General features: G+C 61.4%; 102 protein-coding genes, 1 tRNA gene, 1 other RNA gene and 1 pseudogene (1 of these 105 cut by a window edge). 60 read left to right on the plus strand and 45 right to left on the minus strand.

Annotation, left to right across the window (positions count from 1 at the left end):
• The 3 genes from JIN81_RS14975 to JIN81_RS14985 all read right to left on the minus strand — a co-directional run.
• The coding region (locus tag JIN81_RS14975) for a sugar phosphate isomerase/epimerase family protein (protein WP_234044995.1) at nucleotides 1-824 on the minus strand (824 nt) is incomplete at its 3' end.
• 78 nt (nucleotides 825-902) lie between these two features.
• Nucleotides 903-2,276 (minus strand): glycoside hydrolase family 88 protein, encoded by a 1,374-nt coding sequence (locus JIN81_RS14980; RefSeq protein WP_200281572.1) that lies wholly within the window; start codon nucleotides 2,274-2,276, stop codon nucleotides 903-905.
• A 51-nt stretch (nucleotides 2,277-2,327) separates the two neighbouring features.
• Complete coding sequence (locus tag JIN81_RS14985) at nucleotides 2,328-2,876, minus strand: XRE family transcriptional regulator (protein ID WP_200281575.1); 549 nt, start codon at nucleotides 2,874-2,876, stop codon at nucleotides 2,328-2,330.
• 82 nt (nucleotides 2,877-2,958) lie between these two features.
• Between JIN81_RS14985 and JIN81_RS14990 the strand changes: the two genes are divergently transcribed.
• From JIN81_RS14990 to JIN81_RS15000, 3 genes are all read left to right on the plus strand, one after another.
• Nucleotides 2,959-3,930, plus strand: a complete 972-nt coding sequence (locus tag JIN81_RS14990; protein ID WP_200281579.1) for an NAD(P)/FAD-dependent oxidoreductase — start codon at nucleotides 2,959-2,961, stop codon at nucleotides 3,928-3,930.
• Nucleotides 3,931-4,085: 155 nt separating this feature from the next.
• A complete protein-coding gene (typA, locus tag JIN81_RS14995; RefSeq protein WP_200281582.1) occupies nucleotides 4,086-5,915 on the plus strand; it encodes a translational GTPase TypA in 1,830 nt (609 codons plus the stop codon).
• Between the two features lie 42 nt (nucleotides 5,916-5,957).
• Entirely contained in the window at nucleotides 5,958-7,145 is a 1,188-nt protein-coding gene (locus JIN81_RS15000) for a tetratricopeptide repeat protein (protein ID WP_200281585.1), read from the plus strand.
• A 36-nt stretch (nucleotides 7,146-7,181) separates the two neighbouring features.
• Here the strand turns inward: JIN81_RS15000 and JIN81_RS15005 are convergent, their stop codons facing one another.
• Complete coding sequence (locus tag JIN81_RS15005; protein WP_234044998.1) at nucleotides 7,182-7,547, minus strand: Dabb family protein; 366 nt, start codon at nucleotides 7,545-7,547, stop codon at nucleotides 7,182-7,184.
• 113 nt (nucleotides 7,548-7,660) lie between these two features.
• Between JIN81_RS15005 and JIN81_RS15010 the strand changes: the two genes are divergently transcribed.
• Nucleotides 7,661-8,059, plus strand: a complete 399-nt coding sequence (locus tag JIN81_RS15010) for an NINE protein (protein ID WP_200281588.1) — start codon at nucleotides 7,661-7,663, stop codon at nucleotides 8,057-8,059.
• Nucleotides 8,060-8,111: 52 nt separating this feature from the next.
• On the plus strand, nucleotides 8,112-9,116 hold the full coding sequence (locus JIN81_RS15015; RefSeq protein ID WP_200281591.1) for an alkaline phosphatase D family protein: 1,005 nt from the start codon (nucleotides 8,112-8,114) through the stop codon (nucleotides 9,114-9,116).
• A 98-nt stretch (nucleotides 9,117-9,214) separates the two neighbouring features.
• Here JIN81_RS15015 and JIN81_RS15020 read toward each other — a convergent pair whose 3' ends face one another.
• From JIN81_RS15020 to JIN81_RS15035, 4 genes are all read right to left on the minus strand, one after another.
• On the minus strand, nucleotides 9,215-9,868 hold the full coding sequence (locus JIN81_RS15020; protein ID WP_200281594.1) for a PEP-CTERM sorting domain-containing protein: 654 nt from the start codon (nucleotides 9,866-9,868) through the stop codon (nucleotides 9,215-9,217).
• A 222-nt stretch (nucleotides 9,869-10,090) separates the two neighbouring features.
• Complete coding sequence (ilvN, locus tag JIN81_RS15025) at nucleotides 10,091-10,627, minus strand: acetolactate synthase small subunit (RefSeq protein WP_200281603.1); 537 nt, start codon at nucleotides 10,625-10,627, stop codon at nucleotides 10,091-10,093.
• Between the two features lie 52 nt (nucleotides 10,628-10,679).
• Complete coding sequence (gene ilvB / locus JIN81_RS15030) at nucleotides 10,680-12,407, minus strand: biosynthetic-type acetolactate synthase large subunit (protein WP_200281606.1); 1,728 nt, start codon at nucleotides 12,405-12,407, stop codon at nucleotides 10,680-10,682.
• Nucleotides 12,408-12,576: 169 nt separating this feature from the next.
• Nucleotides 12,577-13,527 carry a DUF72 domain-containing protein gene (locus JIN81_RS15035; protein ID WP_200281609.1) on the minus strand — a complete coding sequence of 317 codons (951 nt, stop codon included), beginning with the start codon at nucleotides 13,525-13,527 and terminating at the stop codon, nucleotides 12,577-12,579.
• A 249-nt stretch (nucleotides 13,528-13,776) separates the two neighbouring features.
• Here JIN81_RS15035 and JIN81_RS15040 point away from each other — a divergent pair, with 249 nt between their 5' ends.
• The 4 genes from JIN81_RS15040 (at nucleotide 13,777) to JIN81_RS15055 (ending at nucleotide 24,563) form a co-directional block, all read left to right on the plus strand.
• A complete protein-coding gene (locus tag JIN81_RS15040) occupies nucleotides 13,777-20,910 on the plus strand; it encodes an SdrD B-like domain-containing protein (protein WP_200281612.1) in 7,134 nt (2,377 codons plus the stop codon).
• A gap of 92 nt (nucleotides 20,911-21,002) precedes the next feature.
• Entirely contained in the window at nucleotides 21,003-21,692 is a 690-nt protein-coding gene (locus JIN81_RS15045) for a PEP-CTERM sorting domain-containing protein (RefSeq protein ID WP_200281615.1), read from the plus strand.
• Nucleotides 21,689-22,576: a hypothetical protein gene (locus tag JIN81_RS15050; protein WP_200281618.1), complete on the plus strand. Its 888-nt coding sequence runs from the start codon at nucleotides 21,689-21,691 to the stop codon at nucleotides 22,574-22,576. Before JIN81_RS15045 ends, JIN81_RS15050 begins: the two co-directional genes overlap by 4 nt.
• 37 nt (nucleotides 22,577-22,613) lie before the next feature.
• Nucleotides 22,614-24,563, plus strand: coding sequence for a DUF455 family protein (locus tag JIN81_RS15055; protein ID WP_200281621.1), 1,950 nt, complete (start codon nucleotides 22,614-22,616; stop codon nucleotides 24,561-24,563).
• Here the strand turns inward: JIN81_RS15055 and JIN81_RS15060 are convergent.
• Genes JIN81_RS15060 through proC form a run of 5 tightly spaced genes read right to left on the minus strand, consistent with a single transcriptional unit; the run spans nucleotide 24,527 to nucleotide 28,476 of the window.
• Nucleotides 24,527-25,465: a sugar phosphate isomerase/epimerase family protein gene (locus tag JIN81_RS15060; RefSeq protein WP_200281624.1), complete on the minus strand. Its 939-nt coding sequence runs from the start codon at nucleotides 25,463-25,465 to the stop codon at nucleotides 24,527-24,529. The genes JIN81_RS15055 and JIN81_RS15060 overlap by 37 nt on opposite strands.
• A 3-nt stretch (nucleotides 25,466-25,468) precedes the next feature.
• Nucleotides 25,469-26,152, minus strand: a complete 684-nt coding sequence (gene rsmI / locus JIN81_RS15065; protein ID WP_200281627.1) for a 16S rRNA (cytidine(1402)-2'-O)-methyltransferase — start codon at nucleotides 26,150-26,152, stop codon at nucleotides 25,469-25,471.
• A gap of 32 nt (nucleotides 26,153-26,184) precedes the next feature.
• The gene (gene lptE, locus JIN81_RS15070; RefSeq protein ID WP_200281630.1) at nucleotides 26,185-26,691 is read right to left on the minus strand and encodes an LPS assembly lipoprotein LptE; all 507 of its coding nucleotides are present in this window, start codon (nucleotides 26,689-26,691) and stop codon (nucleotides 26,185-26,187) included.
• A 12-nt stretch (nucleotides 26,692-26,703) separates the two neighbouring features.
• On the minus strand, nucleotides 26,704-27,624 hold the full coding sequence (locus JIN81_RS15075) for a tetratricopeptide repeat protein (RefSeq protein WP_234045000.1): 921 nt from the start codon (nucleotides 27,622-27,624) through the stop codon (nucleotides 26,704-26,706).
• A 57-nt stretch (nucleotides 27,625-27,681) separates the two neighbouring features.
• Nucleotides 27,682-28,476, minus strand: a complete 795-nt coding sequence (proC, locus tag JIN81_RS15080) for a pyrroline-5-carboxylate reductase (RefSeq protein ID WP_200281636.1) — start codon at nucleotides 28,474-28,476, stop codon at nucleotides 27,682-27,684.
• Nucleotides 28,477-28,559: 83 nt separating this feature from the next.
• Between proC and JIN81_RS15085 the strand changes: the two genes are divergently transcribed.
• Nucleotides 28,560-30,221 (plus strand): tetratricopeptide repeat protein, encoded by a 1,662-nt coding sequence (locus JIN81_RS15085; protein WP_200281639.1) that lies wholly within the window; start codon nucleotides 28,560-28,562, stop codon nucleotides 30,219-30,221.
• Between the two features lie 203 nt (nucleotides 30,222-30,424).
• Here the strand turns inward: JIN81_RS15085 and JIN81_RS15090 are convergent, their stop codons facing one another.
• Both JIN81_RS15090 and JIN81_RS15095 read right to left on the minus strand, forming a co-directional pair.
• A complete protein-coding gene (locus tag JIN81_RS15090; RefSeq protein ID WP_200281642.1) occupies nucleotides 30,425-31,654 on the minus strand; it encodes a 4-hydroxy-3-methylbut-2-enyl diphosphate reductase in 1,230 nt (409 codons plus the stop codon).
• A 253-nt stretch (nucleotides 31,655-31,907) separates the two neighbouring features.
• Complete coding sequence (locus JIN81_RS15095; RefSeq protein WP_200281645.1) at nucleotides 31,908-32,630, minus strand: YwaF family protein; 723 nt, start codon at nucleotides 32,628-32,630, stop codon at nucleotides 31,908-31,910.
• A gap of 366 nt (nucleotides 32,631-32,996) precedes the next feature.
• Here JIN81_RS15095 and rlmB point away from each other — a divergent pair, with 366 nt between their 5' ends.
• The 4 genes from rlmB to JIN81_RS15115 all read left to right on the plus strand — a co-directional run bounded on the left by rlmB (nucleotide 32,997) and on the right by JIN81_RS15115 (nucleotide 36,902).
• The gene (rlmB, locus tag JIN81_RS15100) at nucleotides 32,997-33,602 is read left to right on the plus strand and encodes a 23S rRNA (guanosine(2251)-2'-O)-methyltransferase RlmB (RefSeq protein ID WP_325100892.1); all 606 of its coding nucleotides are present in this window, start codon (nucleotides 32,997-32,999) and stop codon (nucleotides 33,600-33,602) included.
• Nucleotides 33,599-34,426, plus strand: coding sequence for a metallophosphoesterase (locus tag JIN81_RS15105; protein ID WP_200281650.1), 828 nt, complete (start codon nucleotides 33,599-33,601; stop codon nucleotides 34,424-34,426). Before rlmB ends, JIN81_RS15105 begins: the two co-directional genes overlap by 4 nt.
• Nucleotides 34,427-34,476: 50 nt before the next feature.
• Nucleotides 34,477-35,271, plus strand: coding sequence for a GYF domain-containing protein (locus JIN81_RS15110; RefSeq protein ID WP_200281660.1), 795 nt, complete (start codon nucleotides 34,477-34,479; stop codon nucleotides 35,269-35,271).
• Nucleotides 35,272-35,339: 68 nt separating this feature from the next.
• The gene (locus tag JIN81_RS15115; protein ID WP_200281662.1) at nucleotides 35,340-36,902 is read left to right on the plus strand and encodes an NAD(P)/FAD-dependent oxidoreductase; all 1,563 of its coding nucleotides are present in this window, start codon (nucleotides 35,340-35,342) and stop codon (nucleotides 36,900-36,902) included.
• 40 nt (nucleotides 36,903-36,942) lie between these two features.
• Here JIN81_RS15115 and murI read toward each other — a convergent pair whose 3' ends face one another.
• From murI to JIN81_RS15135, 4 genes are all read right to left on the minus strand, one after another.
• Nucleotides 36,943-37,740: a glutamate racemase gene (gene murI / locus JIN81_RS15120; RefSeq protein ID WP_200281665.1), complete on the minus strand. Its 798-nt coding sequence runs from the start codon at nucleotides 37,738-37,740 to the stop codon at nucleotides 36,943-36,945.
• Between the two features lie 77 nt (nucleotides 37,741-37,817).
• A complete protein-coding gene (locus JIN81_RS15125) occupies nucleotides 37,818-38,186 on the minus strand; it encodes an NADH-quinone oxidoreductase subunit A (RefSeq protein WP_200281668.1) in 369 nt (122 codons plus the stop codon).
• 75 nt (nucleotides 38,187-38,261) lie between these two features.
• Nucleotides 38,262-38,846, minus strand: a complete 585-nt coding sequence (locus JIN81_RS15130; protein WP_200281671.1) for a hypothetical protein — start codon at nucleotides 38,844-38,846, stop codon at nucleotides 38,262-38,264.
• Between the two features lie 143 nt (nucleotides 38,847-38,989).
• Nucleotides 38,990-39,301: a helix-turn-helix domain-containing protein gene (locus tag JIN81_RS15135; protein WP_200281673.1), complete on the minus strand. Its 312-nt coding sequence runs from the start codon at nucleotides 39,299-39,301 to the stop codon at nucleotides 38,990-38,992.
• A gap of 192 nt (nucleotides 39,302-39,493) precedes the next feature.
• Here JIN81_RS15135 and ruvA point away from each other — a divergent pair, with 192 nt between their 5' ends.
• The 3 genes from ruvA to JIN81_RS15150 are packed head-to-tail and all read left to right on the plus strand — an operon-like array spanning nucleotide 39,494 to nucleotide 41,691.
• The gene (ruvA, locus tag JIN81_RS15140; RefSeq protein ID WP_200281677.1) at nucleotides 39,494-40,087 is read left to right on the plus strand and encodes a Holliday junction branch migration protein RuvA; all 594 of its coding nucleotides are present in this window, start codon (nucleotides 39,494-39,496) and stop codon (nucleotides 40,085-40,087) included.
• Nucleotides 40,084-41,355, plus strand: a complete 1,272-nt coding sequence (locus JIN81_RS15145) for a hypothetical protein (protein WP_200281680.1) — start codon at nucleotides 40,084-40,086, stop codon at nucleotides 41,353-41,355. The genes ruvA and JIN81_RS15145 overlap by 4 nt, the downstream gene beginning before the upstream one ends.
• A 3-nt stretch (nucleotides 41,356-41,358) precedes the next feature.
• Entirely contained in the window at nucleotides 41,359-41,691 is a 333-nt protein-coding gene (locus JIN81_RS15150) for a hypothetical protein (protein ID WP_200281683.1), read from the plus strand.
• Between the two features lie 91 nt (nucleotides 41,692-41,782).
• On the opposite strand, the gene JIN81_RS15155 is transcribed toward JIN81_RS15150, so the two are convergent.
• Nucleotides 41,783-42,046, minus strand: coding sequence for a large ribosomal subunit protein bL28 (locus JIN81_RS15155; protein WP_200281686.1), 264 nt, complete (start codon nucleotides 42,044-42,046; stop codon nucleotides 41,783-41,785).
• 180 nt (nucleotides 42,047-42,226) lie between these two features.
• Here JIN81_RS15155 and JIN81_RS15160 point away from each other — a divergent pair, with 180 nt between their 5' ends.
• From JIN81_RS15160 to JIN81_RS15170, 3 genes are all read left to right on the plus strand, one after another.
• On the plus strand, nucleotides 42,227-43,075 hold the full coding sequence (locus tag JIN81_RS15160; RefSeq protein WP_200281688.1) for a 50S ribosomal protein L11 methyltransferase: 849 nt from the start codon (nucleotides 42,227-42,229) through the stop codon (nucleotides 43,073-43,075).
• Nucleotides 43,076-43,222: 147 nt separating this feature from the next.
• A complete protein-coding gene (locus JIN81_RS15165) occupies nucleotides 43,223-44,389 on the plus strand; it encodes a pyridoxal phosphate-dependent aminotransferase (protein ID WP_200281691.1) in 1,167 nt (388 codons plus the stop codon).
• Nucleotides 44,390-44,598: 209 nt separating this feature from the next.
• Complete coding sequence (locus JIN81_RS15170) at nucleotides 44,599-45,120, plus strand: hypothetical protein (RefSeq protein ID WP_234045013.1); 522 nt, start codon at nucleotides 44,599-44,601, stop codon at nucleotides 45,118-45,120.
• Nucleotides 45,121-45,363: 243 nt separating this feature from the next.
• On the opposite strand, the gene JIN81_RS15175 is transcribed toward JIN81_RS15170, so the two are convergent.
• Nucleotides 45,364-46,011, minus strand: coding sequence for a DUF4230 domain-containing protein (locus JIN81_RS15175; protein ID WP_200281697.1), 648 nt, complete (start codon nucleotides 46,009-46,011; stop codon nucleotides 45,364-45,366).
• A gap of 114 nt (nucleotides 46,012-46,125) precedes the next feature.
• Between JIN81_RS15175 and JIN81_RS15180 the strand changes: the two genes are divergently transcribed.
• Nucleotides 46,126-46,659: a DUF456 domain-containing protein gene (locus tag JIN81_RS15180; RefSeq protein ID WP_200281700.1), complete on the plus strand. Its 534-nt coding sequence runs from the start codon at nucleotides 46,126-46,128 to the stop codon at nucleotides 46,657-46,659.
• 149 nt (nucleotides 46,660-46,808) lie between these two features.
• Nucleotides 46,809-47,196: RNase P RNA component class A (rnpB, locus tag JIN81_RS15185), an RNA gene on the plus strand.
• Nucleotides 47,197-47,243: 47 nt separating this feature from the next.
• On the opposite strand, the gene JIN81_RS15190 is transcribed toward rnpB, so the two are convergent.
• The 3 genes from JIN81_RS15190 to JIN81_RS15200 are packed head-to-tail and all read right to left on the minus strand — an operon-like array spanning nucleotide 47,244 to nucleotide 50,768.
• Nucleotides 47,244-48,230: an ABC transporter permease gene (locus JIN81_RS15190; protein ID WP_200281702.1), complete on the minus strand. Its 987-nt coding sequence runs from the start codon at nucleotides 48,228-48,230 to the stop codon at nucleotides 47,244-47,246.
• Between the two features lie 9 nt (nucleotides 48,231-48,239).
• On the minus strand, nucleotides 48,240-49,166 hold the full coding sequence (locus JIN81_RS15195) for an ABC transporter permease (protein WP_200281706.1): 927 nt from the start codon (nucleotides 49,164-49,166) through the stop codon (nucleotides 48,240-48,242).
• Between the two features lie 3 nt (nucleotides 49,167-49,169).
• Nucleotides 49,170-50,768, minus strand: coding sequence for a peptide ABC transporter substrate-binding protein (locus tag JIN81_RS15200; protein ID WP_200281709.1), 1,599 nt, complete (start codon nucleotides 50,766-50,768; stop codon nucleotides 49,170-49,172).
• 209 nt (nucleotides 50,769-50,977) lie between these two features.
• Here JIN81_RS15200 and JIN81_RS15205 point away from each other — a divergent pair, with 209 nt between their 5' ends.
• The 12 genes and pseudogenes from JIN81_RS15205 to JIN81_RS15260 all read left to right on the plus strand — a co-directional run bounded on the left by JIN81_RS15205 (nucleotide 50,978) and on the right by JIN81_RS15260 (nucleotide 67,201).
• Nucleotides 50,978-52,246: an ABC transporter permease gene (locus JIN81_RS15205; protein WP_234045015.1), complete on the plus strand. Its 1,269-nt coding sequence runs from the start codon at nucleotides 50,978-50,980 to the stop codon at nucleotides 52,244-52,246.
• A 4-nt stretch (nucleotides 52,247-52,250) separates the two neighbouring features.
• Entirely contained in the window at nucleotides 52,251-53,804 is a 1,554-nt protein-coding gene (locus tag JIN81_RS15210; RefSeq protein ID WP_200281713.1) for an ABC transporter permease subunit, read from the plus strand.
• Entirely contained in the window at nucleotides 53,801-56,038 is a 2,238-nt protein-coding gene (locus JIN81_RS15215; RefSeq protein WP_200281714.1) for an ABC transporter substrate-binding protein, read from the plus strand. Before JIN81_RS15210 ends, JIN81_RS15215 begins: the two co-directional genes overlap by 4 nt.
• Complete coding sequence (locus JIN81_RS15220; RefSeq protein ID WP_200281715.1) at nucleotides 56,035-57,030, plus strand: ABC transporter ATP-binding protein; 996 nt, start codon at nucleotides 56,035-56,037, stop codon at nucleotides 57,028-57,030. The genes JIN81_RS15215 and JIN81_RS15220 overlap by 4 nt, the downstream gene beginning before the upstream one ends.
• The gene (locus tag JIN81_RS15225) at nucleotides 57,027-58,034 is read left to right on the plus strand and encodes an ABC transporter ATP-binding protein (RefSeq protein WP_325100893.1); all 1,008 of its coding nucleotides are present in this window, start codon (nucleotides 57,027-57,029) and stop codon (nucleotides 58,032-58,034) included. The genes JIN81_RS15220 and JIN81_RS15225 overlap by 4 nt, the downstream gene beginning before the upstream one ends.
• 140 nt (nucleotides 58,035-58,174) lie before the next feature.
• On the plus strand, nucleotides 58,175-59,287 hold the full coding sequence (hisC, locus tag JIN81_RS15230; protein WP_200281716.1) for a histidinol-phosphate transaminase: 1,113 nt from the start codon (nucleotides 58,175-58,177) through the stop codon (nucleotides 59,285-59,287).
• Nucleotides 59,288-59,881: 594 nt separating this feature from the next.
• Nucleotides 59,882-60,331, plus strand: a pseudogene (locus tag JIN81_RS19670) (hypothetical protein); the annotation flags it as partial.
• A 1,180-nt stretch (nucleotides 60,332-61,511) separates the two neighbouring features.
• Complete coding sequence (mnmE, locus tag JIN81_RS15240) at nucleotides 61,512-62,879, plus strand: tRNA uridine-5-carboxymethylaminomethyl(34) synthesis GTPase MnmE (RefSeq protein WP_325100894.1); 1,368 nt, start codon at nucleotides 61,512-61,514, stop codon at nucleotides 62,877-62,879.
• A complete protein-coding gene (locus tag JIN81_RS15245; protein ID WP_200281719.1) occupies nucleotides 62,876-63,565 on the plus strand; it encodes an NAD-dependent deacylase in 690 nt (229 codons plus the stop codon). Before mnmE ends, JIN81_RS15245 begins: the two co-directional genes overlap by 4 nt.
• A gap of 118 nt (nucleotides 63,566-63,683) precedes the next feature.
• Complete coding sequence (locus tag JIN81_RS15250; protein ID WP_200281721.1) at nucleotides 63,684-66,335, plus strand: tetratricopeptide repeat protein; 2,652 nt, start codon at nucleotides 63,684-63,686, stop codon at nucleotides 66,333-66,335.
• 49 nt (nucleotides 66,336-66,384) lie between these two features.
• A tRNA-Ser gene (locus JIN81_RS15255) sits at nucleotides 66,385-66,472 on the plus strand.
• Nucleotides 66,473-66,586: 114 nt separating this feature from the next.
• Nucleotides 66,587-67,201 carry a hypothetical protein gene (locus JIN81_RS15260; protein ID WP_200281723.1) on the plus strand — a complete coding sequence of 205 codons (615 nt, stop codon included), beginning with the start codon at nucleotides 66,587-66,589 and terminating at the stop codon, nucleotides 67,199-67,201.
• Here the strand turns inward: JIN81_RS15260 and JIN81_RS15265 are convergent.
• Nucleotides 67,176-68,261 (minus strand): aldose epimerase family protein, encoded by a 1,086-nt coding sequence (locus JIN81_RS15265; protein ID WP_200281726.1) that lies wholly within the window; start codon nucleotides 68,259-68,261, stop codon nucleotides 67,176-67,178. The genes JIN81_RS15260 and JIN81_RS15265 overlap by 26 nt on opposite strands.
• A gap of 113 nt (nucleotides 68,262-68,374) precedes the next feature.
• Here JIN81_RS15265 and JIN81_RS15270 point away from each other — a divergent pair, with 113 nt between their 5' ends.
• From JIN81_RS15270 to JIN81_RS15285, 4 genes are all read left to right on the plus strand, one after another.
• Nucleotides 68,375-68,818 (plus strand): GAF domain-containing protein, encoded by a 444-nt coding sequence (locus JIN81_RS15270; protein WP_200281729.1) that lies wholly within the window; start codon nucleotides 68,375-68,377, stop codon nucleotides 68,816-68,818.
• A 78-nt stretch (nucleotides 68,819-68,896) separates the two neighbouring features.
• On the plus strand, nucleotides 68,897-69,361 hold the full coding sequence (locus JIN81_RS15275) for a Jag family protein (protein WP_200281734.1): 465 nt from the start codon (nucleotides 68,897-68,899) through the stop codon (nucleotides 69,359-69,361).
• Complete coding sequence (locus JIN81_RS15280) at nucleotides 69,358-69,828, plus strand: DoxX family protein (protein WP_200281736.1); 471 nt, start codon at nucleotides 69,358-69,360, stop codon at nucleotides 69,826-69,828. The genes JIN81_RS15275 and JIN81_RS15280 overlap by 4 nt, the downstream gene beginning before the upstream one ends.
• A 3-nt stretch (nucleotides 69,829-69,831) precedes the next feature.
• Entirely contained in the window at nucleotides 69,832-70,179 is a 348-nt protein-coding gene (locus JIN81_RS15285; protein ID WP_200281737.1) for an acyl-CoA thioesterase, read from the plus strand.
• Here the strand turns inward: JIN81_RS15285 and JIN81_RS19675 are convergent.
• The 4 genes from JIN81_RS19675 to JIN81_RS15305 form a co-directional block, all read right to left on the minus strand.
• A complete protein-coding gene (locus tag JIN81_RS19675; protein WP_200281927.1) occupies nucleotides 70,176-70,445 on the minus strand; it encodes an alpha/beta hydrolase in 270 nt (89 codons plus the stop codon). The two genes, JIN81_RS15285 and JIN81_RS19675, sit on opposite strands and share 4 nt — an antisense overlap.
• A 9-nt stretch (nucleotides 70,446-70,454) precedes the next feature.
• Nucleotides 70,455-70,982 (minus strand): alpha/beta hydrolase, encoded by a 528-nt coding sequence (locus JIN81_RS15295; protein WP_200281738.1) that lies wholly within the window; start codon nucleotides 70,980-70,982, stop codon nucleotides 70,455-70,457.
• 16 nt (nucleotides 70,983-70,998) lie between these two features.
• Nucleotides 70,999-72,075: a TlpA disulfide reductase family protein gene (locus tag JIN81_RS15300; RefSeq protein ID WP_200281739.1), complete on the minus strand. Its 1,077-nt coding sequence runs from the start codon at nucleotides 72,073-72,075 to the stop codon at nucleotides 70,999-71,001.
• A 119-nt stretch (nucleotides 72,076-72,194) separates the two neighbouring features.
• Nucleotides 72,195-73,946, minus strand: a complete 1,752-nt coding sequence (locus JIN81_RS15305; RefSeq protein ID WP_200281740.1) for an ABC transporter ATP-binding protein — start codon at nucleotides 73,944-73,946, stop codon at nucleotides 72,195-72,197.
• Between the two features lie 139 nt (nucleotides 73,947-74,085).
• Here JIN81_RS15305 and JIN81_RS15310 point away from each other — a divergent pair, with 139 nt between their 5' ends.
• From JIN81_RS15310 to JIN81_RS15320, 3 genes are all read left to right on the plus strand, one after another.
• Nucleotides 74,086-74,880, plus strand: coding sequence for a hypothetical protein (locus JIN81_RS15310; protein WP_200281741.1), 795 nt, complete (start codon nucleotides 74,086-74,088; stop codon nucleotides 74,878-74,880).
• A gap of 41 nt (nucleotides 74,881-74,921) precedes the next feature.
• A complete protein-coding gene (locus JIN81_RS15315; RefSeq protein ID WP_200281743.1) occupies nucleotides 74,922-75,737 on the plus strand; it encodes a hypothetical protein in 816 nt (271 codons plus the stop codon).
• 72 nt (nucleotides 75,738-75,809) lie between these two features.
• The gene (locus JIN81_RS15320) at nucleotides 75,810-76,001 is read left to right on the plus strand and encodes a hypothetical protein (protein WP_200281745.1); all 192 of its coding nucleotides are present in this window, start codon (nucleotides 75,810-75,812) and stop codon (nucleotides 75,999-76,001) included.
• 6 nt (nucleotides 76,002-76,007) lie between these two features.
• Here JIN81_RS15320 and JIN81_RS15325 read toward each other — a convergent pair whose 3' ends face one another.
• Nucleotides 76,008-76,448, minus strand: a complete 441-nt coding sequence (locus JIN81_RS15325; RefSeq protein WP_200281748.1) for a 23S rRNA (pseudouridine(1915)-N(3))-methyltransferase RlmH — start codon at nucleotides 76,446-76,448, stop codon at nucleotides 76,008-76,010.
• Between the two features lie 168 nt (nucleotides 76,449-76,616).
• Between JIN81_RS15325 and JIN81_RS15330 the strand changes: the two genes are divergently transcribed.
• Nucleotides 76,617-76,931, plus strand: coding sequence for an EF-hand domain-containing protein (locus JIN81_RS15330; protein ID WP_200281751.1), 315 nt, complete (start codon nucleotides 76,617-76,619; stop codon nucleotides 76,929-76,931).
• A gap of 179 nt (nucleotides 76,932-77,110) precedes the next feature.
• On the opposite strand, the gene JIN81_RS15335 is transcribed toward JIN81_RS15330, so the two are convergent.
• Entirely contained in the window at nucleotides 77,111-78,691 is a 1,581-nt protein-coding gene (locus JIN81_RS15335) for a glycine--tRNA ligase (RefSeq protein WP_200281753.1), read from the minus strand.
• 103 nt (nucleotides 78,692-78,794) lie between these two features.
• On the opposite strand from JIN81_RS15335, the gene JIN81_RS15340 reads away from it, so the two are divergent.
• Nucleotides 78,795-79,346: a DNA-3-methyladenine glycosylase I gene (locus JIN81_RS15340; RefSeq protein WP_200281755.1), complete on the plus strand. Its 552-nt coding sequence runs from the start codon at nucleotides 78,795-78,797 to the stop codon at nucleotides 79,344-79,346.
• A gap of 36 nt (nucleotides 79,347-79,382) precedes the next feature.
• On the opposite strand, the gene JIN81_RS15345 is transcribed toward JIN81_RS15340, so the two are convergent.
• Nucleotides 79,383-80,807, minus strand: a complete 1,425-nt coding sequence (locus JIN81_RS15345; RefSeq protein ID WP_200281757.1) for a DUF4139 domain-containing protein — start codon at nucleotides 80,805-80,807, stop codon at nucleotides 79,383-79,385.
• Between the two features lie 57 nt (nucleotides 80,808-80,864).
• Entirely contained in the window at nucleotides 80,865-82,295 is a 1,431-nt protein-coding gene (cls, locus tag JIN81_RS15350) for a cardiolipin synthase (protein ID WP_200281759.1), read from the minus strand.
• A gap of 98 nt (nucleotides 82,296-82,393) precedes the next feature.
• On the opposite strand from cls, the gene JIN81_RS15355 reads away from it, so the two are divergent.
• The 7 genes from JIN81_RS15355 to JIN81_RS15385 all read left to right on the plus strand — a co-directional run bounded on the left by JIN81_RS15355 (nucleotide 82,394) and on the right by JIN81_RS15385 (nucleotide 88,381).
• Nucleotides 82,394-82,789, plus strand: coding sequence for a DUF2721 domain-containing protein (locus JIN81_RS15355; protein ID WP_200281760.1), 396 nt, complete (start codon nucleotides 82,394-82,396; stop codon nucleotides 82,787-82,789).
• Nucleotides 82,790-82,918: 129 nt separating this feature from the next.
• Nucleotides 82,919-84,289, plus strand: coding sequence for an exodeoxyribonuclease VII large subunit (gene xseA, locus JIN81_RS15360; protein WP_200281761.1), 1,371 nt, complete (start codon nucleotides 82,919-82,921; stop codon nucleotides 84,287-84,289).
• Nucleotides 84,276-84,875: a leucyl/phenylalanyl-tRNA--protein transferase gene (aat, locus tag JIN81_RS15365; protein ID WP_234045022.1), complete on the plus strand. Its 600-nt coding sequence runs from the start codon at nucleotides 84,276-84,278 to the stop codon at nucleotides 84,873-84,875. Before xseA ends, aat begins: the two co-directional genes overlap by 14 nt.
• A gap of 108 nt (nucleotides 84,876-84,983) precedes the next feature.
• The gene (gene sucC, locus JIN81_RS15370; protein WP_200281763.1) at nucleotides 84,984-86,168 is read left to right on the plus strand and encodes an ADP-forming succinate--CoA ligase subunit beta; all 1,185 of its coding nucleotides are present in this window, start codon (nucleotides 84,984-84,986) and stop codon (nucleotides 86,166-86,168) included.
• A 25-nt stretch (nucleotides 86,169-86,193) separates the two neighbouring features.
• A complete protein-coding gene (gene sucD, locus JIN81_RS15375; protein ID WP_200281764.1) occupies nucleotides 86,194-87,090 on the plus strand; it encodes a succinate--CoA ligase subunit alpha in 897 nt (298 codons plus the stop codon).
• A gap of 177 nt (nucleotides 87,091-87,267) precedes the next feature.
• A complete protein-coding gene (locus JIN81_RS19350) occupies nucleotides 87,268-87,846 on the plus strand; it encodes a DUF1294 domain-containing protein (RefSeq protein WP_325100895.1) in 579 nt (192 codons plus the stop codon).
• Between the two features lie 97 nt (nucleotides 87,847-87,943).
• Nucleotides 87,944-88,381: a nucleoside deaminase gene (locus JIN81_RS15385; RefSeq protein WP_234045024.1), complete on the plus strand. Its 438-nt coding sequence runs from the start codon at nucleotides 87,944-87,946 to the stop codon at nucleotides 88,379-88,381.
• Nucleotides 88,382-88,396: 15 nt separating this feature from the next.
• Here JIN81_RS15385 and JIN81_RS15390 read toward each other — a convergent pair whose 3' ends face one another.
• From JIN81_RS15390 to JIN81_RS15400, 3 genes are all read right to left on the minus strand, one after another.
• A complete protein-coding gene (locus tag JIN81_RS15390; protein WP_200281767.1) occupies nucleotides 88,397-89,668 on the minus strand; it encodes a sensor histidine kinase in 1,272 nt (423 codons plus the stop codon).
• Between the two features lie 2 nt (nucleotides 89,669-89,670).
• On the minus strand, nucleotides 89,671-90,348 hold the full coding sequence (locus JIN81_RS15395; protein WP_200281769.1) for a response regulator transcription factor: 678 nt from the start codon (nucleotides 90,346-90,348) through the stop codon (nucleotides 89,671-89,673).
• A 120-nt stretch (nucleotides 90,349-90,468) separates the two neighbouring features.
• A complete protein-coding gene (locus JIN81_RS15400) occupies nucleotides 90,469-91,575 on the minus strand; it encodes an Lrp/AsnC family transcriptional regulator (protein WP_200281771.1) in 1,107 nt (368 codons plus the stop codon).
• A 116-nt stretch (nucleotides 91,576-91,691) separates the two neighbouring features.
• On the opposite strand from JIN81_RS15400, the gene JIN81_RS15405 reads away from it, so the two are divergent.
• Entirely contained in the window at nucleotides 91,692-92,087 is a 396-nt protein-coding gene (locus JIN81_RS15405) for a group I truncated hemoglobin (protein WP_200281773.1), read from the plus strand.
• Between the two features lie 4 nt (nucleotides 92,088-92,091).
• Here JIN81_RS15405 and JIN81_RS15410 read toward each other — a convergent pair whose 3' ends face one another.
• Nucleotides 92,092-93,432 carry a CCA tRNA nucleotidyltransferase gene (locus JIN81_RS15410; protein ID WP_200281775.1) on the minus strand — a complete coding sequence of 447 codons (1,341 nt, stop codon included), beginning with the start codon at nucleotides 93,430-93,432 and terminating at the stop codon, nucleotides 92,092-92,094.
• Nucleotides 93,433-93,640: 208 nt separating this feature from the next.
• Between JIN81_RS15410 and JIN81_RS15415 the strand changes: the two genes are divergently transcribed.
• Both JIN81_RS15415 and ybeY read left to right on the plus strand, forming a co-directional pair.
• Nucleotides 93,641-95,341, plus strand: a complete 1,701-nt coding sequence (locus tag JIN81_RS15415) for an HDIG domain-containing metalloprotein (protein ID WP_200281777.1) — start codon at nucleotides 93,641-93,643, stop codon at nucleotides 95,339-95,341.
• Nucleotides 95,338-95,805, plus strand: coding sequence for an rRNA maturation RNase YbeY (gene ybeY / locus JIN81_RS15420; RefSeq protein WP_200281791.1), 468 nt, complete (start codon nucleotides 95,338-95,340; stop codon nucleotides 95,803-95,805). The genes JIN81_RS15415 and ybeY overlap by 4 nt, the downstream gene beginning before the upstream one ends.
• Here the strand turns inward: ybeY and JIN81_RS15425 are convergent.
• Genes JIN81_RS15425 through JIN81_RS15435 form a run of 3 tightly spaced genes read right to left on the minus strand, consistent with a single transcriptional unit; the run spans nucleotide 95,784 to nucleotide 100,345 of the window.
• Entirely contained in the window at nucleotides 95,784-97,652 is a 1,869-nt protein-coding gene (locus tag JIN81_RS15425) for a SulP family inorganic anion transporter (protein WP_200281794.1), read from the minus strand. The genes ybeY and JIN81_RS15425 overlap by 22 nt on opposite strands.
• Nucleotides 97,653-97,663: 11 nt before the next feature.
• Entirely contained in the window at nucleotides 97,664-98,746 is a 1,083-nt protein-coding gene (locus tag JIN81_RS15430; protein ID WP_200281796.1) for an LptF/LptG family permease, read from the minus strand.
• 54 nt (nucleotides 98,747-98,800) lie between these two features.
• Nucleotides 98,801-100,345 (minus strand): Na+/H+ antiporter NhaC family protein, encoded by a 1,545-nt coding sequence (locus JIN81_RS15435; protein WP_200281798.1) that lies wholly within the window; start codon nucleotides 100,343-100,345, stop codon nucleotides 98,801-98,803.
• 181 nt (nucleotides 100,346-100,526) lie between these two features.
• On the opposite strand from JIN81_RS15435, the gene JIN81_RS15440 reads away from it, so the two are divergent.
• From JIN81_RS15440 to JIN81_RS15470, 7 genes are all read left to right on the plus strand, one after another.
• The gene (locus JIN81_RS15440; RefSeq protein ID WP_200281800.1) at nucleotides 100,527-101,138 is read left to right on the plus strand and encodes a D-Ala-D-Ala carboxypeptidase family metallohydrolase; all 612 of its coding nucleotides are present in this window, start codon (nucleotides 100,527-100,529) and stop codon (nucleotides 101,136-101,138) included.
• Nucleotides 101,139-101,263: 125 nt separating this feature from the next.
• Complete coding sequence (gene trkA, locus JIN81_RS15445; RefSeq protein ID WP_200281802.1) at nucleotides 101,264-102,607, plus strand: Trk system potassium transporter TrkA; 1,344 nt, start codon at nucleotides 101,264-101,266, stop codon at nucleotides 102,605-102,607.
• Nucleotides 102,608-102,613: 6 nt separating this feature from the next.
• Nucleotides 102,614-104,104 carry a TrkH family potassium uptake protein gene (locus JIN81_RS15450; RefSeq protein WP_200281804.1) on the plus strand — a complete coding sequence of 497 codons (1,491 nt, stop codon included), beginning with the start codon at nucleotides 102,614-102,616 and terminating at the stop codon, nucleotides 104,102-104,104.
• A 90-nt stretch (nucleotides 104,105-104,194) separates the two neighbouring features.
• A complete protein-coding gene (locus JIN81_RS15455; protein WP_200281807.1) occupies nucleotides 104,195-105,637 on the plus strand; it encodes a Gfo/Idh/MocA family protein in 1,443 nt (480 codons plus the stop codon).
• On the plus strand, nucleotides 105,634-106,290 hold the full coding sequence (locus tag JIN81_RS15460) for a hypothetical protein (protein WP_200281811.1): 657 nt from the start codon (nucleotides 105,634-105,636) through the stop codon (nucleotides 106,288-106,290). Before JIN81_RS15455 ends, JIN81_RS15460 begins: the two co-directional genes overlap by 4 nt.
• Before the next feature lie 153 nt (nucleotides 106,291-106,443).
• Complete coding sequence (rsfS, locus tag JIN81_RS15465) at nucleotides 106,444-106,827, plus strand: ribosome silencing factor (RefSeq protein WP_200281825.1); 384 nt, start codon at nucleotides 106,444-106,446, stop codon at nucleotides 106,825-106,827.
• A 58-nt stretch (nucleotides 106,828-106,885) separates the two neighbouring features.
• Nucleotides 106,886-108,127, plus strand: a complete 1,242-nt coding sequence (locus tag JIN81_RS15470) for a competence/damage-inducible protein A (protein WP_200281828.1) — start codon at nucleotides 106,886-106,888, stop codon at nucleotides 108,125-108,127.
• 17 nt (nucleotides 108,128-108,144) lie between these two features.
• Here JIN81_RS15470 and JIN81_RS15475 read toward each other — a convergent pair whose 3' ends face one another.
• The 5 genes from JIN81_RS15475 to JIN81_RS15495 all read right to left on the minus strand — a co-directional run.
• A complete protein-coding gene (locus JIN81_RS15475) occupies nucleotides 108,145-108,510 on the minus strand; it encodes a DUF3127 domain-containing protein (protein ID WP_200281831.1) in 366 nt (121 codons plus the stop codon).
• Between the two features lie 4 nt (nucleotides 108,511-108,514).
• On the minus strand, nucleotides 108,515-109,000 hold the full coding sequence (locus JIN81_RS15480) for a dihydrofolate reductase (RefSeq protein WP_200281834.1): 486 nt from the start codon (nucleotides 108,998-109,000) through the stop codon (nucleotides 108,515-108,517).
• 4 nt (nucleotides 109,001-109,004) lie between these two features.
• Nucleotides 109,005-109,814: a thymidylate synthase gene (locus JIN81_RS15485; protein WP_200281836.1), complete on the minus strand. Its 810-nt coding sequence runs from the start codon at nucleotides 109,812-109,814 to the stop codon at nucleotides 109,005-109,007.
• 484 nt (nucleotides 109,815-110,298) lie between these two features.
• Nucleotides 110,299-112,140 (minus strand): glutamine--fructose-6-phosphate transaminase (isomerizing), encoded by a 1,842-nt coding sequence (gene glmS / locus JIN81_RS15490; RefSeq protein WP_200281837.1) that lies wholly within the window; start codon nucleotides 112,138-112,140, stop codon nucleotides 110,299-110,301.
• 44 nt (nucleotides 112,141-112,184) lie between these two features.
• Nucleotides 112,185-112,966, minus strand: the 3' portion of a protein-coding gene (locus JIN81_RS15495; protein WP_200281838.1) for a DapH/DapD/GlmU-related protein. 22 nt of this gene lie beyond the right edge of the window; the window shows 782 of its 804 coding nt (coding positions 23-804); its start codon lies off the right edge, out of view; it ends in the stop codon at nucleotides 112,185-112,187.

The following is a 112,966-nucleotide window of genomic DNA, read 5'->3' on the forward strand; positions in this document are numbered from 1 at the left end:
CAGGTCGAAGGCTGGAAGCCTTCGCTCCCCTCCTTGTGGGCTTCGATGATTTTGGCGAGGTAATCGTCGGGGTCGTGGGACCACCAGCGGTCGGAGAAGACTTCGACTTCGATCCAGTCCTTGAAGCCGGCGTCCTCCACCTTTTGGCGGATGCCCTTGATGTCGATGCAGCCTTCGCCCATGAGACCGCGGTCGTTGAGGAAGTCGTTGGTGGGGGTGAGCCAGTCGCAGACGTGGAAGCCGCAGATGCGTTCGCCGGAGCGCTTGATCTCGGCCTCAAGATTCGGGTCCCACCAGATGTGATAGACGTCGGCGGCGATGCCGACGTGTTCGGCTCCGAGTTGGTCAATGATGTCGTTTGCCTGACTGAGGGTGTTGATCGCGCTTCGGCAGTCGGCATACATCGGGTGAAGGGGCTCGATGGCCAACTTCACACCGACCGACTTGGCGTGATCGATGCAGGCCCCGATGCCGTCGGTGATCTGCTTGCGTGAGTCTTCGAGTGACAACTCGGGTTTGGCACCGCAGACGAGGACCACCTGCGGGGCACCGATGGCGGCGGCTTCGTCGAGGGCCTTGATGTTGTCGTCGTGCGACTCCTGCTTTTCTTCGGTCGTGAGGTGCGGGAAGAAACCGCCGCGCACTAGGGATACAGGAGTGATGCCGTGGTCATCGAGCATCCTGCGGGACTCGGCCAGCGGGCGGCCGTCGAGCCACTGCCTCCAGACGCCCATGCCCTGGACGCCGGCGGCGGAATACTTGGCCGCGGCCGTGGGGAGGTCCCAGGCCTTGGTCGTGATGGTGTGAATGGCGAGGCGATTCATGATTCAGAGGAAAGGCGAAGGCTTCCAACCTTCGGGTTCATTTTCAGGTCAAAGGCTGGGAAGCCTTTGCTCCCCTATCTATTTGAAGAAGGTGAGGTAGGGGCCGCCGTTGATGAGGCGCTGCAGGTAGACGGCAAGCTCCATGGCATGGTAGTCGCCCCACATACTGGACTCACCGTAAGGCGCCTTGCTTGGGTCGGGGCGGTTGTCCCAGCCATTCGGGTGGTGGTAGATGCTGTGAAGCAGGAGTCCCTGGTGGTTTGAGTCCGTGCTGAGGTAGGGCTCGCGGAAGAGAGCCTGGGCCGTGACGAGGCCGGCTTGTTCGTAGCGATTCGCCTTGTCGTTCTCTCCCTTGCTGCGCAGGTAGCGCGCGAGGCGGAACAGTCCCTGAGCGGTGATTGCGGAGGCGGTGGAGTCGACCGGCTCGTGCTCGTTGAAGGGGTCGGCGGGCTGGTTCAGGTAGTCGCCGAGCTTGTGCATGTTCGGGCCCCCCTGATCCCAGTAGGAGATGCCATCGGTCGGGGTGTTCTCGATGAAGTTGTCGGCGATGGCCGTTGCAGCCCGAAGCATGAGAGCTTCCCACTTTGCCTTGCCGCCGAAGGGTTCGAAGGCTTCATCGGGCATGGTGGCGAGGAGTTCGAGTTCCTCGGGGAAGCCGACGGCGGCCCAGCCCTGACCGCGGGTCCATGTGGTGAATCCGGTGTAGCCCTGCTGCGAGTTCGGGCAGCGGTAGGCTCCGTCTTTGGTATTGAAAATGGCTTCGTGGGTGGTGCGGCCGGCAACATCCCAGATGTCGCGTCCTTCGCCGTAGAAGACGGAATACTTCGCGGTGGACTCGATGTGCTGCAGGGCGCGCTCGAGCAGGGAGATCGACTTGTCGCCTTCACCCATCAGGCTGTGGCCGAGCAGGTGGGCCTGCATGAGGATGCGGCACGAGCGGATGGTGTCGACGAAGAGGGAGTGGGGGCCATTGAAGGAGTGGATGAAGCCGCCGCCCTGGCGCTCGGTCCAGCGCGCGGCTTGGACGGCTCCGGAAACCTTGATGGCGAGCTCGTAGAAATTCTTCTCCCATTCGTTCTCCGGGATCCGGCCTTCGATCATGAGTCGACGGAGGTTGCCGTAGGTCGAGAGGTTGTTGAATCCGTGGTCGTGCACGCCGATGTGGCTGACGTGGCTGGCCATGTTTGCCACGGTGCGGTCACGGCCGGACTTCAGGGATGTTTCGTCGCCGGTGGCGTCGAAGTGGAGGATGGAGATCCCGTAGCGGAATCCTTCGGTCCACTCGGTCCAGCCGCGGGTCGTGTATTTGCCGTCGACCGTGAAAACGGGAGAGCCCTTGGCATCGTCGTATTCCTTGTCGATGGACTCGACCTTGGACTTGGCGAGTTCGAAGAAGCGGTCGAGTTGGGGTGACAGGGATTCGAGGGTGGGCGCGGACTTGAGGTCGATCATGGGAAGAAGTGTTTTGAATTGGGAGATCCGGAAAGGATTCGGAGGTAGTGGTTAGAATCGGTGGGTCTTCTGGAGGTGGGCGATGACGAGGGTGGCGTCTTCGAGAATTTCGTAGGTGTGGGGGAGTACGGCGTCGAACTGGATGGCCTCCCCGGGCCCGAGCTTGTGCTGTTCGTGGGAGAAACGGATATGGATGCGGCCACTCCGGACCCAGCAGATCTCGTGATCATCCCCATGCGCTTCCGGGTGGGTGAGTGATCCACCAACCTTCGCCTCCGCGTGGAAGAGCTCGATGCCCTGATAGCTGAGTTTCTCGAACTCGAAGGGCCCGGACTGGTAGCGCTCGATGGTTTTCCGGTGGGCGGTGCGGGATTCCGCCAGTGAAAGGAGGTCCGAAGCGGACAGGCCGAACACCCGGGCCAGGCGGTAGAGGGTTTCCAATTCGACCAGGTTCTGATTGCGCTCGAGCTTCGAAAGGCTGGCGATGGAGAGTCCTGATTGATCAGCGACCTCCTGAAGCGTCATCCCCGCCTGCTTCCGGACCTCTCGGACGACCGAGAAATCGAGTTCAGGGGTGAGCTTGGTATCGCTGAGGGGCATCTGGTTGAATAAATATGTCCGCAATTTTTATCGTCAAAGAAAAAAACTGGGGAGTTGGCTCACCCTCGACTAGGAATCGGGTATGGCAAGCTCTGAGCGGGTGCAGATCGTGGGTTTCGGGCTGGCTGGAGCATGTTTGGCGTGGCGTCTTCATGCGCGCGGGCATGCATTTGAGTGGTGCGACGAGAGCCGTCCGGAGGCGGCCTCGAGAGTGGCGGCGGGATTGATGAACCCGGTTACGGGCAAGAATTTCGAGCCGAGCTGGAGGATTGCGGAGTTCATGCCTGAGGCGCTGGAGTTTTTCGGCGAGGTGGAGAAGGCCACGGGCGAAACCTTCTGGCATCCGCTGCCGGTGCATCGACTGGTGACGGAGAAGGGCTGGAAGAAAGTTTCGAGGAAGTTGGAGCGCCCGGATGTCGCGGCATGGGTGGAGCGGGTCGATGAGGGGGAAGGGGATGCTCGCGCGGTCGTGGTGTTGAAGGGCGGGGGGCGTTTCAATGCTCCGGCGTTTTGTGAGGCGAGCGCCCGGTTCTTTGCGGAGCGGAGACGGGATGGGTTTGTCGGTGGACGCATCGTTCGCTGCGAGGGGGCGGCGGGACTGATCCGCGGGCAGCTCGGTGAGCACCGCTGTGCGAAGGGCGAGATTTTGACCGGTGAGATTCCCGGGCAGGACGAGTCGAAGATCCTGATCGGTGGAGGAGGGTGGTTGGTGCCGGCGGGTGACGGGCAGTTCAAGGCCGGGGCGACCTATGAATGGGATCAGCTGGATGACCAGCCGACGGAGGCCGGGAAGGAACGGGTGTTCGAGATCCTGAGGAGCCTGGGAGTGGAGCACTTCATGTTGACCCGGCACGAGGCGGGCGTCCGGCCGATCGTGAGGCGGAGCATGCCTCTGATTGGCGAGTTGGCGGATGGGGCGGTGGTCTTCAATGGGCTGGGATCGAAGGGATCGTTGTATGCACCCGGAGTGGCCCGCCGGTTGGTGGATTGGCTGGTCGACGGCCGTGCGATCGAGGAGGAACTGGACGCGGCGGAGTGGTTGCGAAGTGGGTGAAGGCTCCCTGATGGGCTCTGTGGACCGGCGAGTCCGGCGACTGGAACCCCGTTCGGTGGAGGCCGTGAATGCACGCAGGGGTGGGTCCGTTCTTGCCAAGGTGGGCGATTCCGTCCATAGCGCCGCCGCAATTCGCCGTTCCAACCGCCGCCACCATGTCTCTTAAAGTTCGAAATCTCGCCATCATTGCCCACGTTGACCATGGGAAGACCACCCTTGTGGACCAACTTCTCCAAGCAGGTGGAACCTACCGCGAAAACCAGGAAAAGCAGGAGCGTGCGATGGATTCAATGGATCTCGAGCGGGAGAAGGGGATCACCATCAAGGCGAAGAACACGGCCATTCTCTACAATGGCTACACGATCAACATCGTGGACACCCCGGGTCACGCCGACTTCGGTGCCGAGGTGGAGCGCGTGATGAAGATGGTGGATGGGGTGCTTCTGGTGGTCGATGCGACGGGTGGCCCTCAGGCACAGACCCGTTTCGTGCTGCGCAAGGCACTTCAGGAAGGCCTCAAGCCGATCGTCGTGGTGAACAAGATCGACCGTCCACTTTCGACCCCGGACAAGGTGCATGATCAGGTGCTCGAGTTGTTCCTCGACCTGGATGCGACCGAAGACCAGTTCGAGGCTCCGTTCCTCTATGGTTCGGCACGGGACGGATATTTCATGAACACGCCGGACGGTGAGCGGAAGGACTGTGTTCCTCTGATCGAGAAGATCATCGAATACATCCCCGAGCCGGAAGCGAAGGAAGACGCCCCGTTCTCGATGCTGGTTTCCAACATCGATTGGGACGACTACGTGGGTCGTGTGGCGATCGGCAAGGTGCTCGGTGGTTCGGTGAAGAAGGGCGACAGCGTGTGGTTGCTGCGCAAGGACGGCACCAAGGTTCGCTCGAAGGTCGGCAAGACCTTCACCTACTCGGGCCTCGACACAACGGACTCCGAAGGCTGCAGCGCCGGCGGAATCGTGGGTGTGGCGGCAGGCATCGACGACATCGATATCGGTGACACGCTGGCGGCCAACGAAGACGCGGAGCAGTTGCCTTTCGTGGCGATCGACCCGCCGACCGTGCAGATGCAGTTCTCCATCAACGATGGTCCTTTCGCCGGTCAGGATGGCAAGCACGTGACCTCGCGTGCGATCCGCGATCGCCTGATGAAGGAGACCAAGACGAACATCTCGATCGAAGTGGAAGACACCGAGACTTCGGGGGTGTTCACGGTTTCCGCGCGCGGTGCGATGCAGATTGCGGTGCTTGTGGAAACGATGCGTCGTGAAGGATACGAGCTTCTGGTTTCGCGTCCGACCGTGATCATGCGTCGTGACGAAGCAGGTCAACTCCAGGAGCCGTTCGAAACGCTCTACGTCGAGGCTCCGGACGAATACACCCAGGGGATTCTCAAGGCTCTGGCGAATCGCAAGGGGCTTCTCGAGCACATGGATGTGGAGGCCAGTGGCCGCAGCCTGATCCAGGCCCGCATTCCAACCCGTGGCCTGATCGGTTTCGAAACCGAGCTGGTGAACCTGACTTCCGGTCACGGCATCATGAGCCACCTCTTCGCCGAGTATGGCCCGCATGCGGGTGAGATCGTGACGCGGATCACCGGCACGCTGGTGTCGATGGACACGGGCACGGCGACCACCTATTCGCTGCAGCTGCTCGAATCGCGCGGCAAACTTTTCGCGGCTCCGGGGGACAAGATCTACGTGGGCATGATCGTGGGCGAGAACCCGCGGGCCAACGACCTGCCGGTCAACCCGGTGAAGGAGAAGCACCTCGACAACATGCGTTCGGCCGGCAAGGACAAGACGTCCAAGCTGGCTCCGCCGGTCCGCTTCTCGCTGGAACGGGCGATCGAATACATCGAAGGCGATGAGCTGGTGGAGGCGACTCCTGGCAACATCCGCCTGCGCAAGCGCATCCTCGACCCGAACGTGCGCAAGCGCGCGGAGAAGGCTGCGAAGGCGCCGAAGTAGTCGCGGCTGGATTCCGGTGGCCCTACCGACCACGGTGACGGCATGGCAACCGGAGATGGCGGGCAAGGGGCCGGGTTTCTTCATGTCCTCTATCAGAGCGGGCATGACGACCAGCTGATCGCGGAAGCGCGTCGTCGTCTCGGGCTCGATCCGAATGACTGGTCGGCCCACTACTACCTCTGCATGGGGCTGTGCCGGCTCGACCGGCAGCGGGAGGCGCGACCCCATCTGGACTTCCTCCTGCGGACGGATCCCGAGACGGTGGATGCCCAGTTCGCCGCGACCTTCTTCCATTCGTCGGCGGGAAAGTGGCGCAAGGCGCGTCCCCACATCGCGGCTGGGCTGAGACTAGATCCGGACGAGACGGCCTTCCTTACTTCTGCCGCGATCGCCGACCTGAGCGAGTTGAAGTTGGATTCGGCGCGGAGGCATATCGACCGGGCGCGTCAGTTGGATCCCGACGATCCAGAAATCGCAAACCTCCACATCCGCATCCACGCCGCCTCCGAGGAGTCCACGTCGGCGGCCCTCCAGCGTCTGGAGGAGTATCAGCAGGCCCTTCGCCTCGAGCCGGGGAATGCGTCACTCCACAACAGCATCGGTGACGTCTATCTGAATGAGTTGGAGGATCCGGCTGCCGCCGAAGAGCACTACCGGATCGCCCTCCAATCCGAGCCGGGAAATGCGCAGTATCAACAGGACCTGTTTCATGCGGTGGCGAGGCGGAGCCTGATCTACCGCATCTTTAGTATCCCCACCCGGACTTTCGAGTGGTTGCGGGCGCTCGGGCGGGCCTGTCTCCTTCAGCCGTGGCGCCTGCTTCTGTTCCTGCTGGCCGGAAAGTTTGTATTGGGTTTCCTGATCTGGCTGGTGCTGGCGACCCTCGTATTCTGGCCAGGAGGGAAGGTGTATGAGTGGCTGTTGGTTTCCGAAATGAAGCGACCGGCCAAGGCCAGCCTGCGGGGCATGCAGCTATGGTATCGGCTGAGGTTGCTGCCGGTGTGGAGCCGCTTCCTCTTCTTCCTTGTGATCAATGGCCTGCTCTGGGGTGCATGCTTCCACCTGTTGGATATCTCGCTGATGGAGGGCTATGCCTTCTTCGGCGCCTTCACCGGCATCCACTTCGTCGTGGTCAGCATCCTTTGGCTCCTGCGCAGGGCGAAGACCTCAAGGACGAGGAAGCGCCGGATGAGGAGACAGCCTCCACCCCTGCCGGCTCAGCGGGCCTAGGGTGGGGGAGACCGACGGCATCGCGCAGAATCCTGGTTACTTCGCCACGTAGTCGAACACGAAGACATCCTCAAGATGGGGCTTCAGGCCCTTCACGAACTTCTGGTGGTCTTCGTGAGGGAGGTAGACGTCGAGTCCGGCCTTGTCCTTGAAGGTGACGATGAAGCCGTGGGTGAAGCCCTTGGCCTTCTTCTCAGGACTGACGTCGAGGCCCCATTCGAAATCCGTGATGGTATCGATCTTCGAAGGCAGGGCTGCGAATTCCTTCTCGATTCGGGTGATCTCTTCAACGGGGGTGCCATCCTTGAACTTGAAGAAGACGAGGTGGCGGTATTCGCCTTCGGCACGGGCGATGGACGAGAGGGCGAGGAGGGACATGGCAGCGATGAGAATTCGGATCATGATCGGGAGGCTGACGGATCGAGGCGACATGTCAAATCCGTGGCGGAATGATGGTTCCGAAAAGTCGGCCATTTTCCCATGGCTGGAGGCGGCAAATTTCGCATGATGCAGGCATGAATGAATCAACCCATCCCACGCACAGCAAGACGGTCGGCTATCTCCTTTGGATCTTCGGATTCGTCGGTGCCCACCGATTCTACTTCGGGAAGACCAAGACCGGCATCCTCTGGTTCTTCACGCTGGGGTTGCTCGGGATCGGTTGGATCATCGACCTGTTCCTGATTCCCTCGATGTCCAAGGATGCAAGCGAACGTTACGCAACGGGTCCCTACGATTATTCGGTTGCCTGGATCCTGCAGACCTTCCTCGGTTATCTGGGCATCCACCGTTTCTATCTGGGCAAGATCGGCACGGGATTGATCTGGCTCTTCACCGGCGGACTGGTGGGCATCGGCTACCTCTACGACTATCTGACCCTGAACGGGCAGGTGAGCGAAAAGAATCAGTCCTGAGTGTCACCGGTCGGGGCTTGCCATCGGGAGGTTCCATGGTGCTAGTGGAGGCATGTCTTTGAAAGTCGCCGCCTTCCTGGCCCTGTGTCCGTTGATTCATGCGCAGACTGCTGAATCGGTTGCCGAACCGGTTCGGCAGATGGCCTTCGTCTCCTGCTTGAAGCAGACGCACCCTGCTCCTGCGATGGACGCCATTGCGGCCCTGAAGCCGGATGTATTCATCTGGATGGGAGACAACATCTATGGTGACAGCGAAGACATGGCGGTGCTGGCAAGGAAGTATCAGGAGGTCCGTGAGTTGCCTGCCTATGCGCTGATCCGCAGTCGTGCCCGGGTGACCGGGACCTGGGATGACCACGACTACGGCGCGAATGACGCGGGCAAGGAGTTCCCGATGAGGGCGGAGTCCCAGCAGGTGTTCCTCGATTTTCTGGATGTCCCCGAGTCGAGCCCGAGGCGCAAACGTGAAGGGGTTTACAGTGTGTCGGATTTCGGCCCTCCGGGAAAGATGGTCCGGGTCATCTCGTTGGATACCCGCTATTTCCGCGATGAGATCGGTTCCAATGGAACCATGCTCGGTGAGGTGCAGTGGAAGTGGCTGGAGAAGATGCTGTCGGGCAGTTCGGCCGAGGTGAATGTCATCGTCTCATCGATTCAGGTCCTGCCGGCCGAGCATCGATTTGAGAAGTGGGAGAATTTCCCCAAGGAGCGCCAACGGCTGCTCGACCTGCTGGCGAAGCCCGAGATGCCGCCGGTCCTGTTGCTGAGCGGTGACCGACACATGTCGGAGATCTCGCTCGACGAGGAAAGCTGTGGTTACCCGCTGTATGAAATCACATCAAGCAGCCTCAATCTGCCGATTGGAAGTGGAGAGGAACCCAATCGATCACGCGTTGGATCACTCTATCGGCCGTCGAACTTCGGCACGCTGAGCATCGACTGGGGAGATCGCTGGGGGAATGAGAAGAACGCGAAACCGCGGCCCATCCTGACCGCCTGCATTCGGGACGAGGAAGGCCGTCCACAGCGGGCGGTGAGTTTTGAGCTGAAGCGCTGAGAGTCAGGCCCGCGACTCGCGGGTGATGTTCCGACGGGCACAAAAAATCCCGGCGGGCGATGAGGCCGGCCGGGATTTGCAAGGGATCGCCGAGGTGTTCAGCGGCGACGGCGCAGCAGGCCCATCAGGCCGAGCCCGCCGAGAAGAGCTACGGAGGGTTCAGGGACGGGTGCCACGCCGAAGCCGGCAAGATTCGTGCCCGTTGCGCTGTCGAGGGGATTCTGAGCGACGAAGACGAAACGTTCGCTTGGGTCGGTCCAGCCATCGGCATCCCCGTTGGTGATGCCGCCTTTCAGTTCGATATTCTGGTCGCGGGTATCCACGCCTCCACCTGTCCAGCTATTGCCGGGATCAGTGCCAACGAGGCCGATCATGTCGGTCACCACTCCACCGAGTCTGATGGTGAGGGCGTCGTCACCGTTGAAGCTGAAGTTGGCTTCCTCGAAGGTGATTCCACTATCGGACCAGATCGAGTTGTTCGAGCCATCCGCAAACACGAGGACTTGGCCAGCGGTAATTGAACCGGAGTTCTTCTCGAAAGTGTACGTAGGCGTCGTGCTGCCGTTGTTGTAGTTGCTGATCTGGAGGAGATTGGTGGTTGCGTTGAAGGTGATGGTCGTGGCACCGGAATTCCAGATCTCTACACCCTTGATGTCCCCATCCTCCGCATATTGGCTGAATACCAGGGCGGACTGGGCTGGGCCAACCCATGCGAGGTTTGCGATGGCGGCAACGAGCAGTGATTTCTTCATGATGACGGTTTGATGGGCAGTGCTTGGAAAAACGATCATGTCGCGTCGCGACTCAACAGGGATCTCACGAAACACATTTGTCACCGTGGGATCGAGCAAATAGCGAGCAGAAACTGTTCCAAAAGAACAGCTGATTGCAAACAGACCTAAAGAACCAGTTGGATCCGTGCCGCATCCGGTCGCTGGAGAAGCTTTGCCGCCTTGAAAGGCTGCGCACCTGATTCAGGTCGCCTGCTCGCCCCGCGCCATCACGACCTTGCCGGTGCGGACCGTCTCGATGATCTCAAATTGACCGAACATGCCGATGGCGGAGTCGATTTTCTTCGAGGCACCGTGGATGGTGACGATCATGGAGGTGGGGGTGAGGTCGACGGTCTTGCCGCCGAAATGCTCGGTGATCTGAAGGGCTTGGGAGCGCTCTTCGGGTGAGCATTTCAGCTTCACCAGGCAGAGCTCACGGGTCACGGAGTCGTGCGAGGTGTGCTCGAAGCAGTGGATCACATCGATCAGCTTGGAGACCTGCTGGATGATCTGCTCGAGGCCATCGGGGTCGCCGCTGATGCCGATGGTCATGCGCGAGTAGCGGGCGTTGCGGCCGCGCGACACCACGAGGGAGTCGATGTTGAATCCGCGTCGGGAGAAAACCTGGCAGATCCGCATGAGGACGCCGGGCTCATTGTTGACGAAGATGGACAGGGTGTGGCCGGAGCCCGTGGTGACGGGTTCCTGTGGGGTGTCGGTGGTGACGATGGTGGACACGGTGAAAAGAAGGTTGGAAATTGAGAATGGAGGGACTCGGATGGGCTGTGGATCAGGTCGAGCCGACCGGCTTGGCCATCTTGGTCTTCGGCGGTTCGGTGATCATGTTCTCCAGCGCCGCGCCAGCGGGGATCATGGGGAACACGTTGTCCGTCTTCACGCACTCAGCATGGATCAGGATGGGCCCATCGTTGTAGTCGAGGGCCTTTTGCAGCATGCGGGTGACATCGGCCGGACGCTTGATGTTCACGCTCGGGATCCCGTAGGCGGCGGCCAGCTTGCAGAAGTCCGGGTTGCCCTCGAGGTCCACACCTGATTCACGGTTCTCGAAGAACAGCTCCTGCCATTGGCGAACCATGCCGAGGTAGTGGTTGTTGAGCACCACGATCTTGATCGGCAGCTTGTGGATGGCGGCCGTCGAAAGCTCGAAGAGGGTCATCTGGAATCCACCGTCTCCGGAGATCGAAATGACGGTCTTGTCGGGTTGCGCGAGTTGGGCGCCGATGGCGGCGGGGAAACCGAAGCCCATGGTGCCGGCACCGCCGGAAGACAGCCAGTGGTAGGATTCGTCGTTCTTGTAGAACTGCGCAGCCCACATTTGGTGCTGCCCGACGTCGGTGGAAACGATGGCCTTGCCCTCGGTGAGTTCGTAAAGCTCGTGGATCACCTGCTGCATGCGCAGGCCACCCTGCTTCTTGAAGGAGAGGGGGTATTTCTTTTTGTAGCCGTCGAGTTTCTTGTTCCACTCGGAGGTGTCGAGCGATTCGGCGTGTTTGTTGAGCTCGGTGAGTGCCGCTTTGGCATCGCCGACGATCTGGATGTCCGGACGGATCATCTTGTTCATCTCGGCCGGATCGATGTCGATGTGGATGATCTTGGCGGTGGCGCAGAACTTGTCGGCCTGACCAATGATGCGATCATCGAATCGGGAGCCGACGTTCAGCAGCAGGTCGCACTCGACCATGGCCTTGTTGGCATAGGCGGTGCCGTGCATGCCGAGCATCCCGAGTGAAAGCGGGTGGGTTTCGGGGAACACTCCCTTACCGAGCAGTGTGGTGGTGACCGGGCAGCCGAGACGTTCGGCAAGCTGCATCAACTCCTTGTCCGCACGGGCGATCATCGCGCCTTGTCCGGCAAGAATGACCGGGCGTTTGGCGCGTGAGATCAGGTCGGCGGCCTGTTGGACCGATTCATCGCAGATGTCGAACGCGGAGGAAGGATCGTAGCCCGGGAGGTTGAACTCGGGGTTCATGTCGCCGGTAAATTCGCCGGACGAGATGTCTTTCGGGACGTCGATGAGGACGGGGCCGGGACGACCGGTGGTGGCGATGTGGTGAGCCTCGCGGGCAACACGGGCGATCGCATTGGTGTCCTTGACGAGGTAGTTGTGTTTCACCACAGGCACGGTGATGCCGAAGATATCGGCCTCTTGGAACGCATCCTTGCCGAGCATCCAGGTCACTTGTTGACCCGAGATGACGATCATGGGAACCGAGTCCATCTGAGCGGTCATGAGGCCGGTTACGGTGTTGCCGGCACCGGGACCGGAAGTCACCAGCACGGCGGCGGGCTTGCCGGTGGCGCGTGCATACCCGTCGGCCATGTGGACGGCGCCTTGTTCGTGGCGGACGAGGATGAACTTCATCTTCGTATTCACGGTTTCGAGGGCATCGAAAATGGGGATGGCCGCTCCACCGGAGTAGCCAAAGATGTATTCGATCCCGAGTTCGTCCAGGGTCTTGACCAAGACTTGTGCGCCGTCGAGTGGTTCGTTGCTCATGAAAATTGCGGGTTGAGGCGGTAAGTTGCTGATTTTTACCGAAACAGCAATCTGAAAATTGGCCTTTTGAGTGCAAGTTTGGCTGATCGGGTGGCCTCTGTGCTTGAAAATCGAGTTTGGCTTGAGAATTTGTCCGATTCTTGAATCTGGGTCGTGGATTCTTGGGGTTTCAGGCCTTGCCAATCTGGGAGAGCAGGGCGGCGATCGTTTGCAGGGAGTTTCCTTCAAGTCGATTGTTCACGTAGACGTATGCCTTGCGTTTCAGCGGCTTCTTTCCCGAAGTGCGGAGGAAGCGCAGGGCGGCCTGGCGGGCTTCGGGCCGTTCTTCCTGGATGCGCTCGTAGGGTTGGAAGGATTCGACGGCTTCTTTGTAGGCGCGGCCGGGCTTGAGAAGGAGGCGCATGCCGCAGGCGGCTTCGAGCTGGTCGGGCGGGCAGAGGTCGATCTGTTCGCCACTGGGCGGCATGCGGTGCCAGTGGTTGTAGACGTGGCCGACATGGTGGCGGTTGAGCAGGTCGAAGTATTCGGGCCGGAGGAGCGAAGGGTTTCGGAGTTCGATCGCGAAGTCCCATTCGCGGGTTGGCAGCGGGGCGAGGAATCGGTCCAGCATTTCGAGAAAGTCCCGGCCTCGTTCGAAGTCGCCTTTCCGGAAGCGGGTGAACTCAAGAATCAGCAGGCCGGTTTGATCCTGATAGGGCCGGAGGGGCTCGAGGAAGGAATTGAGGAAGATCGCGGAGTCGAGAAACACTGGGTTTCGTTTCCCAGAGTGGGCACCGTGGCGTGGTAGGTTCGGGAAATGCCGCGTGGTGATGGTATCCGTGACTTTGTGGGAGAACCGGAAATCCTCGGGAACCTGTTCGTGGATCGATGCCAGGAAGCGGGGATCGGGAAAGCGGTAGTAGGAGGCATCGACACAGACGGAGGAAAAGGTCTCCGCATACTCGGCGAGGCATTCTCGCTCGAAGCGAGCATTGCTGAATTTCCGACGCGTGAGGTAGCGCTGCTCGTCGTAGAGCTGCCCCAGCCATCCGGGATATTTCCACGAGGAGGTGCCAAGGTAGAGGCCGTCTGCCTGAAGCTCGGACAAGGTGTTGTGGGCCTTTTGGGGGAAGGGGTGCATGAGCGGGGCGAATCGTGGATCGCGGTCGCGGAAGTTTGTAGGATTGGGGTGCGAATCGTGAGTGCAATCCATGCTTTATAAAAATTTCGGTTGTTTTATTAATAAATATTAATAATAAACCATCCCGTTACTTTGATCTCGTCCTCTCTGAGGCTCGATTCTTCCCCAATTTTCAGCGACGGCAGTCGTCGATGGTTTGGTGTCGGATCCGGTTGAAGGAGAGGCGTTCACCCCCAGTCACTCCCTCAAATGAAAAAAATGTGTCGCCACAACTGTGGCCGATTCCTGCGTCTCGTTGCCTCGGTAGGGGCTATCGTGGTTGCCGCGCCTTTGGCCCATGGCCAGTCTCCGCCGCCGACGCAGACCTTTTACATTCCCTTTTCAGAGGACAGTCAGTTGGACGCCTTCGATGCCGTCAATGGTGTGGCTGGGAATCCTCTGGCGGTCTTTGTGACCTTTTCCACGGTCGCGGATGAGACGATCATTTACTACGATCACTGGGAAGACGGGTATGAAGACAATCTCTCCAACCCGGTCCAATCCACGACGCTTGTCTTCGGTGATGGCAATGCTGCGAATGGCTTTCCCCCGGGGAATCCGTCGGACCTGATTCCTGCGGGAACCGTATTCAATCTCCGCAACTTCGTCGATGTGGACACCTTGGGCGAGGTGCTGGATTACGATGCTCGCGACAAGGTCGCATCCTTCAAGCCGATCTCGTTGACCAAGACGACTTTTCCGGATGGGACTGACACCTTGCTGGCGGGCTGTGTGGAAATCTTCGAATACGGCCTGTGGGGAACCGAGTATCGTGTGCCGGTCGGTGTGGACATGCCGACGGCGGCGGCCTCGGGCGGGCTGACCTTCGATCAGGACCTGTTCAACTATACGGGGGTTTCGATATCAGCAGGACCGAATGGTGCCACGGTCCGCGTGGACAAGGACAACTCGGGAGGCTTCGAGCAGACGGTCCGTCTCAGTGAAGGCGAGACCTTCTATGTCGACGGAGTGGAGACCGGAGCAAGGGTGAGCTCGGACGAACCGATCCAAGTCCTGCTCTTCACGGGGACGGTGAACTCGAACTACGCAAGTCGGGATACCATGCTGTTGCCCACCTACCGCTGGGCAACCAGCTATTATGCCCCGGTGACGACTGTCGCGGGCGATGGGGCGGTGACCTTCCTTTACAACCCGGGCACCTCGCCGATCACGGTTTCCTATGATTATCGCGACTCGGATTCGAGCTACGTGACCGATACGATTTCAGTGCCCGCCGGTGGAAACGCACGGGTGGTGATGGGGGAGGCGGATGGCGTGGATCATTTCGGTGCGTACCGCTTCTACACGGTGGGCGAGGAGCTATTCTATGCCATCAGCACGATCGATGCCGATGCGTTGTCCGACGACAACAAAGGCTGGGATGGGGGCTTTACGCTGGTGGGTGAGCCTTCCCTGACCACCCAGGCTCTGGTCAGTCTCGGGATCGGACGGGATCCTTACTCATCGCTCAGTCCTGATCAGAACGGCAACCCGGTGTGGCTGACCACCGCTGGGAACGGGGATGTTGCGGAGCGGGTGTATGTCGACTTCAATGGTGACAACGCCGGGCCGAAGGAAGATCCGAACGGCAACTACTATGATGTGGACTATGACCTGCGGGAGCTTGAGCAGTTGAAATTGTTCGATCCTGATGGCGACCAGAGCGGCATGCTCATCTACACCCTGAATCCAGCGGTGAAGGTCGCTGCGGTCTGGGCTCAGGATCCATCCGTCGCCTCCTTCGCCCAGCCTGGCATCGATGTGGCGGCATTGGTTCCACCCCTGCGCGAAGGTAGCGCGGGAAAAATTTCCCGACTCGGTGACGATGCGGACAGGAATGGTGTGGTCAGTGCGGGGGATGTGCTCGACTACCGGATCCAGGTGGTGAACACCGCACGCACGTCCATCCCGGGGCCTTTCCGGGTGACGGACAACCTTCCAGCGGACGTTTCCTACGTCCCAGGTAGTACTCGTTTCCGCTACTCGGTTGGTGGGGCCTGGGTCGAGTGGGCTCCGATTCCGGATGATGGATCGGGCACTCTGTTCCCGCTTGATGGATCGGGCTTTCCCCTGATGATCGCAGATGGCATCGGGGTCGGGCAAAGCATTGAGATTGCCTTCGAAGCGGCGGTGAAGGCCTTCGGGGACCTGAATCCGACGAGCACCGGAATCGTCAATACGGGCGATGTTGAGATTTCTCCCTATGGTCTGGTGATTCCCATCGAGTGGGAAGACACGCTTTTCGCCAGCCTGGGTGATCGGGTCTGGGAGGATCTGAACGGGGATGGGCAGCAGCAGGGTGGAGAGGCCGGTATCAATGGCATCCTCGTTTATGCCGACCTGAATGGGAACGGTGTCCACGACGTGGGTGAGCCTTCGGATGTCACGACGGATGATGGCGACTACCTGATCACCGGTCTGCTGGCCGGTAGCTACACGATTCGGGTGGATTCCTCGGGGATCTCTGCGATCGATCCGGGATATGGCCCGACGGATGATCTGGATGGTGTGGGTTCGCCGCACAGTGCCTCGGTGACGCTGGCCACTTCGCAGACCAGGACGGATGTTGATTTCGGCTACAAGATCGATGCCAGCTTGGGCGATCGTGTCTGGCTGGATGCCGATGGGGATGGCGAACAGGATGCGGGGGAGCCGGGGATCAATGGAGTCCGGGTCTACATCGATGCCAATGGCTCCAATTCCTACGAGGAAGGTGAGCTTTTCGCGATCACTTCCGGCGACGGGAATTACTTCATCGGGAATCTCGAGGATGGTGTCTATCAGGTCAGGGTGGATACGGGCACTCTGCCCGGGGGGGCGACCCAAACGCATGACTTCAATGGTGCTCTCGATCATGAGGCCGGGGTGACACTGTCCGGGGTCGAACACGAAGACCGCCTTGACTTCGGTTATCGGGGTTCGCTCTCGATCGGTGATCTCGTATGGGAGGATGATGATGCCGATGGTGTTCAGGGTGTCGGCTACGATGTGATCAATGGCCGGCTGGATATCAACCGAAGCGGAGGCGTTTCGAATGCGGACGATGGCTTCTTCGGAGGATTCGAGATCATTGATGGCTACGTCGATATCAGCGGCAATGGTGCGATATCGGGTTTTGATGACGGGAGTTTCTTCGGGTTCCAGGTGATCAATGGGGGCATTGACGTGAGCAACAACGGCTCGATTTCGGGTGCCGATGACTTGTCCGATGCGGTCGGTGGCGAAAGCGGAATTGAGAATGTCCGGGTTTACATCGATTCGAACAACAATGGTGTGCGTGACGCGAACGAGTTGTCTGATATTACTGATGCCGACGGCTTCTATCTGATCGGATTCCTGTTCAATGGAGACTACGTGGTGAGGGTCGACCGCTCGACGGTTCCCGGCAGTTTCGTTCCAACCTACGACCTCACGGATCCGACGGATGACGACATGGCGGAAGTCGTGCTCTCGGGGTCGAACCGGACAGATGTGGACTTCGGCTACAGGAACGATGCGACGCTAGGTGATCTGGTCTGGAATGACCGGAATGGTGACGGGTCTCGCGACAACGGTGAGCCCGGAATTGCGGGGGTGCTCGTTTACATCGATGCGGACGGAGACAACCGGTTTGATCAGGGAGTTGAAACCTTCGCCTACACCGACCTCGATGGGATGTATCGGTTCGAAAATCTCGCGGATGAGACGTACACCGTGAGAGTGGAGTTCAGCACGCTTCCGCAAGGAGTCACACAAACGTATGACCTGACTGGAGCCTTGGATCACGAGGCGCAAAGGACGCTCACGGTAAGCGAAGATGCGGTGGATGTGGACTTCGGCTACAATGCCACGGCGTCCTTTGGTGACTTCGTATGGAATGATGCGAACGGCAATGGATTGCAGGATGGTGGAGAGGCCGGCATCCCCAACGTCAGGGTTTACCTGGATATCGACGGTGACGGTGCCTTCGATTCGTTGACCGAGCCCTCGGATGTCACCGATGGAAGTGGTGCGTATGGAATCGGCAGCCTGGTTCCCGGGACCTACACGGCACGTGTCGATGCTTCGACTCTCCCGGCGGGGGTGATTCAGACCTTCGACCTGTCCGGTGGGCTTGATGACTCAGCCACCTTTTCCCTGAGCAGCACGCAGGTGAGGACCGATGTCGACTTCGGCTATGCGGTTCCGGTTTCGATCGGTGATCTCGTTTGGAGTGATCTGAATGGCGATGGTCAGCGAGATGGGGGTGAGCCCGGGCTGGGTGGTGTGCCAGTCACCTTGTTCCGTGCGGGAGATGATTCGGTGGTGGATACGATTCAGTCGGAGCCGGACGGCAGCTACCTGTTCGAAGATCTTCCGCCGGGCGACTACTACGTGGGTTTCGGGGCGTTGACGGGCTATCAGCGGACGATCGCCAACCAGGGCGATGATGCATCCGATAGCGATGCTGATCCCGCCACGGGAATTGCGGGCCCGGTGACCTTGGTATCGGGTGCTTCTGATCTGACTCTTGATGCCGGGTACTACGAGCCGGCGATTCTTGGCGACTTCGTCTGGAATGATGCCAATGCCAATGGCGTGCAGGATGATGGTGAACTCGGCGTCGAAGGTGTGGGCATCGAGTTGTTCCGACCCGGGTTCGGGCCGGACGGAATCGCGGGGAACAGTGATGACGATGACGCGGTGGGTTCCGCCACCAGTGCCAGCGACGGGTCCTACGGATTCGGTGGTCTTGTTCCAGGTCGCTATGTGGTCAGCTTCGCAGACTTCTCCGGATATGCGCGCTCGGTGACTGGTCAGGGAACTGCAGATACCGACAGCGATGCAGGTGCGGATGGGCGTAGCGCTGCGGTGGATTTGGCTGCGGGTGATGACAATGACTCTGTGGATGCCGGCTACTATCCAGCGGGGTGGATCCGAGGATCCGTGTTTGCGGATACCGATGATGATGGGTTGGGTGAAGTGGGGCTCTCCGGAGTGGTCATCCGATTGCTCGATGATGAGGGTGGTCCGGTCCTGGATCTCGAGGGAAATCCGGTCACCACATTGACGGCCGGGGACGGAAGCTATGAATTCAGCGACCTTTTGCCGGCGGACTACCGGGTGGTGCAGGATCAGCCATCGGGCTATGCCAGTGTGAGTGATAGTGATGGCGCCAATGACAATGTGATCGGCGCTGAGTCTGCGCTCACCGTGACGGCGGGTTCAGGAAATACGGGCAATGACTTCATTGAGATCCAGTTTGGTTCCATCTCCGGGTCCGTGCTGAGTGACGCGGATGACGACGGAGATGGGGATGATCCGCTGGAAGGAGTGATCCTGTCCCTCCTGGACGAGGCGGGCGAGCCGGTGCTCGATGGGGCGAGTCAGCCGGTCACCACCACCACCGATGAGTTCGGAAACTATTCGTTCCCGAATCTGATCCCGGGCGACTACCAGGTCGTCGAAACCCAGCCGGATGGCTACGGCAGTGTGTCTGACATCGACGGAGGTGATCCCGATTGGATCGGCAACGTCACGGCCATCGCGGTGGTGCCCGGCGGCAACGTGGTGATGCAGGATTTTGTCGAGATCGAGCTTGGATCGATCAGTGGAAGCGTGTTCGCGGGCACCACGCCCTTGTCCGGGGTGACTCTGACCCTGCTCGCTGAATTCGGTGACCCGGTGGATGGAGACCCGGACGAGCCCGGAGTCCAGCGGATCACGACTCAGACCGGATCGGATGGATCCTATCGCTTCGATGATCTGCCTCCGGGGGTCTATCAGGTTGGGCAGACCCAGCCGTTTGGTTATGACAGCGTGGGCGATGTCGATGGCGGCGATGTGAACATCATCGGCGATGTCACCCCGATCGACGTGCCACCGGGCTTCGATAGTGAAGACAACGATTTCCTTGAGACGCTCGATACCTGTCCGGACGATTGGGATGAATGGTTGTTCCAGCATCCGGGTGAATGGGCTGATGGTAATCCGGATCTGGATGCCTACGATAATCTCGCTGAGTTTGCATTCGCGATGCCGGCGGATGACGGGAGTGGCAGTCCGTGGCTAGGACGCACGGCGTGGATCATCCAACCGTCAAGTCTGGCACCGGGAACCCTTGAAGGGGTGTTTGTTCGTCCGAAAGGTGCGCTGCTGGATGTGACCTACACCCTGGAGTATGCGGCTGCGCTCGGCGATCCCGTGGCTTGGAGTTCACTGGAGATCACGTCGGGGATGATCACGACGGAGGATAACGGGGACTGCACCGAAACGGTCACGATCCACGATCTGGAAACGCTCACCGGGCTGACCGATGGAGAAGGGGTGGTAAGGATTCGTGTGGATCTGGATGAAGAGCCGGATTCCATCATTGATCACACCACCCACTCCGAAGTCGAAGGGTGGACGGAGACCGATCTGCTTCTCTGCTGCCGGACTTACAATGATCCGTATCTTCGTGAAACCCTGTTCACGGGTGAGATTGCTGCGGTGAGTGGTCAGGATGTCGTTCTGTCCGTGAGTGCCGGCGCCTTGCAACTCGCCGACCTCCTGCAGCCGGGATCGAATTACTATGTGGAGGTGACTTCGGGGGACTTGGAAGGGCATCGCTTTGATGTGGTGTCGGCATCGGGGAACGCGATCACGCTGACCAATGATTCCGCCCTGCATGCGGCGGAAGCGCCGTTCAATACCTGGCAGGGAGCACTCCCATCCGATCTGGTCGGCGATGCCCTGGTGCTTCGTCGCCATGTGACCCTTGATGAGCGGTTTCCTCCAAATGCATTTGGTGCGAGCGACAGTCAGATGACTGCGGACATGATCCAGGTGTTCGCCGATGGAGCTTGGACCTTCTACTGGCTGGATGAGAACGGAGGGAGCCCGCGATGGGTCGATGCCGCCGAGTCTCCGATGTTGGATCGGGGCGATCGGATTCTTCCACCCGGGCAGGGTGTCTTCTTCAACAACCGGACGAGCGAGAAGTCGATCCTGGCCTACGGTGAGATTCGTGCGAATGATTTCATCCGACCTCTCGATGACAGCGACAACCTGGTGGGAGGAGGATTCCCACTGGACCAGTCTGCAGCGGGGCCGAATCAGCGCAACATGCGCAGTGATGGATTTGTCGGAAGCCTCGATTTCAAGGTGGCTGACTCGTTCTTCATCTGGCGTCAGGACGCCGATCCCGGTGCCGCTGGATATGACAGCTACTTCCTCGCGGATGGGAGCCCGGTGAATCCTGCCCTGAAGCGCTGGGTTGCCGTTGGCGATGCCCTGCTGGGCAATCGTGAAGGAGAAGTGATTCTCCTCGGGAACCGTGCGGTCTTCCTCCGATCCGGTCTCGGCTACGACACCTATACCGTGCCTCAGCCGTGGGCACCGTGACGCAATTATTTAGGAGTTGCTGACTATCAATCATCTCGATATATTTCCACCCACATCTTGACGCTGTCCGAAACGACGGGGTCGCCCCCAAGATGAAACTCTCCTCCTCCATCCTCACAGCCTGCCTCATGTGGTTGGCTCCCATGGCGCTCTTTGGTCAGCAGATCAATTGGGGCAGTTCGATCTATGATGACATCGTGGACAGCGAAGCCCAGGTGCTCGATCAAACGTTCATCTTCCAACTGGGGTCTTTCGGCAGCGGTTTCACGCCAGGGGAGGACAACGTGAGTGAGTGGGCGGCCAACTGGGAGGTCTTCGATGAGGCTGACTACAATGGCATTGAGACACCGGCGGATGACGGGATCTGGGGATACTTCACGTCGACTGTGAACATGGAGGCGGACGGGACGAGCAATAGTCCTGCTCTAACACCTGGGGCGGGGAGTTTTGAGGGTCGTTCTGCCTTTGTGTGGATTCGCAATGGGGACGACCCGGTGGAAGGCACCGAATGGCTGTTGATGAGAGCCGACTCGTGGATCTTTCCCAATGCGGATCCGGACTGCTGCAACAACGACCTCCCGCTGGAGTGGTCGATGAGTGATCTTGCGTTCGATGATGTTCCGCTCTGGGGTTCTCAGAGTGGCGTTGCGGGAAGTGGTGAGTTCACCACCACGGGTTCCCACACGATGCAGACGTTTACCTTTGTTCCCGAACCTTCGACGGCGTTGCTTGTCGCGCTGGCAGGGATGGTGGCGGTGATGCGACGCAGGAGGGATTCATGAAGGGATCGCTTGTTGCGACTCTGGGCGTGGCAATCGTGGGCGTGGGTGGTTGGGCCTGCGGTGAGAACATCTCGTGGTTTTCCGATCCCGGGCGGGTCAACCTGACCAGCCATGGGACGGCGATGGGAACGGACTTTGATTTCGAATTGGGCGTGTTTTCGGCGGGGTTCGAACCCACTGCCTTCAATCGGGGTTCGTGGCTGAACCATTGGACGGCAGCCCAATCGACCAGCTACAGTGCGGTTGATTCGAGATTTGTTGCGCTTCATTCGGTGGCGGGGAATTTGCCTCCGTTCGTCGTTGGTGCGGAGGCGTGGATCTTCGGTCGCAGGGATGGTCCGACGGGGACCGAATGGATTTTGTTTCGGCATCCATCCTGGACGTGGCCTGCACCCAATCCGCTCAGTCCCTTCCCACTCGAATGGAACGCATCGGCGGCCACGATCGTGATGGCAGGGGATCTGGACGCCGATGGGATGCCTCATCTGATGAAGTCCGAAGAGGTGCAGGATTTCTCACAGTGGCGAGTGCTTGCCTTGTCAGGCGAACCTCTGAATGGGAGCGACGATGACCCGGATCGCGACGGTGTGGAAAACGTCATCGAGTTCCTCGCGGGAACCGATCCTCAGAACGCAAACTCCCTACCGGGTGCGCAGCCATCCATTATCGGGAATGGTGGAGGGTTCTTGCAGGTGGACTACTCACTTCGCCTCGATCGATTGGCTGCCTGGACCGTGGAGGTTGGATCGGATCTTGTCGGTTGGGAGTCCGGCGACGATGAGGTGGAGGTGACGGCCGGGGGGGCGGGCGTGCTTGCCCGGGATCTGACTCCTCGTTCCGGAGCTTCGCGACGATTCATGCGCTTGAGGGTCCTGCTGCCATGAGCCTTGTGGACGGCGGGAAGCGGTCTAGGGTGGCGACATGACGACGGTGCGGGAGTTCGCGGAGCGGGTCCTTTTCGGTGAGACCCTGGCGGACAAGTTGGCTCCTCCGCCTGCGGCCGGATTGGAGGATCTTGCGCGTGGACCGGCGCTGGTCACCCCGGAGGGGCCGGGGCGCCCGAGGGAACTGCGGCTCGATCCGGATGGGGTTCGGGCGGAGTTTCCGGGGGTGGCCCGCATCGAGGATGAAGGCGAGCGGGGCCGGCTGCTTCATTTTTTTGCCAACCATGAATTGCTGGCGACGGAGTTGATGGCCTTGGTGCTGCTCAAGTTTCCGGATGCTCCGGCGGAGTTCCGCGCGGGTGTGTTGAAAACGCTCAAGGAAGAGCAGATGCATACCAAGCTCTACATGCGCCGGATGGAGGCGTGTGGGGTGGAGTTCGGAGAGCTCCCTGTGAATGGGTTCTTCTGGAATCTGGTGGCGCCAATGAACACGCCGCTCGACTATGTGACACGGCTTTCGCTGACCTTCGAACAGGCGAATCTGGACTACGCGCGGGGCTATTCCCGGGTCTTCTCGAATGCCGGTGACCCGGAGACAGCGGGGATTCTCGATCGGATCTACCATGATGAGATCAATCATGTGCACTATGGTCTGACGTGGTTCCGGAAGTGGCGGGAAGGGCGTTCCGATTGGAAATCGTTCTGCTCCCTGATGCAGGAACCTTTGTCGGCGGCTCGAGCAAAGGGGGCCTTTGAATTCAATGAGGCGGGTCGTCGTGAAGCCGGTCTGGACGAGGAATTCATCCGGGAGTTGAGGGTGTTCTCCCGGTCGAAGGGGCGGACGCCGGATGTGTACTGGTTCAATCCCGAGGCGGAAGACGAGCTTGCTGGAAATCGAGCAAGCGCTCCCTTGGTTCAGGCTTCCCATGATCTTGAGATGGTCATGGTGGCTCTGGCGAAGGCGGATGATGTGGTGATGCTGAACAAGGTGCCATCTCTCGAGCATCGGGAGAGATTGCAGGAGTTTGGTGTCGTGTTGCCGGAGTTGGTCGAGTGGTCGGATCAGGAGAAGGTGGCGGCTCGGAAACTTCAGGGTGTCCGGCCATGGGCGGCTTCGCCGGGTGCATGCGCTCGGGCTCAGGAATTCGGTGTCCGGCAATCGCCAGTGGGTGCCGACAAGTTCTCAAAGCTCAAGCATGCGGAGTTGCTGGGTAAGGTTCTGCGAGCATCGGACTGGGAGGTGCTCTGTGACGAAGGCGACGTTGGGCGTCCGGTGGGCTCGGTGGAAGATGTGGAGGCAATCAGACGGTCCGGGAAGGCGGCGTGCTGGGTGGTGAAGGCACCGGTCAGCACGGCGGGTCGGGACAGGATGCTGCTTTCGTCCGAGGGTGACTTGAGTGGAGCGGATGAACGTCGGCTTGCGGGGATGTTCCGTCGTTCGGCGGTCTTGTTGATGGAACCTTGGTTGGACCGGGTGCTCGATTTTTCGATCCAGTATGAGATGACCGATGACGGGCTCCGGAATCGGGGAATGGTGGTGTTGGAGAATTGCAAGAGGGGGCAGTTTCGATCTGCCATGGCGGTGCGACGGCCGTTTGATTCGCTCGGGCCGAAGGATCGGCGCGCGCTGCATGAGGGAGGGGATGGTCGAGGTCGGTGGGGGGTGTGGCTGGAAGAGTTGTTGGAGCCCGCTCTCGGGACGTGGCTCGGCGACTACCGTGGTCCGCTCGGGGTGGACGCGTTTCTCTATCGGGATGAGAAGGGTGGCATCCGCTTGAAGCCCGTGGTGGAGGTCAATCCGCGCTATACGATGGGGCGGGTGGCGGTGGAGTTCGCGCGCGACCGTCGGAACCGGCAGCCTGTCAGGCTGGTCATTCAATCGGTCGAGTCAGCCCTTCCGCCGGGTGGAGTGGCTCTCACGGAGGTGCTTGAGTCCACCCGTTTGGTCGCCTACCTGGTCGACGAAACAGTTTCCGGGAAAAGGTGACGCCAAACGGCCAGTGCTTCCCGGATATCCTGGGCCTGACGGGTGGGTGAGAGTTCCCAGGTCATCGGGGCGCCTTTGGGAAAATGGCGAAGCAGGCGCTTGTAGTCGAGGGTGCCGGTGAAGGGCACGCGGTGATCGCGGGCAGGCCACTGGACATCATGGACGTGTGCGCCGATCACGTAGGGGTTCATCATGGCCAGCCACTCATCGTGGTTGAGGAGGCCGAGGTTGTGCTTGAGTTGGACGTGGCCGAAATCATGCCAATAGCCGATGGCAGGGTGGTCCTTGAAGTGCTGCTGGAGTCGAAGCATCTCGCGCTCGGTGGGCATGTCTTCGAAGCGTGATCGGGATTCGACGGCGAGGCGCACGCCGAGTTCCTGGGCCTTCTCCGCGAGGGTCTCGAGTGCCTCGATGGCCCGGGCGTAGTAGAGGGGGGAGAGCTTTTCGCGCTTCTTGATGAAAGCGATCCGCTTCTTGGTGAACTTGACGTCGTCTGCGTCCTCGCTCGAAAGCATTGAGGTCAGGGCCTTGGTCCACTTCGACGGGTTCATCGGGACGGAACCCATGTGCAGGACGACGTAGTGAGCCTTGAATTCCGCCGCGATCTCGAGGGTCTTCAGCGTCATGTCCATCGCGCGTTGGCGGTCGGACGCCCGATGGGAGGTGTACTCGTAGGCGTCCGGGGCATCGATCATGACTTCCACGGGTGAGGGGAAGTAATTGTGGACGCCGACACAGGTGAATCGTCCGTCAGCGAAGGCCTTCCGGATCCCCGGGAGCTTGGCCACGGTCATGCCATGGGAAAGCTCGATGTGGTCCACGCCGAACTCGAGGATTTCGTCGATCATCGCTTCGCCATCGGTGTGGCGTGAGTTGTTCCAGCAGGTGGAGAACGCGAGCATGACTTAGGTTTGCGCGGACGTGAGCAAGAGGACGATCTCCCCTTTCGGTGGGTGGGATTGGAAATGGGCGAGGAGTTCCGGGGCGGTGCCGCGATGGTAGGTCTCGAACTTCTTGGTCAGCTCACGGGCGACGCAGACTCTGGCATCGGGGTGGTGCTCGGCGAGGATTTCCAGAGTTGAAAGAATGCGATGCGGGGACTCGAAGAACAGGGTGGTGCCGTCGGCCTCCAGTCCGGCTGTCATCGCCTTCAGTCGTTTCCCCTTTTTGACGGGAAGAAACCCGTGGAACTGGAACGAGTGGACCGGGAAGCCCGACCCAACCAGCGCGGTAAGCACTGCGGAAGGTCCCGGCAGAACGACGAAGGGTGCGTCCGCTTCGAGGCAGGCCTGGATGAGTCGGTATCCAGGATCAGAAACGGCGGGCATGCCGGCATCCGAGACGACGGCGACGGTCTGTCCGTCACCGACTGCGTCGAGCAACTCCGGGATGCGTCGTGCCTCGTTGTGATCGTGCAGGGAGACGAGCTTTTTCCCGCTGATCTCGAGGTGCGCGAGTAGCCGGGATGTGTGGCGGGTGTCCTCACAGGCGATGATGTCGGCTTGTTGCAGTGCTTCGACCGCGCGGTGTGTGATGTCGCCCAAATTGCCGATCGGCGTGGGGACAAGGAGGAAGCAGCCTTCGGACATGGCGGGGCGGCGGAGCGATGCCCCGCTTGGGGTCAGTAGCCGTTGGCCAAACGAGAGATCATGCCGTCACATGCCCGCTGAAGCGCATCGGGAAGGGCATTGTTTCTCGATGTCTGGAGGTTGGAATCCACGAAGAACCGTGAAGTGCCAATGCTGGTCCCGCGGGCGAGGATGGTGGACGGGTCGGCGCCGTCGCGCAGCACCCAATTCAGGGTGACGGTATTGCTGAGTTCTTCCGGTCGCAGGGTGTCGAGTCGTGCCGAGCGAAGCTGGGTGTACTGGATCTGATGGATCGTGCCCTCCAGAATGGCGTCCGCATCACCCACGCTCCCGACCCGGTACGTGCCATCCTCGACGATGGCTTCGGTGGCCGCGGAGGTGGCGATGGACTCGGCCCGCGGGTGCAGGCTGTGGTTCTCGAACATCGGCACGGCGATGGTCCGGACGTCCTTGAGCACGGCGGGCTTGGCACCATCGATCTGGTACCCGGCACACGAGCAGATCGCCACACACGCGAGGAAGGTCAGGATGCGGGTCATGGGGACTCAGAATTAGTTGAGAGCATTCAGGCGGGCTTGGGCCTTGTCGTGCAGTTCACCTGATTTGGCACGTCGGACGACCTCCTGATAGTAGAACTTCGCGGAGGTGATGTTGCCCTTCTTTTCGTAGAAGCTGGCGATGTCGTAGGTGTTCTGGATGTCCCGTCCACCGATGCTTGAGATCAACTGGCGGGCTTCGCCGTTGCGTTTGTGGCCCGGGAACTGGCTCAGGTAGTCTTCGAAGGATTCCTTGGCGCGGGCGAGGTTCGCCTGATCCTGGTTTCCCTCTTCGGCTTCCTTGAGAAGGATCTCGCCGACTCGGAATTGGGCTTCGGGTGCTTCCGGGGAACTCGGGTAGTTGACGACGACCGAGCGGTAGGCGCTGATGGCCTTGGAAGGCTCACCCTGGCTGGCGTAAATGTCGCCGATCTTGAAGGAGGCCCGGGCGGCGAGTGGCGAGCGCGGTGCGTTGCCTGCGAGATCGGTGAGCATGCCCACCACCTTGTCGGTGGAGAGCGACGACCTCAGACCGAGGAAGCTGTTCTTGATGTCGCCATCGGCGGCGGCGAAGGCGAGGGATGTTTGCCGATCCAGTGCCTTCTTGTAGAGTCCGCTGCCCTGCTTCTGGCTGAGCAGGTCCTGGTAGGCGTCGAAGGCCTTCAGGGTTTCTCCGGATTGTTCAAGCAGTTGGGCTTGGCGGAACCGAGCTTCGCCAGCCTTCGATGCGAAAGGAATTTCATCGGCGAGCTCGTCGTAGAGACCGATGGCTTTCTTGGTCTTCCCATTTTGCTCGGCGGTCTGAGCTTGAGCGAAGAGAGCATCGGCGCGCGGGTTGTCACTGGCGCCGGAGCCGACCATGGGGGGGAGTTCGGAATTGCTTCCACAGCTCGAGATGAGGAGGGCAGCCGGGAGGGCGATCAAGGTGGGTCGCATGGGCATGACGCTAAGCGGATGATGGTGGCGGCGGGAAGGGAAAATCGGGGATTTCAGTCAGCCATGTCCCAGCTCGATGGATCGCCGGGTGGCCGCAGCGACGGCTTCGATCAGTGCAGAGCGCAGACCGGCGGCTTCGAGTGCCGAGATTCCGGCGATGGTGGTGCCTCCCGGGGAGGCGACCTGATCCTTGAGAGCGCCGGGGTGCATCCCGGTTTCGCTCACCATGGTGGCGGCTCCGCGGACGGTCTGAGCGGCAAGTTCCAGCGCTTGGGCTCTGGGAAGCCCGGCACGAACGCCGCCATCGGCGAGTGCCTCGATGATCATGAACACGAATGCCGGGCCGCTGCCGGAGAGGCCGGTGACGGCATCGAGCTGGATTTCGGGGACCTCAAGAGCGATTCCGACGGATCCGAGCAGGGTCTTAGCGGTTTCGGCATCCGCGGTCGTCGCGGACTGGCCGAGCGCGAAAGCCGCAGCGCCTTCGCCGACCAGGGCGGGGGTGTTCGGCATGCAGCGAATGATCCGGGAGTCCGACGGGGAGTGCTTCTGGAGCCAGTCGATCGACAGGCCCGCCGCGATGGAAATGACGAGGGATGACTGGTTGGCGGGGAGGGCTCCCAATGCTTCCGCGGCCTGCTGCGGTTTGGTGCAGAGGAGGTAGGTATCGCAATTCGCCAGTGAATCGAGCTCGGCGACGGTGGAAGCGCCGGTGGCCTCGCGGAAGGAGTCTGCCGCGGCGGGATAGGGATCGTAGCCGTGAACCTTTGAGGCTTCGATTGCTCCGGAGCGGATTGCTCCCGTGATCAAAGCGGTTCCCATTTTCCCACATCCGATGACGCCGATTTCCATGCGCCGGAGTCTAACTCGTCCGGTCGGGCGTGCGAGCGTTCATTTTGCTTGGTCGTGAGCCGATGGACTCGCATCGTCCGGCCATGCGAGCATGGATGTTTCTGATGGCCCTGGGCCCGATCGTGGTAGCCGACGAGGAGTCGGTGGTGCCGCCGGCGACGGCCGTGGTTTCCGAGTTGGTGGCCAAGTTGCCAGACCCACTGCCTCCGGCGGTGCCCAAGGGGGTAAGCATGGCAATCACCGCGAGCAGTGAAGCGGCGCAGAACTCGGTGCGCTACGGCATGCTTTGTCTGCATGCGGGCTGGGATTTCGAGGCTTATCGACATTTTGCGGCTGCCATCGGGGAGGATCCGCAGTGCCTGATGGCGCACTGGGGCGTTGGGCTCGCCTTGCTTCATGGGAGTGAACATCTCGCATCGGAGAGGGAGGCTGCCTTGACCCGGATGCTCGAGTTGATCGATCAAGGGGTCGGGACGGAGCTGGAGAAACGGTATGTCTTCGGACTGGTCAAGCTGCTCAGGGATGGTCCGGCGGATGCGGCCTCCGCATTTGCCAAGGCGGCCGAAGAGTTCCCGAACGATCCCCAGATCGGGTTGTTGAAGGCGCTGCTCGGGCGGGGTGGATTCGATGTCACCGGTGAGGCGACGCCTGATCAGGAGCGGGCTGAATCCGACATGCGTGAGCTGATCAAGCGGTTCCCGGATCTCAGCTATCTTCGCTATGCGTTGCTGGCGATGAGGGCGGAAGCCCCGTCATTGGAGGACGACCTCGAGATGGCAAGAGCTCTGTGCCGGGAAGTGCCGGGTTTTCCTCCCTACTTTCACCTGCTGGGCCACTACGAATGGCGCTGTGGGAATCATCCTGCGGCTGGCGAAGCCTTTGGTCGGGCGGCGGACTTGTATGGCGAGTGGATGAAGTCGACCGACCTGACAGCGCTCCACTGTGCTCCGTGGACGAAGGCGGAGTGCTATCGCGCCGTGGCGCTGGCCTCCAAAGGGGAGTATGAAAGCGCCCTGGCTGCGGCGATGGCGGTGGCGGCGATCGAGGTGCCCATCGATCAGGTGAATACTTCCGGTGGGAGGATGCTGATGTGGGAAGCGCGGACCCTGCCGGCGAGGATTTTGATGCGGCGGGATCAGAAGGGCGACATGAAGAAGGCGCTGGAGACCCTGCCGGATCTGGAGGCCCTGCGCGGAGTGGGGGCCAAGTCGCTGGTGCTCTGGTCCTATCAGTCCCATACTTCGGTGGCCACGTCCCGACTCCTGCTTGAGGAAGGGAAGCTGGAAGACGCCCGGTTGGTGTCTGATGATGTGACGCGGGTGGGCAGCAATTTCGTGAAGACCCGCGAGATCGCGGTCGGGATGGGTGAACGTTCCGAGTGGCTGCGCTCCTTCAAGGGCTTCGAAACCATGGCCAGCGAACTTCGTGGCCTGATCACGATGGCAAACCCGAAAGGGGATCGTGGGGGTGCCTTCAACTGGTTCCGCGCTGCCGCGGACCGCCAGACGCGGATGACCCTGATGATGCCGCCCTCGGTGCTGCTGCCGATGGAGGCCCGCCTGGGGGAATTCTACACCGAACAAGGGAAGACCGATGAAGCGATTGAGATTCTTCTCAAAGGTCTTGATGAGCGCCCGAATGACTGGGAGCTGGTGGTTCGACTCCGCGATATTTTCCAGAAGTCCGGAATGGACGACGGGGTGCGCGAAATGGAGGAGAAGCTGAAATCGCTGAAGGCGGAGTAGGGGGCGATGTGCCCGTGCTGTCTGGAAACGGATCGGGCTGGGGGGGAATCCAGCCGAGGGCCTCTCCAATAGACCGCGTTTGCGGCTACGGGATCTCTAGTGGAACGGTCGCCGGTGAGCCATCGGTCAGGGGGCTGCGCTCCATGTCGGATGACGCTCGGACAGCGCATCCGCTTCAAGTTCCGCTGAGGCCGGGGCTCGGGTCAGGCACTGCGGACTTCTTCTTCGGACACTCCGCGTAGTTTGAAGACCCGGAGAATGGTGTCTTCGATGAGGTTGTTCGGGCAGGACGCTCCGGCGGTGATACCGATGACGGCCGGTCCGTCGCCAAGAAGCGAGCCGGAGTATTCACTGGTGATCTCGGCCTTGTGCTCGAGATCGTAGTGGGAAACCTTCTCGAAGGAATCGAGGCAGTCGGAGTTCCGGATGAAGAAGGTGGGAAGTTCCTTCTCGGCGATTTCCACGAGGTGTGTGGTGTTCGAGCTGTTGTAGCCGCCGACGACGAGGAGCAGGTCCATCGGTTTGCGCAGCATTTCGAAGAGGGCGTCCTGACGTTCCTGGGTCGCGCCACAGATGGTATCGAAGACCTTGAAGTTCTTCTCTTCGGTGTCGCGATCGATGACGGCCTGCCTGACGCGGCGCTGGATCTCTTCGGTCTCGCTCTTGAGCATGGTGGTTTGGTTGGCGACGCCGACCTGCTGGAGGTGGATGTCCAGATCGAAACCGGGCGAGAGTGAATGCTCGAAGCGCTTGTAGAAGGCATCGCGGTCACCTCCTTCGCGGATGTAGCGGCAAAGGAAGTCGGTGTCGTCGAGGGTGAGAACGATGACGTAGTGGCCATTGCCGTCGTCGCCGAGGGCACGCGATGCGGTGGCCTGGGTCTCCTCGTGCCCGGCCTTGCCGTGGATGATGGAGGTGAGTCCCTCCTTGGCGTAGGTGCGGACACGGCGCCAGACCTTCATGACGTCGCCGCAGGTGGTGTCGACGACGTAGCACCCTTGGTTGGCGATCTTTTCCATGAACTCGGTGGGGGCTCCGAATGCGGGGACGATGACGACGTCCTCAGCCTCAAGCTGGTCGTAGTCGTCGGTGAGTTCCTGCCATGGCAGCGAGACGATGCCCATCTCGGCGAGCTGCCGGTTGACCTCGGGGTTGTGGATGATTTCACCGATCAGGTAGATCTTCTGGTCGGGGAAGACGCGGCGGGCGGCATAGGCGAGGTCAATGGCGCGCTCGACGCCATAGCAGAAGCCGAAGGATTTGGCCAAACGCAGGGTGGTGTTGCCGATGGTGATTTCGTCGCCCTGGGATCGCAGGCGCTCGACGATGGACGAGCGGTAGTGGTTCTCCACTTCTGCGGTGACCTTTTCCATGACGTCCGGACGGCGGACGTTGACGCGTTTGCGTTTTTCTCTCCCTGCGGGCTGCGACATGCCGGGACTGTAGTGGGAAACGGCCGGGAGTCCAGTGGTCGCTAATGTCCCGCGCGGCAAGTTCGACAGCTTTCGGGATATTGGAAGCTATTTTGAAATCAGCTCGCGGCGCTCGTCCGTCCAATGGGTCGCGGATCTTGTGCCCAACTGCGGCGTTGTTCCTCGTTCACAAATCTCGATTTGTTCCCTCGTCACGCCTTGGATTTGAAAAGAATCTCTCTCGCGAAGGTCACCGCCCTTGTCGCGCGGGACATTAGGGTGGAGTGGGGGATGGCTCGATGCGAGGCCCGCGGTGCTTCCGAATGGGCAGGGTGAGGAGGAGGAACATGATCAAGGCGATGCCCTCCAGCCAGACGATGTAGGTGGGATGGGGGCCGAGGTGATCGAGCAGGCTCGGGTTGACCGGCTTGCGGGCGAGGAAACCGAAATTGGTCCCGAGGAAGTGGTTCGCGATGACGGCGACCACGAGGTAGAGGTTCAGCCAAGCGAATGCGATGAGTGGGCTTCGCCACCATGGGCGATCGGCTCTCCAACCGCCGACGATGGGGAAATACAGGGCGGCTGCTACGACGGCGAAGTGGTGGATGAAGAACGAGAAGAAGGCGGGGTGCGGGTAGCCGACATCGATGGCCGGGGTGGCGATGCCCTGGATGGTGCCGGCGAGGCCCCAGTAGTAGGTCAGAAGGATCAGGGTATGGTTGCGCGTGATGAGGGCGAAGCCGGCGGTGAATGCCGCGAGGTCGCACAGGTGGAGCGGGACGGCATTGTCGATGTCGCTTTCCCGGGTCACCTGGGACCAGGCCCACGAGCTGACGGCGAACACGCTGAGATTGAGGAAGGCGAGGGTGGACCTTGCCGCCAATTCCGAGGAGCCCCCGCGCCGTCCCATGAGGAGGCAGAGGGCGATGGCGCAGATGCCGGCGACCACGGTCCATGCGTGTTGGCTGCTGAACGGAGTGAACAGTGGGTCGGGCATTGGAAGGATCTAGTGTCCCGCACGGCAAGTTCGTCACCTTTCGGGATGTTGGAAGTTGTTTTGAAGTCAGCTCGCTGCGTTCGTCCGCCCAATGGGTCGCGGATTTTTTTCCCAACCGCGGCGTTGTTCCTTGGTCACAAATCTCGATTTGCTCCCTTGTCACGCCTTGCATCTGGAAAAAACTCTCGCGCGAAAGTCACCGCTCTTTCCGCGTGGGACACTAGGGAAGCCGGGGTGAGAACCGCAAGCCACCGTGTGCATTTTCTGAAATGGGGGTGGAGGATGACGGAGCGGCGCCGGGGCGCTGGTCCGAATCGTGCCGGGGAAAGCTTGCCGAAACCGTGGCGGGGTTTCCATGCTGCGGGGGTGAAGCCGCGCCGTCAGGGAAAAGACCGACAAGGGAAGGAAGCCCGGGAAAACCGCCACGTCCGTGCCTCGACGGAGATCGCGGTGCAGTCGAGGGATGAGGAGGCTCTGATGAGAATCGTGGCGGCGGAGACGACGCCATTCATTCTGATCGTCGACTGCGTGCAGGACCCGCACAACCTCGGGGCGATCCTGCGGACGGCGGATGGTGCGGGGATCCATGCGGTGGTGGCACCGAAGGACAAGCAGGTCCGGATTACCGAAACCGTTCGCCGGGTGTCGGTGGGTGGTGCGGATCACGTGCCCTTCGTCCAGGTGACGAATCTGGCGCGGACGATGGAGAAGCTGAAGGATGCGGGCGTGTGGATCGTCGGGACCTCGGATCGTGCGGACAAGTCGCTCTACGATCTGGACCTGAAGGGTCCCTTGGCCCTGGTGATGGGTGCGGAGGAGAAGGGGATGCGACGTCTGACCGAGGAGAACTGCGATTTTCTGGCGAGCATTCCGATGGCGGGGCACGTGGATTGTCTGAATGTCTCGGTCTCGGCCGGGGTGTGCTTGTTTGAGGCAGTGCGGCAGCGTCGGGCGGCGAGTTCGGAGGCGTGAAGGAACCGGTTCTCATCCTGTCGGACCTGCATCTCGGGCATTCGGCATCGAGGATCGATCGGGTCGAGTGTCTGCGGCCCCTCATCGCTGGAGCCGCGACGGTGGTTTTCAATGGTGACACGTGGCAGGAGTTGGCCAGTGCGTTTCGGCAGGAGTCCGAGCGATTGCTCGGGGACTTGCGTGCGCTGTGTGAGGAGCTGGGGGCGGAGCCGGTCTTCTTGTCCGGAAACCATGACCCGGGCTGGCCGGGGAAGGGGTGGCTGGAACTGGCTGGGGGGCGGATTGTGGTGACGCACGGGGACGCGGTGATGTGGGCGGGGTCCCCGTGGAGTCGCGAGGCATTTCAGCGGCAGGAGCAGTTGCTCGCCCTCTGGGCGGAGCATCGGCTGCGGGAGGATGATGCGGGCGAGCGATTGCGCTGGGCGCGGAAAGTCGCAGTGACGCTGAAAGCGGCCCGGCATCCGAAGGGGCGGAGTTTGATGCGGAGAGTCTGGGATGCGGTGAATCCTCCGCGGCGGGCGCTCGAGATCCTCCATGCGTGGTGGAAGCATGCCGAGCTGTCGGATGCATTTGCGGCTCGGTATTTTCCGCGTGCCGAGGTGGTGGTCACCGGTCATTTCCATGGTCGGGGAGTTTGGGATTTCGGCAGGCGATTGGTTCTCAATACCGGGGCCCATGTCGCTCCCCATGAAGCGATGTGGGTGGAGTGGAGCGAGGGCTGGCTGCGTTGTGGGGAGGTGGAGCGTGGGGAAAGCTACCGCCGTGGCCGGGTGCTTGGCGTCTGGAGACTGGGTTCCCGGGGGCTTGGAAAGGGTCGGGGCTGAGTGTGTCTGAGTCTTTGACCTTTCCTGATATTCAGGATAAACAAGCGGCCATGTCAGACGGGAAGGATGGTTGGTATGTGTCGCGGGGCGGCCAGACGTTTGGTCCTGTGACTTTCAGTGATGTCACGGATGCGGCGAAGGCGGGTCGTCTGGAGCCGCGGACCGACATGCTTTTCGGCGGTGATTTGGCGGACTGGACGCCTGCGGGCGAAGTCGAGGGGGTGTTTGAGAAGGCAGCTCCCTCCGAGGCGGGCGCGGGCGGTGAAGGAGGCGAGAAGAAATCGGGTGATGATGGCTTGGCGGACGTGGGTGATTTCAATTTCGACGAGGAGAAGGAGAATACGAAGCTGGACCTCCCGGGGGCGCATCGGCTCGGCTACTTTTTCGGCGTCACCATCCTGCCGTTGATTCTGGTCATCGGCTTGTCCCAGGTGATGCCGATGATGATTTCGGCCGCGGGGCCGGAATTCGGTGGCTACGTGCCGTATGTGTTTTTCCTGATCCCGCTGCTGGTGCTCATCATCACGGTGAAGCGCTTCCAGAACTTGTCGATGAGTGGCTGGTGGTGGCTGGGGCTCGGCGTGCCGATCCTCCAGATCTGGCTCTATTACCGGTTGTTTGCCTGCCCGCCGGGTTACGCCTTTACCAAGAAGCTCGATCTGGCCGGCAAGATCCTGGCGACGATCTACTGGCTGTCGCTGGTAGGCTCGGTGGTGCTCGGTGTGTTGTTTGGCGCATTGGTCGCGCAGCGGGCGCAGGACGAGGAGTTCCAGGAGTTGCTTCAGGAGTGGCGCAACAAGATTGAGGCTTGGGATTTCCAGGCCAAGGAGCAGAAGAGCCAATAGTCTGCGGTTGGAGCTGATTCCTTCGAATCGCGGTTGCTCATCGGGGGTATTCTGGATGAGCCTGCGCTGTGGAAATCGTCGATGTCATTCTGCCGCTTGAGGCTTCCGAGGACGCCGCAGCGTGGAAACGTGCGGCAGCGAAGCGTCTCGGGATTCCCGAGAAGCGGGTGGTCGAGACGCGCTTGGTCAAGCATTCGATCGATGCGCGCAAGCGACCGATCAAGGTGCAGTTGCGCCTTGAGGTCGGGGTCGACCAAAGTCTGCCGCCAGCCGTCGATCCGACGTGGGAGGCGCCGCGTCTTCCACAGGGTGCGAAGGAGGTGGTGATTGTCGGCTGCGGACCGGCGGGGATGTTCGCGGCGCTGCGTTGTCTTGAACTTGGCATGAAGCCGATCGTGTTGGAGCGGGGCAAGGATGCCAGTGCCCGGCGCTTCGACCTCGCGCCGATCCTGCGCAAGGGCACGGTGATCGAGGATTCGAACTACTGCTTTGGTGAGGGCGGAGCCGGGACGTTTTCGGATGGGAAGCTCTACACGCGCGCGGCGAAGCGCGGCCCGGTGAGGAAGGTCTATGAAACCCTGGTGGCCCACGGTGCGCCGCAGCGGATTCTGATCGACGCTCATCCGCACATCGGTTCCAACCTGTTGCCGAATGTGGTGATGGCAATGCGTCGCTCGATCCTCGAGGCCGGGGGCGAGGTTCATTTCCAGGCAAAGGTGTCCGGCTTGCTGAGGGACGGCGAGGGCGTGCTACGGGGTGTCAGTACTACGGATGGACGAGAATTTCCCGGCGACGCCGTCATCCTGGCGACGGGACACAGTGCGAGGGACATCTATCAGATGCTGGCGAGGGAGTCGGTCCTGATGGAGCCGAAGCCGTTTGCGGTGGGCGTTCGGATCGAGCACCCGCAGCCATTCATCGACCACCAGCAGTATCACCTGCGCAAGGGCGAGACCCGGTCGGATCTGCTCCCTGCGGCGAGGTATGGACTGGCGACGAAGATCCGGGATCGTGGGGTGCATTCCTTCTGCATGTGTCCGGGGGGGTGGATCGTGCCCGCCGCGACGGAGAATGACGAGGTGGTGGTCAATGGCATGAGCTTGTCGCGGCGCGATTCGCCGTTCGCGAACTCAGGCCTGGTGGTCACGGTGGAACCGGCGGATGTGAAGTCGTTCGAGGACGAGCATGGGATTCTGGCCGGCATTGCCTATCAGAAAGCCATGGAGGTGGCGGCGAAGCAGGCGGGCGGCGGCGGGCAGGTGGCCCCCGGCCAGCGGGTCGCGGACTTTCTCAAGGGGAAGGTGTCGCCGGATCTTCCCGAGATGAGCTACTTTCCGGGTGCGAAGTCGGCTCCTCTGCATGAGATCATGCCGAAGGGAGTGGTCGGTCGGATGCAGGAAGGGCTGCGCTTGTTTGACCGTCGGATCCGCGGATATGCGGGTCGGGAGGCGCTGCTTCTGGGATTCGAGACAAGGACGAGTTCACCACTGCGTGTGCCACGCGAGAAGGAATCGCTCGAGCATCCTGAGCTGCGTGGATTGTTCCCCTGTGGTGAAGGGGCGGGCTATGCCGGGGGCATCGTGAGTGCCGCGCTGGATGGCATGCGGGTCGCGGAGGCGGTGAAGGGGTAGGGCCGGATGGAGCGGCCCGGAAGGGGGGTGCTTCTGAGGGTCAAAGCACGGCGCGTTGGATGCGGCCGGGGTCTTCGTCGAGGAAGCGACGGGCCAGGGCCTCGAATTCCTCCGAGAGGTCGCTGAGGTGGATGGAAAGGCTGCCGGGAGAGGTGGCGGGATTCAGCAGATCAAGGCGGGTCAGTTCCTGCTTCAGATGCTCGGCGCAGGTGGTGGCGGAATCGACCAGTCGGATGTCGGCGGGAAGAAATTTCTTCAGGGTCGGAATGAGCAGCGGGTAATGGGTGCAGGCAAGCAGCAGGGCATCCAGTCCCTTGTCGACCATGGGGTCGAGGTAGGTCTTCAGGGCCGCCTCGGTAGCGGGGTGGTCCAGCCAGTCCTCCTCGATCATGGGCGCGAGCAAGGGGGCGGATTTCGCATGGATGATGAGCCCGGTCCGGCGCTGGGCGAGGGCGTGCTGGTAGGCGTGGGAGCGGATGGTGCCCCGGGTGGCAATGATGCCGATGCGGTCGACCTGGCCATCCGACAGTAGGGCATCGACGCCTGGTTCGATCACGCCAAGGATGGGCACGCGGAAGGTTTCGCGAAGCATCGGCAGGGCGTGGGCGGTCGCGGTGTTGCACGCGACGACGATGGCTTTGACTCCTTGGGTGAGGAGGAACTGCACATCCTCGGCGGCGAAGCGACGGATGGTTTCCGGGCTTTTCGAGCCGTAGGGGACGCGCGCGGTATCGCCGAGATAGACGATGTCCTCGTGGGGCAAGAGTGTCCTGGCAGCCCGGACGACCGTCAGGCCGCCGACTCCGGAATCAAAGAAGCCCAAGGGCGCGTTGCGCATGGTCGGAGGAGACCAGAGAGAAGAGTCCGTAGGCCAGACAAATGTGGAACGCGGAGGTGGGCCGCCTTCCCGCGTGCTTATTTCCAGCTCAGTGCGCCCTTACGTAGGGCATACACGTAGGCGAAAGCGAGGGTGCCGGCGAAGCCAGCCATGCTGACCAGAGCGGTGGCACTTTCGGAAACCAAGTCGCGGAACTGGACGGCCCATGGATACATGAAAACCACCTCGATATCGAAGATCACGAAGAGCATCGCGATCAGGTAGAACTTCACGGAGAAGCGCGGGGCACCGTCACCGACGGGGAGCATGCCGCATTCGTAGGCTGTATCCTTGATCTCGCTGCGGCGGGCGGACTTGCCGAGCACGACGCTCAGGGTGAGAGCCACGGCGGCAAATCCGATCGCGATGACGATCTGGAGGAAGACGGGAAAAAACTGCTCGTTCATGCGGGACGGGGCTTTCCTAGGTGGGGAGCGGGAGACTGCCAAGCGCGAAAAGTCATGGGGTGGCGGATGGTCGGGCTAGAGTTTTTGTTTTGGCGGGTAGCCACCGCGGGGGAGGCTGGCGAGAAAGTCGGGTGAGCATCCCGAGATCCGGAAGGTGCCACGCTTGTAGCCCCGGACCTTGAGCGGTGTCGCAAGCATGAGACCGATCAGGGCGAGGAGAATGAGGATGAAGCCGAGCATCACGAGGCCGATGACCCAATCCGAGTCCTGCAGGCGGGTGGCGGCGAAGATCCCAAGGGCGGCGACACCGATCAGGCCGAGCGCGGACCCGCGGCGTCTGACGTAGCGCCGGCGGATGCCCTCGCTGAGCCAGTAGGTGGCGGTCGCGCTTTTGCGAACGGCGATGGCGACGATGATCATCACCAGAAGGTGGACGAAGAGGAGCAGGTAGACCCACGGGGGCGTGTAGATGAACTTACGGGAAAAGACGCGGTCTCCCCCTTCCAGCGGTTGATTGGTGACGGCGCAGCGGTCCGGTAGAGTGGCTCCGTGGGTGAGGTAGAGGTAGCGATCGTCTGCCGAGCATCCCGCGGTGGGCAGGTCGAGGGACGCCACGGAGTCCTGAACCTTGGGCGGAGCATACGGGTTGGTGGAGTCCATCGGGTGCTGAAGCGGTAGCAGGGGCCATTGAAGGTGCGACTCCCGTGGGGGGCAAGGCTGGGTGAGGGCACGTGAGGGCACGAAAAAGCCCGCGCCGGGGTGACCGGCGCGGGCTGTGGTTCAGGGAAATTTTTTCGGAGGAATCAGTCCTCTTGCTGCTGTTGTGCGAGCCACTCGCTGGAAGCTTCGTGGACGCGATCAGTACCTTTGTATTCTTTGCCGATCTTTTCGACCAGACCGCGAGTCACGAGATTTTGAAGTTTCTCGTAGGCGCGGAGGCGAAGCATTTCCTCGCCGCCACTGACGGCATTGCGGAGCTTCAGGTTTTCGAACACGCGTTCGAACAGGTCGTTGAAACCGAACACCTTGTCTTCCGCGAGAACATTGCAAAGCTCATCTGTAACGTGGTCTGGAAGCCGGCGTGAAAACCGGGTGCGTTTCGTGGTGGTTGCCATAGCGCCGAAAGAATAGCAGCAACCTGTCACAAAAGCGACTCAAAAAAAGGCATCGAGTAAAAAATGCAGAAAATAATTTGCAAGTTAAAATAGTTAATATGTCCGAAATAGTTAGAACGAGGGTCCCCAGGATGCTGAGATTCGGGGTGAAGGGCATTGACGGCGGGCGTGGGCTCGGCACTCTGACTTTCGATGATTGTCCGGCTGCGGGGAAAAGTATGGGAATGTTACCCAAATCGCTTGGTGATGGATGTGGGGGGAGTGGGCTACGAGGTGGCGGTGCCACTTTCGAGCTTTGACCGGCTGAATCCGGTGGAAGGGGCGGATCTGGAACTGCGGACCTACCATCACATCACGGACCGGAGTCAGGCGCTCTACGGGTTTGCGAGTGAGGAGGAAAGGGATGTCTTTTTGTTGCTGATCGATCGCGTGAGCGGGATCGGGCCGGCGGTGGCGATGGCGGTGCTCAGTGGGATGCCGGTGGAGCGCTTCAAGTCCTGTGTGGTGGGCGGTGAGGTCGCGGAGCTGTCGAAGATCAAGGGCTTGGGCAAGAAGACCGCGGAGCGGATCGTGCTGGAGCTGAAGGACAAGGTGGGGGTGGCGGAAACGTGGCGCGGTGCTGCCAGTGGCGAGGTCCAGCCGGGCGCGGCCGATGCGGAGCTGGCGTTGGTGGCCTTGGGCTACAAGCAGGTCAATGCGCGCAAGGCGGTCCGGAAAGTGCTGGATGAGCAGCCTGACGCGAGCACCGAAGAGTTGATCCGTGGTGCGCTGAGAGCCATGTCATGAGTTTGACCCTCGACCAGATCCGTGCGGCGCTTCCTGAGGAAGGGTTGTTTGAAGGTGGGTGGCAGTATTCCCCGGAACCGCTGCCGCTGACTTCGGGCGAGCGGCGGTTCCTGCGCGGACTGGGTCATCCCTTGGCGAGATTTCAGCAGGCCTGTGACGAGGTGTATCGGCGCAGCGCCAGCGGCGTGCTGCCGGGGTGGATCGCGGAGCTGCTGGATACCGGAAAGCCGACGTGGATGGTGGATACCCAGCGCGAAGCGGGGCGATTGGGGCATCGGCCCGGGGTGATCCGGCCGGATCTGCTGCTCGGGGAGGAGGGGATGTCGATCACCGAGCTCGATGGAGTCCCGGGTGGGCTGGGGATGACGGCATGGCTTTCGCGGCTGTATGCGGATGCAGGTTTCGACGTGCTCGGTGAGGCCGACGGGATCGTGAAGGGTTTCCGGTCGGTGCTGGAGGAGGACGGCGTGGTGGTGGTCTCGGAGGAGGCGGCGGACTACCAGCATGAGATGGAGTGGCTGGTGGAGGCGGCGGGTGGCGGTCGCGAGGTCGTCCGGGCGGAGGATTTTGAGGAGAGTGATCGGGCGGTCTATCGGTTTTTCGAGTGGTTCGACTGGGAGAGCCAGCCGCTTTTCCGCAAGCTCGCCGAGGGCTCGGTGACGGGTGGGGCGAGGCTGACGCCGCCGTGTCTCCCGCATCTGGAGGACAAGCTGTGGCTGGCCCTGCTGTGGACGCCGGCGCTGAAGCCGCTGTGGGAGACGATGCTCCGTGGTAGTCACTTGAAGCGCATCCGCGAACTGGTGCCGATGGGCTGGGTCGTGGACCCGTCGCCACTGCCACCGCAGGCGGCGCTGCCGAAGCTGGAAGTGCATTCGTGGGACGAGGTGGCGGCATTCAGTCAGAAGGAACGCCAGCTCGTGCTGAAGATCAGCGGGTTCCACGAAACGGCGTGGGGGTCACGCGGGGTGTTCATCGGCCATGATCTGCCGAAGGCCGAGTGGACCGAGCGATTGAGCCACGCCTTGGACGACTTTTCCCAGCAGCCGTGGATGATGCAGGAATTCCGCGAGACGCGGGTGGTCGAGCACCCGGTTTTCCGCGACGACGGTTCGGTGGAAACCATCCGGGGGCGGGTGCGTCTGTGCCCGTATTACTTTACCGATGCCGATGGTCGGACCGAGTTGGGAGGTTGTCTGGCGACGATTGCTCCGGTCGACAAGAAGAAGATCCACGGGATGAAGGACGCGGCCCTGGTGCCGGTTTGTTGATCGATGAAGCGCTCGATGTGCCTCCTGTCGGTCGTCGCCTTTTGCGTGTCAGGCTGTTCTGGGGTGATTCCCAGTATCGGTGCGGGGCCGGTGGTGGCACCGATGGAGCTCAACCCGCTCACTGGAGGGGGAAGCATGAGCACGCTGTGGTATCTGGGCAGCGATCGGCGCTACCATCACTTCTCGCATTTGTTCAAGACGACGACGCGCTACCGGGTGAAGCGTGAAGATCTGGATTGGCAGCCTGAATTTCCGCTGCGCAGTGAGGAGTCCGTTCTGGTGGGGCCGGGAATGGCACCGGCCAAGTGGCGGCTGCAGCGGACGTCCGGCGAATGATGGGTCGTCCGCCAACGAAAAAATGGAAAAACGAAAAAGCCCGGAGGGAATTCCCACCGGGCTGATTCTGAAAGGTTGGGTCAGAAGCGGCTCAGATGAGGCCGGCCTTCTTGAGCGTCGCGTAGGCGCCGTTCTTGTTGATGGTCTTGAGAGCGCGGCAGGAAAGTGTCACGCGGACCCACTTGTCGAGCTCGGGCACGTAGATGCGCTTGCTCTGGATGTTGGGAGTCACCTTGCGTTTTACGACTTTGGTGACGTGACGACCGATACCGCCTTTTTTCTTGGCGAGACCTGAACGGTTGATAATGCCGCCAGAGCGGACTCGGCTTCCTCGGATACTGCAGACGCGGGCCATGATAAAAAAGGGGTTCGTTGTGAACGGGCGGCGAAGGATGCACGGGGCCTGAGGACCGTCAAGGCAAAACGCGCAATTACCCAAGGGATCCGGAGGATCATTGATGAATGGGTCTCGGGGCGCCATGCAGGATGCATGATCGGGCTTGGAATGGCTGGGGCAGGCAGCTAGACCGTGGCCATGTGGGTATGGGAAAAGCTTTCGGCATCCAAGTGGCTTGACGCGTGGGAAGACCGTTTCCATGGGAACCCGAACTTCGTGGTCCATGTGCTCAAGGGCGGGAAGACGGTGCGTGTGGAGGTTTTCTGCGAATCTCAGGAGGACGCGGAGAAGATCGTCGAGCAGTTCGGCGGTCGGGTGCGTGAGCTGAAGAGCGCGGATTGGCAGAAGCCGGTGGAGGTCCCGGCTCCGCTGAAGATCCGCGACCGGTTCGTCGTCACGCAGGAGGACGATGAAGCGAAGCTGGCGGACATGCGGCGGCAGTTTGCGGGGCGGGAGGTGCTGAGTATTCCCCCCGAGATGGCATTCGGCACTGGCGACCACGCCACCACGTCCACGGTGTTGCGGATGCTGGTGGACATTGGTCGCGAACGGGGGCCGGGCTGGAGCTGTGCGGACCTCGGCTGCGGGACCGGGCTGCTGGCGATCGCGGCGCGGAAACTCGGAGCGGATCCGGTCTTCGCCTGCGACTTTGATCCTTTTGCGGTCAAGGTCACCGAGAGGAACGGCCCGAGGAACGGGGTGGAGGGCATCGTGGTCGAGGAAATCGATGTGCTCGCGTGGAAGCCGGAGAAGACCTACGACGTGGTGCTGGCGAACATCTTTTCAACCGTGTTGATCCAGGCCTTTCCGGTGCTGGCGAAGCTGCTCAAGCCGGGTGGCGACATCGTGCTGTCCGGGATTCTGGCCAGTCAGGCATGGGATGTTTTCGAGGAGGCCGCGGGGCACGGCTTCGGATTTCCGAAGGTGGTGAAGAAGGGGAAATGGGTCACGGCCCGGGGTCGTTGGATGGCCGAGTTGGTGGATTGACCGTCTTCCTTGTTTTAGTTCCACCATTTCACTTGCGCGGCGAGCAGGGGGAGGTCAGAAAAGCGCGCCGTTCCACTGGGGATGGGCGACAGAACTGGTTTGTCGTCGTTTCCCGGCGGATCGATACCAACCATCTCTGCGCTCTTTATGGACTCCATCTCATCCCGAATTCAGCAGGTTCAACCCTCGCTCACGCTGGCTGTGACCAATCAGGCCAAGGCCATGGCCGCTCGCGGCGAAGAAGTCTACGGACTTGCCGGTGGCGAACCCGAAATCGACACCCCTGAGCACATCAAGGCTGCGGCCATGGTGGCAATGCAGGAAGGTCGGACGAAGTACACCCCGGCCAGCGGGATCCCCGAACTGAGGGAAGCCCTCGCCACCAAACTTCTCGACGACAACAAGCTCACCTACGATCCGAAGCAGATCTGTGTCACCGCGGGTGCCAAGATGGCCTGCTTCAACGCCATTCTGGCGATGGTGGAAGAGGGTGACGAGGTCATCATTCCGACTCCCTACTGGGTGAGCTATCCGGAGATGGTGCGTCTGGCCGGCGGCAAGCCGGTGATGGTCGAAACCAAGGAATCGGACGGCTGGAAGCTGACTGCCGAGCAGTTCGAGGAAGCGATGACGCCTGCGACCAAGATGGTGATCCTCAACTCGCCATCGAACCCGACCGGTGCGGTTTACACGGAAGAGGAACTTCGTGCGATCGGTGAGGTCGCGCTCTACGAGGACATCGTGATCCTTTCGGACGAGATCTACGAAAAGCTCGTCTATGGTGAGGCCAAGCACATCTCGATCGCCTCGCTCAGCGACGAACTCTACAACCTGACGATCACCGTGAACGGCTTCTCGAAGGCCTACGCGATGACCGGCTGGCGTCTGGGTTACACCGCGGCTCCGGAGCCGATCGCTCAGGCGATCTCGAAGATCCAGAGCCACACGGTGTCGAACGCCACGACCTTCGCACAGTACGGTGGACTCGCTGCACTGCAGGGTGACCAGAACTTCCTCGGCGATCTGCGCGAGGAGTACGACGGACGCCGTCAGTTCATGATGGCCCGCCTGCAGGGCATTCACAACATCCGCGTGGTCGAGCCGAAGGGGGCGTTCTACTTCTTTGTCTACACCGGTCAGCTCGGTATCAAGTCACAGAACCTCTGTGACAAGTTGCTCTCCCGCTACCGGGTCGCCGCGATCCCGGGCATCGCCTTCGGCTACGACGAAGGTCTGCGCCTGAGCTACTGCACGACGCTCGACGTCCTCAATGAAGGTCTGACCCGCTTCGAGCAGTTCTGCCGCGAGCACTGATCGCACCGCGAACCTTTCAACGGCCATCGGGATGTCTCCCGGTGGCCGTTTTTTCGGCTGGATCCGCTCGAATTTCGTCGGGACTTCATCGCGGGCTCATGGAATGCTCGGCATTCTGAAATCCGATGACACTTGATCGATCCAGACTCCGAAGCCAGGCCCGCTACTGGGGGCTCCACTGCAGCGTGAACGCCCTTCCGAGTTTCATCGTGGCAACATGCTATCTGCAGATGGCGACCAAGCCGTTGGCGATTCTGGCTATGCTTCTGGCGATTCTTACCTTCGTGGTCGCCTACACCGTGATCACTTCGATCGACGGCCTGTTCAACGATCCGGAGAGCCTGCTTTCCCGGGCCTTGAAGATCGGGGTGAAATTCCGGTTGGTGGTGAGTCTGGTGTCCTTGCCCTTCCTGCTCCCGACAGCGGCGGCGCTTTTTGTGCCTGACGTGTGGGCAGGGATGTTGGCGGTCGGGCTGGTCAATGGGGTGGGTCAATGGTTGCTCGGTGGGGGAGGAGCCATGGTCGGGCCGACCGAGGGGAGCCCGCCGATGCTTGCGGTGTATGCGACCACCATCATCGAGGGGCTGATCCTGTCGCTGTCGCTGCTGATGATCTCGTTCTTCACCCTGCTGGTTCTGCAGATGAAGAACCGCAAGAAGGCACTCGAAGTGGTGCTTCCGCCGGAAGCGCCTGATGCTTTGCCAGTGCACGACATCGAGCAGAATCGATAGGGCGGGCAAGTTGGCGATCCCTCTTCATCGGTGGGTCGGATCTCTCCATCCATGACGGGGTAAGGCGTGTGGTAATCCTGCCCGTGCTCCTTACGTGCGATGGATGGAGAAGGGTCACGCTCCATCGGTGCGCAATGATCCCTGAAAACTTGATTCCGTTCTTCAGGTTGCTGGTTCAGCAGATGAGGAATTGCAAGAAGGTACTGGAAGTGGCGCTTCCACCAGAAGCGTAGTAGATTGCGATCAGGGACTCTCTGAGTCGGTGCGCTCGATCTTGACGCTTTGGGCGGCGAGGAGGTCGCGCATGCGTGTGGCCAGCGTGGTTTCGACGAGGTCGAGGACGCCGCTCTTCTCGGCTTCGATCCTCATTTGCTGGCGAAGCTCGCGCAGCAGGGTGGCGCGATCGGCCGGGGTGATGTTATTGGCCCAGCCGTCCTTTTCGCTGAGGATCTCGAAGTCGATCAGCTCGACGCCGAGGATTTCCGGTTCGGGGAAGCTGGCGATGGGGGTGCCGTTTTCGACGCGCAGCGACACGCCGGGTTCCAGCTTGTAGCCGGCGGTGATGCGGTAGTGTCCCTGGGCGATGAGATGTTTGGTGCCGGTTGGCAGGTACTTGAGGACGTAGCTATCGTTCTCGAATCGTCGGGTGGCCGACATCCGGAGCTCGAGGAGGGCCAGCTCGCTGATGTCCGTCTGGCTGACGATCTCGGCGCGGCCTTCGGTGATGCGAGTGTCGGCATTGGTCAGGGCGGAGAGCACCTTGTCGATGCCGTCGCTCGTGCCCTTGACGCTTCGGTCCATGAATCTCACTCCCATCAAGGCGAGCAGCAGCATGGCAGCGAGGAGGGCGATCCAGCGCAGGGTTTTCCAGAGTTCCGGGTGATTTGACATGACAGCTTGGTGATCCGGAACGTTGGGTCCGGTCTTGGTTTTTCAATGGGGTGATTGGAATCCCGGGCCATTCCTACCATTGCATTCGTCGATCGCACGGGCTAATCGAGCGGCATGTGGGAAGCAATCGGCGGTTGGGGCGGATGGGACGAACTGGGGGCGACGGGCACCTGGGTCGTGACCGCGTGCTTTCTGCTGATCGGATTGGCGGGGTGTTTCATTCCCGTGATCCCCGGGCATCTGGTGATTTTGCTGGGAGCGGTGTTCCATCGCCTGGTTTACCCGGGGAATTCCGGTGTCGAGTGGTGGACGTTCACCGTGCTGGCCTTGCTGCTCATCGCCTCCCAAGTGTTCGAGTTTGTCAGTGGGGCGGCGGGGTCGCGCTGGTTCGGCGGCACCAAGTGGGGGGCGGGAGGCGCCTTTGTCGGCGGCATTGTGGGGATGTTCTTCATGCCTTTCGGCCTGCTGCTGGGCCCTCTGATCGGGGCCTATGCGTTTGAGGCCTGGTTTGCCAAGCAGGAGACCAAGCCGGCGGTCGTGTCGGGGGTCGGGTCCGCCGTGGGAACGCTCGCCTCCCTGGTGGTGAAGGTGATCGTGGGCGTGGCGATGATTGTCTGGTTGTTGGTGGACATTTTGTTCATCGGGTAGGGGGATTGGCGGCGCGGTCCTTCGTCGCTGGCATCGCCTGATCCCTGGACATTGAGCATTCCTCCCTTCGGCTGGAAAGGCATGGGGGTGAGAGAAGATCCGTTTCATTAGGCTTGGCGGAGTCGCGTGTCAGGGGCTAGCTTCCCTGCGCCGCTCCCCGGATGATCGCGGTTCGTTTCTTCGGAGGCGGGTCGAGGAAAGTCCGGACACCAAAGGGCAGCGTGCCTTGTGAAAACGAGGGACGGGCTTCCGCGAGGAACCCGGACGGAAAGTGCAGCAGAAAACAAACCGCCCTGATTCGTCGGGGTAAGGGTGAAAAGGTGAGGTAAGAGCTCACCGCTCCAGAGGTAACAATGGAGGCACGGTAAACCCCGCGCGGTGCAAGACAGAACAGGAGAAGGGTCGCCCGCCCGTTGAATCTCCGGGTATTAGTCGCAGTCCACTCCGGTGGGCTCCCGCTTCGGCGGGAAGAGAAATGATCGTCGAATCCCGCAAAGGCGGGAGGAACAGAATCCGGCTTACAGGGGAGCGGTCGCCCCTTTTCTTCCGGCTCCGGTGGATCCCCACCGGAGTTCCGGGCCGGGTCAGTCCTTTGAAGACTTCGGGTCCAGCGCGTCGCGCAGGCCGTCACCGAGGAAGTTCAGCGCGAACAGGGTGGCGGCGAAGAAGAGCGAGGGGAAGAAGAGCAGCCACGGGTTGGCGGTCATGCGGTTGGCCCCTTCTTCGATCAGGATGCCCCATGAGCTGTTCGGGGGTCGGACGCCGAGCCCGAGGAAGGACAGGGTGGCTTCGAAGAGCATGATGCCGGGGATGGTCAGCGTGGTGTAGACGATGATCGGGCCGAGCGAGTTCGGCAGGATGTGCTTGAAGAGGATGGTGAAGTGGCTGAGTCCGAGCGAGCGGGCGGCTTCGATGAAGTCCTGGCGTGCGATGTTCTGCACCTGCGAACGGACGATGCGCGAGACGGTCAACCAGGAGAGCGCGCCGATGGCGATGAAGAGTGGGACGAGGGTGGTGATGGGTTCGACCCAGGTGCGTGTGGCATTCTGCTCCGCGACGCTGCTGTCGGCCCCGGCGAAGAGGTCCACGGTGTTGTTGGTCAGGTCGGTGGTCATCGGTTCGATCGACTTTCCGAGCAGAATCACCACGATCAGGAATGGCATGGCGTAGAGGATGTCGACGATCCGCATCATGAGGTCATCGACGAATCCCCGGAGGTAGCCGGCGATGGCGCCCCAGCAGATGCCGATGGTGACCGACACGAAGGTGGTGATGAGACCGACGGCGATGGAGATCCGGCCGCCGTAGAGGACGCGTGAGAAGATGTCGCGTCCGAGGTGGTCGGTGCCGAACCAGTGTTCGCCGGACGGGCTTTGGTTCTTCTTCGGCAGTGCCTGGGCATTCGGGTCCTGGATGAGCCCATCGATGGATGGTAGCACGAGGCAGCTGAGGAAGATGATGGCGAGCACGAACACCGCGGCGGTGGCGGCGTGGTTGCGACGCAGACGGTGGGCGGCATCGGCCCACAGGGAGGCGCCTTTCTCGACGGAGATGGTGGAGGTCTGGGACATCGTGACGGATCAGCGGGAGCTGCGCAGGCGGGGGTTGAGCCAGGCACCGAGGATGTCGGTGCCGATGTTGGCCAGAATGATGAGGATGCCGAAGAGCAGGCCGATCCCGGTGAGGACGGGTTCGTCGCCAAACTCGATGGCCTTCACGAAGTGGGTGCCGAGGCCGGGAATGGCGAAGACGCTCTCGATGACCAGCGAGCCGGAGATGATGCCGGCGAAGGCGGGACCGATGTAGGCGACGGCGGGAATCAACCCGCCGCGGAGGCAGTGGCGGACGAGGATCTGTCCTTCCGGCACGCCCTTGGCGCGGGCGGTGCGGACGAAGTCCTGATTGAGGGTCTCGAGCATGCCGGCGCGGGTCAGGCGCGACAGGTAGGCGGCGCTGACGAGGCCGAGGGTGAAGGCGGGAAGCAACCAATAGCTGGGGGACAGCGGCGACCAGCCCATGGCGGGAAGGGCCTGCCATTGCTGGCCGAAGCGGTCGGCCAGGACCGGGCCGATGACGAAGGCGGGAATGCAGATGCCGATCATTGCCAGGGCCATGGCGCTGTAGTCGAGGATGGTGTTCTTCTTCCACGCGGCGACCACCCCGAGCGGAATGCCGATGCAGATGGCGAGTCCCATGGCGACGAGTCCGAGCTGCAGCGAAACGGGGAAGGCCTGGCTGATGATCTCGCTGACATCGCGCCCTTCCAGCCGGAGGCTGGCACCGAGGTCGGCGGTGCCGAGCGTGCCGAGGCGTTTCACGTACTGGACTCCTAGTGGCTTATCGAGGCCGTAGTAGGCCTCCATGCGCTCCTTGATGTGCTCGGGGATCGCCTTTTCCGTCTGGAACGGGCCGGCGGGCAGCGCGTGAACCAGGAAGAAGGTGATGGTGAACAGGACGAGCAGGACGATGACGCCCTGTCCCAATCGGTTGAGGAAATAGCGGAACATGGATCAGGGTTCGAGGCTGAGGGCCTTCCAGGGATGGTTGTCGAGAAGCAGCGGGTGCCAACCCTTGACGTTGGGCTGGAGAAGGTAGTTGCGGGAATACCAGGACACGGGCAGCAGGGGTTGTTCCTTCATCAGGATGTCCTCGGCCTGCTTGAGCATGTCGAGGCGGTCCTGCGGTTCGGCTTTCTGCGCGGCCTCGTCGAGGATGCGTTCGAACTCGGCGTCGTGCCAGCCGGTGTTGTTGTTGCCGTTGCCCTCGGTCCACATGTTCAGGAAGGTGGTGGGGTCGAGGTAGTCTCCGATCCAGCCGGCGGATGCCATGTCGAAGTCGAGGCTCTGCTGGGCGCTGATGTAGGACCCCCAGTCCTTGTTCTGGATGTCGACGAGGATGCCGAGGTGTTCCTTCCACATCGCCTGCAGGGCTTCGGCACTGGCGCGCGCCGAGGGGCGACTGATGAGCATGGAGTAGCGGGGGAATCCGGCACCCTCGGGGTAGCCCGCCTCGGCGAGCAGCTTGCGTGCTTTCTCCGGGTTGAACTCGAGCACTGGATTCGGTTCGTAGCTGCCCATCTTCGGGGTCAGCGACTTGGCGGGAGCGTAGCCCTCCATGATGAATTCGCAGAGCAGCGGCCGGTTGATGGCAAGTGAGAGGGCCTGGCGCACGCGGGCGTCATCGAGGGCGGGGCGGGTGGTATTCAGCCGGACGAAGGTGGTGCCGACGTAGGGTTCCTGACGGAGGTATTCCGGATAATCCTCCTTCACCGTGCGGATCAGGTCCGTGGGCAGGGTGTAGGTGGTGTGCAGCTGACCGGCGAGGAAGGCGCGGGCCTCGGTGTAGGGGTTCTCGATCGGGAAGAAGCGGATGCCGTTGAGGCCGACATTGGCGGCGTCCCAGTAGTAGGGGTTCTGGTCGACTTCGATGACGTCGTGGAATCGCCACTTGATCAATTTGAACGGGCCGTTGCCGACGATGTGGCCGAGTTCCGACCAATCGGTGAAGCGGTCGGCGATGTCGCCGTGCTGGAGGACGACGTGCTTCGGCACCGGGAACCAGGTGTAGTGGCGGGTGAGCGAGGGAAGGAAGGGGACCGGTTCCTTCAATTTGATGAAGAGCGTGAGGTCGTCGAGGGCCTTGACGCCGACCTTGGAGAAATCGGTGATCTGCTCCTTGTTGAATTCCTCCGCATTCTCGATGAAGTAGAGCATCTCGGCGTAGGGGGCGGCGAGATCGGGGGTGAGCATGCGGCGGTAGGAGAAGACGAAGTCGTTGGCGGTCACGGGTTCGCCGTCCGACCAGCGGCCTTCCGGCTGGAGCTTGAAGGTCCACTCGGTGAGGTCTTCGTTGCTGCTCCAGGAGGCGGCTGCGCCGGGCTGCATGACGTCGTCGCCGACCGCGTCGTCACCGACGAGTCCTTCGAACAGGGCACCGACCAACTTGCTCTCCGGCACCCCGGTGACCATCTGGTGGTCGAGCGACTTCGGCTCCGCCGAGTTGCCCATCAGGAAGATGCCTTCGCGGTTGGCGCGGGCGACCTCGGTTTCCTTCTGACAGGAGGTCAGGATCGAGAGGGGCAGGGTGAGGCAGAGAAGAAGTCGGCGCATGGCTTGGTGGGGGATTAGCGGCGTGAACGGGGATTGGCAGGTAAAAAAATCAACAAGGATCAGCATTCGTGCCGATCAAGGGACAAAAATGCCTCTTTTTGCCAAAGGGTGAGCTTTGGCAGGAGCGGGCTTGCAAGGGTGGTTCGGATCGCTAGAACCAGCCTACCTGTTACGCCTGACGCCCATTGAAAGCTTACTTCATCCGCCGATTGCTGCTGATTCCGATCACCTTGTTCGGGATCACGCTGCTGGTCTTTTCCATCGTCAGGCTGACGCCGGGCGGTCCGGTGGAGCGGGCGCTCTCGCAGCAGGGTGGCGGGGAGAATGTGAAGCGCAGCGGGGCGGATGCGGGGGCATCGCTGACGCCGGCACAGGTGCTGGAAACCGAGGAGGACTACAACCGCGACAAGGGGATCATGAGATCCTACTTCGAGTGGCTCGGGGTCCTGCCACGCGACCTGGTGAAGGAGGGGAAGGAGTTCAAGCCCGGGGAGACCACGCTGACGATCGCGCTGCCTGGAACGGTCCACGAGGTGACGATCACGCGGAACGAGGATAACACCGGCACGATTTCACCTTCCGGGGACGTGGACACTGCGGGGTGGGAAGCGCGCATCCTGACGCCGGAGTACCAGGCGAAGCGGTGGAAGAAGTGGATGCCGGGCCAGGAGATGTCGGTGAAGCCCGAGTACCGGGCGGTGCTCTACAAGCCGGGGTTCCGCGGTCTTTTCCAAGGGAGTCTGGGTGAGTCCAACAAGTATCAGGATCCGGTCGGTCAGATGATCCGTCAGCGGATGCCGGTCTCGCTGTTTTTCGGTGGTCTGGCCATGGTGTTGATCTACTCGATCTGTCTTCCGCTGGGGGTGGTGAAGGCGATCAAGCACCGGAGCTGGCTCGATAACTTCACCTCGATCACGGTCTTCACCGGGTATGCGGTGCCGGGATATGCGCTGGGTGCCCTGCTGGTGGTTTACCTCTCGGCGCAGCTGCGCTGGTTCGCGCTGGGTGGCTTCGTCGGTGACAACTTCGCCGAGCTTTCGCTGCTCGGGAAGATCAAGGATCTGGCCTACCACGGGACGCTGCCGCTCATCTGCTACGTCATCGGTTCTTTCGCGATGATGACGATGATGATGAAGAACAACCTGATGGACAATCTGGCGGCCGACTACGTGAGGACCGCGATTGCGAAGGGGACGGGGTTCCGCACGGCGGTCTTCCGGCATGCCTTCCGCAACTCGATGATCCCGATCGCGACGACCTTCGGTGCGAACCTGACGATCCTCGTGGCGGGCAGTATCCTGATCGAGAAGATTTTCGACATCAACGGCTTCGGGCTTCTGAGTTTCAGCGCCTTGTTGGAATTCGACGAGCCGGTGATCATGGGAGTGCTGTTCGTTTCATCCTCGCTGATGCTGATCGGCAATGTGGTGTCAGACCTCTGTGTGGCTCTGGTGGACCCAAGGGTGAGTTACAAGTGACACGATGACCTTTCCCCGCAAACTCGGACTTCTGATGATTCTGGTCGCTGCGCTTGCGGCGGTCGGAGAATTCATGGGCTGGGCGCTCCCCAGCTTGCGCTGGTTCTTCTCCTTCGATGCCGACCCGAACAAGCTGGAGGGGTCCCCGTGGCTTGCCAATCAGGGAGAGATCATCGGCTACGGATTCTGTGGCCTGATCGGTCTGATCGGCCTGGTGATGATTGCTTCGGGTGGCGGCTTTCATTGGAATCCGTTGACACTGCGCAAGTTCCAGCGCTTCCAGTCGATCGGGCGGGGCTATGCGTCATTCCGCATCCTGATGTTCTTCATGGCGTTGGCATTGTGCGACCAGGTGCTGGTCGGCAAGCGGGCGCTTGCGGTGAGGATGGACGGCGAGTGGGTCTTTCCCGCCTTCGTGCAGTCGCAGTTCAGTGAGGAGGACTTCGGGGGTGAGGGTGAGCAGGAAGTGGACTACCGCCGGCTCAAGGAGGAGTCGGGCGACTCCGACCTGCTGGTGATCCTCCCGCCGGTGCCATGGGATGCGACCTTTGACTCGGATGAGTTCATGGAGCGCACGCTTCCCACCATCGATGGGCTCATCCACGAGGCGGATGGTCGCGAGCCCTTCAGCGGGTTTGCCTACTGCTATCAGCTCGATGATCCCAGCAAGCTGCTGCGCAAGGCCCGGATCCGGGAAGGCAAGCCGCGCTGGTCCGCGGAAGTCATGGGCGAGGACGGGGAAGCCGTCGGGCGTGAGATCTGGGAGAATGGCGTGGTGGTGGAATCGAACCTTCCCGAAGGATTCGCGGTGCCGCAGACGGGGCGGTGGGCGCAGCGGATTTACGCACCGCTGCCACCGAGCCTCGAGCGTCGGCACTATCTGGGCACCGACTCGAAGGGGTGGGACATCCTCGCGCAGCTCTACGGCGGCCTGCAGGTCGTGTTCAAGGGGGCGGTCCTCTACATTTTCCTGACCTACGGCATCGGCATCGTGATGGGCTGCCTGATGGGCTATTTCGGGGGTGTCTATGATCTCGTGATGCAGCGGGTCATGGAGATCATGAGCAACGTGCCCTTCCTGCTGGTGGTGATGATCATCACGAACAACATCGGCCGCGACAACATCACCCTCGGGACCATCCTGCTGGTGTTCTGTATTTTCTCATGGATCGGTGTGGCGACCTACCTGCGGACGTCGACCTACAAGGAGAAGGCGCGGGACTACGCGAGTGCGGCACGCGTGCTGGGGGCGGGCACGCCCCGGGTGATCTTCCGTCACATTCTGCCCAACGCGATTTCCACCATCGTCACGCTGGTGCCGTTCAGTGTGTCCGCCGTGGTGACCGGGCTGACCGCCCTCGACTTCCTGGGTTTCGGCGTGCCGGACTCCTATCCGAGCTGGGGGCGGATGCTCAACGACGGCCTCAGCAACCTTGCATCACCGTGGATCGTGAGTTCGGTGTTCGCGACGATGGTCAGCATGCTGCTGCTGATCACCTTCGTCGGCGAAGCGATCCGCGAAGCATTCGATCCCAAGAAGTTCACCACCTACCAATGAAGATTTCCCCAATCTGGATGTGTCTCGGCGTGGTGCTCACTTTCTCCGCGTGCAAGAAGCATGTCGCGTTTCAATCGCGTGACAATACCGCGGAGATGGCGGCGTTCCGCGAGCGGATCAATGAGGAGATCCGCGACGAGTTGGATGCCGGCCTGAAGAGGCTGACCGCGGAGCTGGAGGGCGAGATGGAGGAGTCCGAGCGGGCCGAGAAGGAGGGCCTGCTGGCCGACCTGAAGGCGCGGATGGAGCGGCCTGATTACTTTGAGACCAAGGATGTGTCGGAATTGCCGACCGATCTCGAGTGGGAAACGGGAATGGATGAGCCGGACATCGGCTCACCTGACGCCAAGAAGGGTGGAACCTTCCACACGCACATCCCGGGGGGAGCCTATCCGCCGACGATTCGTTCCTGCGGCAAGGAGGCGAACAATTCGTTCCGTTCGTTCCACTGGGACAACATCGAGATGGGGCTGGTCGGGCTGCATCCCAATACGGGTCGCCTCATTCCCGGGCTGGCGGACCGCTGGGCGGTCGGTGAGGATGGCCGGTCGGTCTATTTCCACATCGATGACGAGGCGACTTGGTCGGACGGCAGGGAGGTGACGTCACAGGATTTCGTGATGACCTTTACGGCCTATCTTTCGCCGTATCTCGACCAGTCCTTCTACAAGATCTACTACAAGGATCAGTTCTGGGGGATCTCGACCTACGGCAAGGATTACCTGTGCATCCGGATTGCCTATCCGAAGCCGCTGGCTCCCTTTGCGGCGACCGTGGCGCCGTTCCAGACCGAGTTCTACAAGGAATTCGGCCCGGATTTCATCAAGCGCTACAACTGGCGTCCGCGCCCGACGACGGGTGCCTACATGGTCCGCAAGGAGGACATCGACAAGGGGCGATCCATCGCGCTGACCCGGGTCAAGGACTGGTGGGCCAAGGATCGGAAATACTACAGAAACCGTTTCAACGTCGACCGGATCGAATACCGTCAGGTGCGGGACGAGGAGAAGGTGTTCCAGATGTTCCTGCGTGGGGACATCGACCTCTATTGGCTGAATGATGCCAAGAAGTGGTATGAGCGGACCGAGGTGGATGCGGTCTTCAGCGGCTACATCGAGAGGGCTGTCTTTTACAACGACTACCCCCGGGTCTCCCGCGGGCTGTACATGAACTTTTCCAAGCCACCGCTCGACAACCTGGATGTGCGGATCGGTCTGAACCACGCGACCAACTGGGAGAAGGTGATCGAGTTGGATCTCCGTGGAGATGCCGAGCGCCTGCATCTGCTGAATGAAGGCTTCGGTGACATTTCCAACCCGAACATCCGGGCGCGGGAGTTCTCCATTCCGAAGGCGCGCGCGGCCTTTGCGCGTGCGGGGTTCGACAAGATGGGCGATGACGGGATTCTGATGAATGACAAGGGACGGCGCTTGTCCTTCACGGTGAACCACGTGAAGCATCCGACGCTGGATCCGATGTTGTTGCGGCTCAAGGAGGAGGCGCAGCAGGCCGGAGTGGAATACAAGTTGGAGGGAATGGATGCGACGGCGTCGTTCCAGAAGACCTCCAAGAAGGAGCATGAGATTGCCTTAGCGGGGTGGGGGATCACGCCGCCCTTCCCGGACTTCTATCAGCAGTTCCACTCGAAGGAGGCCTATCTGCCCGGAACGAGGAAACCGCGTCCGGCGACCAACAACATTTCGGTTTTCGCTGATCCGGAGGTGGACCCGATCCTCGAGGCCAACCGGAATGCCCGGAGTCTGGAGGTCGTGAAGGATACGAGCTGGAAGCTTGAGCAGATCTTCCATGACCGGGCGGTATGGATCCCCGCCTACAAGCGGCCGTTCTATCGTCTCGGTTACTGGCGCTGGATGCGCTGGCCGGATGACTTCAACGTGAGGATCGCCGATGAACCGGAAATGTCCCACGTCTTTTGGATCGATCAGGAGATCAAGGCCGAGACCCTTGAGGCGATGCGGACGGGTGAGACCTTCGAAGAACAATACCGCGTCTATGATCAGTATCGGACCGGGATGTCGTCGTCGTCCAGCGAGACCCCCGAAGCGGAAGAGGCTGGAGAGGCCGGGGAAGAGAGCGGATCCGCGGACGGAACGCCGGGCGATGTGGAAGGTGGGGGTTCCAGTGAAACCGTTCCGGCTGATGAGGCCGCGGTGTCCGGGGAGCAAGACACGGAATCAACCGGGAATGATGCAGTGGAAGGAGGCCAGCGATGAGTGACAATATTCTCGAGGTCAGCGAGTTGATCACGGCATTCGATACCGATGCGGGACTCGTGCGTGCGGTCGACCGGGTGAGCTTCAGCGTACCCAAGGGGAAAACCCTGGGGATCGTCGGCGAGTCCGGCTGCGGCAAGAGCGTGACCGCCATGTCGATCGTGCAACTGTTGCCGCAACCTGCCGGCCGGGTGCTCCAAGGGGTGGTGAATTTCAAGGGTCGCGATCTGACCCGGGTGAGCTCGAAGGAAATGCGCAAGGTGCGGGGTGGCGAGATTGGCGTGATCTTCCAGGAACCGATGACCGCCTTGAATCCGGTGCATCGGATCGGTCGCCAACTTTCCGAATGCTTCCTGCTGCACAAGAAGATGAGCAAGAAGGAGGCGTGGGAGGCATCGATCGAGATGCTCAAGCTGGTTCGTATCCCGGCTCCCGAGCAACGGATCGGCGACTATCCTCACCAGCTTTCCGGGGGGATGCGTCAGCGGGTGGTGATTGCCATGGCGCTGGCATGTCGTCCGGACCTGGTCATCGCGGATGAGCCGACGACGGCGCTCGATGTGACGGTGCAGGCACAGATTCTGGATCTGATGAAGCGACTGCAGAAAGAGATGGGAATGTCGCTTGTCCTGATCACCCACGACCTTGGTGTGATTGCCGAGAGTTGTGATGAAGTGGTCGTGATGTATGCCGGGCGGGTCGTTGAGAAGGCGCCGGTGAAGGAACTCTTCGCCAACCCGCTTCATGCCTACACGAAGGGTCTGCTGGCCTCGATCCCACGGATCGAAACCGAGCCGAAAACCGTGCTTCCGGTGATCCCGGGGATGGTGGCTTCCATCTCCGATTTCGTGCCGGGATGTCGATTCTGTCAAAGGATGGAGCGCCGTGGGCCGGCGCTGCGCGAGCGACCGGACTTCAGGGAAGTGGAGACCGGGCACTGGGTGGAAACCTGCCCGAACTGTTATGAAGGTGCGAAGGAGGTGGCCCAGTGAGTGCGTTGCTTACCGTGGATGATCTGAGGGTGCACTTCCCGGTGCACGGGGGCCTGATGATGCGGCAGACGGACGCGGTGAAGGCGGTCGACGGAGTGTCGCTGCAGATTGCATCCGGTGAAACCCTTGGTTTGGTGGGAGAGTCGGGCTGTGGCAAGTCGACCCTTGGCAAGGCCATCGTGAGGTTGGAGGACCCGACGACGGGAAGCATCGGATTTGATGGCAAGGACATCACCCGCGCCGGGACTTCGGCGATGCGCCCGGTTCGCCGTGAGCTGCAGATGATTTTCCAGGATCCCGTCGAATCGCTGAATGCCCGTCACAGTGTCCGTGAATTGCTCGAGGAACCCTTCGCGATTCATCGGGTGGGCACTCCGGCCGAGCGCCGGAAGTGGGTCGAGGAACTGCTGGAGCGGGTCGGACTGCCTGCGGCAAGTGCGGACCGGTATCCCTTTGAGTTTTCCGGCGGACAGCGCCAGCGCATCGGGATCGCGAGGGCGATCGCGCTCAAGCCGAAGATGATCATTTGTGATGAACCCGTGTCGGCCCTCGATGTGTCGGTGCAGTCACAGGTGCTGAATCTCCTGATGGAGCTCCAGCAGGAGATGGGGTTGTCCTACTTGTTCATCGCCCACGATCTGGCGGTGGTGAAGCACATCTCGGACCGGGTGGCGGTGATGTATCTCGGCAAGATTGTCGAGTTGGCGAGTTCGGACGCGATCTATCAGCGGCCGAAGCACGCCTACACCAAGGCCTTGCTCTCGGCGATTCCGCATCCGGATCCGACTCGCGTGGTCGACCGGGTGCTGCTTGAAGGCGACGTGCCATCACCCATCGACCCACCGAAGGGCAGTGCGTTCGGACACCGGATCTCCCATCCGCGTTACGAGGAAACCATCGGCAAGGATTTGCCGCTGGTGGAAATCGAGCCCGGTCACTGGGTTGCGGCGGATCCATGTTGCCTCGATGAGGCGGACTGGAAGCAGGCGGCGAAGCTTGTCTAGGGAACAGCCCGCGGGACTCGTTGGTCTCTTGGAAAGGTTGCCTGGGGCCCGCTGGCACGGCTTCGGTCGTTCGTGCATGGAATGCCGGTTTCCGCATCCTTCTGGATTGCGGGTTGGGCGCGAGTGTCTAGCTTCCCGGCATGGCCATCGATGCTTTTGCAAACCAGTTCGTCTGTGACCTGCATGCCTATGAACCCGGCAAGCCGATCGAGGAGACGGCTCGGGAACTGGGGCTGGATCCGGCGGACATCATCAAGCTGGCTTCGAATGAGAATCCGCTCGGGCCTTCGCCCCTGGCCAAGGAGGCGATGCGCGAAGCCATCGAGAAGGCGCACATTTACCCGGATGGCGGTGGCTACCGTCTGCGGCATGCGATTGCCGAGAGGCAGGGGGTGGAGATGGAGAACGTGGTTCTGGGAAACGGTTCGAACGAGATCATTGAACTACTGTGTCACTCGTTTTTGAATCCCGGTGCGGAACTGATCGCGGCGGAGCACGCCTTTGTGGTCTACAAGTTGATGGCCAGCCTGTTCGGTGCGGGCTACGTCGAGGTGCCGGATCCGGGGTTCGTGCACGACCTCGATGCGATGGCCGCGGCGATCACCGGGAAAACCCGTCTGGTCTTCATCGCGAACCCGAACAATCCGACCGGGACGATGGTGGATGAAGCCGCGCTTGATCGATTCATGGACCAGGTGCCGGAGCACGTGGTGGTGTGTTTTGATGAGGCCTACTACGAGTTTCTCGAGACCCCGCCGGACACGGTGAAGTATGTCCGTGAAGGTCGGAATGTCTGTGTTTTGCGGACCTGTTCGAAGATTCACGGGCTTGCGGCGCTGCGCATCGGCTACGGTCTGGCCTCGAAAGGGGTGGCTGCGATTCTTCAGAAGGCCCGGCAGCCGTTCAATGCGAATGCCATTGCCCAGGCGGGTGCGCTGGCGGGGCTCGCCGACGACGAGCACATCGAGCGGACCCGGGCGGTGAACCGCGAGGGGCTGGTATTCTGGCAGGATGCGTTCCGCCAGCGAGGCCTGAACTTCATTCCGAGCGTGGCGAACTTCGTGATGGTCGAAGTCGGTGATGGCGATGCCGTTTTCGCCGAGATGCTCAAGCGGGGGGTGATCGTCAGGGCGCTCCGCAGCTACAAGCAACCGGCCTGGATCCGGGTGTCGGTGGGAACTCCCGAGGAGAACCAACGGGGGCTCGCGGTGCTCGATGAGGCACTGGAGGCGACAGGTTTCAAAGCTGGTTGAGTGATTCGGGTCACCCGGTGACCCGGGCTGTGGCCCCGTGAACCGGCCTAGTGGTCGATCATTCGGGCCTTTTTCGAAGTCAGCTTGAGTGTCGGTGATGAATCCGGCACACTTTTCCTCAAGAACATGGCAACACCATCTGCGAACGACGATCAAAGAGAGTTCCGCTGCATCCATTGTGATGGGAAAATCCTCGTGCCGCGGAATTTGCCTCCGACGACGGGGCCCTGTCCTCACTGCCAGTTGGAGATCACCTCGCCCGGCTCGGAGCCCAAAGAGGACCCGTTGGCCTTGGATCCGATTTTCGGAAAGCCGGTGCTGACCGAGCCGGTCGTGCCTGCTCAGGCGGCTAAACCTCCCGTGACGCCACCTGCTCTGCCTCCAACGGCCGCCGCCGATGCCATGGCGCGCGAGGAAGCTGCAGCCAAGGCCAAGGCGGAAGCGGAGGCGAAGGCCAAGGCGGAAGCGGAGGCGAAGGCCAAGGCGGAAGCCGAGGCGAAGGCTAAGGCGGAAGCCGAGGCAAAGGCTAAGGCGGAAGCGGAAGCGGAGGCAAAGGCCAAGGCGGAAGCGGAGGCAAAGGCCAAGGCGGAAGCGGAGGCGAAGGCTAAGGCGGAAGCGGAGGCAAAGGCCAAGGCGGAAGCCGAGGCAAAGGCTAAGGCGGAAGCGGAGGAGAATGCTAGGGCGGAAGCGGAGGCGGAGGCGAAGGCCAAGGCGGAAGCCGAGGCTAAGGCCAAGGCAGAAGCCGAGGCTAAGGCCAAGGCAGAAGCCGAGGAGAAGGCCAAGACGGAAGCGGAGGAGAAGGCCAAGGCAGAAGCCGAGGAGAATGCTAGGGCGGAAGCTGAGGCAAAGGCCAAGGCGGAAGCGGAGGCAAAGGCTAAGGCAGAAGCCGAGGAGAATGCTAGGGCGGAAGCTGAGGCAAAGGCCAAGGCGGAAGCGGAGGCAAAGGCTAAGGCGGAAGCGGAGGCGAAGGCCAAGGCGGAAGCCGAGGCAAAGGCTAAGGCGGAAGCGGAGGCGAAGGCCAGGGCGGCTGAGAGAGCGGCTCAGGCTCCGATCGATATCATGGGGACATCGACGATGCCGTCGGTACTCCCTCCAGGGCAGGATATGGGATCGCGGGAGCCCGCGAGGGTGTCCGAACCTGCGGCGGTTCCGGTAGAGCCGGCGAAAGAGGTTCCGAAGGAGACTCCTCAACAGGCGGAGACCCCCGAGCCGGTGGTGGAGACCCCGGTGGAATCCCCCGTTGCGGCTGCTGAGGGCGAAAAGGCGGTTGGCGAGAACCGGCCGCGCAAGAAGCGTTCGGTTCCCGTGGGGGCATTGGTGGTTCTTTTGCTCCTGGCAGCGGTGGTGGTCGGCGCGGTGATGTTCGTTCCGAAGCTGCTGAAATCTCCCGATGGTCCGACGGGAGTGCAGGGGACGGTGAATCGTGAGCTACGAGAGAAGCAGTATTTGGAAGGTGGCTGGGAGAAGGATGCACGCGAAGTGCTGGGAAGGTTCCTGGCGGCCGAGCGGAGCGCGGGCAAGGCGGCCTACTCGATCCGTGGCAGTGAGTTGCTTGAGGAAATGGATGACTTCTACGATGGTCTCCGTATCGATGACTCGGACACGCCGGAGGAAGCGTTTGCGGTCTTTCCCTTGCTGATGGCGGACAAGCAGCGTGGGATTTTCATGCTGACCTACGACCAGCCGCCGGTCTTCGAGCTGGATGAGTTTTTCGTGCCGCTCTCGCCGCTGGCGGTGCAGCACGGAGTGGAGGATCCGGGGCTCCTGCTGGCCACGGTGGCACGTCGCTCGAACTTCACGGCGGAGCCGCTGAAGGTGCATGCCCTCTTCAAGCGGACGCCGGATGGCCTGCGAGTGGACTGGGAGACCTTCGTGCAAACCAAGTACCGGACGATGAGGGACTTCCTCGAGTTGCCCGCGGCGGGAACGAGGAAGGTGTTCCGGGTAATCATCGCGGAGACGGTGCCTGAGAATCGTCGGGTGCCGGCTGGATACCGCACCTACATGATTGCCGATCCGGCATATCCGAAGGAAGACTCGGCGCGGGTAAACGTCGCGGTGGACTCGGAGATCGGCCAGGCGCTGTCGATTCTGAATTGGCGTGGCACCAAGGAGGGACGGGCGACTTCTAAAACGGCGACCATCGAGCTCGGGTGGAGTCATGAGGCGACGCCGCAGCTGGAGGTGACGAAGTTCATCTGCTGGGAATTCCTCGGTGTCGGGGGTGAGGCCATCCCAAGTGCCCGCTGAGATCATGGGGGGCGACACGATTGCGGCGCTGGCGACGGCGGGTGGCACGGGCGCGGTGGCATTGATCCGGGTCTCTGGTCCGGATGCGGCGGCGGTGGTTTCGGCGGCCTGTGGGAGTTCGCCCGAATGGCCGGACCGGAAGGCGGTGCTGCGCACGATCCGGGATGCGGAGGGGGGAGTGATTGATCAGGTGCTGGTCACCTTTTTCCATGGTCCACGGAGCTACACGGGTGAGCCGGTGGCGGAAGTGGCGACTCATGGCGGGCGCTTTGTCACGAGTCAGGTGTTGCGACGTTTGCTCGATTGCGGGGCGCGTTCCGCCGGGCCGGGGGAGTTCACCGAGCGGGCATTTTTCAATGGCAAGCTGGACCTGACGCAGGCGGAGGCCGTGATGGACCTGATTTCCGCTCAGAGCCACTTGGCATTGCGCGCGGCGCATGAGCAACTGGAGGGGAGGCTCGGACAGAGGACCGAGGGTCTGAGGGAGGAGCTGATCGGGGTGGTGGCCCAGCTTGAGGCGTGGATCGATTTCCCCGAGGAGGACATCGATCCGGCGACGGGTGAGGCCTTGCTGGCCCGGATGGCTTCGGTGACGGAAGGAATCCGGTCGCTGCTGTCGACGGCGGATCAGGGGCGGGTCCTGCGGGAGGGATTGCGGACGGTGATCTGCGGTCTGCCGAATGCGGGGAAGTCGAGCTTGCTCAACGCCCTGCTGGGTGAAGACCGGGCCATCGTGAGCGATGCGGCGGGAACGACCCGGGACACCATCGAGGAGATGCTGGTGGTCGAGGGCATCCCACTCCGCGTGGTGGACACGGCGGGTTTGCGGGTGGCCGAAGGTGAGATCGAGGAGGAGGGGATTCGTCGGACCCGGAAGGAAGCGGGGCGTGCGGATCTGCTGATCGTGGTGGCGGATGCGAGCCTGTCGCCGGATGACGCTTTGCCCGGGGATCTGCCGGATGCACCACGGACCATCCGGGTGCTGAACAAGGTGGATCTGGGCATTCACCCGCAGTGGAACGATGTGGAGGATTTGCAGGTGTCCTGCGTGGATGGTGCGGGACTTGGCGAGCTGCGCGGTCGGATCCGGGAGTTGGCTGAGTTTGGTGAGGCGGACTGGGGTGAGCACTCGGTCGCGATCAATGCCCGCCACCGTGATCGCTTGAAGCGGGCGGAAGAGGCGCTGGATCGGGCAGCGGACAGTTTGCGTGCGCAAGCGGACCCGGAGATCGTTGCACTCGATCTACGGGAGTCACTGGACTTGCTCGGTGAGATTGCCGGTCGGGTGGATACCGAGGAGATTCTGGGTTCCATTTTCAGCCAGTTCTGTATCGGAAAATGAACATCGTGATCCTCACTGGAGCGGGCATTTCCGCGGAGTCCGGCGTGCCGGTCTTCCGTGGCGACGACGGGTTGTGGGAAGGTCACCGTGTCGAGGATGTGGCCACGCCCGAGGGCTTCCGGCGCGATGCGGAGAAGGTGCATCAATTCTACAATCAAAGGAGGCGCAAGGTGCAGGCGGTGGAACCGAATCCCGCTCACCGGGCGCTGGCCCGGCTGGCGCGCGAAGGAAGCCACCGGGTGGTGCTGATCACTCAGAACATCGACGACCTCCATGAGCGGGCGGGCTCACCCGAGGTCCTGCACATGCATGGGGAACTTCTCAAGAGCCGTTGCGAGGAGTGTGGCAAGGTCTCGGTGTGTCGGCATGACCTGTCGCGCGCTTCGATTTGTGATGCCTGTGGCGGCATTGATTGTCTGCGTCCGCACGTGGTGTGGTTTGGCGAAATGCCGATCCATCTCGATTGGATCCAGCAGGAGCTCGAGCGGGCGGATGAGTTCGTGTCCATCGGGACATCGGGTCGGGTCTATCCCGCGGCAGGCTTCGTGGAGATTGCGAACGAATCGGGGGCGAAGACTCTGGAGCTGAACCTGGATCCGAGTGAGGTAAGTGGGGCCTTCGATGTCAGTCGTCATGGACCGGCCGGTGAGCTGGTGCCCGCCTGGGTGGATGGGCTGATCGGCTGATGGAGACGTGGGGGAGGAGGATTTCCGCGCGATCCTGCGGGGATCCGGGCTGGCGGCTGGGAATCTTCCTAAGATTGAGGGTTTGCAATTCGTAGGAAAACTCGGACGCTTTTCACGAATGCAATCAAGACTCCCATGGATCCTGCTGGCCTGGGCGGGCGGGATGTTCCTGCCGGCAGCGGAAGAGCGTGCGGAGATCGTGACGCCATCGGTGCTGATCGAGGATCTGGGTGATGAGAGTTATCCGGTCCGGGTGCGTGCCAGCTACGAGCTCTGGGAGTTGGGTGCGGATGTCCGAGCTCTGCTTGAGGAAGCCGCTGAGAGTGCGGATCCCGAGGTGTCCCTGCGTGCGGGTGAGTTGCTCAGGAAGATCCAGCTGGGGATTCTTCCGGACAGCCCGGCGGAAGTGGTCGCCCTGGTCGAACGCTACGATCAGGCATCGGCGACCGAGAGGCTCGAGATCATCCGGGAGCTCAAGGAGCTGCGTGCCTGGCGGCAGGTGCTCAAGATCCACGAACTGGAGACCGACCCCGAGACGCTGCGTCGGATCGCCGGGGAGATGGCCGGGGTGTCGGTGATGGCTGCACGGGATCTCCTCGCGGAGGACGAACCGAATTTCAAGCAGGCGAAGGAGTTGCTTGAGTTGGGTCGGCCGGAAGCCGCCCAGCTGATGGCTCTGGCGGATTTCCACCGGGTGCGTGGCACCTTGGACGAGGAACTGGCGAAGGCGAGCAAGCTGCAGGGAGTGGCCGGACCGCTCTGGCGCTACGTGCTCCACTCGGCGGCGGGAAATCGGCAGGCGGCGGCGCGGGAGGCTGAGGCGGCGGGCGATCCTTTGGCGGCTGCGAGGCTGCGAATGCTGGATGGGGATCCATCCGGGTGGTTGGTGCATGCGCCGGTGCCGTCCGGTGAGATTCCCCCGACGGCCTTGGACGCCTACCGCAAGGCAGCCGCAGCATTGTGGCGGGGGAAGGAGGTGTCACCGCCCTTGGTCAGGGAGCTGGTGTCGTCGATCCGGACGAACTTCGATGACGAAAGCTGGCTTTCACTGGGAGTCCTTTATGCCTTGGGCGAGCGGGAAAAGGCTGACCCACTCCTCGTGAAACTTTCTCCCACCACGGCCTTCCTTACCTTCGACAGCGCCGAGCGGGTTGACGAGGCGGTCGAGATCTTTGGCATCGATCCACGCAATCCCGACTTCCGCGGGTGGATGGAGAAGCGTTTCAAGGTTTTGATCGATGATCCCGATGAGATGGAAGACGAGCTTTCCGAGATCTCACAGCTTGCCGGCTTCATGGAGCGCCGTGGCATGCACCATGAACTGCACGAAGCGATGGTCGGGTCCCTGGTCGAGCTGGGGAAGGCGGATCCGGAGTGGTTCATGGAAGTGATCGGCGAGTTGGGATCACGCTATTCGATGGCGGGGGCGATCCGTCCCGTGCTGGCAGCGGCGGCAGAGTTCGGGGCGAATGACGATGCGCGCTGGCAATTGATCCGTGACAGCCTTTTCGGGGATTCGAGGTATTCCGATGGTTTGTGGGAATCGGCTTCCGCGTTCGATGCGGATCTGACCCATGCCGCACGTGTCGAGCTGATGGCCAAGCTGCTTGGGCGCCTTCCTGATGATGGTGAGGCGCAGAAGTGGTGGGAATGGCAGCTCGAGCAGACGGGGAACGGGCCGAAGATGGAGAGGGCGGAACGCTACGGTCTGTTGCTCGCCGTGAGTGCGTTGAATTCCGATGCCGACCTCTTCATGCTGCTGTGTGATGAACTCAAGGCGGCAGGGTTTACGCTCGATGATCTGGGGGGATACAGCGATGAGTTTCGCTTCGCGAGTTTCGAGGTCTTCTGTCTGGGGTCGGTGGGTCGATGGGATGAGGTCGCGGCGGTGTGGCGGAGGGACGTCGAGCGCAACCCGGCCAACGCCATGAAGCAGGCCTACCTGGCGGGTGCCCTGCGCCGTGCAGGCAAGCTTGAGGAGGCGAGAGTCCATGATGAGATGGCCGAGCGGCTTGCGCTGGGTGATCCGAGGACGATGCGTTCGATCGGCCAGGCCTACGCGAGTTCCGTGGATTTCGAACGGGCGATGGAGTGGTGGATGCGCGCCGCCACCCAATCAGTGGAGGTCGACCAGGAATTTTACTACTCGGCTTTGCTTGTGGCGAACGAGTCGAAGCAGCAGGGGGATTGGAAACTGGCAGCCTCGCTGGGCGAGATGTATTTGCTCTACCAGGTGATGAAGGGTGAGGTGTCCGATCAGCCATCCGCGTTTTCGCGGGGTCGACTCGAGGTCGAGATGGCGCGTGCCTTCAGCCGTCTCAAGGATGATCGCGAGCAGTCAGTCAAGACCCTGACGCGTTGTCATCAGAGTGGATTGACCGATGGTTCCATGGCCGACTTCTTTTTCCCGGGGTTGCGAGAGGTCGGGCTCAACAAGTTGCACGATGAGTGGTTCGAAACGACTTGGGAGGCGTTCAGCCAAGTGCTGAAGCGCTACCCGAAGAGTCACAACACGATGAACTCGCTGGCATGGACGGCGGCGCGTGCGAACCGGCGTCTGGCTGAGTCGAAGACCATGCTCGAGGAGGCGCTGGATTTGCTCCCACGCCAAGCGGCTTATCTGGACACCATGGGCGAGATCCACTTTGCCCAGGGAAACCGGGAGAAGGCACTCGAGTGGTCCCGCCGGGCGGTCATCCGCCAGCCTGGGGACGAAACCCTGCTGCGGCAGTTTGACCGATTCGAGAGTGGTCCGCTGCCACTTGATTGATTTCCAGGCTTGCCCCGGGCGGAAGTTCATCCAAGCATACGCCCCCGACGGAGAGGTGGCAGAGTGGTCGAATGCACCGGTCTTGAAAACCGGCAGACCGAAAGGTCTCGTGGGTTCGAATCCCACCCTCTCTGCCAGACCCCATGCCCGGTGTGACCGGGCATGGGGTCTGGCATTTTAGGGTGAGGGGCGCGGGCTTGTGCTGGCGTCGAGGTTCGCGCAATCTGGTATGTGTGAAGGTGCTTGCGCTCTTGTTGTGGGTTTTCGTTTGGATCTGCGCGGCAGGATTGGAGGCAGAGGTGGTCGACGAACCCTTGCCGCCTGAGGAGGTGATTGAGCTTTTCGAGAGCTTCCGTGCAGGGGGCGACGATCAAGCTGTCTCGGCCAATTTCGAGCGGCTCCGAGCTGCCGGTACGGAGAAATTGCCCTATTTGTTTCGCCAGTTGGGCCGGCGTCAGAAGGCGAATCAGCCGGTGTTCCAATCGAGTTCGATGGAACCTCCTACGATGGGTGACGTAGCCATGCTGCTGATCCGGGGCATGTTCGTCGATCCGATTCCCAAAGGCTACATGGGTTATGAGCCGTTCGACAAGACGACCGTTGAGAACTGGGTCATGATCCGTGCGAAAGCCGGGAAGAGTGTGGCGCAGGTGCGGCTTGAGGCGGCCGAGTATTCACTGGCCAAGGCCGAGAAGGAGCACGCTGATGAATTCGATAGCGAAGTGGTGGCCTTCTTCCAGGAACGGGTCGACCGCTTGAAGGCTGAGCTGGAGTCAGACCAGAACGAGGACCCAGCAGGAGGGGAGTCGATGGGGAATGACCCGATTGAGGGGGGTGAGACTACTTCACCGAAAACCGGAAAGTGAGGCGGTGTTCATAGGTCTTGCCGGGGCGGAGGATGCAATCCGGGAAGTCGGGGTGGTTCGGGGCGTCGGGGAAATTCTCGGTTTCCAGACACAGGCCTGATCCGGGTTGGTAGCAGGCTCCGCCTTTGCCGGGCACGGTGTCGTCGAGGAAGTTGCCGCTGTAGAAATGGACGCCGGGTTGGTTGGTGAAGACTTCCATGATCCGGCCGGTCGCGGGGTCTTCCACCCGTCCGGCGAAAGCCATGCCATCCGGTCGGGCGTCCCGGATGATCCAGCAGGCGTCGTAACCATTGGCGTTCTTGAGGGCCTCGAAGTCGTCCTTGATGCGATCTCCGACACGCGTGTGCCGCGTGAAGTCCATCGGAGTGCCACTCACCGGGTGGCGCTCGCCCGTAGGAATCAGGCCGACGGTGGCCGGAAGGTATTCGTCGGCGGCCAGGGTGAGGAGGTGATCGTGGATGAGCGACGAGGGATCACCACTAAGATTCCAGTAGGTGTGGTTGACGATGTTGATGGGGGTGGCGGCGTCGGTGGTGGCGCTGACATTCCATTGAAGCTCGTTGTCCTCGGTGAGGAGGTAGGTCACCCGGGTCGTCAGGGTGCCGGGGTAGTTTTCCTCGCCGGCGGGTGAAAGGTATTCGAAGGTGATGGATGTCGAGTCGTGCTCAATGACCGTCCACATGCGGCGGTTGAATCCGATGTTGCCGCCGTGGAGGTGGCACGGGATGCCGCCGGGATCGTTGTTGGTGGCGAGTTGGTAGGGGATGCCGTCGAGCTCGAATTTCCCGTGGGCGATCCGGTTTCCGAATCGACCGACGGTGGCGCCATGGCTCGGGTTGGTGTCGAGGGCGTAGGGTTCGGCGGAATCGTAGCCGAGGACGACGTCGGCGAGTTTGCCCTCGCGATCGGCGATTTCGAGGCTGATCAGGGTGGCTCCGAAGTTGCAGATGACCGCCTTGGTGCCATGGGAGTTTCTCAGCGTGTAGCAGCGGGCCTCCGTCTCATCCGGAAGGATGCCGAAGGATTCGCAGGCGGGTGAGAGTGGGGTTTGGGTCTCCATGGCGGAGGAGATTTCACGAAAATTCGGGCGAAGGGTAAAGGGTTTGAATGCGGGTCGTGAAATCCGGCAATTTCCTTTTGGAAACCGGCAAAGGCTGGAAGAGGATAGGGACCATGAGCGGCAGTGAATTCAAGGAAGCGGACCCGAAAGCATGGATGACGGCGGTTTTGGCCGATTTCGGCTGCGAAACGGGCACGCTCCATCGGGCGGATGGCGAGTGGCTGGACCTGGTGGCGGCGATCGGAGTGCCCGAGCCCCTGATGCCGGTGATCCAGCGCATTCCCTTTGGCAAGGGCATCGCGGGCGCCGCGGCTTCGACCCGCGAGCCGGTCGAACTCTGCAATTTGCAGGAGGATCTGGGCGGTGTGGCCAAGGAGGGTGCGCGGCAGACGAAGGTGTCGGGCTCCCTGGCAGTGCCGGTATTCTCGGCGGAAGGGGATGTGGTCATCGGCACGCTCGGAGTGGGAAAGCGGGAGCCGTATGAGTTCACCGAGCAGGAAAAGGCTGAATTGGCACGGCGGGCCGGCGAGGTGGCGTTCGTTTGGGAAGCCGAGTAGGAACGGACTTCGGGGGTGATGGTGGTTTTGTCCACGCCAGACGATTGACCGGACCGAAGCGATTGTTAGTTTGAGAGCATGAAAGCGGAGGAAGCAGCCAGCAAGATTCTCGATACGATGCTCGGGCATCTCGGGTTCCATGCGAATATCGAGGTGCAGGAGACGGAGGAAGGTCCGTGCCTTCAGATTTCAACCAGCGAGAGCAAGTTCCTGATCGGGAGGGATGGTGAAAGGCTCGATGACCTGCAGTATCTGGTGAACCGGGTGCTGAAGAAGCATTTCCCCAAGGCCCCGAGGATCAAGGTGGACTGTGAGCATTACCGGGCGATTCAGGAGGACCATTTGATCGAGGAAGTCCGGGGGTTGGCGGAAAGAGTGAAGGCTTCGGGCAAACCGTTCCGTATGAGGCCGCTCAATGCCTACTATCGTCGGTTGGTGCACAAGGCACTGGTCGATCATCCGGAAGTCGAGAGTGTGTCTCCCGGTGGGGATGACCGACTCAAGCGGATCAACCTGCGGGTGAAGAAAAAGAGCGAATCATGAAGAAGTTTTGGTTTGATTGCGGAACCCGCGATGCGGTCGCGTCCGGTGGCCTCCTCGTCCTGCGTGCCGGCATCGGTCTGATGATGTTGGTGGGCCATGGCTGGCCGAAGATTGCGGCCTTCGAGGCGAAGAAGGATGTCTGGCCAGTGCCTGGTGTCTGGCCTCTCTCGCTCATATCGCCGCCGGTCAGCATGATGGCCACTCTGGCGGCCGAAGTCGGGGCAGCGGCGTGCATCGTGTTGGGTCTGGCGACCCGACCGGCCGCTTTCCTGCTGGGGTTCGCCATGGTGATCGGCGCCTTTCAGGTCCACGCGCTGGATCCGTTTTTCATGCCTCGCGATCCGGGTCCGTCGAAGGAGCCGGCATTGCTTTACCTGATCCCGTGTCTCGCCTTGATCGTTTCGGGCGCCGGCGGGTATTCCGTCGATCGGATGCTCTACAAGGAGAAGAAGAAGCGCTTTTTCTGACCGATGGAAACCCAGCGTCTCGTCCTGCCTGAAGACCTGAATCATTTCGGATTCTTGTTTGGCGGGCGTTTGCTCGCGTGGGTCGACGAAGCTTGTTGGATCGCGGCGTCACTGGACTACCCGCATTGCCAGTTTGTGACGATCGGGATGGATGGAGTGGAGTTCCGTCACTCGGTGAGGCAGGGCACGATCCTGTCGATCCACTGCACCAAGGAAAAGGAAGGGGCGAGCTCGGTCAGCTACAAGGTCGAGGTGTTCAACCGTCGGAACCCCGGGGCACCGCCCATCTTCACAACGTTGGTGACCTACGTCAGTGTGGATGACACCGGTCGGAAGCGGGCGATCCGCTAGGGCTGTGGGTTCTCGACGAAGTCCTTGATGGTCTCGATGACTTGCGGACCGGCGAGGTAGAAAAGGTCGTTGTGACCCGCGCCCGGGACGCCGGTGAACTGCTTGTGCTTGGATGGGCTGGCGGCGTGGAGTTCGCGGCCGTGACTGACGGGAATAATGCGGTCGGCTTCGCCATGGATGACAAGCAGAGGCGTCTGATTTCGTCGAATCCGCTTCAGGTTCGGGAAGCGGTTGCCGGGCAGGAGGTATTGGGCGGGGGAGTGGATGGCGAAGGTCTAGGTGAAAGGGGAGATCAGCACCAGGGCGGCGGGTTGTTTCGTCCGCGTCAACCACACGGAGGGCCCGCTACCGACGGATCGGCCGACGACCACGATGTCGCCGGGAGCGACGCCCTGTTGGTCGGTTAGAAAGATCCATGCAGCGTCGATCGCGTCTTCCGCCCCGGACTCGCTCGGGCTTCCCGGCGACTGGCCATAGCCGGGGAAGTCGTAGGCGAGGACCCCCCAGCCAAGATCCTTCCACGCTTGATAGAGGGTGATCGACTGGCCGATGTCCTCGGCATTGCCGTGCGAGTAGAGCACGGTCGGTTTGCCAGCCTGGGCGGGATAGTGGAAGGCCGCGACCGGATTCCCGGAGGCGGAGGGGATCATGACGAGGGCCGACGCGTCTGAAGTGTAGCTTGGCCGGGGCGGCATGAAGATCAGACGATCGGCCATGCTGCAGGCGAAGAGAACGAGGCAGCCGTAGCCGACGGCGAGAATCCGCAGAAGGCGGAACCACCACGATTGGAAGATGGCTGCCATCGGGTCGGGAGTGGGGTCAACGCTGGGGCTGATTGGCGGCCTGCACGGCCTTCATCAGGTCCATCATGGTCTCCGGTGTGCCCGCTTCGAAGCTGTCTGCGAAGGACTGGAGCGCCTGCTTGGGCATCACGCCGGGGTTGGCTGCCATTTCTTTGGCGGTGGCGATGGCTTCGTCCTTGCGGTCCAGTTTCCACAGCATGCGCGCCCGGCTTCCCTTGGCGAAGAGGTCCTCAGCGGGGGCGTTCTTGAAGATCTCGACCATCGATTCGAGAAAGGGCGCGGGCGGCGCGGGCTCGAGGGTGTCGATCCGTCGGGTGACGACCGAGGCGCACATCAGGGCCACCCGACGGTCGTCGATGCCTTCAAGCAGGGTGTTGGCCTTGTCCCAGTCCTCGATCATCACGGCGTGGTCGACCTTCATGCGGGGCAGGTGGGTGAAGGTCGGGTCGAGGGCTTCGAGGTCCTCGATGGCCTGCATCATGGCATCCGCATCCTTGTTCTTCTCGGCGGTGGTGAAGGCTCGCAGGATCTCGCGGACCTTGCCGCTGTTTTCCTGTGCGTTGCGCATTGCCTTGATGGCGGCTGCCGAGCGGTCACCGCCGGCAAGGAGTTCCACCACGGTCGATTCCTTGAGCTGGGAAGGGTGGGTGGTCAGCAGCAGTTCCCCATCACGGACGAGGAAGGCGTGAGGGATGCCGCGGATGCCGGCTGCGGTGAGCCAGTCCTTTTCAAAGGCACCACCCTTGCCGACGTAGGCGACCGGGTAGGACATGCCCTCGCCACGGCCCTTGACGAAGTCAGCAACCTTGTCGCGGCCATCTTCCCAGACGTTCATGCCGATGACGCGCAGGCCTTCATCGTGGTATTTGTCGTAGAGTTCGTCGACGTGGGGAATGACGGCGATGCAGGGTCCGCACCAGGTGGCCCAGCATTCGAGAATGTAGAGCTTTCCGGGTTCCCAGTCGGCGAGAGCCTTTCCTTGGAGGAACTCCGCTTGGGAAATGGCTTCGGGGGTGACCTTGTCTCCCGGCTTCAGTGCCTGGGCGTGGAGACCGAGGGTGAGGCATGCGAGGGAAGCGACGATGGCTTTCATGCTGAAACTACTGCCGTCTGTCCCTGCTCCTGGCCATGATGTTTTTCGAGAAAACGCGGGGAAATGCTCCGCGCCGCCGTGGTGCTCCAGTGTCTCCCCGGCTCGATGGGGCGGGGCATTCAGGAAGGGTCCACCTCGGTCGGGGCCTGCTGATTGAGGAAGGACTTGCGACAGAGTTCCGCGTATTTCCCTTCCTTGGCGAGGAGTTCGCTGTGGGTGCCCTGTTCGATGACCCGGCCGTGCTCGAGCACGTAGATGCGGTCGGCGTTCTGGATGGTCGACAGGCGGTGAGCGATGACGAAGGCGGTGCGGTTGGCCATCAGGGCATCGAGTGCCGCCTGAATCTCGCGCTCGGTTTCCGAATCCACGGATGCCGTCGCTTCGTCGAGGAGCAGGATGGGGGCGTTCTTGAGCAGGGCACGGGCGATGGAGAGTCGTTGTTTCTCTCCGCCGGAGAGCTTCACGCCGCGTTCGCCGACGTGGGTGTCGAGCTGCTTGGGGAGATTGCGCACGAAGGCCCCGGCGTGGGCGGCATCGATGGCGGTCCAGATTTCCTCCTCGGTCGCGTTGCGCTTGCCGAGAAGCAGGTTCTCCCGCACCGATCCATTGAAGAGGAAGGGCTCCTGGGTCACGTAGGCGAGTTTTTCGCGCAGCGAGGTTTTCGCCAGTTCGGCGATGTCCTGACCGTCGATGGTGATGGCGCCGCCGTTGTGCTCGTAGAAACGGTTGAGCAATGACAGCACGGTGGATTTGCCGGCACCCGTCGAGCCGACCAGCGCCACCGTCTGCCCGGGAGGGGCGTGGAGCGTCACTTCATTGAGCGTGGGTTGCTCGTCGTAGGAGAAGGAGACCTGGTCAAAGCGCACGTCGGCGTGAATCTCAGCGGGGAGGCGTTTGCCACGATTCGCGTTGGCTTCGTTGGCCGAGTCGAGGATCTCGAAGACCCGGTCGCCGGCGGCGCGCGAGCTGAGGATCATCTGGTTGAGCTGACGGAGCTTGGTGACCGGCTCGTAGAAAAGGCTGATGAGGAGGAAAAAGAAGATAAGATCGCCGAGGTCCATCCGTCCTTCGATGACCGCTTGGCCTCCGAACCAGAGCACCAGCACGTAGCCAACCATGCTGATGAACGACATCGACGGGTTGTACACCGCCCACCACGACATCAGTCGCAGGGTGGTCTTCCGGATCTGGTGGGAGAGCCGGTTGAAATTGGCGTGCTCCTCGCTTTCCGCGGCGTATGACTTGATCTGCCGGATGCCTGCGATGTTGTCGTGGAGGAGGGAATTCAGGGCCGAGGTGGCATCGCGCTCGGCCTTATGGCGGTGGCGGGCGTCCTTCGAGTAGATCCATGCCCCGAGCACGAGGAAGGGGATGGGCAGGGTGGCCCAGAGTGCGACCTGCCAGTCGGCGAGGTACATGGCCAGTCCCACGGCGACCAGCTGGATGAAGGAGACCAGCCCCAGTTCGATGCCATCGATGAGCACGCGTTCCATCGAAGTCACATCCTCCACGACCCGTGTCATGATGTCGCCGGTCCTCCGCGAATCGAACCACCTGAGGGGCAGGCGCTGGATCTTCCGATAGAGGTCCGAGCGGATGTCGTAGATGACGTTCTGCTCGAAGTGGTTGTTGACGAAGATTCTCGCGCAATTGAGTCCGTCCTTGATGAGGAAGCTGAGAAGTCCGAGCAGCACCCAGAAGCCCAATTCCATCTGACGAGCGGGATCCGGGAGGATGTCGTTGATGACGACGCGGGTCACCGAGGGGAAAAATATGACGGAAACCGCCATCACGGTGGCACAGACGAACTGGGCACCCGCGAGGAGCGGATAGCGGCGGAGGTAGGAGAAGACTCGGAGAACGGAATGCATCGTTGGCTGGGGCACCGTTGTGGCACTGTCCATCCTTTGTAAAGTCACGTTTGGGAAACCTGCATTTAAGGGTTGCCGGGGGGGGGCGTCGGTCCCTAGTTTTCGCCTCCAAGAAGCCCAATCTTTCTTAGAAAAACCTATGGCCAATATCTTTGCGATCCTCACTGCCGTTGTCCTCGCGGCCTCCGCCTACGTCGCCTACAAGAACAAGGAGATGTATACTGTTGAGATTGAAAACCGGGAAGAGGAGCAGGGACGCCTCAAGAAGAGTCAGGAGCGACTCAAGGGACTTCAGGATGACCGCGACGCTACCATTGATGAGCGGAAGGGAGTCGAGGAAGACACGATCGCCAAACAAAAAACCGAGGCCGATCAGAAAGAGAAGAATGCCGGTTTGAAATCCGCCATCGATTCCGGTCGCGAAGCAATCGCCGACAATCAGGTCAAGATCGACGAATTCAAGGAAAAGACCAAGGAGCTGGGTGAGCTCAGCGAGATCGCGGGCAAGATCGAGCGGATGAGTAACGAGATCGCCGGTCTTGAGGACGACAAGGCCAATAAAACCGCCACCCTCGCCAATCTGATCAGTGAGAAGAACGGCACCGAAGCCTCGATCGACCGCTACCAGGAGATCAACACCAAGGTGTCCCAGAAGAAGTCCTACTTCAGTAGCACCCGGATCACTGCCATCTACGGCAACTGGGGTTTTGTGACCCTCGGAGCCGGCAACAGCGCGGGCGTGGTCGCCGGTTCGCGTCTGAACGTCGTTCGCGGCGGTGAAACGGTCGCCAAACTTCAAGTCCGTTCGGTGGAAGCCGGTCGAGCTTCAGCCGACATCGTGCCCGACTCGCTGGCCGAGGACACGGTCCTGATGGTGGGAGACAAGGTGGTGCCATCCAACGATGGTGAAGCCAAAGCCCAAGCCGCCAACTGAGTCGCCTCCGCAACGCAAAACCTTTTCCAGTAAGAAACCCCATGAAGGCACTTTTCTACGTTCTCTCGCTCCTCGCCATCGCAGCCGCCGCTTACTTCTCCAACATCAACAAGGAGAACTTCGTCGAGCAGCAGACGATCCGGGTCGATACGATCAACCAAAACAAGAAAGTCTCCGCCAATGCCGACAAGACCAAGGTCGAGTTGGATGAAGAGAGCAAGAAGCTGACCGATGCCAAGAGCGCCCGCGCCGAGGTGGAGGAAAGCATCGCCAGCCTCGAGTCGAAGGCTCGTGAGCTTGCCCGTGAGAAGGCCGAGATCGACAGCACGCTCGAAGAGCAGGCCGCTGAGCTCAAGGCCGGACAGGACAGTCTTGAGGCTGCCAAGGACGCACTGGTCAAACTCGGTTTCACCGGTGAAGTCACCGCTGACAACATCGATGGCAAGATCAAGGAACTTGAAGACACCCGCAAGGTGCTGATCGCCGACATCGAGGAACTCGATACCAACATTGATGCCGCCAACAACACCGTGGCCAAGAACCGCAAGGAGATTGGTCGCCTGGCGGGCAAGAAGGCCGAGCGTGACGCCCGCATCCGTCGCAATGCGATGGAGTCGGTGATCACCGCAGTGGATCAGGACTGGGGCTTCGTGGTCATCGGCGCCGGATCGAACAGCGGATTCGCTCCTCAGAACCGGTTGATCGTGAAGCGCGACGGACGGATGATCGCCGAGGTTAATCCATCTTCCATCGAGGCATCGCAGACGATTGCCGAGATTGACTTCGACACCGTGGTTCCCGGAGTGCGTCTCCAGCCCGGCGATCGGGTGATCCTCACCAAGCCGGCCACGAACTGAGCTTCTCGAAGCCTGAAAATTTCCAGCCTCCGCAAGCTTGAAAGCTGCGGGGGCTTTTTTATGCTCACGTCCATGAGATCACTCCTCGCCCTCGCCCTGTTGTTCGGCACGCTGCCGATGGTGTCCTGCACGACCAACGATCCGGATCTCAATCCGCAATCGAGTGCGCCTGAGAGTTCGTCTCGCCGCATCCCATGGAACAGCCCGGTGGCGGGACAGGGTGGTGGTGCGCTCGGCAGTCTGCCGCAGCAGCAACGCCGCTGAGTTCGGTCAGCGATGGTAGGGTTCGCCACGCCGGTAGGTGGCGACACGGTAGAGCTGCTCGAGCAGGACGACGAGCGCGAGTTCATGCTGCAGCGTGAGGCTGGAGAGCTGCCAGATGGCGTCTGCCTGTCGGCGTAGTTCCTCCGTGTGTCCATCGGAGGCGCCGATGAGAAAGGAGACGTTCTTGACCTCTCCGTTCATCTCAAGGGTTTCGAAGGTCTGGGCCCATTGCTCCGTGGTGAATGCCTTGCCTCGTTCGTCGAGGGCGATCCGATGGTGGCCCTTGCTGCGCTCCAGAAGGTCGGCTGAGACTTTCTCGGAGGATCCAGCCTTGAGGTGGATGAGCTCGAAGTTCCCGTAGCGGCTCAAGCGCTTGAGGTATTCCGCCACGCCGGTTTTCGCGTAGGCGAGCGAGGGTTTCCCGGCGACGAACAGGCGGACATGCATCGGGCCCATCCAAGGCCAGTGCGGAACCCGAAGCAAGTGCGGTGGGGGGTGGGAGCTTTGAAGAGGGTGGATTTGCCTCCTTCACCGCGTTCGGTCGTGGAGGGCACCGTTGATGGTTCGATCATCGGGGCTTGCCGAGGAAGCCTCCGGGGTGAATAGTTCGGAGATATGAAGCATCTCCTCCCTCTGACTTTGATACTGGCCTCATGCGGTCCGGCCAAGCTCGACCCTGAGTCGGAAATTGCGCGGAACCGGAAGATCATGGCGCTGCAGGAGAAGTTTGATCGCTTTGACTACAACGCCGACGGTGGTCTGACCTTGGCCGAGGTGAAGCAGGGGGTGAAGGAGTCCGACGTCGGAGGGATCACCAATGAGGAGATTGTCAGCCTGTTCAAACACTACGACGTGAACAAGGACGGCTCGATTTCGCGCTGGGAATCCCAGCACGCCATTGATTCCCCTCTGCCCGAGAATCAACCGTGAGTCCATCGGTCGTGCGGGCAGGCTGATGCTGGCCGGGTTCGAGTTGTGGCAAGCGCCTGAGTTGTGGCAAGCGCCTGAAGGGCAGGCATGAAAATGCCCCAGCCGGGGCTCCACGGAGGAGTCGACTGGGGCGATGGGGAATTGGCTTCTCCCGATGGGGAATTGGCTTTTCCGATACCTCAGCGGATGCGCTCGAGGAGCCACGCGAGGAGTCCATCGATCGGCAGGCGTTCCTGCTCCATGGAGTCGCGGTGGCGGACGGTCACGGTGCCCTTCAGGTCTTCGCCGTTTTCGCCGAGGGTATCGAAGTCGATGGTCACGCAGAAGGGGGTGCCGACTTCGTCCTGACGACGGTAGCGGCGGCCCACAGCGCCGCCTTCGTCGTAGAAGACGGTCATCCAGGGTTGGAGGGTCTTCTGGATGTCACGGGCGATGCGGACCTGCTCTTCGTTCTTCTTGAGAAGCGGGAAGATGCCGACCTTGATCGGGGCGACCTTGGGTGAGAAGTGCATCACGTTGCGCGTCTCGGTCTTGCCCTTCTCGTTGGTGATTTCCTCTTCTTCAAAGGCCTCACAGATCAGGGCGAGCACGGTGCGGTCGCAACCGGCCGAGGGCTCGACGACATGCGGGATGAAGCGCTCCTTGGTTTCCTCGTCGAAGTATTCGAGCGGGCGACCCGAGCCTTTCTGGTGCTTGCCGAGGTCGTAATCGGTGCGGTAGGCCACGCCTTCCAGTTCCTGGATGCCGAAGGGGAACTCGTATTCGATGTCGTAGGTCTTCTTCGAGTAGTGTGCGCGCTCGCCGTCCGGCACATCGAGGATGTGCAGTTTCTCGCGTGGAATGCCGATTTCCTCGTAGAAGCAGAGGCGGGTCTCGAGCCACTCGTCGGTCAGGCGCATGCCGTCGTCGGGATGGCAGAAGAACTCGACTTCCATCTGTTCGAACTCGCGACTACGGAAGGTGTAGTTGCGCGGATTGATTTCGTTGCGGAACGACTTGCCGACCTGGGCGATGCCGAAGGGCAGCTTGATGCGGTTCGAGTCGTGGATGTTCTTGTATTGAACGAAGATGGACTGGGCGGTCTCGGGACGGAGGAATGCGATGGCATTCGGGTCATTGTCATCGGCCGATGCTCCCATCTTGGTCTGGAACATCAGGTTGAAGTCCTTCGGTTCCGTAAGCAGCGATCCATTGTCAGGATTGAAACGGGTCGTGCCCTTGAGCACCTCCTGTTTCTCCTCGTTAAGAACGAGTTCCTTCGGTGAGACCTTCTTGTCCGGCATGAACTGGGCGTAGAACTGACGGGCGACCTTCTTCGAGGCGGCGGGGTCCTTGCCTTCGGGAACGAGAACGGCGAATTCGCGCTGGACGCTCCAGCCGGTGTCCTGGAGCTCGGCGCCGGAATACCAAACTGCGGTGCCGTCCTGCTCGGGGACCTGGTCGGCGCGCAGGCGGGCCTTGGAAAGCAGGCAGTCGCTCATCGGGTCGCTGAATCCATCGAGGTGACCCGATGCCTTGAGGACCTGCTGCATGGTGAGGATGGAGCCATCCATGCCGAGCACATCGTCACGTTCCTGCACGGTCTTGCGCCACCAGTAGTCCTTGAGATTGCGTTTCAGCTCGGCGCCGAGCGGGCCGTAGTCCCAGCATCCGTTCAGTCCGCCGTAGAGTTCGCCTGCTTGGAAGATGAAGCCGCGGCGTTTGCAGAGGGAGACGATCTTCTCCATCTTCTCGGGGTCGGTGTGGTCCTTGTTAGCCATGATTCTGGTGGGGTGGATTGGTGGGCGGGGAGGAAATCAGGCTGGTGGCATCCGGGCAAGGCGGGATTGCGCTTCGGGGCAACGATCTCCAGCCTCAGCGCCCATGGAGAAGACCCGTTGCCCGTGGCTGCCGCTTCAGCACGAACTTTATGTCGATTACCACGACCACGAATGGGGGGTGGCCTCGCGGGATCCGCGGCATTTGTTCGAAATGATTTGCCTGGAGGGGGCCCAGGCCGGGCTCTCGTGGTGGACGATCCTTCAGAAGCGGGCCCACTACCGGAAGGTTTTCCACGATTTCGAGCCCGAGAAGGTCGCGGGGATGACCGATCGTCAGTTGGAGAAGCTGGTGGCGGATCCGGGCATCGTCCGGCACCGGGGGAAGATTTTCTCGGTCAGGCAGAATGCCCGTGCCTGGCTCGGACTCGAGAATCCGGTCGACTGGCTGTGGGGATTCGTCGGTGGTGAACCGATCGTCAACCGCTGGGAGCGGCTGGCCGACGTGCCGGCGAGCACTCCGGAATCCGATGCCTTGAGCAAGGAGCTGCGCAGGGTGGGTTTCACCTTCGTCGGCTCGACGACGATGTATGCCTTCATGCAGGCGGCGGGGATGGTCGACGACCACACGCTGGATTGCTTCCGCCGGAGCGAATGACGGTCCCGAAGCGCGTCGGCTCCGGGACCTGGCCGCTTACCACGAGTAGTGGGCGGTGTAGGTGATGGTCTTCTCCTCGTCGGGCTCGAGTGGCACGGTGAACTCGATGGTGTTGGCGTCCTTCTTCTCGGATTCCATCGACGCATTCTCGAGCTTCCAGTTCGACCAGCGCCAGAGGTGCTCGCGCACGATGATGGTCTTGGCTTCCTTCGAGCGGTTCTTGACGGTGACCTCGACGGTTTCCTTCATCCAGTTCTCCCGGTCCTTGCGGCTGAAGTCCGTGATCTTGCGCTCACCGACGAGGTCGAAGGCATTTCCGGTGTAGAGACTGAGTTCTTCATTCCGAGGGGTGTGGTCGATGTTGTTCTCGCCGACGAACTCGAGGTTCCCGTCGTCGTCATCGGCACGATAGAAGCGCATGCGCCCGGCCGGTAGCGGCATGCCAAGACCGCTTTCCTCGTCGTTGGTGAATTCCCAGAAGATGGCGACGTCCTTGGGGAAGGTCTGGCCCTGAATCGGGTTGGTGTTTCGGCCGCCGTGGAAGCGATACATTTTGGCCGCATCATACACGTAGGACTTCTGCGCCTTCACTTTCGGGGCGCGCAGGAACTCGACCTGTTTGGTTTCCTTGTCCCGGATGGTGAGGGGCCGGGGCAGGGTGTAGAGGTGGAAGTCGTCGAAGGCCTTTTCCTCGACCTTTGCTTCCAGTGCATCCATTTCCATCATGGCGCGGCCGGCGCGTGCCATCGACATGGCGGGCTGGGGTTGGATGATGTTCACATCGCCGGCGACGAGCTTGATCTTCGCATCGGTGAAGCCGGTGCCACTACGGTTGTCCACGGTGACCCAACCGCTGAGGGTGGCGGTTTCACCTTTTTCGGGGGCGACGAAGTTGTAGTCGGCTTCCCAGCGGAATCCCTGGCTGAGGTAGGACAATTGGGCGTCGAGTTGAGCGGCCTCCTTCGAATGGATGTCCCAGGCGAGGGTGGGGCGGAGGATGGAATCGTCCCCGAGGGTGGGGAACAGGGGCTCGCCGGGGAGTTGGAAGCGCATCTTTCCGTCCACCTCGATGATGGGGGACTGGGGCTGGCCACCCGGGACGTGGCCGGAGCGGATGATCTTGCCCGAAGTGAGCTCGACGCGGCCATCCGGGTAGGTCTGGCGGAAGTCGATCGATTGGCCCTCGAAGTGACTGAGGAGGAGCGAGCGGCTGACGGGATCGTTGCGGTAGCTCTGTTCGAGGATGTTGAAGGTGACATTACCCGCGGGGTCGCGCAGCACGACCGAGTCGGCCTGCAGTCTGGCGGTGGCGCGATCGAAGGTGACGGGGTTCACGCCTGCCTTGAGGTCGAGTCCGATGGTCTCCCGGATCACGGCGAGGTCACGGTTGTAGATGGTCAGGGCGGTGTCGGCCTGGCACAGCGGCAGGCTCAGTGCGGTCAATAGAATCGAGTGTTTCATGATCATCAGGTATTGGCGGGGCGGGGGAGGATTGTGACAGCGAAATGAACAATTTTCTCAGAGGATGGGCGCGAACAGCCGGGCAGTGCGGCAGGCGAGCCGGAATCCGAAGGATCGATCGTCGAGGTCGGTGAGTGCTGCTTCGCGAGCGTGGTTGAAGTCCAGTTCGAGCATGTGGGTGACTTCATCGATGAAGCCGGGGTCGGTCGAAACCGCCGAGATCTCGAAGTTCAGACGGAACGAGCGGTTGTCGAGGTTGCCGGTGCCGATGAAGGCATAGCTGTCGTCGATGAGCATGACCTTTTGGTGGAGGAAGCCGCGGTGGTAGCGCATCAGCTTGACGCCGTAGGGGATGACTTCCTGATAGAAGGAGAACGCGGCCAGCCAGACCATCAGGTGGTCGGCCTTCTCCGGAATGAGGATGCGGACATCGACGCCGCGGATGGCGGCTGCCTGAAGGGCGGTGAGCACGCCCTGATCGGGGACAAAGTAGGGGGATGCGATCCACAGGCGATCGCGGGCGTTGTTGCAGGCCTCCGCCACGACCAGCTGCCACGAGTCACCGATGTCGGCGGGGCCGGTCGGGATGATGGCGATGGTCTGGTCGGCGGTCTCGACGGAGCCGTTCCAGCTCAGCGGTGGGATTTCATCGGCGGCCCAGTTCCAGTCCTCGAGGAACACGAGCTGGATGGCCTGCACGGAGGGACCGCGGAGTCGCAGGTGGGTGTCGCGCCAGGCTCCGAACTTGAGATCCCGGCCGAGGTATTCGTCACCGACATTCAGTCCTCCGATGAAGGCTTCCTCGCCATCGACGACGACGATCTTCCGGTGATTGCGGAAATTGATCTGAAGGCGCGACCACCAGCGGCGGTTCACTCCGAACGAGTGGCAGATGACTCCTGCATTGCGGAGGTCTTCGAGGTAGCTCGACGGCAGTTTGTGGGAACCGACCTCGTCGAAGAGGAAGTAGACCTTCACACCGGCGGTGGCGCGTTCGATCAGGGCTTCCTTGAACTTCGTGCCCACCCGGTCGTTCTTCACGATGAAGAAGTTGACGAGGATGTAGTGCTTCGCGCTGGCCATCGAGCGGAAGATCGATTCGAAGGTGAGGTTTCCGTCGACCAGGATCTCGGCTTCATTTCCCCGTGTGAATGGGAGCCCACCGAGCAGCTCCGCAGCTCGACTGAATACCCCGGCAGGCTTGAATTCGTAGTGCTTCAGCCGCTCCTTCATCCCGCTCGAAAGTCGTTCGAGCTCCTGGTCCTCCTTTCGGCGAGCATGGACGTAGCCGGTGAACTTCTTCCGCCCGAACACCCAGTAGGAGGGGATGGCGACCCATGGAGCAACGACCATGCAGACGATCCATGCGATGGTGCCCTGAGCGGTCCTGCCGTGCATGATCACATGGATGACGTGGGCGAGACCCGCGACGTGCAAGCACAGCAGGCCGATGGCGGTGAGGCCGGGGATCCATTCCCATGGGTTCATGGAGAGACGTTAGGCGGGTTTGGAGGAGAAGGAAAGGATTCGGGGCGGGTTCGATCTTTGTGGTCGGCCTGGGGGCGGTTGGGGGATTGAATGGGGGCGTGACCTTGGATGTATCCACGCCCGCACTGCTGTTTCCGGCGATCAGTCTGCTGTTCCTTTCCTTCACGAACCGCTTTCTGCATCTGGCGGCCCTGATTCGGCAGCTCTATCGCGATTGGTTGGACAAGGAGGATGAACGCTTGCTGGCCCAGATCGCGAATCTACGGCGACGGCTGATCCTGATCCGCTGGATGCAGTTTCTCGGGGCCGTGAGTCTGTTCCTGTGTGTGGTCTCGATGGTCGCGGTGATGGCGACGTTGCAGGTGCCGGCGCAGGGGGCGTTCTGGGGGGCGCTGGTGCTGATGGGGGCCTCGCTGGCTTGCCTGATGGTGGAGGTATGGATCTCCGGTGGCGCACTGCGGATCATGCTGCGGGAACTGGAAGAGGGGCAATGAGGCTTTTGAGTCGGCGGCTGAATCGGCTCGGGCTTTGCGGCGAGCTGAAGCTCGCGGTCCAATAGGAGCGGCTGTCGGTAATCGGGCCGAGTGGTGGACAGGAGTGTCCACGCTCACTAGGCTCCGGGCGTGGAGCTATTTTCATCAGGCAAGCCGTCGGAACCGAAGGCGCTGAGTGTCACCCAGCTGGTCCGGCGGATGAAAAATCTGCTGGAGATCGAACTGGGTGAGCAGTGGGTGGAGGGTGAGGTTTCGAACTTGCGCAAGCAGGGGAGCGGGCACTGGTATTTCTCGCTGAAGGACGAGCGGGCGCAGATTTCCTGCGCGATGTTCGGAGCACGTCGGAAGCCGGGAGCGGAGGTGCTGGAGGACGGGGTGAAGGTGCGGGTGTTTGCCGAGCCGAGTGTTTACGAGGCGCGTGGTCAGCTGCAGATCATCGTCGCCAAGGTCGAGCGGGCGGGCTTGGGGGAGTTGCAGGCGCGCTTCGAGGCCCTGAAGCGGAAGCTGGATGCGGAAGGGCTGTTCGCGGCGGAGCGCAAGAAGCCGCTTCCGGGGTTTCCGCGGACGATCGGGCTGGTGACTTCGGGGACCGGTGCGGCCATTCGCGACATGGCGCAGGTCCTCGAGCGCCGGGCGCCATGGGTGCAGCCGGTGATTTTCCCGGTCAGGGTGCAGGGCAAGGGGGCGGAGCGGGAAATCGCGGCCGCCATTCGCCAGCTGGGACGGGCCGCCGAGCATGGCTTGCCCGAGTGCGATCTGTTGATTGTCGGTCGGGGTGGGGGCTCACTGGAGGACCTTTGGAATTTCAACGAGGAGGTCGTCGCCCGGGCGATCGCGGAATGCCCGATCCCGGTGATTTCGGCGGTGGGGCATGAAATTGACTTCACGATCTCGGATTTCGTCGCCGACCTCAGGGCGCCGACGCCGAGTGCCGCGGCGGAGCTGGCGGTGCCGGACAGCGCCGAGCTGCGCTCCCGGTTCGAGATGCTGGGGCGTCGGATGCGGCGGCGAGTCGGGGACCGGATCGGTCGGCTGGATCTCGTGCTGGAGAATGCGCGGAGGGGAGTCCTTTCGAGGGGGGGCGAGCGTCTCCTGAGGGAGCCTGTGATGAGGTTGGATCAACTTGGGGCGAGACTTCGTGCGGCGGTGGAGGTGGCGTGGAAGGAGCAGGTGCAGAGGCTGAATGGATCCAAACGTGCCCTTGAGGCACTGCGGCCGGAGCGCCAGATTGCGCAGCGGATTCAGAGTCTGGATGCAATCGGCGGGCGTCTGACTCGCGCGACCCAGACGCGGGTGGTGGAGCTGGAGGAGCGTCTGGGGCATCTGGGTGGGTTGCTGCGTGCGCTCGGCCCGGAGTCAGCCTTTGAGCGTGGATTCTCGATCACGACGGATGCTGATGGGAAGATCCTGCATTCCGTGGAGGAGGTCCGGAAGGGGCAGAAGTTGCGGACGAGGTTCAAGGATGGTGTGGTGGAAAGCACTGTGGATGAGGGAGGGTAGGATGGAGGAATGCGGCGACATCATTCCGCCCGAGGTGCTGCTTTCTGCCTACGCGCAGGGGGTCTTTCCCATGGCGGAGGAGGGTGAGCTGATGTGGTTCTCGCCGGTGCAGCGTGGGGTGATTCCCGTGGATGACCGGTTTCATGTGCCCAAGGGGCTGCGGCGTGCTCTGCGCCAGCGTCCCTTCGAGGTGCGCCGGGACACTGTGTTCGAGGAGGTGGTGAGGGCCTGTGCCGACCGCGATGAAACCTGGATCGATGATCGGATCGTGGCGAGCTACGTGAAGCTTTTCGAACTTGGCTACGCGCACTCCTTTGAATGCTGGGATGCCGACGGACTGCAGGGTGGGTTGTACGGGGTGTCGCTGGGTCGGGCGTTTTTCGGGGAAAGCATGTTCTCGAAGAGGACGGATGCTTCGAAGGTGGCTCTGGTCGGACTGGTGGGCTGGCTGCGGGAGGGTGGATTCGAGCTGCTGGACACCCAGTGGATGACGGATCATCTGCGCCAATTCGGCGGCTACGAGGTGCCCCGGGCCGACTACCTCAAGCTGCTTCGGGGCGCGCTTTCGGACCTCGCTGTCCCATGAGTGGCATGCATGGGATTGCTGACGGAAACTGTTCTCGCCAATCCGGTTTCACTAGTCCTTGACCACGAGGGATGGGGAGAACAGCTTCGCCCGGAAAATTTCCGCGACATGAACATCCACGAGTACCAAGCGAAGGAGCTTTTTGATCAATACGGCGTGCCCAGTCCGAAGGGGAAGGTGGCGTCATCGCCCGAAGAGGCATCCGCTGCGGCGGAGGAATTCGCCGGCTCCAAGCTGGTCATCAAGGCGCAGGTGCATGCGGGTGGTCGTGGCAAGGGGCACTTCAAGAACGGCTTCCAAGGTGGGGTGCATCTCATCGAGTCCCCCGCGCAGGCTGCTGAATACGCCGGCAAGATGCTCAATGAAACGCTCGTGACGGTGCAGACCGGCGAGGCGGGTCGCCTGGTTCGCAAGGTGATGGTCGCTGAAGCGGTTGACATCGAGCATGAATACTACCTCGCGATCCTGATGGATCGTGCGACGTCCCGTCCGGTGATCGTGGCATCGACCGAAGGTGGCATGAGCATTGAAGACGTGGCTCACGACACCCCGGAGAAGATCATGCGTCAGTTCGTGCACCCGCTGCTCGGACTGCAGGGATATGAGATCCGCAAGATTGCCGCGGGGCTGGGTCTCTCCGGTGACATCGCCAAGCAGTTCGCGAAGCTGCTCAAGAATCTGTATTCGCTCTTCATCAAGTGCGATTGCTCGATGCTCGAGATCAACCCGCTGGTGACGACTCCGGACGGCCGCGTGCTGGCTCTCGACGCGAAATTCGGCTTCGATGACAACGCGCTTTTCCGTCATCCGGACATCGTCGCGATGCGCGATACCGAAGAAGAGGATCCCCGCGAAGTGGCGGCCTCCGAGTTCGACCTGAACTACATCGGTCTCGACGGCAGCATCGCCTGTTTGGTGAATGGTGCGGGTCTTGCGATGGCCACGATGGACATCATCAAGCACTACGGCGGTGAGCCGGCGAACTTCCTCGATGTGGGTGGTGGTGCTTCCAAGGAGCAGGTGACCGCCGCCTTCAAGATCATTCTCGGTGACCCGAACGTGAAGGGCATCCTGATCAACATCTTCGGGGGTATCATGGACTGCAACGTGATCGCCGAAGGGGTGGTTGCGGCCGCCAAGGAAACCGGATTGCCCCTGCCTCTGGTGGTGCGTCTGGAAGGAAACAATGTGGATGCCGGCAAGGCGACGCTGGCAGCGAGTGGTCTGAACATTGAGGCTGCGACCACGATGGCCGATGGTGCCGAGAAGATTGTCGCCGCCGTTTCCGCCTGAACTTCAACGACAAGCTTACAAGACGATGGCCATTCTCATTGATGAAAACACCAAGGTCCTGATCCAGGGCATCACCGGCAGCTTCGGCGGACGCCACGCATCGCTTTCCCTCGAATACGGCACGCAGGTCGTGGCAGGGGTGACTCCCGGCAAGGGAGGACAGAAGTTCGAAGACCAGGTGCCGATTTTCGACACCGTGTCGCAGGCCGTGTCCGAGACCGGCGCGACCGCTTCCGCCATTTTCGTGCCACCGCCGTTCGCGGCTGATGCCATTCTCGAAGCGGTGGATGCCGGGGTCGAGTTGGTGGTTGCCATTACCGAAGGCATTCCCGTGATGGACATGATGCGGGTGAAGGAAGCGATGAAGGGCTCCAGCAGCCGTCTCATCGGTCCGAACTGCCCTGGTGTGGTGACTCCGGGTCACGGCGACAAGAGCCACGGCGGGTGCCGGATCGGCATCGCTCCGGGCTACATCCACAAGCGCGGCAACGTGGGCGTGGTTTCCCGTTCCGGGACGCTGACCTACGAGGCGGTGTTCCAACTGACCGAGCTTGGATACGGCCAGAGCACCTGTGTCGGCATCGGCGGTGACCCGATCAACGGTACGAGCCACATCGATGTGCTGAAGATGTTCAACGACGATCCGGAAACGGAAGCCATCATCATGATCGGTGAGATCGGCGGTGATGCGGAAGCGGAAGCCGCTCGCTGGGCGAAGGAGCACTGCAAGAAGCCGATCGCGGGATTCATCGCGGGTGCCACAGCGCCTCCGGGACGTCGGATGGGACACGCCGGTGCCATCGTCGGTGGAGAAGACGACACCGCGGAAGCCAAGAAGCGCATTCTTGCCGAATGTGGGATTGCAGTGGCTGAAACGCCGAGTGACATGGCCAAGGCCTTGCTCGAGAAGTGGGGCAAGTAAACGACCCGGCAATGCAGACTTTTGAGCAGGGTGTCCAAGCGTGGACACCCTGCTTTGTTTTATCCATGGGTCGGAGCCGGGAAATGGCACAAACCGAGGGTATGCCGCTTGAATCGGGGATGATGAGCCGTAGGGTTCTTGTGACTTATGGGAGATGAGGTCCGCAGAGCGTTGATTGTGGAGTGGAAGCCGAAGAGCCCGTTCGGGTTCGGGGAAGCTGGGAAGGACCGCATCTTCCTCCACATCAGCAATTTCGCGGATCGGGCCCGCTGGCCGGAAGTCGGTGACTGGGTGACTTTCGTTGATGGTCAGGACTCGGCCGGGCGTCCCTGTGCGGAGGAGATCGTGCTCCATGCGTCGGATAGTGACCTGAAACCGCGGCATCTGTTGGAGTTGTTGCTTCTTCTGGCTCTTCCGATCTTGTCGCTTCCTGCGTTCGAGGGCCTGTTGGATCTCTGGTGGATCATCTATTTCTGTACATTCACCTCGCTGGCGACCTGCATGCATCTGTGGTTCGACAAGCGTTTCGCCATTTCGGAACGCTCGCGGATTCCCGAAGCCACCCTGCACTTGTTCGAGTTGATGGGGGGCTGGCCCGGTTCATTTCTCGGGCAGCGGCTTCTTCGCCACAAGGTGTCGAAGAAGTCCTATCAGATGATCTTCTGGGCGATTGTGCTGGTGTACCAGTTGTTCGCACTCGACCTGATCTTCGGTGGATTGCTCTACAACGGGCTGCATTCACTGGGTGGATTCTGACCGGTTGTCGGGGTGGGTTGGAAAGCCCGGGGCGGGTATTGGAAGCAGGTCGGCCATTGATGTGGCATTTGTCAGACACTTGTGGCTGAATGTCCGAATGGACGAATTCATGGAGGCTGCGATCGAGGAGGCCCGGACAAGCCAGGCCCAGGGCGGGATTCCGATTGGCAGCGTGCTCGTCCACAGCGGTGAGATCATCGGCCGCGGTCGCAACCGTCGTGTCCAGCGGGGGAGTGTGATCCTCCACGGCGAGATGGATGCCCTGGAGAATACCGGTCGTCGGCCTGCTGCAGTCTATCGGGAATGCGTGCTCTACACGACCTTGTCGCCCTGTGCGATGTGCAGTGGAGCCGTGGTTCTGTATGGCATCCCGAAAGTGGTGATCGGGGAGAACCGAAACTTCACCGGTGAGGAGGAGTGGCTCAGGAGCCGTGGTGTGGAGGTCGAGATTCAGCGCGATGCGACCTGTGTGGGGATGCTTTCGCGCTTCATTCGGGAGCAGCCGATGTTGTGGAACGAGGACATCGGCAAGTAGGGCGTTGCCGGCCGATCAGGAATCGGGCGACGACGCGCTCACGCTGGTTTCGGGAGTGTCCGGGGTCCCGTGTGTCTGTGGGATCCGCATGGTGAATCGGGTATCATCGCCCGGGACCGAACTGACGGTGATGGAGCCGCGGTGGGCCTCCACGGCACGCTTCACGATCGAGAGCCCCAACCCGGTGCCCTTGATTTCCTCCTGTGAGTGGTGTTTGGCGACCCGGTAGAATCGGCGGAAGATGTGGGTGAGGTCGGCGCTTGGGATGCCGACTCCGTCGTCCGCGACCCAGAGGCAGATCTCACCCTTCTCCTCAATGCACCCAACCTCGATGTTGAGACCGGCGCGTGGATTCTGTTTGAGCGCGTTTTCAACGAGATTGAAGAGGACCTGGGTCCAGTAGAAGCGGTCCCCGTTCAGGGTGAGTTCCTCGTCGGGCATCTCGACGGTGATGGTCGCCTTCTGGTTTCGGATCATGGACTCAAGGCGCTCCAACACGTCTTGAATGCAGGACCGCATGCGGAAGGGCTTCATGTTGAGGGCGGAAGCCTCGCCGGATTCCAGTCGCGAGATCACGAGCATGTCCTCGACGATCCGTGCGATACGCTCGCTGTGCTTGCGCATGATCTTGAGAAAACGCCGGGTCATCTCGGGGTCATCGACCAGGTCGTCGTCGATCAGATTGGAAAGGTAGCCATTGATGATGGTGAGCGGCGTCCGGAGTTCGTGGGAGGCATTGGCCACGAAATCCTTTCGAATCTGCTCCGTGTGGTGTTCGGAAGTCACGTCGCGGATGACGACCCGGATGATGGGAGCGTCGTCAGGGGTGTCGGAAACGGGAGAGGCATCGATGACCAGAACGACGCTGCTACTTGCATCATGTTCGGTGGATGATTTGGTGGCGTGGGGGAGGACGACGCGGGTGACGATGGGTTCCCGGGTGCGCAGGCACTCGAGGAGGGGTTTCGAGAGTTTCGGGTTGAGGAAGACTTCCTGGACCCGCCGGTCGAGCAGTTCACGGCCGGGAAACATCCCGATGGCCGATTTGTTGGCGAAGATGATTCGCGACTCGGCATCGATGAGCAGGAAACTTTCGGCGAGTGCATCGAGAAGGTGGTCACGTTCTTGTCGGGCGTGCTTGAGATCCAGGTCGAGGCGGACTTTCCAAGCGGCGACTTCCTGCTGGAAGTCATGTCGGGCACGACGAAGACGAAGGGCGAGGATGGCCAGGGCGGCGAGAGCGGCGAGTGCGACGGCAAGCTCCAGATAGGTGAGGAAGTTCGGCATTCTCAGAGTGTCGCGACACGATAGCCAATGCCGCGGACGGTTTCAACCATGCCCGACTGGTCGCCGAGTTTCTGGCGCAGGCGCTTCATGTGGGTGTCGAGCGTGCGGCTGTGGACATCATCGCTGTATCCCCAGACGGAACGCAGGAGGTCGTTCCGATCCTGTGGTTTGCCGGCCCGCTCGGTGAGGAAGAGCAGCAGCTTGAACTCCGTGGAGGTGAGGTCGGTCGGTTCGCCGTGGAGGTAGAACTTGAGATCGTTCTTATCGAACTTGAAGGGGCCGTATTCGACCGTGACGGCACCGGGACTGGAATCGACCCGCTTGAGCACCGCCTGCACACGCAGGAGCAATTCCTTCGGCGAAAAGGGCTTGGTGAGGTAATCGTCCGCGCCTGCTTCAAGGCCTTGGATCCGGTCCTCGGTCTGGGCTCGCGCGGTGAGCATGATAACGGGGATGTTCCGACTGCGGGCATCCCGTTTGAGGTCCTTGAACACCGCGTAGCCGTCCTTGCCCGGCAGCATCAGGTCGAGGATCACGAGGTCGGGAACCTCGTGGATCGCCAGGTCGGCGCCGGTGATCCCGTCGTGGGCCTTTTGGACTTCGTAGCCCGCCCGTTGAAGATTGAAGGTAATCAGGTCCGCAATGTCCCTTTCGTCTTCGATGACCAGAATTCGCTGCATTTCGGGGAACCGATTAGAGCGGAATGGTCACATTCACAAAAGCACGCAGGTGACAGAATCGTCGCAATGGCCGGGGAAGGCCGGATTTGCAACGATTCTGCGGAGATGGCCAGGAGGAGCTCAGGCCTCCCGGTGCTTGGCGTGCCACTCGTGGTAGATTTTCGGCGAGATCTCGGATGGTTTGATTTCCGAGCGCCCGCCCCAGAAGACATTGGTGTAGGAGACGGGAATCCCCTTGGACTCGAGGTGCTTGTCGATCGCCGCCTTGTGCTCGAGCACCTTGTCTTTCTCGGTGCCGTGGACCACGCCCATGATATTGACGTCGCCGAACTGGGGGCCACCTTCACGCCAGTAGCAGTGGGTCATGCAGTAGTGGCGGCCGACTTCCGCGCCGGCTTCGACTTCGCGTCCCTTCGGCACGGCCCAATGGAACAGGCCGTTGAACCGCGTCACGCGCTTCCCGCTGGCGGAGGGTTTCACGTGTTCGAGGAAGGTGGAGAACCGACCGATGACTTTCTTCTCGTTGAGGGAACGCGCGACTTCGCAGAATCGCTCGAGGGAGACTCCGGCCTGCTTGGCTCGTCCATCCCACGGGTTCTCACAGATTTCCTCGGGGCTGAGTTCCTCTTTGAGAACGAGGAGGATCTCCCATTCTTCGTCGGTGAGTTCGGCGGGGACGGTGGTCATCATGACGGCGGGGTCATCCGACTTGCTGCCGGGCGGCATGTTCTTGCGGCGCACGTGGCCGACCCCGAGCGCAAAGACGCCGTTGGCAGGCATCAGCAGGTATTCGTCGGCCCCGACAAGGCGTTTCAAGACGGTGGCATGCTCATCGAGGGACTCGCCGACCGGCACCTTGAGTGTCGTCCAGAGACGGTAGCCCGAACCGGATACCTCACTGTCGGTCGATCGGATGACCACGTGGCCGGAGAATGGATCCTCTTTGGCCATGAAGTCGAAGGCGTCGTTGAGTTTGTCTTCCGGGAGGCGCCACGCGACGAGCGCTCCGTGGGCCAGCTTGGTGGCGAGCATCGTCTGGCGGACACGCCGGATCACGCCGGCTTCCACCATGGCGCGGATGCGTTCGATGACGACATCGAGTTCCACACCGCTCTGTTCGGCAATGATGTGGAATGGCTTTTCCTCGAATCCGGCGACGAGGTCTTCGGAAATGGAGAGGATCTTGGTGTTGATGGGGTCGGTGTGATCGACTGGGACCGTTGGCATGCGGAGAAACTAGGCGCTTCGATGGGGTCCGGCCACGCGGAAATTGCGCGAAATCCTGCATGGAGAAGCGCAAGGCTTGCCTTGTCCCGCTCCACGTCTGTTGCTTGAATCCAACCATGGCAGAGAATAAACCATCGGTTTTCGAGCGAATTGGAGGTGAGGAAGGGGTCGAGCGTCTTGTGGGGAAATTCTATGACAGGGTGATCGCGGATCCGAAACTCGGGCGGTTTTTCCAGCATGTGCCAATGGAGCATCTGAAAACGATGCAGAAGGAGTTCTTCAGCGAGGCACTGGGTGGCCCGTTGTTCTACACCGGTCGCTCGCTGCGGCAGGTCCATGCCGGGAGAGGAATCCACAAGGAGCACATCCAGTGCTTCATCGAACACCTGCTGGCGACCCTCGAAGCGGAGCGGGCGGATCTGGATCTCGACGATCAGGAGGTGAACCGGATCTACAGCCGCATCGCGATCGAGGCCGATCGGATCACCGACGACGTCGCGGAGAGCGGTTGAGGCCTCAGGTTTGGGACTCCAGCCGTTGTTTCAACCAGGCGAGCGCGTCTTCCCGGGTGGCCAGGCGGCCTTCGAGCTGCTCGGTCTGCGCATCCTGTAGGATCTCCTTGAAGGCCGGGCCGGGAGTCATGCCGAGGTTGATCAGGTCGCGTCCGGTGACCAGCGGCTCGGGAATCAGCGGCTGGTTGGCGAATTCTTCCTCCTTCTGTTGGAGGAAATCATAGTTGTCGGTGAAACCGTTGGACGATGCACAGTCGACGCGGTGAAGCTCCATTTCCCGCTCGAAGGTCGAGGATGACATGAAGCGCTTCAGTTTGGCCGTGCGCATCTGCTGGACATTCATGAACTGCATGTGCCGTGAAACCATGAAGGACACATCCTCGATGACTTGGTTCGGGTAGCGGAGGCGACGGAGGATGTCGGCGGCCATCTCGGCGCCCAAGGCATCGTGGCCATTGAAGCGGATGCGCCCGTCGGCCTCATCGACGGTTTGGGTCGGGGGCTTCGCGATGTCATGCAGGAGCACTGCGAGGCAGAGTTCGAGCGGTGCGTGCTCGCCCAGCATGTCGAGCATGATGCGGGTGTGTGTGTAGACGTCGCCCTCCGGGTGCCACTGGGGTGGCTGCTCGCAGCCGATGGTGGCCAGCACCTCGGGCATGAACTCAGCGATCAACCCGGAGTCGACGAGCAGGTCGAGTCCACGGGCCCGCTGAGGCGACACGAGGATCCTGGAGAATTCGTCACGGATGCGTTCGGGTGAGACCTTGGACAAGGTCGGAGCCAGCGTTTGAACGGCCTCCCAGGTGGCGGTTTCGATCTGGAAGTCGAGCGAGGTGGCGAATCGCACTGCCCGCATGAGCCGCAGGGCATCCTCCTCGAACCGCTGGGCGGGCACGCCAATGGCACGCAGGGTGCGCGCTTCGAGGTCGCTCCGACCGCCGACGAAATCGATCACTTCGTCGCTGGCGGGATCGAGAAACAAGCCGTTGACGGTGAAGTCGCGGCGCTGGGCGTCGTCCTCCGGTGTGGAGAAGGTCACTGAGTCGGGGTGGCGTCCGTCGTGATACGAGCCATCGGTCCGGAAGGTGGCGACTTCAGTGGGATGCCCACCGTGTTTGACGATCACCACCCCGAAGTGGGCACCCACCTCGTTCGAACCAGGGAAAAGCTTCAAGACTTCCGCGGGGGTGGCGGAGGTGGCGAGGTCGAAATCCTTGGGTTCGCGGCCGAGCAGGGCATCGCGCACGCACCCGCCGGCCAGATAGGCGATGAACCCTGAGTCGCGAAGGCGGCGGGCGAGGTCATTGGCAGCGGATCGCGGGGTCACGGGCGAAGATTTGGACATGGAGCCTCACGAGTCGAATCCTGATGCACAAAGGGTTGGAAATTCGAGGCGTGTCACAATGTCGCACCTGTCGGTTTTGTCGATTGCCAAGGAGGGTGGGTTCGGGTAGTCAGGCGGGGGTGAGGGGCGTGCGGGACACGCCCCTCCGGCGTCTCCGGATGCCGATGTCGGCCCGGCGCAAATCTAACTACACCCGTTCGCTTCTTCCGTGGGATTGATTGATGCATTCAAACGATGGCAGCTGGCCAAAAAGGGCCTGTCGTCGGGTAAAAAACGTCGGGTCCAGAACGAGGCATCGGTGTCTGGTTCACTGGACCGCTCGATCTGGGTCAGGTTCTCGCTGTATCTCACATTCTGTGTTTCCGCGGCGGTCATCGTGATGCGGGCCCTCGCGGTGGGGGAAGAGGGCGCGGTGCCCTTGAGCGGTTCGTTGTTTGCCTTCTGCCTCGCCGTCAGCGCAGTGACGGTCATCGAGCTGAATCATACGAAGATCACCGAGCGGAACGGACGTGTCGTTCTTCTGCTCGGCGGGATCCTTGCCCAGCTCGCGCTGATCCGGGGAATGCACTGGGTCGAGGCATCGAACCATCTGCCCGAGGAAGTCGGATTCCTGCTCACCCCCTTTGTGCTGGCGCCGATGCTCCATGCGGTACTGCTCGGTGGCCCGGCAGGTGTCTTTTCGGCAGTCTATGTGTCGCTGCTGGGCACGCTGCTGGTCCAGGATGACGGCAAGACGCTCTTCATGGCGGTCAGTCTGTTGTCGGGCCTGGTGGCAGCGCTGACGCTGCGGAGGACCCGGCGGCGGGTCCAGTTGTTGCGCGCGGGGTTTTACTCGGGCCTGATGGCTTTCATGCTCTCCGCCCTGTTCGGGGTGGTGAATCTCGGTGCGGGCACGATGGATGACTGGCGGATGATCGGTCAGGCTGCTGCGGCGGCCCTTGGGATGGGGATTGGTACGGCGCTTCTCGTAAGTGGCTTCCTTCCCGTGCTCGAGGGTATGTTCCAGCTGACGACCGACATCAGTTGGCTGGAGCTCAGTGATTTGAACCACCGCTTGCTGAAGCGGATGCAGCTGGAGGCTCCTGGCACCTTCCACCACAGTCTGGTCGTGGCTTCCTTGTCCGAGTCGGCCGCTGAGGCGGTCGGGGCGAATGCCGCGCTGTGCCGTGTGTGCGCGTATTTCCACGATGTGGGGAAGCTGAGCAAGCCGGAGTATTTCATCGAGAACCAGGGCGACGGTGTGGAGAACCCACATGACTCGCTGACACCCACGATGAGTGCTCTGATCATCGTGGCTCACGTGAAGGACGGCGTGGACCTCGCGCTGAAGCACCGTCTGAATCCGCGGGTGATCAACGTCATCCGTGAGCACCATGGCGACTCGCTGGTCAGCTATTTTTACCGCAAGGCCCAGGAGCAGAAGCGTGACGAGATCGAGAAGGTCGAGAAGAAGCTCGAGAATCCGGAGGACCTGCCGAAGATCGATCAGAAGAATTTCCGTTATCCCGGGCCGCGTCCGCGCAGCCGGGAGAGTGGCATCATCAGTCTGGCGGATGCGATTGAGAGTGCGTCCCGTACGTTGAAGAAGCCGACCCCGGCGAAGATCCGGGCCTTGGTCGAGGATCTCGTGGAAAAGCGGATCTGTGACGGGCAGTTGGATGACTGCGAGCTCACGATGAAGGATCTGGCTGTGGTGAAGAGCCAGTTCTGCAAGACACTGCGCAGCATGCTGCACAGCCGCATCGACTACCCGAAGGATGAGAAGGGCGCCAAGTCCGATGCCGGTCGGGGCTCGGATGCGGAGCGACGCGAGAAGCGGAAGAAGTCCAACAAGACCCAGCAGCTTCCTCCGCCCCATGAGGTGACGAAGGCGAAGAAGGTGGCTCCGGTCGCCAAAGCGGAATCATGAGCGTTCAGGTGAATGTCGGGAATCACCAGGACAAGGTCCGGGTGGGGGAACGGCTGTTGTTGGACCTGGAACGCTGCGGTCATGAGGCGGCTGCCCAAGTGCTGGCCGAGCACGTGAAGGTGGCGGGTGCGCCACTTACTTCACTTGAGGAGGTGGATGTGGAATTCGTGGATGACGAAGCAAGTGCCCGGGTCCATGAGGATTTCATGGGCGTTCCCGGGGCGACCGATGTCATCACGTTCGAGCACGGAGAGATCGTGATCGGCATCGAGGTGGTGCAGCGGCAGGCGGCGGAGTTCGGTGAACCGGAGGCCCGCGAGGCCTTCCGGTATCTGGTCCACGGACTCCTTCATCTGGCAGGTCACGAGGATGAGCTGGCGGAAGACCGGGCGGTGATGGAGAAAGCGCAGGAAGCGGTGGTGGCCAGATGCTGGACCGGAGGTCAGGATTTGTTCGGATCGTAGAAGATCCGGATGTCGGCCTGCTGTCCGCCGAGTAGCTGTTGGGCCCGCTTGAGTGCGTCTCGCGTCGAAATGTTCGGGTTGCTCGGGCGATTGAGGAAGATGTTGCTTTCTCCTGCCTCGCGGTCGGCATCGGCCTGGATGAGCGAGAGGGTGCCCGAGTTCTTGAGGACCCGGTAGACGTCGCGCGGGGCCCCGGAGATGAGCACGTGGCGGCCGTCGTTGCGCATGAACTTGATGAGTTCCTCAAGTGCGAGCACCGAGGTGGCGTCAAGGTGACGTGCGTTCTTCAAGCGGAGGATGAGGATCTTGAGCGACGGGTCGGCGGCGGTGCGCTGCACCTGGTTGCGGAAAAGCTCGGCGGCACCGAAGAAGAGGTCGCCCTCGACGTGAACGATGGAGATCGCGGGATTCGGGCGCTTGCGTTTCTCGCCGATCTCACGGAGTTCGCCGCGGTCGCTGAACTCGTATTCGACAAGATGGGGGCGACTGGCCTTCCGCAGGAACAGGGTGATGGAGATCCCGACGCCGATGAAGATGGCGACGTGAAGGGGGGCGATGAGGGTGGCGGCGAAGGTGCAGATGACGACGGCGGCATCGTCGGGCGTGGAGCGCAGGCACACGCGGATGTTCTGCGGGCTGATGAGGCTCAGCGCGATGGCGACCACGAGGGCGGCGAGGGCGGCCTTGGGGACGAAGTCGATGAGGGGTAGACCGACCGCTGGCAGCCAGGCGATCAGGAGGGCGGCAATGAGGATGATGATGCCGGCGTAGAGCGACGAGAATCTGGTGAATGCCCCCGAGTTGTAGTTGAGCATCGATCGCGTGAGCGAACCGGATGCGGGCATGCCCCCGGTGAAGGCGCATGCGACGTTGGCGGCACCGACGGCGAACATGTCCTGGTTGACCTCGGCCCGGTCTCCGGACTGCGAGGCGAGGGATTTCGCCATGACCGAGTTTTCCAGGCAGGCGAGGAAGGCGACGGCGAAGGCGACGCCGATCAAGGCCCCGATGTCGGAGAAGATCTGGCTGCTGGTGAAATCCGGGACGTGGGGAACAAGTTCGGCGAGCTTGAAGGTGGTGAAGGTGTCGAGCCCGTGGAAGAGTCCCTGGCGGTGGATCATGGGGCCGAAGATCGCCGAGCTGGTGACAAGGGAAATGGCGAACACCGGCCACCCCGGCTTCCATTTACGAAGGAGATAGTAGAGAGCAACCGTCGATCCGCCGATCACGAGGGGCTGCCACTGGGTGGCCCCTAGCGATGAGAAGAGGGCGATGACCAGGGTGATGAAGTTGCTCGGCGTTTGCGCATTCACTTCGGCGGATACCCCGAAGATGTGTTTGCACTGGTTGGCCATGATGAGGACCGCGGCGCCGCTCACGTAGCCGACGAGGACGGAGCGGGAGACATACTGCAGCAGGTCCGCCACCTTCAGGAGTCCTCCAATCAGGCAGAAGACACCGACCAGAAGAACCAGGAGCGGGATGAGTTCGATCTCCCGCACCCTCAAGGCCTGCTCGGCGGCGAAGAAGCTGAAGAGCATGAAGGCGGTGGCATTGGTCGGGCCGAGAATCGTGTGGCGGGATCCCGCGAAGATGGGAGCGACGATGGCTGCTACGGCGGAGCAGATGATGCCGAAGGCGATGGGCAACTCGGCGATCGCCGCGTAGGCCATGCCCTGGGGGACAGCCAGCAGGGCAACGTTGGGTGCGGCACCCATGTCGGCCCGGAACTTGGCCTTGTTGTAGCGCTTGATGGGGCCGACCAGGACCTTGAAGTCGACGCTGTCCTCGCCGAAGAACCGGCGCAGTCCCCTCATGACGGGGTTGGACTTCGGCGAAAATCTCATCAGGGGAAAGTCTAGCGGAAGCGGGCGCGGCGGAAAAGAAAGATGCCGAGGATGATGCAGAGAATATTCGGCAGCCAGAGAAGCCACTGGGTGTCCTCGCGGGTGGTGATCATCGAGCCGGCGACGAAGTAGGCGACACCAACGCCCAGGCTGAAGATCAGTCCGGTGGAGGTGTCACGGCGTCTCGCCTTGATCCCGAGCGGCACACCGATCATGGCGAAGGCGAGGCAGGCGAAAGAGGTGGTGTAGCGGCTCGTCTTATGGGCGATGAAGCGGGCGCGGTACTTCGCCGGCAGCGTGGGATTGTCCTCAAGGAACTGGTCGATCTCCTCGTTGCTCATCGCGCTCGGCTTCGGTTTTCTCCGACCATCATCCGAGTAGTCGACGACCATCCATTCGAGTTCCTCGGACAGCAGGGTGAAGTCCTCGGTCGGCGAAATGGGTCCGTCGGTGTAGGCACCGGTGAGGCGCAGGCGGATCTGCTTGTTTTCCTCGTCGACGACGGTCTCTGCGGTGTCGGCATGGATGTAGGCACCTCCGTCACCCTTGTCCTCATCATCCATCACGAAGATGTGGAAGTCATGGAACACGTCGCCCTCGCTGCCATGGGAGTAGATCTTGACGTTGTTGATCCGGCTTTGATCGACGCCTGCCTTCAGCAAGGTCCGGGGGTCCTTGATGATGGTGCGGGTGACCACGGTGTTGACCCGTTGCTTCGCCCAGGGGGCGATCTCGAGATTCAGCCACAGGCAGAGAGCGGACAGTGCCCCTCCGATGATGATGACGGGGGCGGCGATGCGGAAAAGGCTCATGCCGGCGACCCGGAACGCATTCAGTTCATTGTCGGTGGACAGTCGGCCGAAGACGAGGAGGACGGCGGACAGGAAACCCCACGGAATCGTGAAGATCAGTGAGACGGGCAGGACGCTGAGAATGAACTCGAATAGGACCGAGATCGGGGCTCCGACTTCGACAAGCAGGGGACGGATCTCCTTGAAGAGGTTGCCGAGGACCAGCAGCACGCTGAGCAGCAAGATCGCGAAAAACGTCCCTGAGATGATGTGGCTGCCGATGTAGCGGTCGGAGATGCGCATGGAGGAGGGGTGAAGCTTGTGGTGTGCCGCTGTGGCTGTCGAGTGAGGATGCGGTCAAGCGCGACTCCGGCGGCGCAGGAGGAGGACCGTTAGGAAGAGGATGACGGCGGCAAGGCCGGTGGAGGCGGCGGGGTGGAGTCCGAGGGACATCATCAGGTAGGCGAATGCCGCGGCGCCAGCGGCGGTCAGGGCATAGGGGAGTTGGGAGAGGACGTGGTCGAGGGGCGAGCATCCCGCCGCGAGCGCGCTGACGATGGTGGTATCGGAAAAGGGGCTGGCGTGATCTCCGAAGACAGCTCCGCCGAAGACGGCCCCGATCACGCCGGGAGCAATGACGAGGAGGGAACCGGGGTCGGCGGTCTGGACGAGCACGCCGAGTGCCAGAGGCATCAAGAGGGCCATGGTGCCCCAGGAGGAACCGGTGGTGAATGCGGTCAGGGCGGCGACGCCGAATACTGCCAGAGGTAGGGATGATGCGCTGAGTCCGTCGCCAAGGAGTGACTGGATGGCCTCGGCGGCGCCCAAGGTGCGGAAAACACTGCCCAAGGACCAGGCGAGGATGAGGATGATGAGGGCGGGAATGAGACCGGCGGCGCCTTTCTTGGCGGCATCCTGCCAGGGACGGGGTGAGTTCCGGGGATGGCACAGGCAGGCGGCGATGAGTCCGGCGAGAGCTCCTGCAATGAGAGCGGTGGGGCCTGCGTTGCTGCTTGCGGCACTGCGCCAAGCCTCCAGTGAGGTCCAATCGATGGGGGCTTCCGACCAGATCTGGAAACCTGCCGCGATGGAGGTGGCGAGCACGAGCAAAGGCACGAGGACTCTCCACGGGGCACCTGATGTCTGGGTCTCCTGGTTCGTCGCCACGTCCTTGGGCTGGAAGCGACGCATCGCTTTGGGTTCCCAGTCGAGGTGGATGGCGATGGGAATCAGCAGCAGGGTGAGCAGGCAGTAGGGGTTGGCGGGGATGGACTGGAAATACAGGCCGTAAGCATCGGCATCCGGCAGGCTGTCCTGAATGAGGGTGAGCTGGGTGGCGATCCAGGTGGAGATGAACGCGACGCAGGCCACGGGTGAGCTGGTGGAATCGACCACCCATGCGAGCTTCTCGCGGGAAATCCCGGTTCGATCGACGGCGGGGCGGGCGATGCGTCCGGTGAGCATGCTGTTGGCCAGGCCGTCGAAGAAGCACAGCAGGCCGAGCCCATAAACCGAACCCAGCACGCGCTTCTGCGGGTTTTTGCTCCCGCGCAGCATCCTTTCGAGGATGGCGGAGAATCCACCGGATGACTCGAGGACTCCGGCGAAGGCCCCGAGGAGAAGGGTAAAAAAGAGCGCTCCGATGTGCCAGGAACTGCTGATTTGTGGAATCAGATGGTCGGCAAAGGTGCTGCGGAGAGCTTCAATCGGGTGACCTCCGGTAGCGACCAAGGTGCCGCCGATCACGCCGGCCGCCAGCCCGGCAGCGGCGCTGCGGGTGGTCAAAATCACTGCCAGAGCGGCGATTACCGGCCAAAACGGGAAGATCCCGGAGCCCGCCGGCAGCTGGGCGACGGCCATGCTGAGGGCGGTGACGGCCAGCCAGATCCAGAGCGAACGCATGAGGGAGTCTTACCGACATGAGGTATTTGGCAAGGTCATGACTGTTAGCGAAACCGAGGAAATATTCTTGCCGCATGGGGAGAGTCCGGGTTTTCTCCACCGCATCCGATCGCCTGCATCCCCAGTGGGTTATCGGGTCAGGCGGCACGCCGAATGCTTGTTGCCTCAAAAACCACGACCCATGCCCGACACGAGTAAGGACCTCAACGCCCCCATCATCAAACGCCGCAGCGCGATCGGAACTCTTGGACTCGGCGCGCTTGCGACCTGGGCAGGGACCTCGCCAGCTTCGGCCTTTTTCTTTGGGAAACAGGAGTCAGTGGATCTTTCAGGTTTGCCCTCCCAGTGGGTCGCCCTCCAGGGCCGCAACCTGAACGATTACGCCAATTATCTCGCGGGTCTCCGGCTGAAGTATGTCACTCCCCGGCAGGTGATCGAGGCTCATGCGAAACGGCGTGGATCGGTGTGGAACAGTCTCCCTCCCAAGCAATTGTGGAAGAACATGGTTCCGACCCTCAAGGCAGTCGACAAGGTCGGTGCCCAGATCGGACGGCCCGTCAAAGAAGTGATCTCCGCCTACCGTTCTCCTTCCTACAACGCCCGATGTGCCGGTGCGCGCCGTGGTTCGTGGCACCAGTCGAATGTGGCCGTCGACGTGAAATTCCCGGTCAGCAGCTGGACCGTTTCGAAGACCTCCCGATCCCTGCGTTCACGGGGACTTTTCCAAGGGGGGGTGGGTCACTACTCGAGTTTCACCCACATCGATACCCGCGGTCAGAACGTGGATTGGTAAGGAGCGCTCCGCTGGGCTGCATCACGGTCTGAGGCCGGTTCCGGGTCGAACTTTCGGCTGGTTTTCGAGGGGCGATTTGATTGGATCCCGACCCCGCTGGCACAGGCTGGTCGGAACACTCTGGCATGAATATCATCATTGTCGGCGCCGGTGAGATCGGACGCCACCTCGCGGCCTCCCTTTCTCGTGAGGCGCACTGCATTTCGGTCATCGAGAATGACCCTGTCCTGGCGGACGAGCTGGAACAGAGCATCGATGCCAAGGTGGTTTGCTCGGATGGCACGAGTGTCAGTGCGCTCTTGGAGGCGGGTGTCGGGGAGTGCGACCTCTTCCTCGCTCTGACCAGCTCGAATACAGCGAACCTGGTGAGTTCCTCGCTGGCGAAGAATCTGGGAGCACCCCAGGTCGTGTGCCGGGTTCACCCCAGTTTGCAGCGGGAGGAGTTCCTGTTTGATTTCAAGAAAACCTTCGGGGTGGATCACTTGTTTTCCTCCGAGCGGCTGGCGGCGATCGAGCTGGCGAAGTTCATCCGCAATCCGGATTCATTGGTGGTGGAGGAAATCGCCCGCGGTCGGATCGAGCTCCAGCAGGTCGAGGTTGATGCCAAGTCCGATGCGGTTGGGAAGGCCCTCAAGGTGTTGAAGGCACCCGAGCGCACCCGGGTCGCCATGATTTCCCGAGGAGCGGCACACCTTGTGCCCAATGCGGACTCGGTGATCGAGGCAGGTGACATCGTGACGATTTTTGGTGAGCCCCGGAAGTTGAAGACGCTCGCGGAAAGGCTCCACCGCAAGGGGGATGGTGATGCGATGCGGGTGGTCATCTTTGGTGGGGGAGAGTATGGGTTTTCCCTCGCCCAGATGCTGGAGGGCTCCGAGTGCCGGGTGCGGATCTTCGAGGAAGATGAGAACCTCTGCAAAAGCCTGGTCGACCGGCTGTCGAACACCACGGTGATCCACGCGGATGCCACGGTGGTAGCCGAGTTGCAGGAGGAGCAGGTCGACAGCGCCGAGTTTTTCGTGGCGACGAGTCCGCGGGATGAGGACAACGTGATGTCCTGCCTTCAGGCGCACACGCTGGGTGTGAAGACCTGTCTCAGTCTCATTCACCGGGCGGATTATGCCGATGCCATCAGTTCGTCCGGAAGGCACTTCGGGGTGCAGGCGGCGGTGAGTCCGCGGGATGCGACGCGGCGTGAGATCGAGCGGTTCCTGACGTCGGACCGGTTCCACCTGGTGAAAAAGCTCCCGGGTGCGGAGATCCTCGAGATGAGGGTGAGCGAAGGCTCGATCGCGAGCGGTCACATGGTGAAGGAAGTGGATTGGCCGGCGGAGTGCATCCTCGTCGGCCTGCTGCATGTAACGCATTCGGACGTGCCGGGCCCGGACGACGTGCTCCAGACCGGCGATCACGTCTATGCCGTGGTTTCTCCCAAGGCGCGCAAGGCTTTCGTGAAGCTCCTCGGTTGAATCGCCATGAACTTCAGGATTCTCGCCAAAGTGCTCGGCTTGCTGCTGCTGCTCCTCAGCGTGGCCATGTCGGTCTGTGCGGTATTCGCGAGGGTCGACCCGATGGCGGTCAAGCTGAACGCGACGTGGGCGCTGTTCACCTCGGCCGGGGTGACCTTCTTGGCCGGGGCCATTCTGATTCTGTCGGGACTGGGGAAATTCGACCGGATTCCCCGCCGTGAAGGGGTGGTGATCGTGGGTCTCGGGTGGGTGCTGTCGACGGTTTTCGGGGCTTTGCCCTACATGCTGTGTGAGCCCCACCTCAATTGGAGTCAGGCCTTGTTCGAGTCGGCTTCCGGTTTCACGACCACCGGGTCGACGGTGATTTCCGATCTCACGCTCTGGCCCCGCGGGATTTTGCTCTGGCGGTCCGCCACTCAGTGGCTCGGAGGCATCGGGATCCTGGTCCTGTTCGTCGCCGTGCTTTCCTACCTCGGCGTGGCATCGAAGTCGTTGTTCCGGAACGAATCGTCCTTCAAGACGGGTGAGGCGTCGACCGCGCGGATTCGGGATACGGCGCTGACCTTGCTGAAGATCTATCTCGGGCTTACGGGGCTCTGTCTGGCCGGCCTACGGCTACTAGGTTTATCGTGGTTTGACTCGGTCAGTCACGCAATGACGACGGTGTCGACCGGGGGCTTCAGTCCTCACAACGCGAGCATCGGGCACTACACGGGGTGGGGAAATGGCTGGGCCATTGAGCTGTGGCTGAGCGTCTTCATGGTGCTTTGCAGTCTGAATTTCCTCATCTTCGCGGTCATCGCGGCGAAGAACTGGAACCGTCTGCGTGAGGAGGATGACGCGCGTTGGTTCCTTGGCATCACCGTGGGCATCAGCCTGACCATCGGGCTCGGGTTGTTCGCGGATGCGCGCTACTCGATCGATCTGGTCGAAGCTCTGAGGGAGAGCTGGTTCATCGTGGTGTCCATCGCTTCGACGACGGGTTTTGGAACGGTCGACTACGAGTTGTGGCCGGCCTGGTGCAAGGCACTGCTGGCCATCCTGATGATCGTCGGCGGTTGTGCCGGTTCCACGGCAGGGGGGATGAAGGTCGGGCGGCTTGAGATTTTCCTGAAGTCCTCGGCTCACGAGGTCATCCGTGCGTTTCGTCCGAACCAGGTGTTCCGCTTGGTGGTCAATGGATCACCGGTGGATGATGCGTCGCGGGCGAGGACGACCTCCTTCGTCGCCTTGTATCTCCTGATCATGGCACTCGGGTCGGTGGTGGTGGGGATTCTTGAGGCCGGACATGGCGTGGATCTCGAAACCTGTCTGGGGGCGGTGCTCGCGACCTTGTCGAATATCGGACCGGGTTTTGGCGACCTGGGACCGACGGAGAATTTCTCGCAGCTCCGGGAGCCGACCTTGGCCTTCCTTTCCGGTCTGATGATCCTTGGCCGTCTGGAATTGTTCGCGATTCTGGTGCTCTTCGTGCCGGCTGCCTGGAGGCGCTACTGAGCCCCTGAAACCTCGGTTTTTCCGACCTTTGTTCTTGGATCGGTGAGGTAGATGTGAATTTGTCATACACGTCAAACGTCAAGCCCTGTCATGAACTCACTTCCACGCCGGACCTTCCTACGCCAGTCCCTCGCAACCGCTGCTTCCACCGTCGCTCTGGTGGGTCGTGGCATGGCCGCACCGAGCGAGACCATCAACGCGGCCGTGATCGGTTTGGGCAGCAGGGGCATGCTGCTTGCGAAGGAAGCGGCCTCCGTTCCGGGAGTGAAAATCACGTGGTTGATCGACCCGGATACTTCCCACGCGAAGAACGGCCTGAAGATTGCACCGGATGCGAAGGTCGCCCAGGACATGCGCGAGGCGCTGGACGACAAGGATGTCGATGTCGTGATCATCGCCACCTGCAACCACTGGCACTGCCTCGCCGCCATCTGGGCATGTGAAGCAGGCAAGGATGTGTATGTGGAGAAACCCCTAGGCCACAGCATCGTGGAGCAGCGTCGCCTGATCGAGGTCTCGGAGCACTACAAGCGGATCGTGCAGGTCGGCACCCAGCAGCGTTCCGACCATATTCAGGAAGAGATCCGCGAGTATCTTCATGGAGAGAAGGCTCTCGGGGAAATCCAGTACATCCGGGCCAACCGCTACGGTCTCCGTGAGCCGGTCCCGGTGGCTCAGGGCAAGTGCAAGATCCCATCCAGTGTCGACTACGACCTGTGGTGCGGACCGGCGGAGAAGCGTGAGCTCACCCGCAAGAACCTGCACTACGATTGGCACTGGGATTGGAACACCGGCAACGGCGAGATGGGCAACTGGGGTGTGCACATTCTCGATGACGTGCGCAATGTCGGTCTTGCCGACAAGGTCGGTTTGCCGAAGCGGCTCTTGGTCGGCGGTGGCCGGATGATCTGGAAGGATGGAGGTGAGACGCCGAACGTCCATTTCGCCTACTACGACACCGGGTCGATTCCCGTGCTTTTCGATCTGACCAATCTCCCGATCAAGCCGGGCTCGAAGGCGGCACCGGGATACATGGGAACGCGCAGCGGCTACACCGTCCACTGTGAAGGCGGACGCTACAGTGGCGGCCGCGGTGGTGGAGCAGCCTACGACAACGACAACAAGCGAATCCGCAAGTTCAGTGGCAGCGGTGGCAAAGGCCACATGGCGAACTTCATCGATGCGGTGCGTCAGCAAAAGCGCTCGCTGCTCAAGGCGGACGTCCTTCAGGGCCACTACTCCAGCGCTTGGTGCGAACTCGCCAATGTCGGCTACAAGGCGGGCGGCGCCTATTCGAAGGATGCAGCGATCGAGGTGAATCGCTCGAAGTCCTCGTGGGAGGAACTGGTCGATCAAGCGAACGAGCGTCTGGTGGCCCATGGGGTTTCACTCGATGATCCGAAGATCAAGTTGAGCCCCGTGCTCGAACTGGATCCGCAGTCCGAGCGTTTCACCGGTAAGATGGGTGAGGCGGCGAACCAGCATCTCGCCTGCAACTACCGGAAGGGATTCGAACTTCCAGAAGTAGGATGAGATCATTCGTGATTGCGAGCCTCGCGCTTGTCGGATGGACGGGAACCGTGATGGCTGATCCCTCGACGCACCAGTTGTTCGCCGATTTCTCCTTCGAGAAGAAGGCCGATGTGGCCGACTGGCAGGTCCGCGAGGGAAGTGAATGGAGTCTTTCTCCTGAGAAGGGACTCTATCAGCTCACGAAGCCGGGCAAACAGGGTGAGTTCCGTCGTCCGATGTCCTGGAGTGTCTGGAAGGGGCAGCAGGTCGAGGCGTTCGAAGTGAGCGTGCGTGCCCGATGCCTCACTCCTACGAAAGTGAAGGGGCGCGATGTGCTCATCATCTTCGGCTTCCAGGATCCGGATCACTATTACTACGTCCACCTCTCGGCTGAGAATGCGAAGGTGCACAACATCTTCGCCAAGGTGGACGGGGGCGAGCGAACGCCGCTTCCGCTGAAGGGTGAGAGGGTGCCGCGTCTTCTGGAGGATGGATTTCAGACGCTGAAGGTGACGCATGACCCGGCGACTGGTGAAGTGGCTGCCTGGGTCGATGGAAAGCCAGCTCTGCAGGCCGTGGACAAGACCTTCAGTGGCGGCTACGTCGGGGTGGGTTCCTTTGATGACACCGTGGATTTCGACCAGTTCACCTTGAAGGGCAAGGCTCGTAAGTAGGGGTGGGCCTTGGTGCCGTCCGAGCGGGCCTCGACCCGGGTGGTCCGCTGAGGCTGGATCTCGAAGATCAGCGGGGCGATTCCTCTCCCTGCTTTTGGGGTGGTCATCGGAACGAAGCGGGCTAGGATGCCGCCCCCTGAGCGGGGAAACGAGATGTCAGAACACGAAGGCAACGATGGATTGGAACTGGCCATGGCATGCGCCAAGGCCGCTGCGGAGATTCAGGCGGAGGATATCAAGGTCTGGGACTTGCGTGGCTTGTCGACGCTGACGAACTTCATGGTCGTTTGTTCGGGTACGTCGATGCCCCACCTGCGCGCCATTTTGCGGGATGTGAAGGGCCACGTGCAGGATTGGACCGGAGAGCGTCCGGTGAATGCCGAGGGCAAGGCGGATACCCGCTGGGTGGTGCTGGATTACATCAATGTGATGGTCCACGTGATGCACGAAGAGCTGCGTGAGTTCTACGGCTTGGAACAGCTGTGGGGCGACGCCAAGGAGATCGCGGTGCCTGAGGCGGACGGCTCGGAGGGGTGAGGTGATTTTCCTGCTCCGCGGAGTGGCGGTTCGTGCTCATCCGGCTTAGAAGCGGGGCGTGCGGATTGAGATTCTGAATACGGGCAGCGAGCTGCTGCTGGGGACGACCTTGAACACCCATGGCCGGTGGTTCGGTCAGCAGTTGTTCGATCTGGGCCTGCGGGTCCAGCGCCTGACGACGGTGCCGGATGGCGACGCGATCCGCGATGCGCTTGCGGAATCCGTCCAGCGCGCGGATGTCGTGCTGGTCACCGGTGGTCTGGGGCCGACGAGCGATGACATCACCCGCGAGGCGACGGCCGAAGTGCTGGGTGTGGATCTGATCGAAGACGAGGCGGCGATGAGGTCGCTCGAGGCCTTCTTCGCCCGCTTGGAGAAAACCATGGCGCCCGACAACCGCAAGCAGGCGCAGGTGCCGGTGGGGGCCGATGTGTTGCCGAATGGGAATGGGACGGCGCCTGGAATCTATGTGCCGCCGAGACTGAATGGGGCGGCCAACTGCGCGGTGTTTCTTTTGCCTGGTCCGCCTCGCGAGCTCTATCCGATGTTCAAGGCGGAGGTTGTGCCACGCCTGCGGTCGTTGGGAGGGATCGAGGAAAGCGGGGAGAGGATTCTCGAACTGAAAATGGTGGGAGTGGGGGAAAGCGATTTGCATCAGGCGGTGGACGAACCGCTCAACCAAGTGGAGGGATTGGAAGTGGGGTATTGTGCGCGGCTTGCCGAGGTGGACCTGCGTCTGATCGGCAAGCCCGAGGCGATCGAGAAGGGTCGCGCTCTCGTGATGGCCCGTTTTGAAGAGGACTGCTTCACGGACGATGGTTCGGAACTTGAGGAAGTGGTGGTCCGGACCCTAGCCGCGAAGGGGCTGACCCTGGCGACGGCGGAAAGTTGCACCGGTGGTCTGATCTCAAATCGGCTGACGGACGTGCCCGGTGCGAGCGAGGTATTCACCCACGGCTTCGTGACCTACGCCAATGAGGCCAAGGTCAACTGTCTCGGAGTCAGCGAGGATGACCTCGCGGCCCATGGCGCGGTCAGTGAACCGGTGGTACGGCAGATGGCGGAAGGCGCGCTCAAGGAATCGGGGGCGGACATCGCCGTTGCCGTGACCGGCATTGCCGGGCCCGGTGGAGGAACGGACGAGAAACCGGTGGGGACCGTTTTCCTCGCCGTGGCCTCACGGACGGGTGAGACCCGGGTGCACAAGCGGATGCACCTGCGCGACCGGAAGGCATTCAAGCGAACAGTGAGCCAGAACGCTCTCGATCTGGTGCGGCGGGAACTCCGCCACATCAGCTAGGCTCAACCCGGCTCAGCTCAGAACGGGATCTCGTCGGACTCGTCCGGTTCGTTGTCGAATGACGAGTCGAGCGAGGAAGCGCTTGGCTGAGCACCGCCGGAGTCGCCGCCGCTGGTCTTGGCGATCTTCCAGGCATTCAGGTTCACGTAGAAGCGGTCCTTGTACTCGTTGCCACGGATATCGAAGGTGACTTGGACTTCATCGCCGATGGCGAGTTCGTCGAGCAGCTTGGTGCGGTCCTTGACGGTCTCGAACTTGACCATCTGGGGGTAGTTGCCATCGGGAACTTCGATGACGAATTCGCGTTTCGTGAAGCCGCTTGCGAATTCCTGCAGGTCGAGGAGGTGTTTAACGGTGCCGGTGAGTTCGAAGGAGTTGGCCATGGTCTTAGGTGGTTTGTGGGATGGATCGGTAGCGACGCACTTCGAAGGCGTCGTGGGATTCTAGGATTTCGGGCTCCGAAAAGCGCGGTTCGAAGGATGGAAACGTGGTGTCGCCCGGATGGCAATGGTGCACATGGCTGACGATGATTTCATCCAGGCATGGGAGGAACAGATCGTAGATCTGTGAGCCGCCGATGATGAAGATTTCGCCGTCGAGGTCGAGCTTCGACAGGTCCTCCGCGCTGTGAATCACGTCCACTCCCGGATGGGTCCACTCGGGGTTGCGGGTCAGGACGATGTTGCGGCGTTTCGGCAGGGGGCGCCCGATCGACTCGAATGTCGTGCGCCCCATGACGATGGGATGCCCCGAAGTCGTACGCTTGAAAAACGCCAGATCCTCGGGCAGGTGCCACGGGAGTGTCCCATCCTTGCCGATGATGCGCTCGGGAGTCATCGCCACGATGGCGGTCAGCTTGGGGGACTTGCTCATGGGCTCAGACAGACACCTGTGCCTTGATGTGGGGGTGGGGGTCGTAGCCTTCAAGCGAGAAGTGCTCGAAGGTGAAGTCTTCGAGCTCGGTGACCGAGGGGTCGATCTTCATCGTTGGTAGCGGGCGAGGGTCTCTCGTCAGTTGCTCGCGTGCCTGATCGAGATGATTGGCATACAAGTGGAGGTCACCGAAGGTGTGGATGAAGTCCCTCGCTTCGAAGCCACAGACCTGGGCGATCATCTGGGTCAGGAGTGCGTAGGAGGCGATGTTGAAGGGGACGCCAAGAAAGAGGTCCGCGGAGCGCTGGTAGAGCTGGCATGAAAGCCCGGGCCGATCGGAGTCGGGCTCGTGAACGAAGAACTGGAACAGGCAGTGGCAGGGGGGGAGTGCCATGCGGTCGATCTCACCGGGGTTCCACGCGACGACGAGGTGTCGGCGGGAGTGAGGGGACCCACGAAGTCCGTGAATCAACTCGGTGATCTGATCGATGTCCCTGCCATCCGGGCTGGGGAATGATCGCCACTGGCGCCCGTAGACGGGGCCCAGGTCTCCGTCTTCGTCGGCCCACTCATCCCAGATGCGGACGCCGTGCTCCTTCAGGTAGGCGATATTGGTGTCGCCTTTCAGGAACCAGAGCAGCTCGTGGATGATCGATCGGAGGTGGAGTTTTTTGGTCGTCAGGCAGGGGAATCCCTCGCGGAGGTCGTAGCGCACCTGACGCCCGAACACTGCAAGGGTGCCCGTGCCGGTCCGGTCGGCTCGTTTCTCGCCGTTTTCCAGAACGTCGCGGAGCAGCTCGAGGTAGCCTGTCATGCGCTGAGTGTGACTGAGAGGGGAAATCGAGCAAGAAAAGGGGAGTGCCCGACCGGGGAAATCGTGAAGAAATTGCGACATTTCCGTGATCGCGTAGTTTCGGAAACTACGCAGGCTGCCAAAGTCCCCACGTCAGCGCGAGCAAGTCCCCCCTGCGAAACGCTGGCACCCGATTTCCCCCCGAATCATCCCCCCGAAAGCAAGTCCCCGGAGGCCGGTGTCCCCCACCAACCTCCGGGGATTTTCGCGTTCGAGGAGGACGAAACCGGTCATGCCTGTGAAGAAATCGGGCCATTTCACGTGATCACGGAGTGGTGGCCGATGCTGCCTGTGGCATGATTCATCCATCAGCGCGAGCCATCCCCCCCAAGCGAAGCGCTGAGACCCCAATTCCCCCCAAACCATCCCCCCGAAAGCAAGTCCCCGGAGACCGGCGTCCCCCGCCAATCTCCGGGGATTTTTCTTTCCTGAGTCTGCAGGCGGGTCACTCCACGGTGACCGACTTCGCGAGATTGCGCGGCTGATCGATTTCGCAGCCGCGGATGCGGGCGATGTGGTAGGCGAGGAGCTGGAGGGCGACGGTGGCGGGAATGGTCGAGACCAGTGGATCACAGGCGGGGACCCGGATGACATCATCCATGTAGGCGGCGGCTTCCTCGTCGCCTTCGGTGATGACTCCCAGGATACGCGCCCCACGCGCCCGGCATTCCTCGACGTTACCGAGGGTCTTGTCCTTGCCCGGAATGTCGGTCGCAATCGCGATGACCGGCGTGCCCTCCTCAAGGAGGGCGATCGGCCCGTGTTTCAGTTCGGCGGCGTGGTAGCCTTCAGCATGAATGTACGAGATTTCCTTGAGTTTGAGCGCGCCTTCGAGGGCAACGGGATACATGCATCCGCGACCGATGAAGAAAGCATGCTCGTTGTCGGCGTAGTGTCTGGCCAGTTCGGCGATGGCTTCATTCTGCGCGATGGTGGCACGTACGAACTCGGGGATGGAATCGATCTGTTTCGCGAGGTGCATGCCTTGCTCGCGTGAGTAGCGGCGGCCTCGTGCGAGCTTCAGCGCGATCATCAACAGCACCGCGACCTGACAGGTGAATGCCTTGGTCGAAGCGACCGAAATTTCCGGTCCTGCGTGAAGATAGACCCCGCGACCGGTTTCGCGTGCGATGGTCGAGCCGACGACATTGCACAGTCCCATGACAAAGGCCCCCTTCTGGTTGGCCTCGCGGACAGCGGCCAGTGTGTCGGCGGTCTCGCCGGATTGGGAAATGGCGACGACGAGGTCCGACCTGCCGATGAGCGGATTGCGATAGCGGAACTCGGCGGCCTGATGGACTTCCGCGTGCAGGTCGGCGAGGTCTTCGAAGGCATACTCGCCCACGAGACCGGCGTGAAGGGACGTGCCGCAGCCGAGAAGAACCACGCGGTTGATCTCCGCGAGGTCCCGGCTCGAGGTGCCCATGCCGGAGAGGACGGACGACCCGAGGTTGAAATCGAGTCGTCCACGGATCGCATTGGCGAGCGACTCGGGCTGCTCGTGGATCTCCTTGAGCATGAAATGCTCGTAGCCGCCCTTTTCCGCAGCATCGGCATCGAAGCCGAGCTCCGCGACTTCGCGGGTGACGGGCACGCTGTTGAAATCGCGGATTTCGACCCCGTCGGCGGTGACGATGGCGAGGTCGTTGTCTTCCAGATAGATGACCTGACGGGTGTGCGAAATGATCGCGGCGGCATCGGATGCAATGATGGTTTCACCATTGCCCACACCGATGACGATCGGGCTGCCTCGCCGGGCCGTGATGATCTGGTCCGGTTTGTCGGCGGCGATCACGGCGATCCCGAAGGTGCCTTCCACCTGATGAAGGGCGTCGCAAACCGCTTGCACGAGATCACCCTTGTATCCTTGGCCGATCAGGTGGGCGAGGACCTCGGTATCGGTTTCTGAAAGGAACGTATGGCCGTCGGCTTCCAGTCGCTGACGGAGGGATCGGTAGTTCTCGATGATGCCATTGTGGACCAGTGCGATGCCCGAGTTGAGATCGTGATGGGGGTGCGCGTTGACTTCGGTCGGTGGTCCGTGGGTGGCCCAGCGAGTGTGGGCGATGCCGACATGCGCCTTCTCCAGATCGTCCCCGGTCCACGTCGTGCCGACGCGTTCGTCGAGGGCTGCGACCTTGCCGGCGGCCTTGCAGGTCTGGATGGAGCCATCAGTCACGATGGACAATCCCGCGGAGTCATAACCGCGGTATTCGAGCCGCTTGAGTCCGCTGACGAGTATGGAAGGAGCCGATGACTGGCCGATGTATCCGACGATGCCGCACATGGTGAATGGGAAGTGGTGGGAGTGTTAGAGAAAAGGAAGGTGGATCACTGCACGTCCCGGCTGACGATCGCGCCGGGGAGGGTGGAGGTGCCTGCGAACAACTTGCGCCCGGGATAGATGGAGGTGTTGATGCCGGTGTGCACGCGGTCACCGATGATGGTGCCGAATTTCCTGCGACCGGTGTCGACGAGTTCACCGGCGACCATGGTGCGGTGGTTGCCTCCGTCGTGCCGGAAGTTGGAAGTGATGGTGCCTGCGCCGAGGTTGGCATCGGCGCCGAGGATCGAGTCGCCGACGTACGAGAGGTGTCCGACATTCGTGCGCGAGAGAATGATGGAGTTCTTGATCTCGACGGATTGGCCGATGTGGCACTTGTCTCCGATCGAGGTGTTTCCGCGGATGTAGCAGTTCGGGCCGATCTTGCAGTTCTCACCGATGACGACATTTCCTTCGAGGTAGACGCCGGGCAGGATGCGGCTGCCCTTGCCCAACTGGAGCGTGCCCTCCACGACGGCATTGGCGTGAACTTCGCCTTCGATGCGGTCTTCGGAAAGCGAGCCCACCCAGGATTCGTTGGCACGCAGCAGATCCCATGTCTGGACAATCATGAAGGAACCGGGAGCAACCACGGACTGGGACGGGTCGGGCGCTTCACCCGTCCATGCCAGCGGGGTGCCCGACTCATCGGTCAGGGTGCTGATGGACCCCGGCACGAGTCGTGACAGGTCGTCGGGATGAATCCACGCCCGGGCGGCGACGGTGATTCCTGTGAGACGTTGGTGGTGAGCCTGAAGTGTGATGTTTCCGATGGGAAACTCAGCAAGCG

This window comes from Haloferula rosea (assembly GCF_016595525.1).
GTDB classification, from domain to species: domain Bacteria; phylum Verrucomicrobiota; class Verrucomicrobiia; order Verrucomicrobiales; family Akkermansiaceae; genus Haloferula; species Haloferula rosea.

What these genes read in the sequence shown, in the direction of transcription:
- JIN81_RS14980 (WP_200281572.1), bottom strand. Translation starts at nt 2,276, where the DNA reads ATGATCGACCTCAAGTCCGCGCCCACCCTCGAATCCCTGTCACCCCAA.
- JIN81_RS14985 (WP_200281575.1), bottom strand. Translation starts at nt 2,876, where the DNA reads ATGCCCCTCAGCGATACCAAGCTCACCCCTGAACTCGATTTCTCGGTC.
- JIN81_RS14990 (WP_200281579.1), top strand. Translation starts at nt 2,959, where the DNA reads ATGGCAAGCTCTGAGCGGGTGCAGATCGTGGGTTTCGGGCTGGCTGGA.
- typA (WP_200281582.1), top strand. Translation starts at nt 4,086, where the DNA reads ATGTCTCTTAAAGTTCGAAATCTCGCCATCATTGCCCACGTTGACCAT.
- JIN81_RS15000 (WP_200281585.1), top strand. Translation starts at nt 5,958, where the DNA reads ATGGCAACCGGAGATGGCGGGCAAGGGGCCGGGTTTCTTCATGTCCTC.
- JIN81_RS15005 (WP_234044998.1), bottom strand. Translation starts at nt 7,547, where the DNA reads ATGATCCGAATTCTCATCGCTGCCATGTCCCTCCTCGCCCTCTCGTCC.
- JIN81_RS15010 (WP_200281588.1), top strand. Translation starts at nt 7,661, where the DNA reads ATGAATGAATCAACCCATCCCACGCACAGCAAGACGGTCGGCTATCTC.
- JIN81_RS15015 (WP_200281591.1), top strand. Translation starts at nt 8,112, where the DNA reads ATGTCTTTGAAAGTCGCCGCCTTCCTGGCCCTGTGTCCGTTGATTCAT.
- JIN81_RS15020 (WP_200281594.1), bottom strand. Translation starts at nt 9,868, where the DNA reads ATGAAGAAATCACTGCTCGTTGCCGCCATCGCAAACCTCGCATGGGTT.
- ilvB (WP_200281606.1), bottom strand. Translation starts at nt 12,407, where the DNA reads ATGAGCAACGAACCACTCGACGGCGCACAAGTCTTGGTCAAGACCCTG.
- JIN81_RS15035 (WP_200281609.1), bottom strand. Translation starts at nt 13,527, where the DNA reads ATGCACCCCTTCCCCCAAAAGGCCCACAACACCTTGTCCGAGCTTCAG.
- JIN81_RS15040 (WP_200281612.1), top strand. Translation starts at nt 13,777, where the DNA reads ATGAAAAAAATGTGTCGCCACAACTGTGGCCGATTCCTGCGTCTCGTT.
- JIN81_RS15045 (WP_200281615.1), top strand. Translation starts at nt 21,003, where the DNA reads ATGAAACTCTCCTCCTCCATCCTCACAGCCTGCCTCATGTGGTTGGCT.
- JIN81_RS15050 (WP_200281618.1), top strand. Translation starts at nt 21,689, where the DNA reads ATGAAGGGATCGCTTGTTGCGACTCTGGGCGTGGCAATCGTGGGCGTG.
- JIN81_RS15055 (WP_200281621.1), top strand. Translation starts at nt 22,614, where the DNA reads ATGACGACGGTGCGGGAGTTCGCGGAGCGGGTCCTTTTCGGTGAGACC.
- JIN81_RS15060 (WP_200281624.1), bottom strand. Translation starts at nt 25,465, where the DNA reads ATGCTCGCGTTCTCCACCTGCTGGAACAACTCACGCCACACCGATGGC.
- rsmI (WP_200281627.1), bottom strand. Translation starts at nt 26,152, where the DNA reads ATGTCCGAAGGCTGCTTCCTCCTTGTCCCCACGCCGATCGGCAATTTG.
- lptE (WP_200281630.1), bottom strand. Translation starts at nt 26,691, where the DNA reads ATGACCCGCATCCTGACCTTCCTCGCGTGTGTGGCGATCTGCTCGTGT.
- JIN81_RS15075 (WP_234045000.1), bottom strand. Translation starts at nt 27,624, where the DNA reads ATGCGACCCACCTTGATCGCCCTCCCGGCTGCCCTCCTCATCTCGAGC.
- proC (WP_200281636.1), bottom strand. Translation starts at nt 28,476, where the DNA reads ATGGAAATCGGCGTCATCGGATGTGGGAAAATGGGAACCGCTTTGATC.
- JIN81_RS15085 (WP_200281639.1), top strand. Translation starts at nt 28,560, where the DNA reads ATGCGAGCATGGATGTTTCTGATGGCCCTGGGCCCGATCGTGGTAGCC.
- JIN81_RS15090 (WP_200281642.1), bottom strand. Translation starts at nt 31,654, where the DNA reads ATGTCGCAGCCCGCAGGGAGAGAAAAACGCAAACGCGTCAACGTCCGC.
- JIN81_RS15095 (WP_200281645.1), bottom strand. Translation starts at nt 32,630, where the DNA reads ATGCCCGACCCACTGTTCACTCCGTTCAGCAGCCAACACGCATGGACC.
- JIN81_RS15110 (WP_200281660.1), top strand. Translation starts at nt 34,477, where the DNA reads ATGTCAGACGGGAAGGATGGTTGGTATGTGTCGCGGGGCGGCCAGACG.
- murI (WP_200281665.1), bottom strand. Translation starts at nt 37,740, where the DNA reads ATGCGCAACGCGCCCTTGGGCTTCTTTGATTCCGGAGTCGGCGGCCTG.
- JIN81_RS15125 (WP_200281668.1), bottom strand. Translation starts at nt 38,186, where the DNA reads ATGAACGAGCAGTTTTTTCCCGTCTTCCTCCAGATCGTCATCGCGATC.
- JIN81_RS15130 (WP_200281671.1), bottom strand. Translation starts at nt 38,846, where the DNA reads ATGGACTCCACCAACCCGTATGCTCCGCCCAAGGTTCAGGACTCCGTG.
- JIN81_RS15135 (WP_200281673.1), bottom strand. Translation starts at nt 39,301, where the DNA reads ATGGCAACCACCACGAAACGCACCCGGTTTTCACGCCGGCTTCCAGAC.
- ruvA (WP_200281677.1), top strand. Translation starts at nt 39,494, where the DNA reads ATGATTGTCCGGCTGCGGGGAAAAGTATGGGAATGTTACCCAAATCGC.
- JIN81_RS15145 (WP_200281680.1), top strand. Translation starts at nt 40,084, where the DNA reads ATGAGTTTGACCCTCGACCAGATCCGTGCGGCGCTTCCTGAGGAAGGG.
- JIN81_RS15150 (WP_200281683.1), top strand. Translation starts at nt 41,359, where the DNA reads ATGAAGCGCTCGATGTGCCTCCTGTCGGTCGTCGCCTTTTGCGTGTCA.
- JIN81_RS15155 (WP_200281686.1), bottom strand. Translation starts at nt 42,046, where the DNA reads ATGGCCCGCGTCTGCAGTATCCGAGGAAGCCGAGTCCGCTCTGGCGGC.
- JIN81_RS15160 (WP_200281688.1), top strand. Translation starts at nt 42,227, where the DNA reads ATGTGGGTATGGGAAAAGCTTTCGGCATCCAAGTGGCTTGACGCGTGG.
- JIN81_RS15165 (WP_200281691.1), top strand. Translation starts at nt 43,223, where the DNA reads ATGGACTCCATCTCATCCCGAATTCAGCAGGTTCAACCCTCGCTCACG.
- JIN81_RS15175 (WP_200281697.1), bottom strand. Translation starts at nt 46,011, where the DNA reads ATGTCAAATCACCCGGAACTCTGGAAAACCCTGCGCTGGATCGCCCTC.
- JIN81_RS15180 (WP_200281700.1), top strand. Translation starts at nt 46,126, where the DNA reads ATGTGGGAAGCAATCGGCGGTTGGGGCGGATGGGACGAACTGGGGGCG.
- JIN81_RS15190 (WP_200281702.1), bottom strand. Translation starts at nt 48,230, where the DNA reads ATGTCCCAGACCTCCACCATCTCCGTCGAGAAAGGCGCCTCCCTGTGG.
- JIN81_RS15195 (WP_200281706.1), bottom strand. Translation starts at nt 49,166, where the DNA reads ATGTTCCGCTATTTCCTCAACCGATTGGGACAGGGCGTCATCGTCCTG.
- JIN81_RS15200 (WP_200281709.1), bottom strand. Translation starts at nt 50,768, where the DNA reads ATGCGCCGACTTCTTCTCTGCCTCACCCTGCCCCTCTCGATCCTGACC.
- JIN81_RS15210 (WP_200281713.1), top strand. Translation starts at nt 52,251, where the DNA reads ATGACCTTTCCCCGCAAACTCGGACTTCTGATGATTCTGGTCGCTGCG.
- JIN81_RS15215 (WP_200281714.1), top strand. Translation starts at nt 53,801, where the DNA reads ATGAAGATTTCCCCAATCTGGATGTGTCTCGGCGTGGTGCTCACTTTC.
- JIN81_RS15220 (WP_200281715.1), top strand. Translation starts at nt 56,035, where the DNA reads ATGAGTGACAATATTCTCGAGGTCAGCGAGTTGATCACGGCATTCGAT.
- hisC (WP_200281716.1), top strand. Translation starts at nt 58,175, where the DNA reads ATGGCCATCGATGCTTTTGCAAACCAGTTCGTCTGTGACCTGCATGCC.
- JIN81_RS15245 (WP_200281719.1), top strand. Translation starts at nt 62,876, where the DNA reads ATGAACATCGTGATCCTCACTGGAGCGGGCATTTCCGCGGAGTCCGGC.
- JIN81_RS15250 (WP_200281721.1), top strand. Translation starts at nt 63,684, where the DNA reads ATGCAATCAAGACTCCCATGGATCCTGCTGGCCTGGGCGGGCGGGATG.
- JIN81_RS15265 (WP_200281726.1), bottom strand. Translation starts at nt 68,261, where the DNA reads ATGGAGACCCAAACCCCACTCTCACCCGCCTGCGAATCCTTCGGCATC.
- JIN81_RS15270 (WP_200281729.1), top strand. Translation starts at nt 68,375, where the DNA reads ATGAGCGGCAGTGAATTCAAGGAAGCGGACCCGAAAGCATGGATGACG.
- JIN81_RS15275 (WP_200281734.1), top strand. Translation starts at nt 68,897, where the DNA reads ATGAAAGCGGAGGAAGCAGCCAGCAAGATTCTCGATACGATGCTCGGG.
- JIN81_RS15280 (WP_200281736.1), top strand. Translation starts at nt 69,358, where the DNA reads ATGAAGAAGTTTTGGTTTGATTGCGGAACCCGCGATGCGGTCGCGTCC.
- JIN81_RS15285 (WP_200281737.1), top strand. Translation starts at nt 69,832, where the DNA reads ATGGAAACCCAGCGTCTCGTCCTGCCTGAAGACCTGAATCATTTCGGA.
- JIN81_RS15295 (WP_200281738.1), bottom strand. Translation starts at nt 70,982, where the DNA reads ATGGCAGCCATCTTCCAATCGTGGTGGTTCCGCCTTCTGCGGATTCTC.
- JIN81_RS15300 (WP_200281739.1), bottom strand. Translation starts at nt 72,075, where the DNA reads ATGAAAGCCATCGTCGCTTCCCTCGCATGCCTCACCCTCGGTCTCCAC.
- JIN81_RS15305 (WP_200281740.1), bottom strand. Translation starts at nt 73,946, where the DNA reads ATGCATTCCGTTCTCCGAGTCTTCTCCTACCTCCGCCGCTATCCGCTC.
- JIN81_RS15310 (WP_200281741.1), top strand. Translation starts at nt 74,086, where the DNA reads ATGGCCAATATCTTTGCGATCCTCACTGCCGTTGTCCTCGCGGCCTCC.
- JIN81_RS15315 (WP_200281743.1), top strand. Translation starts at nt 74,922, where the DNA reads ATGAAGGCACTTTTCTACGTTCTCTCGCTCCTCGCCATCGCAGCCGCC.
- JIN81_RS15320 (WP_200281745.1), top strand. Translation starts at nt 75,810, where the DNA reads ATGAGATCACTCCTCGCCCTCGCCCTGTTGTTCGGCACGCTGCCGATG.
- JIN81_RS15325 (WP_200281748.1), bottom strand. Translation starts at nt 76,448, where the DNA reads ATGCATGTCCGCCTGTTCGTCGCCGGGAAACCCTCGCTCGCCTACGCG.
- JIN81_RS15330 (WP_200281751.1), top strand. Translation starts at nt 76,617, where the DNA reads ATGAAGCATCTCCTCCCTCTGACTTTGATACTGGCCTCATGCGGTCCG.
- JIN81_RS15335 (WP_200281753.1), bottom strand. Translation starts at nt 78,691, where the DNA reads ATGGCTAACAAGGACCACACCGACCCCGAGAAGATGGAGAAGATCGTC.
- JIN81_RS15340 (WP_200281755.1), top strand. Translation starts at nt 78,795, where the DNA reads ATGGAGAAGACCCGTTGCCCGTGGCTGCCGCTTCAGCACGAACTTTAT.
- JIN81_RS15345 (WP_200281757.1), bottom strand. Translation starts at nt 80,807, where the DNA reads ATGAAACACTCGATTCTATTGACCGCACTGAGCCTGCCGCTGTGCCAG.
- cls (WP_200281759.1), bottom strand. Translation starts at nt 82,295, where the DNA reads ATGAACCCATGGGAATGGATCCCCGGCCTCACCGCCATCGGCCTGCTG.
- aat (WP_234045022.1), top strand. Translation starts at nt 84,276, where the DNA reads ATGAGGGAGGGTAGGATGGAGGAATGCGGCGACATCATTCCGCCCGAG.
- sucC (WP_200281763.1), top strand. Translation starts at nt 84,984, where the DNA reads ATGAACATCCACGAGTACCAAGCGAAGGAGCTTTTTGATCAATACGGC.
- sucD (WP_200281764.1), top strand. Translation starts at nt 86,194, where the DNA reads ATGGCCATTCTCATTGATGAAAACACCAAGGTCCTGATCCAGGGCATC.
- JIN81_RS15385 (WP_234045024.1), top strand. Translation starts at nt 87,944, where the DNA reads ATGGACGAATTCATGGAGGCTGCGATCGAGGAGGCCCGGACAAGCCAG.
- JIN81_RS15390 (WP_200281767.1), bottom strand. Translation starts at nt 89,668, where the DNA reads ATGCCGAACTTCCTCACCTATCTGGAGCTTGCCGTCGCACTCGCCGCT.
- JIN81_RS15395 (WP_200281769.1), bottom strand. Translation starts at nt 90,348, where the DNA reads ATGCAGCGAATTCTGGTCATCGAAGACGAAAGGGACATTGCGGACCTG.
- JIN81_RS15400 (WP_200281771.1), bottom strand. Translation starts at nt 91,575, where the DNA reads ATGCCAACGGTCCCAGTCGATCACACCGACCCCATCAACACCAAGATC.
- JIN81_RS15405 (WP_200281773.1), top strand. Translation starts at nt 91,692, where the DNA reads ATGGCAGAGAATAAACCATCGGTTTTCGAGCGAATTGGAGGTGAGGAA.
- JIN81_RS15410 (WP_200281775.1), bottom strand. Translation starts at nt 93,432, where the DNA reads ATGTCCAAATCTTCGCCCGTGACCCCGCGATCCGCTGCCAATGACCTC.
- ybeY (WP_200281791.1), top strand. Translation starts at nt 95,338, where the DNA reads ATGAGCGTTCAGGTGAATGTCGGGAATCACCAGGACAAGGTCCGGGTG.
- JIN81_RS15425 (WP_200281794.1), bottom strand. Translation starts at nt 97,652, where the DNA reads ATGAGATTTTCGCCGAAGTCCAACCCCGTCATGAGGGGACTGCGCCGG.
- JIN81_RS15430 (WP_200281796.1), bottom strand. Translation starts at nt 98,746, where the DNA reads ATGCGCATCTCCGACCGCTACATCGGCAGCCACATCATCTCAGGGACG.
- JIN81_RS15435 (WP_200281798.1), bottom strand. Translation starts at nt 100,345, where the DNA reads ATGCGTTCGCTCTGGATCTGGCTGGCCGTCACCGCCCTCAGCATGGCC.
- JIN81_RS15440 (WP_200281800.1), top strand. Translation starts at nt 100,527, where the DNA reads ATGCCCGACACGAGTAAGGACCTCAACGCCCCCATCATCAAACGCCGC.
- trkA (WP_200281802.1), top strand. Translation starts at nt 101,264, where the DNA reads ATGAATATCATCATTGTCGGCGCCGGTGAGATCGGACGCCACCTCGCG.
- JIN81_RS15450 (WP_200281804.1), top strand. Translation starts at nt 102,614, where the DNA reads ATGAACTTCAGGATTCTCGCCAAAGTGCTCGGCTTGCTGCTGCTGCTC.
- JIN81_RS15455 (WP_200281807.1), top strand. Translation starts at nt 104,195, where the DNA reads ATGAACTCACTTCCACGCCGGACCTTCCTACGCCAGTCCCTCGCAACC.
- JIN81_RS15460 (WP_200281811.1), top strand. Translation starts at nt 105,634, where the DNA reads ATGAGATCATTCGTGATTGCGAGCCTCGCGCTTGTCGGATGGACGGGA.
- rsfS (WP_200281825.1), top strand. Translation starts at nt 106,444, where the DNA reads ATGTCAGAACACGAAGGCAACGATGGATTGGAACTGGCCATGGCATGC.
- JIN81_RS15475 (WP_200281831.1), bottom strand. Translation starts at nt 108,510, where the DNA reads ATGGCCAACTCCTTCGAACTCACCGGCACCGTTAAACACCTCCTCGAC.
- JIN81_RS15480 (WP_200281834.1), bottom strand. Translation starts at nt 109,000, where the DNA reads ATGAGCAAGTCCCCCAAGCTGACCGCCATCGTGGCGATGACTCCCGAG.
- JIN81_RS15485 (WP_200281836.1), bottom strand. Translation starts at nt 109,814, where the DNA reads ATGACAGGCTACCTCGAGCTGCTCCGCGACGTTCTGGAAAACGGCGAG.
- glmS (WP_200281837.1), bottom strand. Translation starts at nt 112,140, where the DNA reads ATGTGCGGCATCGTCGGATACATCGGCCAGTCATCGGCTCCTTCCATA.